This window comes from Paenibacillus sp. P2(2022) (genome assembly GCF_029522175.1).
GTDB lineage: Bacteria > Bacillota > Bacilli > Paenibacillales > Paenibacillaceae > Paenibacillus > Paenibacillus polymyxa.
Map to the genome: position 1 here is coordinate 57,672 of NZ_JAKWFI010000003.1, position 115,343 is coordinate 173,014.

Consider the following 115,343-nt stretch of genomic DNA (forward strand, 5'->3'; position numbering starts at 1 on the left):
ATATTGCTCGCCTTCTGAATCTAGTCCTTTGAACCAGCTTAGATCTTCATAGTATTTAATATACGATTGTGCTTCCTCAAATTTCTCCATTTTTTGGAGAGCAGTAGATTTAGATAAATATCCGTATCCATAATAAAAAACAAGACTCTTCTCTGTTTTAAATTCGTCCCTAGCACGTCTTTTAGTGTTATTATTTTCATATCGATTTAAATAAACAGTTTTGGCGAGAGTATACAACTCATCTCCATACTTCTCAACGCTGTCCCATTTATGTAGATAAAAATATATGTTGATAATTTTTAAAAGCCCATCTAGCTGATAACTCTCTGGTAAGCGATTACGATAAGGAACAAATCTCAGAACATATTCCAAATTTTTTTCCAAATCTTGACCGACAGAAGCAACAAATAATTTATAATGACTGATCGCCAAACGTTCTGAGTGCTGATATTTTTCATTTTCAATTACACACTCATAGAAAGGAATTGCCTCCTGTAGCTTTCCCCCATCATATAGCTCCTCTGCCAAAGCAAAGATCGTCGGGATGTGATTAAGATCCTCCATTAAGCGTGAGAGCACTTTCTCCACGCATTGCAGGTTTCCTACTTCAACACAGCGTATAAGGAACGGCTTAACTCTTTTCCAATGTGGTCTTCCATCATAAAAACATTCATCCACATACAGGTCATACAACCAGTCTTCGGGATAATTAAGCGCTTTAGTGATCAAGTCCATTTGTCGTACGGAGATAGGCTTAGGCGGATTTCCGTTAAGCATAGCACTAAAAATGCCCCGATTAAGACCCGTAGCTTGTCCAAAACTATTAAAAGTATAGCCACCAAGTTTTAATTCTTTCTCAATTTCCGAACGAATCGTGGTTGCATTTTCCAATAAAAACACCCCCGGCGTATTCAGATGATTTTAAAAAATCACCCTCCTCGACAATCAATTACAATATACTAGAAATTATATGAATAAATTGGATGGGGGTCAACCCTTTATTCTACACCATTTCAATATATTATGGAATTTAATGTGTATAAAAATCCTCACAGCGGATATTCACTAATTTTTTTCAAACAATTTAGTCCAATAAACTAAAAGAGCTATGTGATCTTCTGCTTTAGGTACAGACACATAGCCCTTTTTGCTCTAAGAGGTCATTTGCCTCGTATTATATTCCACTGCTTTTATCGCTTTTTCATATTCTGTCCGTTGTTCTTCAGTCGAATGATCCTTATATTTCTCAAACAATAGCGTGATGGACTTGATATAATAAGTTTTATCGTTCAACTGAGAGGATGCTTCTAAACTAATCAGCATATTGTTTATTGCCTCGGTGTAGCTTCCCTTACTAAAAAAATATCGACTAAGTTCAAGAAAAAAACGAGAATATGTCAGCAGACTGTTGTTGGTATGATAATACGATATATTTGTACGTAGCTCCCTAAATTTATTAATATCCTCGGCGAAAAGGACCAAAGTATCATCTACTGAGTAACTGTAATTATTGGCCGATTCTATAATGGTTAATAGACCTAGTAATATTTCCTGTGGATTATCCCTAATAAGTTCAACATAGGCAGGCAGACTATCTTTATCCCCCATCAGAATTTGTAGATTCAATCGATTGGCTTTCCCCCATATTTCGAATTTCTCTGCTTCTATCATTCCAACCTCATCCAGGCCTTCAATCCGAGTTAGATTTTCATAGTAAGGTATGAACTTCATAGCTGCTTCATATAGTCCTTGTTTTTCTAAGGAATTTCCCTGCATTAAATAGGCTTGACCATAATAAACGATTAGATGTCTTTCTGTATTGAGACGTGTAACTTCACGATTTTTCGCCCTTGCTTGAGCCTGGTCCCAAAAAATACCTGTGACTAATACTTCAAGTTCTTTCGCATAATGTATAGCCATGTCATAATCATAAAATTGGAAATTTGTATTGGTCAACTTCAACAAAGCGTCTAGTTGATAATTTTCGGGAAGGTTCTTTGGAAACGGTGCAAACCTTATAGCTGCTTGCCGATTATTATCCAAATCAGAATTTAGAGAATAACAAAACAGCCTATACTGGCAGATTGCCAGCCGCTCCGAATGGTAATATCTTTCGTTCTCTACCACACACTCGTAAAAAGGGACAGCTTCATTTTTCTTTCCCACTTTATGCAGTTCTTCTGCAAACTCAAATACCGTTGACACATAGGACCAGTCTTCCGTTAATCTCGACAATACCTTTTGAATACAGTCCTTCCTTCCTAAATCTACACAACGCAATAAAAAAGGCTTGATCCGTTTCCAGTGTCCTTTCCCCTCGTGAAAGCATTCATCTATGTATAACTCATACAGCCAGCCATCGGGATATCCTAGTGCCTTGGTAATCAGGTCCATCTGCCGAACCGAAATCGGCTTGGGTGGATTACTGTTCAGCATGGTGCTAAATGTACCACGGTTAATTCCAGATATTTTACTGAAGCTGCTAAATGTATAGCCTCTCTGCTTGAGTTCGGTCTCTATCGTCGAGCGGATCGTAGGTGTATGTTCCATTTCAATCCCCCTCTTAACTAAAAAATATATTTTTCGTCTTTTCTAACATTATGAGGTAATTTTAGTTCGTGATTTCTTTAATCTGAATATAAAAGTCAAACATATCCCTTCCTTCATTATCCATTTTAAAGTTATAGAGGCTCTGTACAAAAAAAATGAGCAGAGGATACAATGCCCCTGCTCATTTCAGCAATGTTTTAGATCGAACATTTATCTTAATTAGCTGTCGGCTCGGTTCCCCAAACAAGTACGCCGTTATGATACAAGGTAACTTTAGGATGATCGGCATATGAGGTTTGCGTGCCTTTATACGAATAATCGTCACTTTCGTTATAGTTCGACCAGTCTGTCTTATGAATACGGGTTTGGATATCGCCCGTGCTTCCTTCAGGTGCTAACACGCCTGCATCCGAATTGAAGCTGACTTCCAAATAATAATCGGCACCCGTTGCAACCTTCTCCATTTTAACCAGTTTACCATTCAGCTTTGAGCAGCTCAGCGTCGCATAGTCGCAGTTGAAAGTCTGCTCACGGTCACCGTCGATTGTGTAGTAGTAGCGAATTTTCAACTCGTTGATCGGTACGGAGGTTGTGCCTTTGTTTACAATTTGGAATTGCGGATTGAGGTGATTATCGTTCACCTTACTATCTGCTGTGCGATATTGGAGCAGCAGTCCTGTCATCGGCTGCTGAGTATCCGCTTTCGGCATTGCGCTAGCCGTGTTCGACAGCGTCTGTCCTGCATCGTTCTTCGCTACCACCTGGTAGTAATACGTCGTGTCTGCTGTTACGGCTGTGTCGGCGTAGCTGCTTCCGTACACATCGCTCGCTACGGTGGCGAACGCGCCGTTTTCAGTCGCCGAACGCTTCACTTCATAGCTTTTCGCATTCGCCGATGCTGTCCAGCTTAGCGATACTTTCGCCGTTTCACCCGCAGCGTTCAGCGTGAAGCTGCCCGGTACGGGCGGCTGCTCAGTAATGCCATACGTTTTTAAGTTCGTTGGGAGCTCATCCAGCGTAATGACGTTCGGATGATTATACACTTTTTTCAGATGCTCAAGGCTGTTTTGTTTGCCGTCTCTCACAAAATCTCCATACCATGTAGCGAACCAGCTCCAATGAGCTTGATACGCCTTCATCAAATCAGGGTCCGGGATCGGTCCATTTTCGCTCATGGCAACTAGCTTTTTGTCCTTGCCCAATGCAACAAGGTCTTCGTATTTTGCAATTTGCGGGCTGTAATCACCGGCTTGCGGATAAGAGTCAAAGCTCAAAATATCCACATACTCGTCTCCCGGATACCAATCTGGAGCAACAGAATTCCATACCCAGATCAGATTGTTCAATTTGTGCACATTCGTCAAACGGTCGTGCATTAAAATATACAGTTTTTTAACAGGCTCAGGACCTTTGGCGCCCCACCAGAACCATTTGCCTTCCGCTTCGTGCAAAGGACGGAACAGGACAGGAACCTTCGCATCCTGCAACTTCTTCAATTGCCCTGCAATCACATCGATGTCGCGAATAAGTAATTTATAATCCTCAGACTCTGGATGATTCATCGCATATTCTATATCGAATGTGGTCGAATCGGCATAGAAGCCTCTCCACCATTCTTTTCCCTGCGTATCGATCAGACCTTTCGGTGCGTTCCAGTGCCATGCAAAGGTAACGATCCCCCCTTGCTTATCCCATGCAATCGCCTTTTCTGCCTCTGTGGAACTAAGACCGTGTTCCGCTCTGCTTGGCGAATAGTCGATCAGGTCAAGCGCTGCAATCGCCGGCTTTTTACCTACATTAGCTTGAAGCCAATCAATTTCATTTATTTCCTCTTGACCAGAGAGCATATTCTTCCCGTATTGATCAACCAGGTAGTTCATCAATGCTTTTGCTTCTACCGTCGCATTCGGATTAGTGAGCGTTTTGATTACCGCATGGGGTGGGCGATCAGCAGCAGGCTCCAGCCTGACGTAGTCGATATCGTACCAGCCCCAGCCTGTTTCAAAACCGATCGTATTCGCGCCTGCATTCAACAGCACCTTGCCTCCGGAAGTTTCTTTAAAATCAGTCGTTTTCTTAAGCAACAGTTCGCCAAACGCTTTGCCGTTTAATGAGAAATTGGTGCGTTTGTCATCATGAGGAGAACGGTAGCCGATTGTAAGATTGTACAAGCCTGCCGTGGGAGCCTGAATCGTCATCGTCAGAGAATCCCCTGGATTGTGGAAATTCGTTACATAACCAGTACCGGAGTAGCCGGTCCCGCTGGATTCCACAATGGTTCCCTTCAGCGCGCCTTCTTCGGCTTCATAGCGAGCGGGACCGTTTACAGGCGTCTTCGGAACCGCTTTCAAAATATTAGATTCGCTCGATCCCTTATTGGTTTTGGCGGTTACTTTGTAATAGTATGAAGTACCGTTTGTTACGTTAGTATCCGTATAAGACGTTTCGACCAAGTTGGATGCTACAGCAGCGAAAGGGCCGTTTTCATCTGTTGCCCGCTGTACGCTGTAACCTACAATTCCGCCGGAAGCGTCCCAGGACAAATGGACTTTCCCATCACCAGCCTCAGCTTTCAGCTTAAAGCTTTCAGGACCTTCCACTGGAGACGTGTCATTGCCAGTAGTCAGCACAATGTGATATGCCGTCAAAGGCGGTACGGTATAAGTAAAACGGTTGCCTGAAATTTGCGTGATTGGCGCTGCTTCTTTAATTTGCGAGCTGTTTTTATCGAACCCCCATACTTTACCGGAACTGTAAGTCTTCGCGCCGGAAAGATCAAATTGGGCGTCGAATGCGCTGTCCATGCTTTTATTCATGACAACGAGGTGCAGTTCTTTGTCGGATGCATTCGTTACGGAAGCGTGGACCGAGCTATTGACAATATCCGATGTTTGCGCACTAACACTGGTATCACCGAAAGTAGAGTTTTTTCCGTCATAATTGCGATAAAGCTTGTAAGCGGCACTAACGTAGTTGTTGACACCATCCTTTAGCTTCCAGTAGTTTGCCATATAAACATCATTTTTGCCCAAGATACCCAGCACATCGGTCATCGCAATCCCGCCGGAAATATCATTTTCGCCGCCATAGCTATACTCGGTCATTGCCAGCTTGGTTCCCGGATAATATTTATCCACCGACTGCTTCAATCGAGGTAGTATGGGCAAAAACTCGCTGTTCCATTGAGCGATCCAACTATCTTCCTTATAGGTCGGGTCCCACAAGGTGCGAGGTGCCTGCATTCTGGCTTTCTTCGTTTCGTCATTGCCTACCTCATTCGTAATTCGTATGCCTCCGCCCATCGCTTCGGGATACCAGTGTACGTCGAATACATCCAGCAATCTCTTGCCTTCGGCTTGCGAGCTAAGGCGCATTTGATCCAGGTAATAGTCTACGAACCAGCTATAATTGCCTTTTACAGAGTCCCAATCAGGTGCAGTTTGAAGATCTTTATAGGCGCCAAATCCGTAAAGAACCGGCCCAAAAATTTCTGCACCTGCGTCAATCGCTTTCACAGCTTTGGATAAACTGACTGACCGGTCTACCAACTCTTTCGCTCCGACTTTTTCACCATGAATGCGTGGGTGCGTATGCGACCAGAGAGCGGGTTCATTGTCGAGGGCATATCCTTTCACACCCGCCTTTGTTGAAGCAGTGCCGTACTTGTTCACTAAAAAATGGACGAACTCATCAACATAGACCCGATTGTCATTCAGATCAGGCTGTAGTTGGAACGGTGTATTTTTGGCGTTTACGACCTGATTCCAACGAGCGGAAGGGGCCTTTTCGCTTTCCTGCACACTTCCGTTTCCATCCTTAGCCACATAACCGGCCATCGGCAACGTAACTAAAGAATAAGTGCCAAGCTTCAGCGATTGGTCATGAAACGAAGTCGTCACCGCTCCTGGCTTTTCACATTCGGCTTGTGTCAGGCCACCATTACTGCATAAATAGTTATCGCTAGATTGCTGCCAGTCACTTCCTGCATTGGACATATTGTTTTCCCAGTTGTATCCGGTCATTCGATTGCCACCAAGTCGTCTGGCAGCCATATTTTCATCGCCTGCCAAATCCTGATTTGTACCGTATATATAAGGGCTAATAGGCTTACGTTCCTTGGATGTATCTACTTTAATAGTAATAGTCTTTGCCGTTTGACCGTGAACCACAGCTGGAGCAGGTAAAGCCCCCCCTACTATCATCGTGCAGGCCATGACGACAGGCAGCCATTTGGAACGTTTGAACAGAATACTACTACTATTTTTCGCTCTCATACCACTTTCCTCCTTTACATTTGAAAAGAGCAGCCCCATACAAGTACCGCTCCGGCAGGTTTTAAGGCTCCTAAATCCAAACGGGTTTACCGCTCCGGAACAGCATCGCCTTACTCTAATCCATAGATTCATTTTTTATAGATTCGTGCTTAAATTCCACCTTTCGAACCTCCAAGGATCTGGTTGATTACACTCTCCTCTCCGTCCGAAATTCAGAATTGCTCGGATCTTCAAATGTTGTAATACAGCTTTGCTATATGTTCCACCGATCAAATCTTCATATCGAACCATTTATGGGACGTAATGTCCATATTCTTAGATTATTCCAAATGCCTATATAGCAGAACATTGACTAGAGTTAACTTATTAAATAACTTTATAGCCTGAATATAAAAAAGACCCTTAGCTAAGGGGCTTTTTTTATCTCTACCGTACTTTGTCCTTTTGAATAAGCTCATAGTAGATCCGTGCTGGCTCGGCATCTCCAGTAGATAAAATGTATTCTGCCAAAGGTGCACACAGCTTTTGGAGATAGAAGGAATACAACAGTTCGGCTGTGTCAAAATGAATGTTCAACACTCGTTTCATCAGCTCTTCAAATTTGTTATAATCCAGTTCTTCCGGGCTAATATCAAAGGGGTATTCTGGAAAGGCTTTTTTTTGAATCTCAACAAATTGATCCTTAAGTTTGGGTTGATTGCCTGATCGTGCAGCCGAAAAATTCATCATAAAAAAGGATACAAAATCTGTCTCACGGTCGCTTAACCCATAATACTCACACCAGCGCATGAACATCAGCGGTTTTACCATATATAAATCTCCTTTAACAAAAGTTCAGATTTATTATGAATCCTACAAAAGTCTAACAGGTTCCAACTTATGTAATATATAGGTTAAGCCCCATTTTAAAATATGATTCCTTAAATGAATTTTGCCATTTAACATATCCCTTATCTTATATTTCCATAAAAGTGGACAACAAAAAAAGACCGTTTCAACATCTTAATGATGCTGACCCAATCTTCTCATAATCATCCGTGTATGGATATTCGTATTTATTCTACTCTCCTACATAGCTGAAGGGTCACAGGCTGCAAGTAAACACATAGGCTGGCGGCACATTATAATTTACTTTTTTAATCTGGATATCTGCAAAGAAAGTACGGAAGAAATTGTGCTTAACTTTGCTATACTGGAACGTAATAAACTTGCCTTCTTGGCCTAACACCTCGGCCGTTTGTCCCAAGATGAGGCTGGATAACGCGGCGGGTAAGCTGGTGAAAGGAAGCCCCGATACGATATAATCCACCTTCGAGACTTGGTACTGTTCCATATACCGCGCTACATGCTCGGCTGATCCATGAATGATGTGTACCCTCTCCAGGTGACCATATTTGCTTTGTAATTTTTTATAAAACGATTCATTTGCCTCAATCACTAACAGTAACGTTTCTGGACGCTTGTTCAAAATCAGCTCTTGCGTAAACACACCGGTTCCTGCCCCATATTCAATAATGCACGAGGCTTTGTCAAAGTAAATCGGTGTCGCTATTTGCTTGGCCAGCTGTCTTGAACTGGGTATTACAGCGCCTACGCTGCGTGGGTGCCTGATGTACTCTCGAATAAAGTGAATCGCGTTCATCTTTTCCTCTCCCTGCTTGACACACATGATAGGCATTCGGTTCATCAATGTTTCCCATTACATTATTCATTGTATACCGATGAGAATATTCATTTCAAGCAGGCTGCTGTCGCCATATACAAAAGAGGGTAGCCTTATTCGATTCTAATCAAATAATGACCACCCTCTTGTTGTAATATCTATTGGTCCATGGTGTCCAAATGCGTACCCTCTGCCTTGGATGCTTGTCCCGCTTTGCGTCGTCGTGCACCTATGTGCATGGCCACAATTCGGTAGATGGAGGCCGGCTGTATGGATACGGCCCAGCCTGCGTCTGCATCCGGTGCAAGCACGACCCCTAACTGATGATGATCGCCATCGTACATGCCTCGCTGTACAAACTTGCTCTCCCCTTGCAGATTGCGTACCTCCAGCTTACAAAAAGCAGAGTTGATCCGCAAGGCCTGATGCAGCTCGGCACGGCTGTTCACAACCATGCCATTCACACGGTATATGGCCTCACCCGGCAGTATGCCCATAGCTGTCGCCGGACTATCTGGCAGCACAGCGAGAACACGCATCCCTTGCTCGGGGTGTACAAACATCGGACTAAGACGGCTTTCCTCTATATTTCCGTACCAAATCAGCGCTTCATGGGCCAAGAAGGAGAATAACGCTGCCAGCAAGATTAGCGGACTCCACCAGGCCGCCAACAGGCTTAGCAGAAGCAAAGCCACACTGTACAGGAGCAATCGGTTCGAAGTAAGTACTGCCTTCTGTCGGGGTAGCTGGCCGAGCGTCACACTGCTAAAGCCCATCAGGACTGGCAGAGCTGCTAGCATATACCCTGTTCCGGCATCGCCGCCGAACAAAGGTGTCCAGGGAAGCATGAATCCTCCCTGAGCGGGTACCAGTAATAGCAACGGAATGGGCCAGAGATCCTCCATACGATAGCCACCAACCAATCTCCCCCGTTTGCCCTCGACGAACAGCGGAGTAGCTGCCTTTCCTCCTTGCCAGCGAACCAACAGCGCTTCAGCCACATGCAGTACAGCAACCAACACTAAGAGTGCTGGAATATCCAATCCACGGATAGCTGCTACCGATGTCCCGAGCACTCCCCCAGGCTGCCAGCCACTCGCTATGTTCAGAAAAAATTGAACTACACCTAGCAGACCAACCGAATAAGCAAGACACAGGTAACGGACGCGTACCAGCATGAGCAGTAATGTGGCTATCCACAGGCACACGATGGAAGTCGGGTTCAGATGCACGCTGATGAACATTCCTAGAACGGATAGTGCCATCCCGGCAAGCAAGCCACTCCATACGACACGCCAGGTCTCTGCAGCCCAGCTATGCATTCTAGTATGAAATAGCTTGCGCTCCAGTAGCATTTGCCGACGATAGCCAAGCGCGACAATGAGTATCGAGATATAATAAAACGGCTGCAAAAGCAGGTACAAGCAAGCATTCAAGACGCTCCATCCCCATTGTAATGCCCATTCCAAGTCCATTCACACTCCTTATGCCCCTGGTCCGCTGTATAGCGGAGCACGTACATTTCATATCCATTTATTTTATATGAAATTGCCAATGTAGGGAAGACAAACCGACGGACTGCAAATAAATCCCAATAAAAAAGGAGGCTGTTTCCAGCCCCCTTGTTGTAGCCTCACTATTATTTCGCTACGCCTGTCTTCATTTCCTTCCGAATCTCTTCAATCCCCTGCTTGAGTTGATTATCATTTTTCGGATCACGAATTTTTTCAATCAGCTTGGCTTCCATCGCTGATGCTGTCTTCGCATCAATGATGCCGTTAGCCGTCAGCTTCGCCTCTTTTTGGAAAGCCATAACAGAGCTTTCAGTCACTTTGTCAAAATAGCCGTCCTCGCGACCTGGTTTGTAGCCCAAGCCTTGCAGAATGATTTGTGCATTTTTCACATCGCTGCTATTCATATTGTATTTCAAGGACTTTTCCTTGTTCAGCGGTGCTGCCGTAAAGTATTCAGGCTGGTCCACCGCGATGTCCGGCTTAATCCCTTTTTTATGAATCCATGTTCCATTTGGCGTTAGCCATTTGGCAATCGTGATTTTGAGCAGGCTACCGTCACCCATTTGCTTGTCATAGCTGGTTTGTACAGTACCTTTACCAAAGGAGTTTTCTCCGATCAACACTGCGCCAGCGGATTGCTGGAGAGCACCTGCCAGAATTTCGGACGCACTTGCGCTACCTTTATTCATGAGCAAAGTCACCGGATAATTTTTGCGTGAACCTTTGGACTTCTCTTCCTCACGCTTCTGATTTTTGTCTTCCACTTGTACAATCGTTTTACCGGAAGGTACAAATTGCTGTGCAATATCAATGACAACAGAAAGTACCCCACCTGGGTTATTACGCACGTCAATAACGAGTCCCTTAAGCCCTTGTTTTTCCAGCTTGGCTAACTCTTCCTTGAAACGTTCTGCCGTATTTAAGGAGAACTGGGTGATCGTAATGACGCCTACTCCATCACTTTCCATATGAGCCGTTACAGTTTCCATATCAATGTTGTCACGGGTAATCGTGTATTCGAGTGGATCAGGAGAACCGTTACGCTGAATTTTGACTTTTGCCTGACTGCCCTTTGGTCCACGAATTTTGGAAACGGCCTTGTTCAGATCCAATCCGTCCAGTGTTTCACCGTTAACAGACAATATAATATCCTTAGCGCGTAGACCCGCCTTTTCAGCCGGAGAGCCTTTAATTGGTGTGACTACGACTACTTTCCCATTTTCAGCCGCTACTTCGGCTCCAATCCCGGTAAAAGAGCCTTCTATGGATTGCTCGAACTGTTGTGCAGTTTCTTTACCCATATAAGAGGAATACGGATCGCCAAGCGACTCCATCATTCCATTGATGGCGCCATCCACTAGCTTGGTGCGATCCACATCCTGATAATATTGTCCCTGGATTAGGTCCATCGCTGTCTCAATTTTGCGGATATCACTTCTGGAGGAGGAACTACTCCCCGTTACACTCGCCAGCAGTCCTTCGCCCAGAGCGCTATTCCCTACTGTGGTTGTTCCAGTATAAGCAAAAGTGAGCAGACTGCCGCCAAGCAGCCCGATCACCATCAAGAGTACCGCTGTACTTTTCTTCAACATCTAATCGTCCACCGCCTTCTCTTTATCTTGTATCCTATTTCCTCACAACGCATCCATTCACGAAGTATACGTTTAGCTTGTACGGAATATGTTAATTGTATCCTACTCCGTGTTTCAATGCACATGTTCTTCATTGGATATGAACCATTAAAGCAAAACCCTATCTACAACCGGATTGGTTACAAATAGGGCTTACCTTATCTATTATAAATAGTTCATCGGATTTACAGGTTTGTTATTCTCGCGCACTTCAAAATGACAGTGAGGTCCTGTGGAATTCCCCGTCGAACCCACTTCCGCAATTTTTTGACCGCGTTTCACGGTTTGCCCCGTATGAACCACCGTACCGCCGTTGCGAATATGTCCGTATAGGGTCCATAGTCCGTCTCCGTGGTCAATGACAACCGTGTTCCCATATCCGCTCCACCATTCAGCAACAATGACAACACCGTCCTCGGCTGCATGAATGTCGGTTCCCTGCGGAGCCGCCAGATCAATACCTGTATGGCCTTTAAGCTTGCCGGTTATCGGATGTACCCGCATGCCAAAAGTAGATGAGAGTCGGTAATGGGCTACAGGCGTAGCCAAAGTACCGGATCCGCCCGTATACGTACTGGCTGCCGTATGGCTGGAATTCGAGGCTGCGCCTGAGGATGAAGACGCAATTCGCTTGGCTGCAGCAGCACGTGCAGCTGCTCTAGCGCGTGCTGCTTTGGCAGCCTGCTCCGCTCTGAGCTTGTTCTTCTCCTGCACCAGCGCCACACGTTTGTTCGCGAGGGCTACCAGCATATCGTTTTGCTCTTCACTAATTTCATCCGATTCAGCAATATCATGATCGTAGTTGGCAATCAGTCTTTGCTTCTCTTTTTCCTTCGAATTCAATTGAGCTTTGGCGTCCTGCTTGAGCGCATACAGCTTCTTGGCATTTTTATATTCCGTATCAAGCTGCTTTTTCTTGCTAACGACCAGAGCCTTGTCCTTTTTATGCTCGTCCAACAGAATTTGGTCCTGCTCCACGATCGTTTTCAGGGAATCTACCCGACTGAGAAAATCACTAAAGCTGGTCGAAGACATAAGCACGTCCATATAGGAGACCGTTCCATCCGTATACATGAGACGCACACGAGTTTCCAGCATTTTTTCCCGCGAATTAATGCGATCAATTGCTTCGGCCAAATCTTTTTTAGTCGCACGCAGATTATCTTCCGTTTGATCGATCTGAACCGCTACACGAGTCAGCTGATCACTGACGCTGTTAATTTGAGCAAGTACCGTTTTCAGGTTTTGTACGGTTTTATTTTTGTAATGTTGAGCATACTGTTTATCTTGAGCAGCCTTTTGCTGCTGTTGCTTGGCAGATTTGGCTTGCTTTTCTAATTGGTTCAGTTGCGAATTGATCTCACTCACGCTTTTGGCATATCCGTCAGAAGGCTGGATTAGCAATGCAGCTACCAACGTAGCAGCCAACACAGATCCTATTTTTTTCAACTTGCACTCCCCATCCTTTATCGCAAAATAACACCGGGCTTCCCCGTTCTATTGAATGACTACGACGTTCCACCAAATGCTTCTTAGACTTTCAAGAACTTGCGCATGGACAGGGTACTGCCAATAATTCCGACCAGCATCCCCAAAATAACCAGCAATGCACTCAGCTGAATCCAAATGCCTTCAAGCGGCATAAGCTTCAACATATTGAGAGCGATATCTCCCTGAACGGCTGTCAGCAAACGCTGATAGCCTGTAAATAAAATACCTACAGTAATAAGAGAACCAATAAGACCAATAAGCGCGCCTTCGATAAAAAACGGCCATCGTATGAAAAAGTTGGTCGCACCGACCAGCTTCATAATGCTGATTTCTCTGCGTCGTGCCAATATCGTTACTCGAATGGTATTCGAGATCAAGAACATAGACATGATCGCCAGTCCGGCGACGAATATAAAACCAACATTGCGGATCAGCTTAGTAATGGTAAAGAGCGTCTCTACAGTGCCTTTGCCGTAACGAACCTTTAAGATCGGTTTTTCGGGATGCAATGTATTCAGCTTCTCAATCTTCTCGGCCACAAATGGAACCGTCGTTGGTTCAATAACCTCTACCACGATTTTGTCTGGCAGTGGATTGCTGTCCTTGTCAAAACCCTCCAGCAGATCCTTGCCACTGTCTCCCAAATCTTTGCGAAGCTCCTCCAAACCTTGAGCTTTCGTCACAAAGGTCGTTTTGCTGATCTCCGGCATTGCCGCGATTTCCTTTTGCAGTGTTTCACGCATGCTCTGATCGACATTGAGCTCCAGAAATACGTTAACTTCCACCTGACTATCTGCTTGATCAGCCAAGGAGTTGACGTTAAGCACCAGCATAATAAACACGCCCAGTATGAGCAGTGACACAATAATTGAGGTGACGGATGCTACGGACATCCAGCCATTGCGGAATATGTTTTTGAAACCTTCCCGCATATGACGCAAGAAGGTATTAAAAGTCATATCCGTACTCCCCTCTTACCTGGTCTCTTACGATATTGCCATTTTCGATGGCAATGACGCGTTTACGCATGGAGTTCACGATGTCCTTATTGTGTGTCGCCATCACAATGGTCGTACCCCGAAAATTAATTTCATCCAGCAACTGCATGATCTCCCACGATGTTTCGGGGTCCAGATTCCCCGTCGGTTCATCAGCAATGATGACCGAGGGATTGTTCACGATGGCCCGTGCAATCGCTACCCGCTGTTGCTCCCCACCAGAAAGCTGGGCAGGCTCACGATTCATTTTTTCTTTCAAGCCAACCAATTCGAGCACTTCTGGAACCCGCTTGCGGATCAGCTTCTTGGGAGCCTCTATAACTTCCATAGCAAAAGCCACATTTTCATAGGCTGTCAAACGCGGCAAAAGCCGGAAATCCTGAAAAATGACTCCGATGTTACGACGAACGTAGGGAATTTTGCGCTGCTTGAGCTTCCCAATATTAAAACCATTGACTGAAATTTGTCCCTTGGTCGGTACTTCTTCTCTATAAATAAGCTTCATAAAAGTCGATTTCCCCGCTCCAGACGGGCCGACTACGTATACGAATTCATTACGGTCAATTCTGACCGATACTCCTTGAAGTGCGTGGGTCCCGTTCGTATAGGTCTTCCACACATCCTGCATTTCAATCACTCGATCACTTCCCGCTGCTTAATCATGTTACGTATAACCTATTATCCATTCGACATATTCCATGCATTTCCTTTAAAAACTTCTGTATTTCATCATACCGTTTATCATTGTAACAAATTTGTTACCTAAATAGTACCGAAAGTTTTCTGCTTTTGGCACATATATATGAATATTATGGCACACGAAATGCTATCAAGCTTATCAGACAGGAGACATCTGCATTATGAAAAAAATTCATTTATCTGTCATTTGGATATGGTCTGGTGTTCTGGCGCTGGCTATGTTGTGGGGAGGACTTCATCTGTACGCCGATAGACAAACACTACCGGAGGGAGTGCGGATCGGAGGAGTCAACGTAGGCGGCATGGATAAAACGGACGCTCTTCGACTGGTGGAGAAAAAACTGGATGCATTGAAGCAGCGCCCTCTGCTCTTCACGGACAGTGACAGCAGTGCACAGGATATAAAGCTAACACTCGGAGAAGCAGGGTTCAGTTATAAAGCGGAGGCATTCCGAAATGCGGTAAAGGCACTCAGCGCGAAGCATCTATGGACTCGCGTACAGACACGTTTTAGCTTCGAGAAGGAATGGTCTATCACACCTTTCCAGCAAGAGAAGATCTTAAAATCCCAATTTGGAGCTGATTGGGAGGAGCAACGATACGGCATGCCTATCAATGCGGTGCGTCAGATTGATGCAAACGATCAGGTTCGTTATATTCCGGGACGCTCTGCCCGGCGCTTGGATTGGCCCAAACTGGACGTCGTAATGAAGCAGGCACTCCCCAAGGATTTTACGGCTTTCGAGGAGCCGATCCGAGTGGAATTACCGTTCCACCAGTTGGAGCCGAAAATTACGGTCGACAGTCTGCGCAGCGAAGGTATAGAGCGTAAAATTACCCAATTTTCCACCAGTCTCGGCAGTAGCTCGGAAGGACGTGTGTATAACGTTAATTCGGCGGCAAGCACCGTTGATGGTTTAATTCTCAAACCAGGTGACATATTTGACTACGGCCAGGTGATCGCCAAGGCTGAGCGCACCCATGGTTTTCGTGAGGCTCCAGTAATCGTGAACGGACGGCTGGAGTCCGGCATTGGCGGTGGGATTTGTCAGGTATCCAGCACGGTCTATAATGCAGCGCTGCGAGTCGGCTTGGACATTGTCGAACGCCGCAACCATTCCCTGCCAGTCAGCTATCTGCCCAAAGGCCAGGATGCGACCTTTGCTACAGGATCCATTAATTTTCGTTTTAGAAATAATACCGGCAAACATTTGCTCCTACGTGCCGCGGTCCAAAATCGAACGCTTACCGTCAAAATTTTTGGTACATTCCCATCCAATATTTCGTATGAGCTTGAATCTCACACCGTTCGCGTACTCCCCATACCCGTAAAGAGAATACGTAATGACTCACTCCCCTCAGGCTTCTATCAAGTCATTCGGCAGGGGAAAGAAGGGTATGTGGTAGAGACCTTTCGAATAAAAAAGGTAGATGGAAAACCCATCCAGCGCACCCGAATCAGCCGCGATACGTACCGAGCGCAGCAGCGCATTATAGCTAGTTATGGCGGTAGCACATCGTCTGAGCCACAAACACGCGAACTGGAGAAACCTATTGTGGAAGATGGCATAAGCGAATAAACGAAAAAATCCCCCTTCACTACTGGCTGGATTGGTTCCAGACAGAGTGAAAGGGGGTTTTTTTGTTTCTAAATTACTCGCTGCGTTTACTCAAAACCGAGATTTCTACAGGCTCACTTTCATGGCCGTCTGTATCTTTAGCTTTGATCACCAGTCTAACTGTCGCTTTTTGAGTAAGCACACTGATGCTAAATGTGCCGTCATCTTTGGCTACTGCACTGCCGATAGGCAGATCGTTGGAATAGGCAGTTACTGTGGAACCCGCTTTTGCTGTTCCTGTAATTGTACCTTCACCATCGTACACATCGTTGACTTTCAGTGCATTCGAAGTAGCATCCGCGTCAGTAGCTGTGTCTGTAGTCGTATCGGTATTTGTAGTTGTCTCTGTGCTTGTCTCTGTTGTTGTAGAGTTGTCCGTAGTAGTTGTACTATCTGTGCTAGTACTTGTGCTGCTATCTTCTGTTTCACTGCCAGAAGTAGTCGACGTATTACCATAAGTGGAATTTGTCACGTTACTGTATGTGGAATCCGTTACCGTTCCACCAGGAGTCGTCGTCAGATTATCAACAGGGCTCAGGTTATAACCGGATGCAGCATCCAGAATAGCAACCGCCTCTGCACGAGTCAGCGGCTTCAGTGGCTGGAATTTACCATCCGGATAACCGTTGATGATTTTTTGCTCCGCAACAGCCGCTACACTTTTCTTCGCCCAAGATCCGATTTTGTCGGAGTCAATGAATTTAGTAACATCTGCTGCGTTACCCGCAGTCAGCCCAATAGCTTTGCCAATAATCGCAGCTGCTTCCTGACGTGTTACCTTACCATTTGGTTTGAGCTTGTTATCTGCATAGCCGCTTATGTAGCCTGCATTTACGGCACTTGTCAGTTCGTTGTATGCCCAGTGGGATGCCGGAACATCTGTGAACGTTCTGCTTCCATTACCGTTGATTTTCACACCACCTGCATATGTTACGTCTGTCACTGCTGGAAGTTCCTGTGTGAACGTTCCCAAGCTGCGGTTCAGAAGAACGATAAATTCTGCGCGTGTGATCGCCGCATCCGGTTTTACCGCCCCATCCAATTGCCCTGTAGCTGACCAGCGTTGCACCTGATCTCCCGCCCAATGGCCGCTTGTAGTTTGAGGAGCAGCTGCCGCTGCGCTGAATGCGCTAAGAATAAGACCTGTACTCAGTACACCTGTAATTGTGGTTCTTAACTTTTTCCCCATGCTATAAATTCCTCCCTCAGATTGGATTCATCAATCTTTTTTAAACACTTTACCAGAAATCAAACCCAAATAACCCCTAAATTAAAAAAATCGTCCCATATAACCATGCCCCCTCCTAATGTAGGATAAATAAGAAACAGGACTTAATGCCTAGTCACTCACTTGGATATGTATATTTGGACAGGTTAAAGTATACTGAATGAATAATCATTAGGCTGGAACAGGTCAAAGAGATTGCAACCCCCTAGGAAAAGAGGTTTTCTTATGGCACTTATTCAATGTCAGTTTTACTCGGAAGTTCTTGGTCTAAGCACATCCATGAATGTTATTCTTCCGCAGGCAACCCGCTCACAGATTGGAATGGAGGGCAAGCAAGGAACAGGGCCACATCCGACACTGTATTTACTGCATGGCCTGTCGGACGATGATTCAACCTGGCTGCGTCGAACCTCGATTGAACGCTACGTCGCCTCTATGGGCCTAGCCGTCGTCATGCCCCAGGTACATCGGAGTTTCTATACGAATATGGAGCAAGGAGCGGCTTATTGGACCTTTATTAGTGAAGAATTGCCGGCTTTGGCACGTTCATTCTTTCCTCTGTCGGACAAACGTGAAGACAATTTTGTAGCTGGTCTTTCTATGGGGGGGTATGGTGCCTTCAAACTGGCACTCCAGCACCCAGAACGCTTTGCAGCCGCTGCCAGTCTTTCGGGGGTTATGGATTTACACGCATCCCGTACCGATCCTATGCAAAATGCCATGAGTCCAGCGGAATGGCTTAACATTTTCGGGCCAGATGAAATACGCGGAACAGATCACGATTTGCTGGAGCTGCTACAACGTCATACCACCGCGGGGAGCTCACTCCCCCGACTCTACCAATGCTGCGGTACGGAAGATTTCTTATATAAGGGAAATCAGACTTTTCGTGAAACATGCACCTCTCTTGGAGTTCCGCTGACCTACGAAGAAGGTCCTGGAACTCATGAATGGGGATACTGGGACGCGAAAATTCAGGATGTACTGGCATGGCTACCGCTTAAAGGGCACTAAACAGGCAAAAAAATCCCCGCAGCCTTCCTCCTCGCACCATGCGAAGGGAATAGGCTCCAGGGATTGTTGTTATGCCTATCATCAGGGATTAGTCGTTGTCTCCGTCGTTAGAGATCCATTAGTTAGTGCCTTAGGCAACACTTTATACAGGCGCCACTCGCCGTTAAACTCACGTTCAAGCTGAACCCATGGGGCACCATGCTCATATAAATTCGGATATACCATATTAATCTTACTCAGCGGCATGCCTGACATAATCTTAGGTACAAGGATATAGTCCACATGATTGTCCTGCGGATAACTTAATGCTTTATTGAACGCATAATCACTGGTGATCAGAAAACGTTTGGGATATTGGCTGTAGACGATCATCGTGTAGGCTGAAGCCGAATCTGTCATAATGGTAGACTTCGGCAGATGCTCATCCAGCCAAACGGCAATCTTACGATCTGATTCTTGTCTCACATAGTTTACATTCCCCGTGCGTGTGAGAAAGCTATTCTCATCCGGTGCAATATCCGGGCGAGTCAACGCATAGGAGAGTAATCCAGCGGTAAGTAGCAGACTGACGGACACTAGACCAAAGGCCGCCCTCCGCCAACGTCCCTGAAGCTGGCTCAACTCATAAGGCAACCAGGCTACGGTAATTGGGAATACATACATAAAGTAGCGGAACCAACCGTACGAGGATTGCCGCATCATAAGTAAAAATTGCAAGCCTGGTACAGACAGGAACAATAACAAAATAATCAAGGTTCCCCACCGGAACAAGCGTCCACTCAACAGACGAATGAACAAAATAGCAAACAACGGTACAGAATACCAGATAGTTTTGGATGCAATAAACTTCAAAGCCACCAGCGGATTGGAGAAAATCTCTACAAATTTATCATCATTCAGCAGCTCTGCCGATTGGGCCGTGTTCGAGTACTCTGAATTCAGGAAATAAAAAGCGTTCCCCATAATAAGATAGTTAAAGAAAATCCACAACAGTCCGGAAAAGACCACGGGGAGCAGAAGAAGCAACCAGGTTGCCTCGACTTTATGTAGCTTTTCCCGCAAGGCCAGTTCACGTCTACCCAAGTTGCGATGAAGAAATAAAATCGCCAAGACCACGCCAACAGCCATGGCCACGCCCAGAGGCACCGCTTCATAACGAGTCCAGAACGCCATGGCAAGTGCTAACCCAGAAACAATCAGACTTGCCGTCATGCGGTCCTTGAGCCACAGCGCAAATTCAATCACCGTCATCATAATGAAATATATGTATAACGAATCGCTTAGACCGTTGGCACCAAATAGTAAAATAAACGGATTCAGTGCATACAACAAAGCCAGCAGCAAGCTCATCCTAGAGCTAAGCCCTGTTCTGACACCCGCCCGATATAGCAGCATAGCGGTCAAAGCAGAAAAGGTAGCACTCAGAATAACAGCAGCCAATCCATAGGAGGCTAATGCCGGAAAGATTGGATACAGCAATAGAATCACCATTTCCAGAAGACTGGGTAGTGGATTCCAGATAAATCCGATAGCGCCCAGATGCGGGTCGCGGCTGTACAGCACATAAAATGCGTTAGCTACCCGACTGAGCGCGTCTGTGTGCATATATCCCAGAACATAGCTGAAATAGATGCCCGCAGATAGCTCCAATGCAAGTATAAACACAAACAGACCTATAGCCATCCATCTGCTTGCAGACCATTTGCGAAAGGACATTCCTCTCGTTCCCCCTCAAACTTCTTGCGGTGGTGCAGCTGTAGGGAGCTTACGCCCTCCAGCTGTATCCTTCCCTCCGCTACGATGCACTAAAATACAATAAAATTATTGCAGTTCTTCAATGCCCTATCTTGTACAATCGCCACTCCCCATCAAAATCATGCACCAACGAGGCCCATGGCGCCCCCTTTTCAAACAGATCAGGATAGTTCCGGTTCACCTGATCCAGCGGTACCCCTTCTACCGAGCGCGTAACCAAAACATAATCCACTTTGGAAGCGGGCAGATCCGTTAAAGATTTCCCAAAATCATAATCACTCGTTATCATAAACTTCTTCGGCATTTTACTGCTCAAAATAATCGGATAGGCCGTGTAAGAATCTGTCAAAATGAGAGATGAACCATAATGTTCATCCAGCCATGACCCTATTTTCCGTTCAACAATTTGTCGAGTATAGCTTTCATTGCCACTATGCGTCAGATAGCTATGCTCATCCGCCGCAATCGCGGGATTCGTCAGTGCGTAGGATAACAAGCCTGCTGTTGCCAACATTCCTGCCGTTACCAGTGAGATTCCGATCCCCCGCATTTTCCCCTTCAACAGACTAAGCTCATACGGCAGCCAAGCAACCGTAATCGGGAATACATACATAAAATATCGGAACCAGCCAAACGAAGAATGCTTAAGCATCAGTAAAAGCTGGAGCCCAGGTACTGATAAAAAAATAGCCAGCAGCGTTAATGTGCTCCAACTCCACAGACGTTTGTCCAATAGGCGTATAAGCAAAACGGCAATCAACGGAGCCGCATACCATAAGGTCCGTTGCCCGACAAACTTTAGCATCAGCATAGGGTGAGCAAACATTTCTACAAAGCGTTGATCCTCCAGCAAAGCCGCTGATTGTGTGGAATTGGAATATTGCGAGCGTAAAAAGTAAAGCGGGTCGCCCATGATAATCCAGTTAAAAAAGAGCCACAGCAAACCGGAAAAGACAAGCGGCAGCAACAATAGAAGCCATGTCGCTTCTACCTTGTACAGGCGCTCTTTTAAAGACAATTGCGTTTTAACGTTCTCTCTGTTTGTACGCCACCGATGCAGAAAAAAAATCGTCAGTAATACGCCCAAAGCCAGCGCAACCCCCAGTGGGACTGCTTCGTAGCGAACCCAAAATGCCAATGCAAGCGCAAAACCGGATACGATCAAATTCGCCGCCTTGCGATCCTTAAGCCACATACAGAATCGACTCACTGTCAACAGGATAAAAAAGATATAGGGCGAGTCACTTAAGCCGTTGAAGCCAAACAGAAACATAAACGGATTCAGTGAAAATAACAGCGCAATTAGCAAACTAGTTACACCGTGAAGCCCTAGTTCTTTTCCCGTCCCGTACAATAATGCTGCACTCGCCCCAGCAAACAGGCTGCTCACAATCACTGCTGCCAGCCCGTGGGAAGCGAGTGCGGGAAACAATGGATAGAACAACAGTACAATGAGTTCCATCAAACTCGGTAGTGGATTCCACACAAACCCAATAGCACCCAAATGCGGGTCACGACTATACAGTACATAAAATGCATTTGCTACTCGACTGAGCGCATCGGTATGCATATAGCCAAGATGCCATGCAAAATAAACACCCACCGCTAATTCTAGAGCAGCAATACAAGCAAACAATGACAACAACTTTCCATGTTTCCTTACGATCATGAAACCTCTTTCTGACGCTGTTGCGGAACGGAGAAGATCCAATAGCGGTTCCAGATATAATTATGAACTGGCACGATGATGGTAGTTAAGACTTCACCGATCAGATACGACCAACCAATCCAGTGAATGGTTACGTACATCAGAGCGGCATTCAGGAGCAAGCCGCAGGTGCAGACCAATAAATATTTAAGAAATTGAGTGCGGCTCCCTTCGCCGGTAGGCTCGAACGTCCAGTTACGATTCAGCACATACGAAACGAGCAACGTAACGATAAAGCCTATGGTAGTAGCCGTTACTGCAGGTATTGCAAACAGCTCCACCAGCAGCACAAGTACACCGACATGAATGCCTGTACCCAGCAGTCCGACAATACCGTATTTAATGATTGGATACTTTAGATACGAACGTCTGATCATGTTGATTAAACTCCCTATCCACCCACAGTCGGTCAGCATTCGCCCGTTTATCTGCAATTAGATAACGGGGTCTGGCTTTGACTTCGTGATATATGGCGGCAATATATTCTCCTACCACTCCAATCGACAGCATAAGTACACTACCGATAATCAAAAGCAGTAAAATGACAGTGGTAAACCCGGTCACAGCGTCACCCGTTATTTTGTGCATTAAGGTTTGAATCCCCAACACGACCGAAATCAGCATGAAAATGAGACCCATTAAACTCACTACCCGCAAAGGTACCGTCGAAAACGAAACGATCGCTTCCGCAGCCAATCGAAATAGGCCTAACGGACTCCAGCGGCTTGGACCCTCTTCTCGTGGAGCCACCCGGAATGTAATCTGGGTTTTACGAAAACCGAGCCAGGCGGTCATCCCGCGAAAAAACGGCATACGCTCTGGCATCGCCATCCAGGCATCCACCACTCTTCGATCCAGCAGCTTATAATCGGAGGCATCCTTTAGATTAAAGCCCGTCAAACGATTCAAGGTTGCATAGAACAAAGAAGCTCCGAGCTTTTTGCCTACAGACTCTTCTCCCCGAAATTCTTTCACACATTCAACTAAATCATAACCTTCATTCTGCCATAAACGCACCATTTCCCCGATCATCTCAGGAGGATGCTGCAGATCACCGTCCATGACAATGATCGCATCGCCAGATGCATTTTCCAAACCTGCGCACAACGCCAGCTCCTTACCAAAATTCCGACTCAGCCGGAGTGCGAGCAAAGAGGGCATACGACGGGACAATTCGGACAACTTGAGCCACGTATCGTCTTTGGAACCATCATCTACAATAATAAGCTCATAACGTGAGGTGACAACAGACAGCACCCCATCAATCACCTTAAGTGAACGCTCAAGGTGAGAGCCTTCATTGTACATGGGAATGACGACAGATAAAAAAGGATTTTTGGTCTCCATTCTTGCTCCTTCTTTCTTCATATTCAGGAGGACTGTGCCGGGGTATCATCCAAGTCATGCATATCGGTCAGACCATGCGTCGTCTTTTCCCAATAGAACGGCTTGGTTATAAGCTGCCAAGCTGCCTTTATCGCAGCTATACTCATAAGTACCCAATATAACGGCGAGAGTAGCCCATATTTGACCATCGCGTATGAAAATGTTCGTTCACCGCGTTCTTCCAGCTCACCGATGACCCAATACATGCCGGCCACATTACTGAATACGAACAGAAAGTTACCGATATAAAATTCCGCGCTGGCCAAGTAGTACACATAACCCGGGAACAGCTTGGGAATAAAGGACAACTCCCAGCCAAACCATAAAATAAGCAAGCCCCAAAAAATCGGGTTTAGCAATGGCAACATCGGAGTCGCCAGAATCATCACCTGAAAACCGAAAAATCCTTTCCAGCCCACTTCGCGCACCAGCTTAACCGGATTGCGCATATGAACCAGCCATGTCTGCATATATCCCTTGATCCAACGTGAACGCTGACGAATCCAGTTGCCCACGCGGCTGTTCGCTTCCTCCCATGTGCGGGAATCGACAATGGCCGTTTTATAACCACCTTTATACAGACGAATGCCCAGATCGGCATCCTCGGTTACATTATAGGGGTCCCACGCATTGATATCTTTCAATACAGATACCCGGAAATGATTGGACGTACCGCCCAACGGAATGGGGGTGTCTAACTGCATAATTCCTGGCAGCAGCAATTCGAACCACATACTGTATTCTTGTGTGAACCAGCGGGTCAGCAAATTTTGTGTGCTGTTAAAATAATTGAGCTTCGCTTGAATACACGCATAATTCTCAGGCAGTGAATCAAACGCTGCAATGACCTTTTTAAGTTGGTCAGCATCGGGACGATCCTCAGCATCGTAAATGACGACAAATTCGCCGCGGGCCCGAATAAGTCCATAATTACATGCCTTCGGCTTAGTTTTTGGCAAGCCGTCGGGCACGACCAGTGTCGTGTAATACGCTGGCAGCTTCATTTCCCGTAGCAGCTCAATCGTCTCAATGTCGTCCTCTTCGATCAGCAGCCGTACATCCAGCTTGGACTTTGGATAATCCAGCTGTTCCAAATTCCGCAACAACATCGGAAGCACGCCCGCTTCCTTATACATCGGAACAAGAATCGTATAGATCGGCAGTCTTTTTTCATCCATGGCGTCTACCTCTTCCTTCGTGAAGCGAAGCTGCGCCCCACGCCGGGAACCGAGATAGATAATACCAAATTTGAATAGCGTCATAGCAAAATAAAACAGCTGAATCATCATATTAATGATCAGCACCGTTTTCCAACTGTTCCAGAGGAGGCCAAGCAGTGTGATCATTCCCATAGCTGCAAACACCCAGAGCTGTCCTTTGGTAAAGGTGGTCCGCGCCGAATTATGCGGTTCTTTTTCCAATAGCCCAGTCGTGCTCTCTTGCATCATTTCCTCACCGTAGATTTTACCCCAGAGCTGCTCCATCTCTTCCTTCGTTGCAAGTACTTGCTCTACCGGCATACCCAGAATTTCTTCCAGCTTCAAGCGTCGCTCCTCTGGCAGTGGATCACTGACCGCTACAATATAGCGGTTCATATATTGGTGGATGACGACCACGCCATAAGCCATGGCCACTTGCTCGGGTAGCTTGTACGCCGCATCCAGCGCCAACTCCTCACCAATACGCCCGATTCGGTTCTGTGTAGCAATCGCGCGGTACAAATCCGCTGGCTCCAACATTTGCAATGATAGCAAGATGTCGCCGAGCAGTCCGCCGCTCTTCGCCTGGAACTCGAGCGCACGCTCTAGCTGCTCCGGTGTAATATAGCCGGAACGAACCAGCATATCGCCCAGTCTCTCCTTGGACTCATCACCGTCAATTTGCTCTTGTAGCTGCTCAGCTGTAATGAAACCCATCTCTACAAGAATATCGCCCAGTCTGCCACCGTAACGCTTCTGGTTGCGGATAGCATCTGTCAGCTGATCCCGGGTAATCATCCCGTTCTCCACCAGCTGATCTCCCAGACGGGCCTTGCCGTTTCGTCCGGTCTGCGTTCCTGCTGCCGCCTCTCCGCCTTCTGCACCAGGGATACTGGAAGCAAGACCTATAGCTGCTCCTGCCGCTGCTTGTTCCTGCCCAGATGCATATTGGACTTGCGCCTCCTGCACCTGTCCATCCTGTATTCCTTCATCCAGCAATTGTTCCACAGCTGCTGCTGTATCATTGGCATTCTGTAAAGCCTGAATACGAAGTTCTGTATCCTGAAGTCGCCGTTCCAACTCTTCGATATGAAAATCAAGCTTGTACAGTATCGGGGCCTGCTCTGCACGCTGAGCCTCTAGCTGTTGTTGCAGTTGTTCGATTCGCTGACGCTCTTCTTTTATTCTTCTCTTGGTTTGGCGAATTGAAACTCCTCCAACCTGCCACCTAAGCTTGTCACCCATGAATTCCCGCCCTTTCAATCCAGCGCCGCTCTTCCGCAAGCGCGTCCGCAAGCAGTTGCTTTAACTCGGTATCCCGCTGCTTTTTCCGCTCCAGCGCCGCGTGGAAAAGCTCCCGCTCCTCACGTAGCAACTTCTCTGCCTGGATTCGCTCCTCATGCAATGAGGATACCAATCCATCGGCGTCAGAAGCGCGATAACCGATCCAAGCGCTCTTTAGCTGACGCGTCGTTCGTTTAGTTCTCATAATACCTCCCTGGATCGTCCCGACTCTGTCTTTTGTTATGTCACTATTTCCATATTGTTACCAGCCGTTCTCCCGAAACCAGGACACACCTGTGTTCTCATTTAAGCTCTTCATTTACACATTTATGAAATTTCCCTGGTCGAAAAAGCCATTAAACACTTGACAATGATTTATCGCATATGCTTCTCGTTCTACTAAATTGGTAATTCAATGAAAAACTTAGTGCTATTCTACCATAATCCTAGTAGGCGTAGTATACAAAAATGTAAATTCTAGAAACTTTCACACTAATGTATGAATGGGTCTATAGAACTATGCGAGTCAAACATCGTAGACGATATACTTCCAATAATTCTATGTAGTTCATGATTATTCCGATCATAAATCTTTCAACCCTCTCGGAAAACACAAAAGACACCGCGAACGGTGCCTTTGAGAACATAGCTGGCAAATATTCTTAAAATCTGATTTTACACAGCATCCCGTTGCTGTGCAAGAGAATAATTATTTCTTCACAGATTAATTTTTTGGCTTATGATTTTCAAACCATGTTGACGTGTTCACTAGAAGCTGTTCACTGCGTCCAATGGCTGCCTGCACCTGACCGGTGGCGGTTCCACCATACACATTCCGAGCATTGACTACCGCTTCTGGTTGAAGCACCTCATAAATACGCTCGTCGAACAGATCCGAAAACTGCTGGAATTCATCCAGTTTCAGATCAAGCAAATACTTGCCCTGCTGGATGCAATACAGCACCGTTTTGCCGATAACCTCATGGGCCTGACGGAACGGAAGCCCCTTACCGACCAGGAAGTCCGCAATATCCGTTGCGTTGGAGAAATCCTGGTTGACCGCTTGACGCATGCGATCCTTGTTCACCTTCATCGTAGCGATCATCGGAGCGAACAATTGCAAGGCTCCCTCCAGCGTAGCAACCGTATCGAACATCCCTTCCTTGTCCTCCTGCATATCCTTGTTGTATGCCAGTGGCAAGGACTTCAGTACTGTCAGCAGACCAACGAGGTTTCCATAGACACGCCCGGTTTTGCCACGTACTAACTCCGGTACATCCGGGTTTTTCTTCTGTGGCATAATGCTGCTGCCTGTGCAGAAAGCATCATCCAGCTCGACAAAACCAAACTCCGTGCTGCTCCATAGCACCAGTTCTTCACTCAGACGGGACAAATGCGTCATAATCAGCGAGGCTCCGGCCAAAAACTCTACGATAAAGTCCCGATCACTAACAGCGTCCAGGCTATTTTCATAGACGCCATCAAAACCGAGCTGCTCAGCTACAAAATGACGATCAATCGGGAAAGTGGTTCCAGCCAAAGCGCCAGCCCCGAGCGGCAACACATTGATGCGCTTGTAGCTGTCCTTGAGTCGGTCAATATCACGCTCTAGCATAGACACATACGCTAGCAAGTGATGCGCGAACAAAATAGGCTGCGCACGCTGCAAGTGTGTGTATCCAGGCACTATTGTGTCCAGATTGTCCTTGGCCTGCCCAATTAATGCAACTTGTACATCATGCAGCATACCTACCAGCGATACCACACGTCCGCGCAAATACAAGTGCATATCCGTTGCTACCTGATCGTTACGACTGCGTCCAGTGTGCAGCTTACCGCCGACCGGACCAATGGCCTCGATCAGGTTTTTTTCAATATTCATGTGAATATCCTCATCCGAAACGGAAAATTCAATTTCCCCACGGCGGATACGCTCCAGAACGGTGTGCAGTCCTCCCTTGATCGTGTCCGCATCCTCCTGCGGAATAATACCGCATTTGCCCAGCATGGCCACATGAGCTAAACTGCCTTGAATATCTTCTTCCGCCAACGCCTGATCAAACTCAATAGAAGCCGTATATTCCTCTACCAGCTTGTTCGTTTGCTTTGTAAACCGTCCGCCCCATAGCTTACTCATTGCATGATCCCCTCTCTGCAATAACAAGCCGCCCTCGTCGTTTGGACAAGAACGGCCCGCATTCCGTACATTTTTTTGATTACATCTTATTTATGATTTTGTGTTACGCCCGCATTTACCTTCAAACGCAAAGCATTCAAGCGGATAAAGCCTGTGGCATCGCCTTGGTCGTAGGCTTGCGTCGGATCAGCTTCCATGGTTGCAATGTCTGGGTTGTACAAGCTAACCGGACTTTTAACGCCTGCACCGATAATATTGCCCTTGTACAGCTTCACGCGCACCGTACCACTGACATTTTTCTGACTCTCATGAACCAGTGCCTGTAAAGCAACACGTTCCGGCGCGAACCAGAATCCATTGTACACCAAGGTAGCATAACGGGTAATCAGGCTATCACGCAGATTCATAACCTCGCGATCCATTGTGATGGACTCCATTTTGCGGTGAGCTGTGAACAGGATTGTACCCCCTGGCGTCTCATAGACTCCGCGGCTCTTCATACCCACAAAACGGTTCTCCACCATATCTACACGTCCGATTCCATGCTTGCCGCCCAGTTCATTCAGCTTTTCCATCACTTGCAGCGGAGTTAGCTGTTCACCATTCAAAGCGACGCAGTTGCCTGCTTTAAATTCCAGCTCCAAATATTCTGCTTCATCAGGGGCGTCCTCAGGCGCGTTGCTGAGCAAGAACATTTCTTTATTTTCAGGAGCGCTCGGATCAAACCAGGGGTCCTCCAGCACACCGCTTTCATAGCTGATATGCAGCAGGTTGCGGTCCATGGAGTACGGCTTGGCTGCAGAAGCGGTTACCGGAATACCGTGTTTTTCCGCATAGGCAATCATTTCTGCCCGGCCCGGGAACTGGTTGCGGAACTCTTCCAGCCGCCAAGGTGCAATGACTTGGATGTCCGGCGTTAGCGCCGCCGCGTTCAGCTCGAAGCGCACCTGATCGTTGCCTTTGCCTGTTGCGCCGTGGGCAATGGCTGTTGCTCCCTCGGCAATCGCAATATCGACCATCCGCTTAGCGATCAATGGACGTGCAATACTCGTTCCGAGCAAATATTGCCCTTCATATAAAGCACCCGCCTGAAACATTGGGTAAATAAAATCCTTGGCGAATTCATCACGCAGATCATCGATGTACACTTTGGAAGCTCCCGTAGCGAGTGCTTTTTCCTCCAAACCGTCCAGTTCTTCCTTTTGTCCGATATCTGCGGTAAATGCGATAATCTCAGCATCATAGGTTTCCTTGAGCCATTTCAGAATGACCGACGTATCCAGACCGCCGGAATATGCGAGTACGATTTTTTCTTTTGCCATTGTTGAAGTCCTCCCCGAATGCTTATACCTCTATCTTCTTTACGATCAACTGTATCCCATTAAAGCAACTAGCAACGCTTTTTGTGCATGTAGACGGTTTTCCGCTTCATCAAAAATGACCGAATGGGGACCGTCGATTACTCCTGCACTCACCTCTTCCCCACGATGCGCAGGTAGACAGTGCAGGAATAGATAATCTGGCTTCGCGAGCTTAACCAACTCCTCATTCACCTGGAAGTCGGCAAAAGCAAGCTCACGCTCCTTCTGCTCTTCCTCAAAGCCCATGCTTGCCCACACGTCTGTGTAGATCGCATCGGCATCTTTTACTGCTTCCTGCGGACTTTGCGTGATAACAATTTCACTCCCTGTCTGTTTGGCAATCTCACGAGAAACCGCGACCACACTCGGGTCAGGCTCGTATCCAGCTGGACTTGCAATGGAGACATGCACTCCGAGCTTTGCTCCACCAATTAAGAGGGAATGCGCCATATTGTTGCCGTCTCCGATGTAAGCCAGTTTGAGTCCTTTCAGCTTACCCTTTTGTTCATATAAGGTTTGATAATCAGCCAGCACCTGACACGGATGCGCCAAATCGCTCAAACCATTAATCACAGGAACGGATGCATAACGGGCCAACTCTACCACATTATCGTGCCCAAAGGTACGAATCATAATGCCATCCAGATAACGTGACATCACTTGGGCCATGTCGCTAATCGGCTCTCCGCGTCCCAGTTGAATATCATTTTTGCTGAGGAAAAGGGCATGCCCGCCCAATTGATACATACCGACTTCAAAGGATACCCGTGTGCGTGTGGAGGATTTTTCGAAAATCAGCCCAAGTGTTTTCCCCTTCAGCGGCTGATAAGCTTCTCCGTTTTTGTGCTTACGCTTAATTTCAACGGCGAGATCAATTAAATACTGGATTTCCTCTGGCGAGTAATCGTCCAGCTCTAGAAAGTCCCGTCCTTTCAAATTCACCTGTTGCAGTGCGCCGCCCTGGCTCATGCGATCCTCTCCTTTTACGCTCTAATCTCGGATGCTTCTGTCTTTACACTAAGCTACGTGCTCCCGAATCAATTCAGCAATCCATGCTACAGCCTGATCTATTTCGTCTTTCGTTACATACAGGTTAGGCAACAGGCGAATCACGTTCGGTCCTGCTGTAATGAACAGAATGCCCTTCTTCTGTCCTGCCAAAACAAGCTCTGCTACCGGCTCCGCACACTCAATCCCGACCATCAGACCTTTTCCGCGGATATCCTGGACAAAAGGAATATCTGCAAGCTGCTTTTGCAGACTCTGGAAGAGATAATCTCCCATTTCGGCAGCGCGTTCTGGCAGCTTGTCATCAATAATCGTTTCAACGGTCGCTTGAACTGCTGCCATAGCAAGCGGTGTACCCCCGAACGTAGAACCATGACTGCCCGCTGTGAACGCTTCACGCAAATATTCTTTGCCTAGCATTGCACCGACCGAAAAGCCACTGCCCAGTCCTTTCGCCAATGTAAAAATATCCGGCTCAATCCCATAATGCTCAAAGGAAAACAGCTTACCTGTCCGTCCCATACCTGTTTGCACCTCGTCAATGATCAGCAGCAATCCATGTTCCTGGCACAGCTGGGTAATCACGTCTACGAAAGCAGGGTCTACCGGATACATGCCACCTTCGGCCTGCACCATTTCCAGCATAATTGCCGCTGTATTCTCATTGATCGCTGCTTCGAGCGCAGCCTGATCATGAAGCGGAACGCTTTTGAATCCGGCGGGAAGCGGTAAAAAGCCTTCTTTCACTTTGTCCTGACCCGTAGCAGTCAAGGTTGCCAGCGTCCGTCCGTGGAAGGATTGCGTGAACGTAATGATTTCATAGCGACCAGTCTGCTTCACCTTCTGGTGGTAACGACGCGCCAGCTTAATGGCAGCTTCGTTCGCTTCAGCTCCGCTATTGCAGAAGAACACCGCATCTGCGCTACTATTAGCTGTCAGCAAGGCCGCGGCCCGCTCCTGCCCAGGAATATGAAACAGATTGGATACATGCCACAGTTCATCGATCTGCTTTTTCAACCGCTCCGCTACAGCTTGAGGCGCATGGCCTAGATTGGTAACAGCAATACCTGACATGAAATCCAGATAACGTTTGCCCTGATCATCCCACAGCCAGCTTCCTTGTCCTTTCACCAGTGTAAGCGGGTATCTTGCGTAGTTTGGAAAAAGAGAGCTATCTGCCTGCGTTTTTGCCGTCCCCTTTTGCGCTTGCGCTCCGCTTCCATTCGTACTTGGCATTTCCTCGCTCACCAGCGTATTCGGTTCCTTACTCATGTCGTTCACGCCCCTTTATCGTTTGGTTATATAGGTTGAGCATATATTGCAATTACTGCATGCGCACAATGCGTGTTCCAATTGATTCTCCGCTCAGCACACGGCTGAGTACCTGCGGTTCGCTGCCGTCAACGATGACGACTTCCTTCACTTTTCCGTGAATGCAGGCAATAGCCGCTCTCACTTTCGGGATCATACCACCGTAGATTTCACCCGTGCTGATCATATCTTCAATTTCCTGTATAGTGATCGATTCCAGCACCTTCTTCTCTACACCATTCTTTTTCAAAATACCGGGTACATCCGTCACAACAATCATTCGACTGACGCCGAGATGAGAAGCAACCGCGCCCGCCGCTGTATCGGCATTAATGTTATAACGCTGACCGGATCGATCAATGCCAATAGGCGCAATAACTGGCATATAGCTCATGTCCAGCACACCCGTAATAATCGATGCTTGAACAGATGTTACCTCTCCAACCCAACCGACCTCGGCAGCATTCGGCACAGGCTTTGCTTCAATTAAATAGCCATCACTGCCCGACAAACCCAACGCTCGCCCTCCGTGCATCCCTATTCTGCGAACAATCTGCTTGTTAATGCTGCCTGCCAGCACCATTTCCACGACATCCAACACGGGTTCAGTCGTTTTACGCAACCCGTGAATGAACTCCGTTTCGATTCCCAGCTTCGCCAAATTGTCAGAGATCGCAGGTCCGCCGCCATGTACAATGACTGGTTGAAGGCCTTCCGACTGCAGACGGGCCAAGTCGTCAAAAAAGGAATCAGGCAACGCAGCCAGCGTACTTCCTCCGCATTTCATCACAAAATTACGACGTGCCAGTCCCGCTTGTTTCGCTTGATCCGCGTGTCCCACTGCCGATTGCATATCATCTCTCCTTTTCTCCTCTGCACAATTTTGTGCGATTTTCAAATGATGCGAAAAACTATATCCGCTTGCTTCTTCTATTAACTATTAAAAATCCATCTGTATTTAAATCTGGTATCTATGTCCGATAAGCCGCATTAATCCGCACATAATCGTAGGTTAGATCACAGCCCCATGCTGTAGCCATTCCGTTCCCGTGATGCAAGTCAACGATAATTTGCACCATATCTCCACGCAAATAGGAGAGCGCCTCGGCTTCATCAAAAGCAACTGGACTTGATTGGTTCAGCACGATAATGTCACCTAAGCGGATGTCTACCGTATCGGGATTCACCGGCTCTCCAGCACGTCCGACGGCTGCAATAATCCGTCCCCAGTTGGCGTCTGCGCCAAAAACGGCTGACTTCACCAGACTGGACCCAATTACGGTCTTGGCTATCGCCTGGGCAGAAGCATCGCTTACCGCTCCGCTTACGGACACCTCTACCAGCTTCGTAGCACCTTCCCCGTCACGGGCAATCGCCTTCGCCAGCTCCCGGCAAATATAAGTGAATGCCTCGGCAAAAGCCCCCCAATCAGGATGCTCTGCGTTCAACTCGCTGTTGCCTGCCAGTCCGCTTGCCATAGCGATTAGCATATCGTTCGTACTGGTATCCCCATCGACCGTAATCATATTAAAGCTAGTATCCGTGGCCTGCTTTAATAGTTGATGAAGAGCCGTCTGCCCGATGACCGCATCACAAGTCATGAAAGCGAGCATGGTTGCCATATTCGGATGAATCATACCTGATCCTTTTGCCGCCCCGGCGATGTGCACGGTCACACCGTCCACTTCAACTGACACGCATGCTTCCTTTTTCACCAAATCCGTTGTCAGAATGGCTTGGCTAAATTGGTCCGCTCCATCGTTTGCCTCGCTCATCCGCTTAGGTAGTGACGATATACCGCCAAGCACACGATCCATTTTCAGATGCTCGCCAATTACACCCGTCGAAGCAACAGCTACAGTGCTCTCTGCCACACCCAGTTCACGAGCAGCGGCCGAACGCATAGCGTAAGCGTCCTGCTCCCCTTGCTGTCCTGTACAGGCATTGGCGTTCCCGCTGTTCACTACTATCGCCTGCAATCGACCGTTTGTCAGGCTCTCGCGAGTCACCTTCAGCGGTGCAGCCTGAAACACATTAGTGGTATACACAGCAGCAGCTGTCGCCTCTACCTCACAGCGAATCGCGCCGATATCGTTGCGGTTCGTATTTTTCAATCCACAGTGCAATCCCCCGGCTGTAAAGCCACGCGGAGTTACGATGTTGCCCCCATTTACTACTGTAAACCCTAATTTGCCCATAATATGTGCCCTCGCCCGCATTATAAGGAATAAATGGCAGCCGGACGCTTGCGTTCTCAAACCTGCCCGCTGTCGTTCTCCTGTACCTGTTGCGTTTACGTGCTACTTACGGATATACCGGTATGAAGCCCAGTCCGAGGTTCTCCTCCCATCCCATCATCAAATTTAAATTCTGAATCGCCTGCCCAGCGGCACCCTTCACAACATTATCAATGACAGAAATAATCGTAAGACGCCCAGTACGGGCATCTGCTGCAAAACCGATGTCGCAGTAGTTCGAACCAAATACTTCTTTTGTTGCCGGCCATATACCTTCGCCACGTACACGGACAAAAGGATGGCCTTTATAATAATCCCGGTATAACCCGATAAGGTCCTGATCCGTATGATCACCTTTCAACGTGACATAAATTGTACTCATGATTCCTCGCGTCATAGGCACCAGCTGTGTCGTAAACGTAATTGTAACGTCCTCGCCCGCAACATCACCCAATACCTGTTCGATCTCAGGGATATGTTGGTGCTTATTCACCTTATAAGCCTTAAAATTCTCATTCATCTCCGCATAATGTGAAACAAGACTTGTTCCCCGACCGGAGCCGGATACCCCGGATTTAGCATCCACAATCAGTGACCGATGGTCAATCCAATCTGCCTTTAAGGCAGGAATAATTCCCAATAGTGTTGCCGTGGGATAGCAGCCTGGATTCGAAATAAAAGAAACACCAGCAAGCTTTTCTGCATACACCTCGCTGAGTCCGTAAACGGCTTGCTTGAGATACTCGGGTGAAGCCGCAGGCTTTTTGTACCATGCTTCATACGCTTCCCCGCTTCGGAGCCTAAAGTCCCCGGAAAGGTCAATCACCTTCAGTCCGACATCCAGAAGCTGTGGCACTAATTTGGTGCTAACGCCTGATGGCGTAGCTGTGAAAACCAGATCAGCCTTGGCAGCAATTTCATGGATATCGACACCGTCCAAATCCTGTACCACAATATCCGTCAGATGTGGAAACCCATCACTAATCGGGACACCCGCGCTGGATGAAGAAATAACAGATACGATCTCCACCTGCGGATGATGAACCAAAAATCGAATCAGCTCCACTCCGCCATATCCAGTGGAACCGACAATTGCTACCTTTAGCTTGCTGCTCACAGACCTTCCTCCATTCCGTCCCTATGAAATATGTATTATTATACGACTCTATTCATATAAATACAACACCTCATGTCATGTTATTCCTCCAAATTTAAAATATGCACTCTTGCCCATTCTTTTGGCCGCCAAGCTGTACAGGCTACAATTAAGGAAAACAAAAAAGACAGACCCCCTTGCGAATCTAGTCTTCTATTTTGCATAAGAAAAGGAGCGTTCCCTTTATATATTATCTTGTATATTGGTATTCATCCGGTTTATACATTTGCTGCACTTATGTATTCGTTGGACATTGAATAGGGTATAAAGAGTGAGTATGTACGAAAATAAACCTATACGTTAGGGGTGCTACACATCAAAACATATACAGCGAATTTAGTGATAGATGCTAAAGCCAAGTTAGGCGAGGGTCCCAGTTGGGATCATCAGTCGCAACGTTTATTTTGGGTCGATATTGAGGGTTTTCAATTACACATTTACGATCCATCTACAGGCACAGATCGTACCATAGATGTGGGTGAACATATTAGTGCAGTCGTCCCTTATCTTAAAAATAAAGTAATCGTGGCCATGATCAGCGGTCTATACTGTTTGGATATTGAAACAGGAGCCAAAGTATTGATCCACGATCCTGAGGAAGGTAGATCAGGAAATCGATTTAATGATGGTAAATGTGATCCTGCAGGACGTTTTTTGGCAGGAACTATGAGTTTAAATGGCGAACGTGCGCAAGGAGCGTTGTATAGTCTGACCACAAAGGGAAGCGTCTCCTTACTGATCGATAAAGCTTCCACATCTAATGGCTTAGCCTGGAGCTCAGATCATCGTACCATGTATTATATCGATACTCCGACCTTGGAAGTGGTCTCCTTCGATTACGATGTGACACAGGGAACCATTAAGAATAAGCAACTGGTAGCTAGATTGGATGAAAGTGAAGGATATCCAGATGGCATGACCATCGATGCAGAGGGCATGTTGTGGATCGCGCGTTGGGGCGGTAAACGTGTTTCTCGTATCCATCCTGCTCAGGGAGAAGTAATTGCTGAGGTTTCACTTCCAGTCAATTGTGTGACTTCATGTGCTTTTGGCGGTGAACATCTGGATGAGTTGTATATCACAACTGCTCAAGATGGCGATAATACCGACCAACCACTAGCAGGCGGTTTATTTATGGTCAAAACCGGAGTAAAAGGAGTACCGACCTCATATTTTAATCAAGGACAAGCAGCAGATTGGCTTGATCTGTTACCAAAAAAGGCTTGATAAAGCTGTTCTGAAAAGAGAAAAGCCCACTACATCAGTGGGCTCTCCTACATTGATTCAGTTAAGAGCAAGCGTCCAAAAGACCACATTATGCTAGCCTTCCCTTTTGAACCCTTCACCCAATACCTCACGTGTATTACTAATAATCACAAAAGCTTCCGGGTCTACCAAGCGAACGAGCGTTTTGAGGCGGGTTACCTCGTTTTGCCCGACTACAACCATAAGTACAGGACGTTCTTCGTTCGTGTAACCCCCCCGTCCTGCAAGCTCTGTCAAACCCCGATCCAAATCCTGTAAAATAGTTTGCGTGATCTTTTCCTTTTGATTGGATATGATGTAAGCCACTTTGGAGTAGCCTAATCCCATTTCTACAGCATCAATAACCTTGCCGGTTACAAACAAGCCAATCAATGCATACAGAGCTCGCTCCGGCGACAGGGCGAAACCAGCTAGCGTGATCACTGTGCCATCCATTAGCATGACACAAAGAGAAAGGCTAAAACCGGTATACTTTTGAATAATCTGAGCTAAAATAGCCAGTCCACCCGTCGAGCCTCTGCCCCGAAACACAGTGCCCAAGCCCAATCCTACTCCGATTCCACCATACAGCGAAGCCAGCAACGGATTGGTTGTCGGGACTGCCCAATCCTTCGTCACATAAACAAATAGTGGCAGCATGATGCTGCCCAGCAGGGAACGCAAGCCATACTTTTTTCCTAACAGCAGTACTCCTGCTATAAATAACGGAATATTCATTCCCCACTGCGTATAGGCCGGTTCCAGGCCAAACAGGTCCTCGCCCAAGATAGACAGGCCAGATACACCCCCGGATGCAATCCGGTTGGGAAGCAAGAACATGTTAAAGGTCAACGCTGTAATGAAGGAGCCGAGTATAATTAGCAAAACATCGGTCACGTTACGCGCTGGTCCACTGGCGGCAATCAGAGGCTTACGCCTTCTTCGGCGGGCAGTGGGAGGGTTCAATTGAGACATCATTCACGTTCTCCTTTAATAAAAATACCGTCACACAAAAATTCCTACAGGCCGCAGGCACGTAGACTGCGGTTCTGTAGGAAAACGTACAGACAATTATTCTGCGTCCAGCTTAATTTGGCTGCGCAGGTAACCATCGATGAACGGATCGAGATCGCCATCCATCACAGCCCCGACGTTGCCAGTTTCCACGCTGGTACGGTGATCCTTAACCATGCTATATGGATGGAACACGTAGGAGCGAATTTGGCTGCCCCATGCAATGTCGGACTGTTCACCACGGATTTCGTCCAATTGCTGCTGTTGTTCTTCAATCTTGCGCTCGTAGAGCTTGGAGCGAAGCATCGTCATCGCACGTTCACGGTTTTTGATCTGGGAACGTTCATTTTGGCAAGTCACGACAATACCGGTAGGCAAATGCGTAATCCGAACAGCCGAGTCGGTCGTATTAATATGCTGACCACCTGCACCGCTGGCCCGGTACGTATCAATTTTAAGATCTTCCGTGCGGATCTCAATATCCACATCATCCGCAATTTCCGGTACTACATCACAAGACACGAACGATGTATGTCGACGACCGGAGGAATCAAATGGAGAGATACGAACCAACCGATGTACGCCTTTCTCCGCCTTGAGATAACCGTAGGCATTATAGCCTTTGATCAACAGGGTTACACTCTTTATCCCTGCTTCATCACCCGCTAAGTAATCCAGAGTCTCCACCTTGAAGCCCCGTTTTTCTCCCCAACGTGTATACATGCGCAGCAGCATTTGACCCCAGTCCTGCGACTCGGTACCGCCTGCCCCCGGGTGCAGCTCCAGAATAGCATTAAGCTTGTCATAGGGCTGATTTAAAAGCAATTGCAGCTCAAATTCCTCCAGCTTGCTCAGCAGGGATTTGATACTGTTTTCAACTTCTCCAGCCAGCGCTTCATCGCCTTCCTCTTCAGCCAGCTCAACCATCATACCTGCATCTTCATATTCCTGACGCAGCTGTTCATAGCTGTCCACAGAAGATTTCACAGCATTCATTTCAGCAATTACGCCTTGGGCCTTTTCGTTATCATCCCAAAAATCAGGCGCTGCCATCTTTTCCTCAAAGTTCGCGATCATTTCCTGTTTGAGATCTAAGTCAAAGAGACCCCCTAAGGTTTGTTAGTTTCTTGCCTATTTCTCGTAAATCATGTTTTACACTTGGATCAATCATGATGTCATTCTCCTTTTAATATAGGGTTAAGGGGTGTAAAAGCGTTTTGAGTTACGGCTGGGTGAAGAGACGCTGCGCGAATGATTTGATCTTACAAACGCTGACGCTTCTCCAAATTCAAATCCTCCGCTTCCCTACTGACCACCGTAAAGTCAAACTGCTTTTACATAACTGGCTCTGGTATGTGAGCCAGATCAACTGCGGAATTGACTGACAAATAAGCAGAGACTTGCTTATTTGTCATAATTGTTTAAAAAGAATTGAGAGCAATCTAGCCATTCATCAATGTTCAGACTGATCCTCCAACAGAAAAGCTATAAGTTGAAGACATCAGTGTCGTCCCCTGATGGCACAAAATGGCCGACGGTCAGTGGTTGAACTGCCGCCTGCCATTATATGCGTTGCAGAGGATAGTGTATATCAAGACCTATCCCTTAATTTCAATCCGTTATTTTCTACGCGGACGCGAAGGAGCGGATTTCTTTTTGGGAGCCGCAGGTTCTCCACTCGTCGAGATTTTATCTTCGTCGATGACAGCCTGACGCTCTTGGTTGGATTCGATTTGTGCTTTCATAATGTAGGTCGCAACTTCCTCTTGGATGCTGGCGATCATAGCATGGAACATTTCGAAGCCTTCAAATTGGTATTCACGCAATGGATCAGTACCACCATAAGCACGCAAGTGAATACCTTGACGCAATTGATCCATAGCATCAATATGATCCATCCATTTGCTGTCAACTGCACGTAGTACGATAACCTTCTCGAACTCACGTACCATTTCTTCGCCGATCATCTCTTCACGGCTGTGGTATCTGTTGGTAACTTTTTCGAAGATCATATCGACCATCTCTTCTTTTTCCTTACCCCACAGATCGTCGCGCGAAAGTGTGTTTTCCTCAAGCAGGTTGTTGTTCACATACTCTGCAACTTCTTCCAGTTCCCAGTTTTCAGGGATATCATCACCACAGTGAGCTTCCACTACACGCTCAATGACAGGCTTGATCATGTCGAACACAATTTCCTTGATGTTCTCTGATTCCAGCACCTCACGGCGTTGTTTGTAAATAATAGCACGCTGCTGATTCATCACGTCATCATATTGAAGAACGACTTTACGCTGATCAAAGTTATTCCCTTCGACACGTTTTTGAGCTGATTCGATAGCACGCGAAATCATACGGCTCTCGATAGGTTGATCTTCCTCGAAGCCCAAGCGCTCCATCATATTCAGTACGTTATCTGCACCAAAACGCTTCATTAACTCATCGCCCAGCGATAAGTAAAACTGCGTGGAGCCCGGATCCCCCTGACGTCCTGCACGTCCGCGAAGCTGATTATCAATACGACGGGATTCATGACGTTCTGTACCGATGATGTGCAAACCACCGAGTTCTGCAACGCCTTCGCCCAGTACGATGTCAGTACCACGTCCAGCCATGTTAGTAGCGATGGTAACCGCGCCAGCTTCACCTGCACGGGAAATAATTTCAGCTTCTTCGGCATGGTACTTAGCGTTAAGTACTTTATGACGAACGCCTTTGCGTTTCAACATTTCAGAAAGAAGCTCCGAGTTTTCAATAGAAACCGTACCTACCAATATCGGCTGGTTCTTTTTGTTACGCTCCAGAATTTCGTCTACTACAGCATGGAATTTGCCCTTCACGCTCTTGTACACTACGTCAGGCATATCTACACGCTGGTTAGGCTTGTTCGTCGGAATTTGGAGCACTTCCAGACCATAGATTTTTTTGAATTCTTCTTCTTCTGTTTTCGCTGTACCCGTCATCCCCGCCAATTTGCGGTACATACGGAAATAGTTTTGGAATGTAATTGTCGCCAGTGTCATGCTTTCATTTTGGACAATGATGTTTTCCTTCGCTTCAATAGCTTGGTGCAAACCATCACTGTAACGACGTCCAGCCATCAGACGACCTGTAAACTCATCAACAATCAGGACTTCACCGTCTGCCACGACATAGTCCACATCCAAACGCATAATAGCGTTAGCTTTCAAGGCTTGTACGATGTGGTGATTGATTGTAACACTTTCCTGATCATACAGGTTTTCAAGACCAAAGAAATTTTCAGCCTTGGATACGCCGTTTTCGGTCAAAGCAACTGACTTCACCTTAATATCCAGCGTGTAGTCTTCTTCAACATTCAGGCTCTTCACAAAACGATCAGCCGCAAAATATAGCTCGGTCGATTTTTGAGCTTGTCCTGAAATGATCAATGGTGTACGAGCTTCATCGACGAGAATGGAATCCACTTCATCAATGATACAGAAGTACAACGGACGCTGTACCATCTGTTCTTTGTAAAGCACCATATTATCGCGCAGATAATCGAACCCGAACTCATTGTTTGTACCATACGTAATATCACAAGCATAAGCTTCCTGTTTGGCAGCATGATCCATATTGGCCAGGTTCAGACCTACGCTCATTCCCAAGAAATTATAAATTTGTCCCATTTCTCCGCTGTCGCGTTGTGCCAAATAGTCATTGACTGTAACCACGTGCACACCTTTGCCCAACAGAGCGTTCAAATAAACCGGCAATGTTCCCACCAGTGTTTTACCTTCACCGGTTTTCATTTCTGCGATTTTTCCTTCGTGCAACGCAATACCGCCGAGCATCTGTACGTCATAGTGACGTTTGCCCAGCACCCGCTTGGACGCTTCACGAACCGTTGCAAAAGCTTCCGGCAGCACTTCTTCAGCCGTAGCACCTTGTTCAATCCGCTCTCTAAACTCCGCCGTCTTGGCTTTCAGTTCCTCATCCGAGAGCTTCTCAAAATCAGGCTCTATTTTATTGATCAGTTCAACCGTCTTCATTAAACGTTTGACGTCACGTTCATTTGTATCCCCAAAAATTTTTTTGACAATTCCTAGCATGGTTTACCCCTTTCGCGCAAAACAATTAATAGAATCAATTTCACAATAAGAAAGGGTCCATGATGAAATTGATTCCCGATATGTTTGACAGGCCCGGCTATACCAGCCCATCGTGCGATGTTCTTTGCATAAATTGTAACAGTTTGTAGGACATGCCGCAACACAAGCAGCCTCCAGATTTGCATCCGGTTAAAGATACCAAAACAATTGACGCACGAAATACACAATTGGTTACACCTGTCCAAGCTGAAATTTTCAATCATGTTTACAATAAACATATAAAAGAGCCCTATCCCGCCAGGTTCGCAAGGATAAGGCTCGTGTTATGATCATTTTCCTAATATCCATGAAGCATGCTTCAATCGAAAACATTCTATTCACTTTAAAATGTGATGAGTTTCTGATTCACAGGCTATTCTCGTTCGATCAGACCGTATTTACCATCATTGCGTTTGTAAACTACGTTAACTTCCTCATTATCAATATTAGAAAATACGAAGAAATTATGTCCAACCATGTTCATTTGCAGAATAGCTTCTTCCACATCCATAGGTTTCAACAAGAAACGCTTGGTACGAACGACTTCCAGCTCATCCATTTCCGCATCCTCATCTTCGGCAACAGCCACGCTACCCGCTGGATCTTCCACAAAAAGAGTTTTTAAACTACCTTCCTGCCGGAATTTCCGGTTAAGCTTGGTTTTGTGCTTGCGAATTTGCCGTTCTAGCTTGTCTACCACGGCATCAATGGATGCATACATGTCATCGCTTTCGTCTTCGGCACGGAGTACAAGCCCCGGCAAAGGAATGGTTACTTCTACAGTGTGCAAATCTCTGGTTGTGCTTAACGTTACACTTCCATCAGACGTCGGGGGTGCATCGAAATACTTCTCAAGTCTGCTGAATTTCTTATCAACGTAGTCCTTCAAAGCGTCGGTAACCTCGATCTGTTGACCTCGTACTGTTAAGTTCATAGGGCACGCCTCCTTTGCCCCTTCAGTATAACACATATGTTAACGCCAAGTAAAAAAACCTATCAACATTTCGACGGATTTTTACAAAATCCCTCATGATTCGATAAAACGCTTCCAATAACGCCATTCTATGAAAAGGGTCATGTTTAATTTTAGCTCGCATACATATGTGAATAATGAAGAGATATTTAAATAGCTACTCCGCTGGTGTCGTGACAGATCCACTATTTGGAGCTCATGCTAATCTATTTTATCGAAGGAGGAGGGGGCCATATCAAGCTGAATCAGGTATAGGAACTTATGCCGTATGCAAGACCTGATTATCATGCAGGCAATTTATACGAAAGGATCATTACACCCAGCCTAGCTGGCTCTTCCCCTTCAAAAATCTCTGAGGTATATAATTGGGAAGAGATGGAAAGTAGGAAGTTAATCCATGGCTTTTATTCAGCGTTACGCAACGAACCAGACCGGGGCTATTACCTTTATAGGGAATACACTCGGGCTGGCACGTTCTGCTTCGGTAGGGGTGCCGGGTACTGCGACCAGCATCGGCGCTTTCATCACAACCAATACAGCCTCACGCTTCGGCACGTATCCATTCGGCACGACTTCTGCTTTTGCCAGTAACTCATCGACAGCATTCCTCGTGCTCCCTGCGGGCAGTACAGTGCTGTATGCTGAGCTTATTTGGGGAGGAAGCTATGCCAACGGCAGTACCAATGTATTGTCCAGCGCCAGCAATCCGATCACATTTCAGACGCCTGCTTTATCTACTACAGTCAGCCCTGAATCTGCAACATCGGTCAACGTCACCAGTCTCAGTACCTATGTGAGAACCGCAAATGTAACAAATTTGGTCATTCAAGGCGGCGCAGGAGCATACACGGTCGGAAATGTAACGGGCACCATCACGGTCCCCGATTCTACCAACACCAACCACGCTGGATGGACACTGGCAGTGGTATACAATAACCCGTCTCTCCCCTTCCGTAACCTATCGCTGCGTGTAGGCGGTGAAGGAGTTAGCAGCGCTACTGGCTCGGTCAACGTGGTAGTGAGCGGGTTTGCCACGCCTGTACAGGGGACTTTGCGCGGCAGGGCGTTAATTAGCGCCCAAGAGGGTGACGTGGATATCACCGGGGATCGTGCGTTATTTGGACCTACCACATCCAGCTTAACTGCGCTGTCTGGGCCCAACAATTTTTCGACTAATTTTTTTGCGTCGCAAATTAACGGGGATGACGGCACATTGGTCACGACGGGGACCTTCGGTACCACTAATGCGGTGAATGGGACACCTGGCACGCAGGTTACGGGTGGACGGCAAGGCTGGGACATTACCAACGTCGATATCTCCTCCACGCTGCTAAACAGCCAAACCAGCGGTGTCCTTCAACTAACCACTAATGGCGATATTTATACCGTTAATGCCAATGCCATTCAAATTGATATCAATGCTCCGCTGGTGACCCTAACCAAAACTGCCAGCTCTACGGGGTTGGTTATTGGCGATACAGTTACTTACACGGTTAACATTTCAAATACGGGGCTTGTCAGCGCGTCTAACACAGTACTTACCGATATCATCCCAGCCGGAGCTACCTTTGTACCCGGCAGCGTTATTGTCGCGGGCACTGCCCAGCCCACAGCCAATCCTGCAACAGGTATTACAGTGGGCAGCGTAGCTCCTTCTTCCACGGTAACCATTACATTCCGAGCAACAGTCACCTCATTGCCAGCCAACACGCAACTGGGCAATCAAGCATCGGCAGCCTTTTCCTTTCAAACCGTGCCTGGCGGGCCTGTCATCTCTGGTAGCGTTCCGTCCAATACTGCGAGTACACCGATCTATCAACCCGTTATTGGGATTGTTAAAAGTGCCAATACATCGGCTGCTACAGTAGGAGACACCATTACGTACACGTTTCAAATATCCAACACGGGTAGCATTGCTGCGAATCTCAACTTTACAGAGAGCATCCCGGCGGGCTCATCCTTTGTTCCGGGCAGTGTGACCATTGGCGGTTCTTCCGTGCCTGCTGCCAATCCTGCTGCTGGCTTTTCAGTAGGAACGATTAATACGGGGTCTACTATACCGGTGACCTTCCAGACCCTCGTCAATGCTGTTCCTGCCTCTGGCAACTTGACAGATCAGGCGACTTACACATACACCTTTACGCCACCTGACGGACGTGTATTGAATGGAAACGGCACATCCAACACGCTCACCATTCCTGTATCCTCGCCGAATGTGACCGTGACCAAAGCCTCTTCCTTAGCGGCTGCTGCTGTTGGAGAAACCATTCAGTTTACGATAACCGCCACAAACAACGGCATTGCAAATGTGACCAATGTCGTGGTGACTGATCCGCTACCTAGCGGAGTTGCCTTCGTACCCGGCAGCGTCACTGTAAACGGAACACCAGCTACGACAGCTTCGCCTGTAAACGGGATTCCAATTGGCACTTTGGCTCCAGGCGCATCGGTAACAGTTGTTTTTCGAGCAGCCATTAATTCATTGCCTTCTCCCTCGCAAATCAACAATCGCGCAACTGTCAGCTTTACCTCCGGTGCCTTTACCGGATCATCGTTGTCCAATCTTGTAGCTATACCTGTCGTGATTGCAGCGCCAACGATTACTAAAAGCGCAAGCTCCAACCGTGCCAGCGTCGGTGGAACGATTACTTATTCATTTCTCATCGCCAACACCGGTACAGCCGTGTTAAATACGACCTTAACGGAAACTGTACCGGCAGGCTCCACCTTTATTCCAGGGAGCGTCATTGTTGGTGGATCTTCGGTTCCGGGGGCCAACCCCAATACCGGAATTCCAGTAGGCACAGTGAATCCTGGAGCACAAATTACAGTCTCGTTTCGCACCACAGTAGACTCTCTCCCACCCGGAGGTGGATTAAACGATCAGGGACAGCTCCAGTATTCCTATCAATTGCAAGACGGGAGAACCCTGTCGGGCACACTTCTTTCAAATATCGTTTCCGTATCCATATCGCTCCCCAACGTAGCAGTAACCAAGTCTGCCGGATTCACATCCGTTAGTGTAGGCGAAACGCTAACCTACAGTGTAAATGCCGTTAATAACGGAATTGATCCCATCACCAACGCCTTGATTACCGATCCGCTCCCTAGTAGTGTGTCATTTGTACCCGGGAGCGTAACCGTTGGCGGTTCACCTGTGAGCACGGCTGACCCCAGAAGCGGTATTCCTGTTGGCAACATCAGCGCAGGCGCATCTGTTCTAGTATCCTATGCCGTGCTGGTCAATGCCGTCCCGTCCGTACAGCCGCTGCAAAACACGGCCAGTGTCAGTTTTACCAGTGGCACCTTTACCGGAACCTCCCAGACGAATACGGTTGCTGTGCCCGTTTATCAGCCGCGTATCAGCATCGCCAAATCTGCAAGCACAACAGCAGCTACGATTGGCGACACGATTTTGTATACCTTGTCGGTCACAAATAGCGGCAACTATAATGCTTCTGTCACGCTGACTGATGCTATTCCTTCCGGGTCTACTTTTATAGAGAACAGCGTGGTAATCAATGGTGTTAGTCAGCCGGGAGCCAGTCCAGCAGCAGGTATTTTTATCGGAACCGTGTCACCGCAAAGCCCGATCACACTGACATTTCAAACTGTAGTGACCTCTCTTCCAACGCCATCAGTACTGACAGACCAGGCCAACGCCGCCATTTCCTTTACGCTGCCTGATGGGCGAGTGCGAACAGATAGCTCATCATCCAACGTGTTATCCATTCCTGTGTCTGCGCCAAATGTGTCCATTTCAAAGACCGCAGACCGTTCCACTGCCATTCCAGGCGATTCAGTGTTATACACGCTGACAGTACTCAACAACGGTATCCAGGCAGTGAACAATATGGTCGTTTCCGATCCGATCCCGCCTGGCTCCCAATTCACTGCGGGCAGCGTAACACTGAATGGCATCGCAGTGGCTAACGGAGATCCGGCATTAGGTATCCCGGTTGGGAGCATTGCCCCAGGAGGAGGAGCGACGATCACGTTCAGGGTCACGGTATCCTCTCCATTGCCGAGCCCACCGCAGCTCACCAATCAAGCGCGTGTCAGCTATACCAGCGGCGCTTTTTCAGGTGTTTCAGTATCTAATCCGGTGACAGTAGCCGTCAATGCTCCAGTGCTAACTGTAAGTAAAATTGCTGACCCCCTACAGGCAACGGTTGGCGATATCGTTACGTATTCTGTGGCAGTGACCAACAATGGAAACATTGCTGCTGCTGCCACATTAACAGACAATATCCCCACAGGCTCGGCACTGGTGCCGAACAGTGTGGTCGTTAACGGTACTCCTGCTCCGGGTGCCAGTCCCGCAACAGGTCTGTCTATTGGCTCCATTGCACCAGGAGCCACAACTCAAACAACTTTTCAGGTGGTGATTACTTCCGTGCCTTTACCTCCCCAACTCACCGACCAGGCGAATATCAGCTTTTCCTTTCAACCGCCCGATGGCCGGATTGTTAACGGCAATGTTTCGTCCAATATCGTCACAATTCCTGTTTCATCGCCCAATGTGCAGGTCAGTAAAAGCACCTCGGCAACTGATGCCGTTCCTGGTGATACGATAACCTATACTATTACAGCTACCAATAGTGGGATCGCAATCGTAACAGATGTCCGCGTGACTGATACCATTCCGACAGGGTCCTCTTTTGTTCCTGGCTCCGTTATCGTAAATGGAACAACGCTGCCGTCAGCCAGCCCCGTGACCGGGATTCCAATCGGTTCTATCGCTGCTGGGGCGTCAGCAACGGTCACCTTTTCCGTATCTGTTAGCAGTCTACCTGATCCACCCCAACTGAGTGACCAGGCAACGGTTTCTTTTACCAGTGGCACACTGAATTTCACATCACTCTCCAACACCGTTGTCGTTCCCGTTTACCAACCTATTATCAACCTCGTTAAAACTGCTAATATGAGTCAAGCAACCGTAGGCGATACCGTAGTCTATACACTGACCGCCCAAAATACAGGTAATTTAGCAGCAACAGCTACCTTTACCGATGCCATTCCATCAGGTTCCTCCTTTATACCCAACAGCGTCACTGTAAATGGTTTACCTGTTGCCGGGGCTAACCCCCAAACGGGTGTGGTGGTTGGAAATATTGCAGCAGGAGCCTCTGTCGCTTTAACCTTTCAAGTGGCCATTAATGCTGTCCCTACAGGCTTGGGGCTGTTAAATCAAGGTTCAGCCACATTCACTTTCCAGCCTCCAGACGGTCGAACATTAAACGGAAGCGTCCAATCCAATCCGGTGTTTATTCCTGTATCCAATCCAGATGTGACCGTGACCAAAACAGTCAATCAGACGTCTGTAGCCTTTGGAGACATCATAACGTACACCATTACCGCAGCAAACAATGGCATCACACCTGTGACAGGAACGGTCTTTATCGACCCGATTGCCGACGGCACTACTTTTGTACCTAACTCCGTACAAGTCAACGGTGTCACTATACCGGGAGCCAACATTGCCACGGGCGTGTCCGTGGGCACTGTCCCTTCTGCCAGCTCGGCAACGGTCACCTTCCAGGCCACAGTAACTTCCTTGCCAGCATCAGGTTTGTCAACGGATCAGGCAACGGTCTCCTTTAATTCGGGGGCTTTCGCAGGCCAATCCGTCTCGAATCAAGTCAGCCTGCCTGTATTTCAGCCGATTTTGAATGTGACCAATACTCTGAGCGCAGATCGTGCAACCGTAGGGAATACGCTTGGTTTTGTCATCACTGTCACGAATACAGGCAATGCGTCCGCAGAGACAGTCGTGCTTGATCTGTTATCCAGCTCGCTTAGCCTGAATCAAAATAGCGTGTTGGTCAACGGTGCGCCTATTCCCGGGGCAGACCCGATTACAGGTATTAATATCGGCTCGGTTGCCCCAGGTGCGACGGTAACCGTCTCATTTAGCGCCGTGGTCATATCGGTACCACCTGGCTCCATACTAACCAACCAAGCCACTGTGAACTACACGTTCCAACTGCCGGATGGACGAACATTGACCGGCAGCGGTGCAGCCTTGCCCGTATCCATTCCGATCTCATCACCGAATGTTACAGTCACGAAGGCTGCTGATGTGGCAGGCGCTGTCGTAGGTGATTCGGTTCCCTACGTCATAACTGCGTTCAATAACGGACTCGATCCTGTTACTGGCGTAATCGTCACAGATACCATTCCTTTCGGAACCGCATTTGTACCGGGCAGCGTTACAATTAATGGCACTCCTGTTGCTACAGCCAACCCGCAAAACGGCATTCCCGTCGGGACGCTTGGAGCCGGTGGTGGAGCCACCATTCGTTTTTTGCTTAACGTACAGTCACTGCCGTCACCAGCGTCCATTACCAATGAAGCGACCGTCAGCTTTACTTCAGGTGCATTTAATGGATTTTCTGTGTCCAACCCTGTTACCATCCCTGTGTACCAACCTATCGTCACTGTATCAAAAAGTGCAGGAACGGGAAGAGCTACGGTTGGAGATACTGTGACCTACACATTCTCTGTTACTAACTCTGGGAACATTGGCGCCGATACCGTCCTTACTGATCCGATTCCAGCCGGGGCTGCCTTTATCCCTAATAGTGTAGTGATCAACGGCACGGCCGCACCTGGCTCAGATCCAACCATCGGGATTCCCTTAGGTATTATAGGCGCCGCTACGACCGTCGCACTGACCTTCCAGGCAGTTATTACCTCACTACCCGCGTCGGGTACACTGGTCAATCAGGCGACCGCTGCTTTCAGCTATCAGCCACCAGATGGCCGTGTCCTGACCGGAAGTGCAGTATCTCCGGCCGTGACCGTCTCCGTCTCTTCGCCGGATGTGGACGTTATCAAGACAGCCTCTGCCACAGTTGCCGTAGTCGGAGATACCATTACTTATACCGTGGTCGCTACGAATAACGGAATCAGCCCAGTCGTGAATGCCGTCGTATCTGATCCACTGCCGCCAGGCACCAGCTTTGTCCCCGGGAGTGTGACCGTGAATAGCACATCTGTGCCTGCTGCGTCACCAATCTCAGGTATCCCTGTAGGCACCATTGCAGTAGGTGGCTCAGCAGCCGTTACATTCCAGGTCTCCGTTGCCAGTCTGCCTCAGCCGCCGCAAATAACCAACCAAGCGACTGTCAGCTTTACTTCAGGCGCGTTGACCTCGTCTTCGCAATCAGATCCGGTGACCTTGCCCGTTTATCAGCCGATCATCGGCCTGACCAAAACCGCTAATACCATCAACACACAGATCGGATCGACATTGGTCTACACCTTGACGTTAACCAATACTGGAAATATCGCCGTTTTACCTGTTCTGTCGGATAACATTCCTGTAGGTTCTGAACTATTACCTAACAGCGTAGTCGTTAACGGCATCCTGGTGCCAGGAGCTTCGCCAGTTACAGGCATAACACTCGGATCACTGGCCCCTTCAGGCAGTATCACAGTAAGTTTCCAAACCATCGTCTCGTCTCTGCCAACTCCGCCTATACTGACCGACCAAGGGCAAGTGAACTTTACGTACTCACCACCGGATGGTAGAGTGCTGAGCGGTACTGTCACATCCAATACAGTTAATGTCGCTGTGTCTGCACCTAATATTCAGGTGACTAAAACATCCAGTCTGGCAGCCGCTGTAGTTGGAGATACGATCAGATATACACTGAGTATTACGAATAGCGGTGTGGATTCCGTCACAGATACCGTTGTAACCGATACAATCCCAGCAGGTACTTCATTCGTTCCGGGTAGTGTCCTTATCGATGGGGTACCTTTCCCTAACGCCTCGCCCATTGCTGGAATTGTTATTGGAAACGTCGCACCTGGAAATACATTTATCGTGAGTTTCCAAACTTCTGTCCAAAGCTTGCCGCAACCACCACTGCTCACGGATATTGCATCCGTCACATTTACCAGCGGAACGTTCACCGGCACTGCCTTTTCCGATCCACTCATCGTCCCTGTGTTCCAGCCGTTAATTACACTTACTAAAGCATCGAGCACTGTTAACGCCTCCGTCGGCGATACACTAACCTATACGATTACAGCTGTGAATAACGGTAATATTGCAGCTGCCCTTACGATCAGTGATAATATCCCTGCCGGATCATCATTCCTTGCCAACAGTGTCAGTATCGCTAGCAGTCCACAACCTGGTGTGTCCATCGAAACGGGCGTCCCGGTTGGATCTGTGCTGCCGGGCGGAACGGTATCCGTAACTTTCCAAACCGTTATCAATGCTCTGCCTAATCCACAGGTACTGGTCGATCAAGCATCAGGCTCATTCACTTTCCAACCGCCGGATGGCAGAACCGTATCAGGATCAGTTGTATCCAACACAGTTAGTATCTCTGTATCTTCGCCAGATGTGAGCATTGTCAAAGGAACAGCAGCTACAGACGCCATTGTCGGCGATATCATCACCTATACCTTGGCCGTTTCCAACAATGGAATCAGTACTGCCAATAATATAGTGGTTTCAGATATCATTGCGGCGGGAAGCTCCTTTGTGAATGGCAGTGTTACTATAAACGGAACCTCCTTCCCTGATGGAAATCCGGGATTCGGTATTGCCATCGGTACACTCACTCCTGGAGCCGTTACTACCGTTACATTCCAGGTTCGAGTTGATTTCTTGCCTACACCTGCACAATTAACCAATCAGGCATCAGTTAGCTTTACCAGCGGGGCATTTACCGGCAGCTCAACATCTAATGTGGTGACTATTCCAGTCTTCCAGCCGATCCTGACAGCAGTCAAAACAAGCAGTACCAACAATGCCACCATAGGGGACATCATCACCTACACCATTGTCGTATCCAACACCGGAAACATTGCTGCCTCAACTACGGTAAGTGACAATATTCCAGACGGCTCCGTATTTCTTCCAAACACAGTGACGATTAACGGCATCGCTGCTCCTGGTGCAAGTCCAGTTTCCGGCATCCCGACTCCAGCTATAGCACCAGGACAATCGGCAACCGTTACTTTCCAAGTGCTGGTATCCTCCATCCCTACAGCTGTACTACTGGTAGATCAGGCTGAGGTAGGCTATCGCTTTAATGCTCCAGATGGCCGAGAGGCTAGCGGATTCCATTTATCCAACATCGTTGAGGTTGCCGTGTCACCGCTAGATATCACCTTAAGTAAAAGCGTAAGCTCACCTTTCGCCACTACTGGCGATACCCTGACGTATGAACTCGTGATTCATAACGAGGATGCGGACACCGTGCAAAATGCCCGTTTGCTGGATACATTGCCAGAGGATATCGAGTTTATTACAGACTCAGTTCAGATTAACGGGTCTACCGTGGCTGGAATCGATCCTAGTGATGGCATACCGTTGCCTTCATTAGAAGCGAATACCAAGACCCTTATATCCTTTGAAGTCCGTATCGCAGCTACCGAACAGCCGGGACCGCGTACCAACCAGGCCCGCTTGTTGCTCACAAATGGTGAAGAATCGAGTGCCATTTTGTCCAATCCTGTGACGGTTGCTATACTCCAGCCTGTAGTGAACCTTACGAAATTAACCAATACAGAGATCGCACATCCGGGTCAAAGCGTCACCTATTCCATCATCGCGGAAAACACCGGAAATATTGGGGCCTTCGGCTTGTTGGCTGACTTATTGCCACCAGATCTCTCCTTTGTTCCCGGCTCTGTTTCGGTTAATAGAGTTGCTCAATATGGTGCCAGTCCAGAACAAGGTATTACGCTAGGCGCTATTGCACCAGGAGAAAAAACGACTACTGTCTTCTCCGCACTTGTCGTTCGTTTCCCTGAGTCGGGCTTACTAGAGAATCAAGCTTCGCTGACTTACTCCTACCAGCTGCCGGATGGGCGAAGCCTAGATCAGCAAACCACTTCGCCTTCCGTCTCGGTTAAAGTAGCCGCTGCCGATCAAGGAGCCTTGTCAGCTGTGCTGCACACGACGGTATCTACTGTCGCATTGGGTGATGCTGTGCCTTATCAGCTGACCCTTGTTAATGATGGAGGTTCCGTCGTTACCGACATCGTGTTAGCCGATTACGTACCAAGTGGCACCATCATAAATCCGGACAGCTTGAAAATTAACGGTTCTCCATCTGCCTCTAGCAAGCCGGGTGAACCACTCTTTATCGGCAGCTTACAGGCGGGACAGACAATTAACGTATCCTACACCGTAATTGTTCAATCTCTGCCGGTCGGAGGACGTCTAAATAATAATGTGCGACTTCAGTATGCTGATAGTGGCGGTGCGAGCGAGGTCACCAGCAATACCGTGACTGTAGCTGTTTTTGATCCGCAGCTTTCCGCAAACATCTCCACAGAAAATAAGGAGGCCCTAGCAGGAGAAACCCTGACCTACACGGTACTGCTCCATAACTTTGGCAACATTACTTCAGAAGTTATTCTGCAGAATTTTATTCCTGCCGGAACCCTATACATTCCTGGCAGCATCCAGCTGGACGGTCAATCGTTGGCAGAAGCCGATCCTGCTGTCGGAGTTAGTCTAGGTTCTGTGGAACCTGGTCAGTCATTGACCCTGACTTATCAGGTAACCGTATCCGAGGCACCACCATCTGGCTACATCGTAAATCAAGCTGCCTTTACCTACTCATTTACATTGCCTGGAGGAAGAATCGTACCAGGCACATTGACTACAAATACCGTGACGATCCCAGTGGTATTCCCACTGCTTGAATTAGTGAAACAGGTGAACACCCATGACGCTTCTGTAGGAGACACTCTGACCTTCACCATTCAGATTACAAATAAGGGGGGAATCTCGGCGCAGTATCCATTGTTCACGGACCCATTGCCGCATGGACTTGTTTATGTGCCCAACAGCCTGACTATCCAAGAAAAAGCACAGCCAGGCGCAAATCCTGGCACTGGTATTACGCTCCCGGATATTGCACCAGGAGAGACGCTCACCCTTACGCTCCAGGCACAAATCCGTGAAGCACCTGCAGATGGTACATTTAGCAACCAGGCCACCATCGAATATACCTCGCGTCGTAGTGGTGGAGAGACCCTGCAGGAAACCGCTCAAACCAACACTGTAGGCGTGGCCGTCATTGCAGCCATTCCTAAACTTACACTTAGCTCCAGCGCTCTGCGTGTCGGGCAAGAAGATACCCTGTCCTTCACCGTCCAGGTGGAAAACATCGGCAACACTCCGCTAGAGGAGCTATTGCTCACAGCACCATTCTCAGCCGAAGATTTCCTTGTACTGAGAACCGTCACCGTGAACTCTGTGCCAATTCCGCATCCTAATCTGCTCCAAGGTATCCCGTTAGGCCAGCTTGATCCTGACCATAAAGCCGTCATCGTCTTCTCCTTCGATATCGAATCTGCACTCCGCGCGTACTTGATCGCCCAGGCCATCCTGCGCTATCAATTCCGTTATCCAGACGGACGCGTAGAGAAACAATCTGCCTCCTCCAATACCATTTTTGTGGAGATGGCTGACTTTGACGGTTCTCTAGAGTAAAGGTTCTGTTATGTTGAGCCCCTTACCACCGTGTAAGGGGCTCTTTTATGTATTTAGAAAACATAAAAAAGCCCTGGAATATATTCCAGGGCAGTTGCTAGCGCGTTATCCATTGCTAACCATCTTACCAATTATGTAGGTCGGCTATGCCGGGGATGATTATAATTTGGTTACGTTAGCGGCTTGTGGTCCACGTGCGCCTTCGACGATGTCGAACTCCACGTCTTGTCCTTCTTCAAGTGTTTTGAAGCCTTCTGTTTGAATTGCGGAAAAATGTACAAATACGTCGCCGCCGTCAGCCGTTTCGATGAAACCATAACCTTTTTCTGCGTTAAACCATTTTACTTTACCTTGCATGCACTAACATTCCCTTCGTCATCAAATGAAGTGAAGCTCTCGCCCACATTTTTGACTATACCACCCAAAGTTATCCATTGTCAATTGGAATTGATAATGTTTTCATACATAGTTATTCCAATTTTATATTGACAAAGCCATCTATTCCTATAGATTGGAATGGTATAGTAGGCAAAAGAGTTTATTATACGAGTATAATAAACTCTTTATAAGTGTTTGAAACTACTAAAATAAATTTTATTTAATTTTGTTACGAAGTAAATTATAGTAAACTATCGTTGGCTGGGCTCGATTTGTATCCAATTCATATACAAGCCCTAATCTTCTTAATAACCCTGTTTGGATAATCAATGACCATATATAAGCGGTATCGAAGTAAAATGGTTTAAAATAATTGCTATGAATAATGTACTATTTCTATCTATAAACTTATTAATCCTTTTTTATAGTCTCTTTGAAAACAATTTGAATTGTAAAAAACTTCCATAGAAACTTCAATATAGTTGCAACTGCTCTTCTCGCCTAATTTATAATGAAATTAGAGCATGAAAAAACACAAGAAAATCATTTGTAAAATGTCCTTCTTGCGAGTCTCAGCTCTCCTTTATGGAGACTTTGTTATTTTTCACATCTAATTAGTAACTTATTAATTCAAATTTGCAACTACAATTATTAGTTTTATTCTGTTGTTATTCATAGAAATCACGTCTCTAAAAGCAAATTAGTATATATTCGAAGTCCACTCATTATAAATTTATAGTTTTTGACGTTCTTTATTCTTATTAATTATAGTGGTCTATTATGTTTACACGCTATCTAGATTATTGATTGAAAGATTTTTTTATTAATTCAACAACAAACTCATGATTTTGCTGAGTCATATTTGTATCAGACGGGAGACAAATTCCGTTTAAAAACAACTTTTGGCTGATATCCCTTCCCACTTCATGTGTAAAATAGTCTGCTTCTTTGAACAATGGCTGTAGGTGCAATGGTTTCCATACCGGGCGAGACTCAACATTAAATTTTTCTAAATAACGAACTAGTTCCTGAGCCTCCAATCCTACTTTCATGGAATCAATCAACATAGCAGTTAACCATCGTGTGGATTTACCAAAATCCTTTTCAGGCATAAAGGTTACGCCATCTAATTCTGATAGCATTTTATGATAGAATCCAAAAATATTTCTTTTTTGTGAAATTCTATCTTCTAGAACTTTTAATTGCCCTCTTCCGATTCCTGCAAGTATATTGCTTAAACGGTAATTAAATCCTATTGCGCTATGTTGATAGTAAATCGCCTTGTCTCTTGCTTGAGTTGCATAATGTCTCGCTCTGTTTAAAGCCTCTAAATCATCTGAAACCAGCATGCCCCCGCCTGAAGTAGTAATGATTTTATTTCCATTAAATGAAAGAATGCCCAATTTACCAAGTGTTCCACTCATTTGCTTACCGTAAGTAGCTCCCAGCGACTCTGCAGCATCTTCTACAATTGGCACTTCGTAATTATCACATATCTCTCTCAACCGATCGTAATCTGCACTCTGTCCGTACAAATTTACTATAACTACAGCTTTAGGCTTCTTTCCCTTATCTGCATATGTCTTGAATGCTCTTTCAAGCGCCTCAGGGGACATGTTCCAGCTGTCTGGTTCCGAATCAATAAAGACAGGAACTGCACCTTGATATAAGATTGGATTGGCGCTGGCAACAAAGGTAAGTGAAGAACAAAAAACAATATCATCCCTCTCCACACCAAGCAATATCAAAGATAAGTGAATTGCTGCTGTCCCAGAACTTAGGGCAACTGCACCTCCACATCCCAAGTAACTTGCCATCTCCGTTTCAAATGCGTCTACATTTTTACCCAGTGGAGCAATCCAGTTGGTTTCAAAAGCCTCTGCGATATATTGTTGTTCTAATCCGCCCATGTGCGGGGAAGATAAATAAATTCTGTCTCTGTTGGACATTTCGTTTCATCCCTTATCGTTATCAGTTTTGATTACTTTGGCCGGACAACCCACAGCTGTAACTTTTTCTGGCAAATCGCGGATGACACAAGAAGCAGCACCAACGATGGTATTACACCCTACACGAACACCAGGTATAAGACTTGCACCTATTCCGATATGAGCACAGCACCCGATTTGAACTCCACCTGCCATATGTACACCTGGGGAAATATGTGCGAAGTCTTCTATTCTACAATCGTGATCTACAGTAGCCGCCGTATTAACAATGACATGCTCGCCGACATATGCGTCAGCGTTAATCACTGAATTTGGCATGATTACCGAACCTTCGCCAATAAATGAGCTAGGTGAGACTACAGCGCTTGGGTGAATAGCAGTTCCAAATTTGGCTCCGGCGACTTTGAATTGGCTTGCCATCTTCAATCTGGTTGTATTATCTCCGATTGCCACAATAAGCAGCGCCTCGGGATACAGAGATACTAGTTGATCAATTTGATTACGGCCCCCCAAGACTGGAAATCCGTTCCACGTTTCTTCTTTGCAATGATCGTCTAGAACTCCAATGATTTCTTCACCATTAGACCGTAAAATATCCACGATGACCTTGGCATGTCCTCCTGCTCCAAAAACAATATAGCTCAAGGTCGCTCCCCCCTTAATAGGTAATAGTCTTTTGGATAAGCCGCTCTGACTTGGAGGTTCGTTTCAATATATCCACGATGCGAGAGCTTGTGTTATCTCTACCATAAATATTGTCAGCTGCTTTAACAATTTGTTGGAAAGGTTCAGACTTTACATATTCCAAGGCAGATATCAGTTCAGCCTCGTCGGCCGCGATGTCTATGGTATTCTCAGAACGCTCTCTACCTGTCTGACGAGTTCCAATATTTATGACTGGGACATGAAAAGAAGCAGCCTCAATGATCCCTGAGGAAGAATTCCCAATTAACATTTTTGCATTTTTTAACATTGTTAGATAATCTAATTGCTCAAAACTGGTTACCAAATGCATTCCTTCTCTCGCAGCAAAACGATGATATACACCAACGATCGTATCAGCGCCAGCATCCGAATTGGGCATTACACAAATAACCTCATTCTCACTAGCCAAAAGAACTTCTAACATGTTACCAAGAATGAGCATATCCGCTTCTTCTGTGGTGACAGGATGATAGGCAAACATAACAAAGTCGTTATCTATATTCAGATCGTACTTCCGTTTCGTCCTTTCTAGCTCAGGCAGGGGTGTATTCATCATCGTTTCAATTCTCGGAGCACCGACTACATGAATTCTCCACGGTTCTTCGCCAAGCCTAATTAGGCGCTCTCTGCTTCCGTTTGTAGCCACAAAGTGAATATGAGCAAGCTTACTGACTGCATGCCGAACAGACTCATCTATCGTGCCGGATACTTCACCACCATGCAAATGAACAAGCGGAATGTTCATATGAGAGGATACAATCGCAGCAGCAAGCATTTCTCCCCGATCTCCTAGTACAACGACGAAATCTGGCTCCAAAGCTTCTATGGCTTGCGTCATGCCCATAATTGCTATTCCAATAGAACGAGACATATTAGCGTGAGTAGATCCTTGTAGCAGGCAATCTACCTTAGCAGAAACACGAAACCCGTCCTTTTGGATAGCGTCTAATGTATAACCATGCTGGGGAGATAAATGCATTCCTGTGGCCAACAGGTGGAGCTCCAGTGTATGCTCTTCCTCAATAGCCCGTAAAATCGGATAATATATCCCATAATCTGCTCGCGTTCCGGTAATCACTAATACTTTTTTCATTGTACGTCATCCCATGACAACAAATAATCTACATGTACGTCTTTCAGAAGCTGCTTGCCAACCAAATTAGCATAATATTTCGGCTCTATTCCCGTGCCTGGGCGCTTGATGACTAGATCCTCCTGAGTTATCAACTGGCCTGCTTTTTTCGATGTTGCCATTACAACACTTTTTCTTGCAACGGCTCTAGTGCTTTCCTCAGAGGGCATACACCTTTTAACACCATCCCCTAGAGCTTGCCCCACATTCCGAATCGCATCCACCATCTTTGAAAAGTCAGCAGGTTCTAATGAAGCCTTATGGTCAGGACCGGGAAGGGTTCGATCCAGCGTAAAATGCTTTTCAATAATCCTGGCTCCTAACGCTGAAGCCGCTATAGCGATCTCAATCCCCGCCGTATGATCCGAATATCCTGTGACTTTATCAAATGCTGTGGATATTGTCTTCATAGCCAGCAAGTTTACATCCTCCAAAGGGGCCGGATAATCGGAAGTACAATGCAGCAATAGCACCTCGCTTTTTTGGAATACTTGTAGGGACTCTCCAATTTCGTCCAGATTGGACATCCCAGTGGAAAGAATAATCGGACGGCCATAGCTATCGAGCTTCTGAAGGAAGGGAATGTTGTTCATATCCCCTGATCCAACCTTGAATGCATCAATTTGAATTGAATCGAGAAACTCTGCGCTTTCTTCATCAAAGGGTGTGGACAGGAAATCGATCCCTTTATCCTCACAGTACTTTTTCAATAGCACAAAATCATCAAAGCTCAATTCAAGCTGTTTTAACATGTCCAGTTGGCTCTCAGTAGAATTGGTATTTTCTGTCTGATATTCAGCCTTCTGAGCGTACTTGGTTACCAGCTTTTCACTTTTAAAAGTCTGAAATTTCACCGCATCGGCACCACATAAAATCGCTTGATCGATACATTCAAATGCAAGCTCCAATGAACCGTTATGATTGACTCCTACCTCTGCAATAATATAAATGGAGTGGCTCCCCTTATTGGGTAAGAAATTCTGCATGTTATTTACTTCCTCCTTACTGCGAGGCTTACTTGTTATTGGATTCTCTCCAAAAAAACTCCGCCATTTTCAAATCAAACTCGTCATCTATATCAACAGATCGCTCTCTAGGCATAATATATCCACAATTATGCGGTCCAACCAGAGTGTCACTGTTCATCAACAAATCTCTTTTCACAATATAGATGGCTCCATTTAGAGCATACAGTTCTTTCAAATCTTGCCTTCTCAAGTGCTCCCTTTCATCTTTCAGGTAGGCTGTGAGCTTACCGTTATCCATTTCCCGAAGTAAATAGGGCTGCTCTCCTGACAAATTGACACTTTGTAATGAATCCGCCTGATTATTTAAAAAAAGAGTATACGCCTCTTTAATATCCAGGGCATTTCGTAATGGAGATGTAGGTTGAAGCAGCATAATAACATCAAAATATTGATTTTTGGTCTGTTCATAAAATTCAACAGCATGCTTCAATACATCAATGCTTTTGGCCACATCGGTAGCAAGCTCCGCAGGCCTTATAAATGGAACAGCGGCCCCAGCTTGACTTGATACACGAGCAATATCCTCACTATCCGTTGTGACAACAACTTCATCTACGCAACCACTGTTCAACGCAGCCTCAATACTATATTGAATAAGCGGCTTTTCATGTAATAATCTAATGTTTTTACCAGGTAAACCTTTTGAGCCACTGCGCGCAGGAATAACCGCCAAACAATTGGGATTGCCCATCACACAGCACCCATGGTAAAGCCCAAACCATTCTGTTCAATCAGCTCCCGAATAGCTTTCGGAAAAATCTGCGGTGCAGTCATCGAAGAATATTCTTGACGAGTCGCCTTTTGAAAACCAGCGTATTCCTGTTCCGCTGTGTGAAACAACGAAGGAATGATATACATTTGTCCATTCTCCAGCGCTCTTTCAGATTCCTCAAGCGTCATGAGTTCCTCATACAGCTTCTCACCCGGTCTGATTCCAGTCTCAATAATTTCTCCACGATAGGGTTGACCAACCGCCTCTTCATATGAATCAACCAAGCATTGGGCTAAATCCGTAATTTTGAGAATCGGCATTTTCAGCACAAAAACTTCTCCGCCTTGTGAATAATGCGCCGCATCTATGACCAATTGAGCGGCTTGAGGAATAGACATCATAAAACGAGTCATCTCTGCATGTGTAACCGTCACGGACATCCCTTTGGCAATCTGATCACGAAATAATGGTATAACAGAGCCTCTAGATCCCATAACATTTCCAAAGCGGACACAAGAAAAAATGGTGCGTTTGCTCCCTTTGTACAAATTGGCTGCTGAAATCAAACGTTCCGATAGCAGCTTCGTAGCACCCATGGTATTCGTTGGATTCACCACTTTATCTGTGCTGATGGCTACTACTTTTTCTACATTATGCTCAATAGCCGTCTCAATTAAATTCTGTACACCAATAACATTCGTTTTTACTGCTTCCATAGGGTTATACTCGCATGCAGGCACATGTTTGAGAGCAGCAGCATGAAAAATATAATCCACATCCTCCATAGCATAACTCAGTCTTTGCTTGTCCCTGATATCACCGATCAGAAAGCGGACATTTGTGAATTCTTTTAATTCTTGTTGCAGATCAAACTGCTTGCTCTCATCCCTGCTAAAAATCCGTAAGGCTTTAGGGTTATACGATAAAATATTGCGTACAATTTCACTGCCAATTGAGCCTGTGCCGCCCGTAACCAGTACAATCTTGTTGGTAAACATATTAACCTCCGATTTGTCATCTATGCTTGTTTTACAAGCAGGCCATCTACTCGTTTGCTCGCTTCAGCTACCATCTCCAGCAGATCAGGTGTATTTTGCTCCAAATCTACAAGGAGTGTACCAAGATACTCATAAATATATCCTGCCTTACGCGGCAATTGCTCTTCTGTTACAATGGTGGGCAGCATCCGGTCAAAACGTGCCAGTTCCAATGGAATCAAGGATTCATACAATGGGGCGAACCATTCCCTGTTAGCAATCTCTCCCCAACGCTCTTCGATCTCGACCATCATGTTTTGGCATTTAAGAGGTTTTGTTCTGCTAAGTTGCTGGATATTACTCATTAACTTGCGCAGTACCCTAATTTCTGTTTGTACCTTTAACAAGTCTTCCTGCACAAAGCTAAGTCTGTCCTGCACAGGATTAATTTCTTCAGGATTTAAAGTAGTAGGATGATCCACCATCCATTGTTTTATTGCGTTTGGTTCCAACTTCGCATGACAAACTTCTTCATATATTTCCTCCATCGGCTGGAATGGCGCTCCTTCAATCACGGCTCCATGGCGAGTGGAATTAATGAAAGTAATCTGCTCAAAATTCTGAATAAGACCTTCTATAGTCTCCTTCATGAACATAAAGCTGGAGTCCGTTGCATTATACCCGCCCTGTACATTTTCCACAGTTTGTGTTGCCTTATCCAGCATAGTTTTGGTTATATCTGCTGAAAAGTGTTCAACTCCGTCGCTGTACACTTTTTGATTCGGATAAGATAAGTCCTGACCAGCAAAAATAATTTTTTCTGCTCCCAGATGGATGGCTACCTGTAACGCTGTACCTGCTACCGAAGGCGTAGGTACCATCAATAATTGATTCTTATGTTTCTGTAAAAAATATTGTGATATTTCATCATTCTTAAGAACTGCATGGATTTTATTATTCTCTTTGCGCTCCGAAATTCCATAATAAGAGGAAGATGTAAAAAAGAGCGTTGATTTCAAAGTATCCGGATTAGAAAAAATTCTATCATTTACCTCATGACCGTCCATGATAACGGATAAATGAGGATTAATCCCATGCCTGATTAACGCTTGCACACTGGAACCCGCCGCAATGATCAGACTATGCCGAGACAGCTTTTTAATCCATTCGATGTCTTCTGTAAGCGAGGGACCTGACGATACGACCACAGCCGACGAACCCTTAAAGGATTGAAACATCCGCTCAATAGATGGAGTACTGAACGTTTCAGATAGATGATACAAATAATTTCGAGTCCATTCTTTTCTAAATCGATTCTCTGTATATTTATTCGTATTAAAGTCTGATTTATACTCTATAAACTCTTCTCTAACATCCCGCAAAATATCAATATCTTTTTCCAAATACCTGCGAAGCGCAACAAAGGCCAGCTTCTCCTGCATATAACTGCACAGCAGATAAAAAAGCAGCTTCAATTGGCTTTCACCTACTGAAATCCAATATAAGTTGGGATGGTTAAGCAAAAAACTAATATCATAAGCACTCATTACCTGTTTAAAGGCTTCTTCATCCGGTTCATATATAAACAACCACCGATCCGGGAAGCGTTCCAGCAGATCCGCGATACTTAACCCTTGACCAAAACCGTATACAAACAGGATTTTGGAATCTTCCATCAATTCAGCAACAGCCTGAAGCCAAATTTCATCCCTCTCCAATTGCTCATAAACTGGTGCTTCTTCCTTTTGCTCTGCGATATGCGTAACACTACCCAGCATCTCTAATACATGAGGGAAACGCTGTTGTATAACTTCCAAGTTAGCATGTTTCATATATAACCACCAATCCGAAAACTTTATATCTATTATTATCGGCCTTTCTTTATCAATAATAAAGGTAAAATAAAAAAGGTACCGATATACGTTCGGCACCTTCATAATCTTTCTATTTACGATTGTCAAAAAAGAGACTATTTGCAGCATAGGACTGTTGATAAGCATGTTGCTGAGCCCGAATCATGCCGCGTTTTTGCAGCCATTCTGCCGCCTCTTGCTTGATCTCCATCATTCTAGCCAGAATTGCCTGTTCTTCCTGCAGAATCCCCCTGATCTGTTCTTTAATCTCGTTCGTGGCTGCAGCCCCATAAGGCTTCATCGCTTGTACAAGCTCTTCTCTTTTAGTTGAAAAGGCCAACAAACCATCTTCATCCAAGGTAGAGAGATCCTCTAACGTTCGCCTGCAGAGAAGCTTTAGTTCATCAACAAAGGATTGTAAATGTTCTATCTCATTCATACGCCAAAACCTGCTCCTACAGATTTACTTGCTTCCACCCAGGCTTCCCTTAGTTCCTTTAGATGAAGCATTACTTCTTCTGCAGACGCAGCTTCTTTATGAATGTTGGCCTGAATCAGACAATGCAGCATATATTCGTAGATTTTTACCAAATCGTTTGCCAGGGGGTAATCGAAGTTTAAGGCTGAGATAAGCTCATGCACAATCGCTTGGGCCTTGCACAAGTTTACATTCGTTTTCTCATAGTCTCTCTGTTCAATACCCTCAATTCCTGCCTGTACAAAACGGATGGCTCCATCATACAGCATAATCAACAGCTTGGGTTTGGACGCTGTTTGCGCCTGGGTCTGCTGATATTTCTGATACGGAGAGTTAATCAAATTGCCATCCTCCTCACTTTTAGCTGAATAAACTGTTAGAAGTAGTATTATACTTGCTTATAGCAGTTTCCATTGCTGAAAACTTCTTGTAATAATTCGTTTCTTTCTGGTCCAAACGATCTTGGAAGTCATCAATTTTAATATCCAATAACCTTAAAGTTTCGCCCATAATACTATCTTTATTAAAAGCCGCTGTTAAATCCGTGCTTACCTTAGAAGTACCAGCCGTTTTTGCCAGGCTGTCCAAAGTCTTATTGGAAATCTTACGCAAACGCGAAAAAATACCATCGGATGCAGTCACTTCATTATTTAAATAAGAGGAGGAATAGTTTTTGCCCAAAAAGTTATTTACGATATCCGGATTATCTTCAATGGCCGCTTTCAGCTTGTCCTTGTCTAGGATCAGCTTCCCCCGAGTCTCATAGGTTCCTGTTGTGATCCCTAGATTTGCCATGCTTAATTCACTTGTTTGTGTACCGTTCGGCAGTGTAATTGGGCTATCCAAATGGACAGTCTGAATCATTGCTGTGCGCATATCACTAATTGCGGATGTCAGCATACTATCACGCTTCAGCATACCACTTTTAGCTTTCGTTTCCCAAAGTTTAACTTCATCGTCACTCATATCTTTCTTCTGATCACTAGTTAACGGTGCGTACTTGGAATACTTTTCTTCGTTAACCTTGCCATTCATAAAAGAGAGAAGCTCGTTGTATGAATCAACAAAGCTCTGTACGGTGTCAACGATTTTATCCACGTCTTTGCTTACTTCAATGTGGGTGGATTCGCCTTTGCTAGTACTGTTCAGCGTAATTTCTACACCATTCATCAAAAAATTATTGGAAGACTTCGTCACATCAAGACCATTAATATTTACACTGGCATCCGAACCTCCTGAAAGCTGAGAGGCCAGTTTAAAGCCTGTTGTGAATACATCTCCTTCCAATGCAATATTGTTTCCATTCGTTCCCGTAGCCTTGCTTGTAATGGACATTTTACCTGTGGCTGAATCAAATACAGCTGTTACACCCGCCTGGGAAGTAGAGTTAATTTTATTTACAAAGGATTCAACTGTTTCCGTAGCTGCATCAATTGAAATGGAGACCCCATTAACCTTTACTGCTACAGTTCCCGTACCAGAAACTCCAGAACCGTCAATATCGGACAAAAGAACCTTACTCCAATCGGTTTCTGTACCTGTTTGAGTCGGAACTGCAGATGACTTAGTAGTAGCGGCTGTCGCCAGTTTATTTACCGTAATATCCATAATACCGCCAGCCGAGCTCCCTGCTTTGGCAGAGACTGCTGTTGTATTGCCGCTTACAGTAGCTTTTTGTGCATTCAATGCATCCAACTTACTAAAGGTGTCATTGATTTTAGTCTGGGCAAACGTAACTAACTTAACGCTTGTCTCACGGTAACCCTCACGTTTCCACTCCATCAATTGCTTGTTTTGATTCATTTTATTCAAAGGCTGGCTATCAGCCTGAATCATTTTCTTTACCAGGGAATCAATATCCATCCCTGATGCCATACCTGTTATCCTTGTAACTGCCATTATAGCATCCTCCTCTACTTATATCTTTTTATCTACAATTAAACCTGCCAATTCCATCATTTTTGCGGCTACGTCAAGCATTTTCTCCGGTGGAACTTCGCGAATCAGCTCCCCAGTCTCCTTATTCATAACCTTAATCATAACTGCGTGAGTTTCCTTGTGGACAGAGAATTCAAGAGCCTTCTGCGGACCCTGAATTGCATCAATTGCTTTTTTCAGCTCTTCAAATATCTTATCTTTATCTTCTCTGACCGGACGACCAACTTGTTGTTCAGATGAATGAGCTATTGCTGCAATACTCTCAGTTCCACCACTTACCTCAGATCTCGAGATAGCAGAAGTTGATGGTATTAAACCCTTCACTGCTGGTGCTGAAGATTTAATTGGATCCATGGAGTCCTCCGTTACACATTAGAGTATGTTAACTATCTTCCCAACCTCTAGTAAACTGGTATGTAATCTATATCGGCGTTTAGCGTACGATCTTTTATGGCTTGGACAAATAAAAGAAAAAAGGTCTTGCCATGAAGACAAGACCTTGCAAAATACAAGTATAAAAATTAACGAAGCAAGGAAAGAACACCTTGTGGTGCGGAGTTTGCTTGCGACAGCATAGATTGGGAAGCTTGCAGCAAGATGTTGTTTTTGGACAGAGCAACCATTTCTTTAGCCATGTCTGTATCACGAATACGGGATTCGGAAGCAGTCAGGTTTTCAACAGTTGTTCCCAAGTTGTTGGAAGTGTATTCCAGACGGTTTTGAACAGCACCCAATTTCGCACGTTGTGTAGCTACTTTTTCAATTGCAGTAGTTGCACTTGCAAGGGTAGCACCTGAAGTCATCCCTTTAAATCCGGCTGTACTAATACCGGAGATAGTGATTTGGAATTTGTCATCATCAGCTTGAATCTTAACATTGGAAGTAATCTTAATACCATTGAATTTAGTATTGGATACGATTGCGTCGATTTGAGCACCCAATTGTCCCAATTCCATTTTGATATTGGATTTATCGCTAGTTTGGTAAGTTCCGTTCTCTTGTTGAACCAGCAGTTCTTTCATACGAGTCAGCATGGAGGATACTTCGTTCATAGCACCTTCAGCTGTTTGAGCGAAAGAGATACCGTCTTGAACGTTACGTTGTGCTTGTTCCAAACCACGGATTTGACCGCGCATTTTTTCGGAGATGGACAAACCAGCAGCGTCGTCAGCAGCACGGTTGATGCGCAGACCAGAAGACAATTTTTCCATGTTTTTGCTTGCAGCAGTGTTGTTCAAAGTCATGTTGCGGTGTGTATTCATTGCAGCGATATTGTGATTGATAATCATTGTAAATTTCCTCCCTGAAATGGTTTAATGCCCACATCCTTGTGGTATAAGCGTCTTCACAGGTCGGCCGCCCTGAAGAATTACCGCTCTTGTATATATATCGACTCTACTTTGCAAATAGTTTATAGCTGTTTTTTATTTTCTATAAAAAAATTCGTTCAAGATGTAGTTATATTTTTTTAAAAGAATATAATCTTTAAGAGAAGTACGATATAGAAACATAAAAGCTGGCGATTATAATTCGCCAGCTTTTATACGTATTTTTATTTGTGATGATCTAAATCAAGTACAATCTTCTGAAAAGATTCCATATCCAGAACCGCTTTTTGATTATTTTGCTGAATAGCATCAAAGATTTCTTTCCGGTAAATATCAATATCCTTAGGAGCAGAGATCCCCAATCTAACATTATCCCCTTCCACCGACAATACTGTAATGACAATATTATTATCGATCACAATTGACTCGCCTTTTTTGCGTGAAAGCACCAACATCAGGATTCACCATCCTTACCTGTAACTTGCCCCTCATTCCATAATGTATGTCTCGTTGTATACTCCGTATTTTGCAAAACAACCTGTTTTCCTGTGCATTTGTCTGTATTTAAAATAATAGGTGCCAATAAGTTCACAGTAATTTTTGTCCGGTCACTATGCCAAGTTACAATACACCGGACGGAAACCTGCTCATGACTCGTAACACCAATTTCCTCCAATACACTATCCGTTAACTCAAACTCATAATCTTGGTTAAAGTCAAACGGATTGACCGTTACAAATGCAATAGACGGCTCATCTACAGCTGTCAGCAGGCTGAAATACTTATTATGTTCCTGCAGGGAAAATTTATGAAAATCCTCAAATCCGGGGATTCCCTTTGCGAATGTAAAATACTCTATTGACGCTTCTTGTACGAGATTATCTTGATTTTGTTTTGGGGCCATCTTTTTAATCCTCCTTCAATGCTAACAAAAAAGCTACGGACTTTCTGTCCATAGCTTAGAATCAATCTGTCAAATAAGCAAGTTGATAACTTATATTGAATCTCACGGATGCACTCTCTATTAGAAGTGAACCAAAAAATCCAAATACACTTCTAGCGCATAAAATCCACTAACGATGGCTGCATAATGGAAGCAGAGGACTTCAATGCTGCCTGATAAATCGTCTGAGCCGAGGTAGCCTTAATCATTAGACTAGCAATATCCGCATCTTCTGTTTTGGACTGCAATGTAGTTAAATTTAAATTTCGATCCGTCAAGCGCGCTTGAACCAGTTCAACCCGATTGGTACGTGCACCAACTTCAGAAAGACTGGCTTGCATCTTGTTCGTACGCGATTCAATACTCGTTAGTTGCGCCGAAACAGCGTTATGATCACCACTAGTAAGTGCGGCAGTCAGATTATCCATCACTTTAAACACATTATCTGAATCTGTTGAAGCACCAAAAAATTCACTACCAGACGTATTCACTTGAAACGGGTCTTGATCCCCAATGGAGTACTGGATAGCATCAGTATCAGGATCGATCTGGGAATAATCAGTCACTGTGCCGGACAGTACATATGGCTGCTTATCGTAATTCTGCCCATTGAAAATATATTTGCCCCGAACTTGACTGTTTCCGATATTAGTCATTTGTCCCTTCAATTGGTCGACTTCCAGCTTAATCGAATTGAGTCCAGCCTCATCCACAGTACCACTCGAGGCCTGCACGGTTAGCTCTTTAAGCCGCTTCATTACTTCCTGGGCCTGCTGCATAGTGGAATCAGTAAAATCTAACCAACTTACAGCAGCATCGGCATTGGTTTGAAATTGTTCATTGGAAGCCAATTCTGCACGGTAACGCAGGGCATAGGTCACACCTACAGGATCATCAGAAGGCTTATTAAGCTTGCGTCCAGTCGATATCTGGTTTTCCATCTTATCCATATTACTATAATTGCGGTTTAGGTTGCTGAGTGTCTGCATCGACGTCATCCCTGAGGTCACTCGAATAGGCATGCTTTACCTCCTTCAAAATATACAAAAACTATCCCTTTGAATATGTTAGAGACCTACACGTCCTGTACTGTTTATGAGCTTATCGAGTAGTTGATCAAAGGTCGTCATAAAGCGCGAAGATGCGCTATAAGCGTGCTGAAATTTAATCATATTGGACATCTCCTCATCAAGAGATACCCCACTCACTGATTGACGGTTTAGATCTACCTGTTCCGTAAGTAATTGGGCATTTTCTGATTGGCGTTCCGCCTCCTGCGTTTGCACCCCCAATTGCCCTACTATGGAGCTAAAGAAATCATCCACTGTCGTATTCTTTGCCGTTGCTCCGCTGAATTCAAACTTATTTGCTTTTAATCCACTCATCAATAATGCCAGTCCATTGTTACCGACAGTAACCTGTTCATTGGTCGTTCCTGCCCCATTAACCCGCAGGGAAGAAGCAATTTTCTCCGGATCATTTTGAATATCAGGATTAAGTGTAATATTTCCGGCTGTAATGACTGCGCCATCTGTCGAAGTGAAGAACGCTCCGCCCGTCTGCGCTGTAGTTCCGCTCATTGTATATCCCAACTGGTGCAGACCGTTAATACCTTTCACTGTTACAGTCAGGTCAGAGGTCAATGTACGATTGTTATTTGCATTGGAATAAGTAACCGCCGCACCATTTACTCCAGTATTTAACACCGTACCTTCAGGCAATACTGTACCTGCTGGCAGTTTAACAGAGATATTACCATTAGCCAGTGTATTGGCAAGCTGGTCTAGTTGGCTCTTGTAGTCAGCTACATAACGATCACGGGACATGACCATGCCATATACTTCCCCACCAGTTAGCGTTCCGCCTTGGAAGGCAGCTACCAATCCTTCTCCTGTCACGGCAGTTACCTCAGTCCCTGCGACAGCCACTTGCCCAGCAACAGTCACTTGGTAACCATTATCCAGTTGGGTAACCTGTACATTAGCAAGCTTGGATAACTGATCAACAGCATAGTCACGCTGGTCTTTCAAGTCATTCGGATTGTCGCCCAAGCTTTCTAGCTTGGCAATATTTCCGTTCAGATCAGCAATGGATTGTAACAACGAATTCATTTCCGTTGTTTTTAGAGTAATGTTATTGGTCAAGTCCGAGCTAAGGGCATCCAGCTGCTTGCTGGTCTGGTTCAATGCATCTGTCAAAGCAAGCGTCGTTTCTTTTACAATTTTACGGTTGGTGATATCCTGTGGATCCTGACTAAAGTCAGACCACGCATCCCAGAAATTATCCATGACTTTTCGGATACCTGTATCTGAAGGCTCATTCATAATGGTCTGTAGTTTGTTAAGAGTGTCATAGCGAACATTCCATCCACCATATGAAGTATTTTCATTACGATACTGATCGTCCAAAAACGTCTGACGGACACGCTCAATAGCAGTAAATTCCACCCCTGTGCCCATTTGACCTCGTACAACAGAACGGTTCAAACCATAGGCTTCCATTGATTCCGAGGCCTTCATACTAACCACTTGTCTGGAGTAACCCGCTGTATTGGCATTTGAGATATTGTGTCCGGTTGTATTTAATGCTGCTGTTTGTGTGTTTAAACTTCTTTTTGCTGTTTCTATACCATGGAATGTTGAGACCATATTTTCCTCCTTCAATTAGGCACGTGTATCAAATAGCCCCGCTCGTACTGATGATGTACTTTTGTCAGCTGGACGCTGATAAACTGCTTCAGATTCCGCATAATATGACATACTCTCAATAGAAAAATCAATATAGGAAAGCGCCTGTTTTATGAGTTGCTGATTCAACTCATTTAATCTTTTTAATTTTGCAAGCGTATCCGCTAGATTTTTTTGAATTTGAAGGAGGCGCTGCTTATCTTCTACATCGAACACAAGACGAGACAACTCTGTAATATTAAGATTCAACTTGGATTTAATACCACGTTCCTGCAAAAATTCATACGCTGCCTGCTGGCGTTGATCATCCAGCTGTTCAATGTGTCTGGACATCTTCGATTCCTGATTCATGACTTGTATGAGCTGCTCAACCTTATTTGATATCAGTGCTTCTTTTTTCTGAGTTCCTAATGCAATTAACTGCTCGTGCGCCTCTCTAAGCTGTTCCAGCACGTCAATCAAACGCTCTAAAGGCATATTCCTTCACCTAGCTTTCGGAAGACTGCTTAAAGAAAGGTAACAGCTTCTCTGCAATTTTATCGGCATCCACACGATAGGTTCCAGAAGCTACTTGCTGCTTAAGCTCCTGAATTTTCTTAACGCGGTCTGCATCACTGCTACGGTTCAGCATTTCCATTGCTTCTGGAGAAATGGAAACCTCGTCCTTACGGCGGGACTTCTTAAGCTCCTCCTGGCGTCCTGTTTCAATATTTCGCTGATATGGATTAATAGCTCCAATGCGGTTGGTCTCGTTAATTTTCATAACTTCCACCTTCCTTAGTTATTTGATATGGTCAGAATGTATCAGACGACATAGCGTCGAACATGGTTCGTATTATGCCTTACTTCTTTATTTCGTGCATGGTTGCTAAAATAAAAAAACCGATAAGCTCTATAAAGATTATCGGCGGTATTTGAAACTTTTTGAATAGCTGAATGCGTATTTAATTCCCCTGTACTAGTTTCCACGAAGTTTATCAATCGCGCTGTAGGTACCTGAGCCCATATTATTATTTTGATCCTGATTACTACTTTCGCGTATGGCCTGATTCAGGTCTTTAGTCAGACGCGTTCGACAAGAATCGCACATATGCCCTTCACGAATTGGTATCCCGCATACCTCGCAAGGATACGTCATATTAGGCGCATTAGCAATGGAAATACGTCCCTCACGTATAAATGTCGTGATTTGTTTAACGGAGACACCTGTAGCTTCCGAAAGCTCATGCATATGAATACCTTTATTTTCACGTATATGTTTGACACAGTGCTCGTATTCAACCTCAATTTCTTTAATACAGTTCTGGCAGATTCCTCTGACATTCTTAACAAACAACTTTCCACAGCGAGGACAGTTATCTAAATTCATCCTCTGTAGCGCCCCTTTCCAAGTTCCGGTCTTTAATTACTATTATCCTTACATTAACTTATAGTGAAGAGCCTCGTCTAGCAAATATTTCAAAACTCTTTTTTAGTTTTAACACAATTCCACATTTTGTTCGTTATCATAGTAAAAGTATAAGAGGGGAAGATTCAACGGACAAAAATTCTCCCATTATATGTACATTAATATGCAACAACATAAAATGCAGAGGCAAATAAGTCCTCATAATCCAGCCTATTACATGTGAGTATTTATCGTCAAACATTACTCCTTACTTTAGAGGAAAAAATAAAATAAGCGCCATTCCAGTTATTCTCGGGAATAGCGCTTCATTATCATTAAACAGCTATATATGAATATGGTTAAAATGTAGAAATAAAATGAGGGAAAAACCGGGCGAAACAATCCTCAGAAGAATTCATGTTCACCTGTGCCCCGAACACAATCAAGAAAATGCTATAAATCCGGGGGATCGGCGTCCATACGAATGCTCCGCACATGGAGTGTGGGTATTCATAAATCTCATACACCTAACATCATTTCAACTTATAAGCTATCTGAAATTAAGATAGATGTACCATTGGAAATTTGCAGCCCAAAAAAACAAGCGATTTTACAAATAATTATTCAAAAAAAGCATTGTTTTAATAGAGGCCTTCCCGTATACTATAGTCAAACGCTTGGTTTAATAAATACATTTTATAAAACAGTTTATAATGTTAATTATTTATTTGTGTTTGTTTGTGGCACTTGCAACTCTTGGCCAACTTTAACCAGGTTGTTGATTTTAACCAGTTCTTCGACAGTTACACCGTATTTTTCAGCAATAGAAGCCAGTGTGTCGCCATCTTGAACATTTACTGTGATTGTTTTTACAGTTGTTGCTGGTGTTTCAGTTGTAGTTGGTGCAGGTGTCGTAGTTGTTGTTTGGCTCTTGTTCTCATTTGTTGTTTGAGTCGGTGCTGTAGTTGCTGCATTTTCAGTAGTTTCAGTTCCGTAAACTTTTGCTTCGAATGCTTTTTGTGCTGCTTCTTGTTGTTGAATAGTCAGTTGTTCCTCAAAACGGTCTTTATTTTGGTCTGAGTTGGATTTTGCCAATACTTGACCTGTAGCAAGTGGACTCAACAAAGATACTGCACCTAAGCTAACTGCCAACATGCTAGAAACTGCTACTTTTTTCATTACATTTTTCATGATTTTGTTCTCTCCTCTTTTTAGCTTTAAATTTTAATTAACTGCTTTACTACTGAGCGAGACACTCCCAATGTCCGCTCTTTTGTCGTTAGCTGATCACTTATTACCAATCATGTTAGCTATCAACAGATAGAAATTGTACTCCTCTTTTCCAAAAAAATCAACCTCTAAATTGAAATATTCTGATTTCATCCCTCACTTCCTAACTTTTTGTTCGTCTCTATATTTTTATTATATACCTCTCTCTAGCTTGTTGTCAAATTCTGCTGATTGTACGGATTAAAAGGCTTATACTCTATCATTTAATCCTTCTTTCAAAAGAATTATAACCTTTTTTTCATAGTTTCAAGCATAAAATTATGGAATATAATAGAAATTCAGACTCATGATCTCGCTAGAGTCAGGCAAAAGATAGCCAAATGTACTCCTCGTTCTAATGCCTTTTCTCTCAAAACACGTGCACACGCCTGCAATGTACTCCCCGTTGTATAAATATCATCTACAAGCAAAATTGTAACGGAGTGCGTGCACTCCTCCGTAGCACGTCGAGATTCAGCTTTTAAAGTAAAGGATTTCATCAAATTCATCATATTGGGGTGAACAGAAAATGCATTATTCATTGTATTCATGCGTTCATTTTTTGATTTAAAGCTTTGCTTCCCTGTATCTTGCGGGCGAACAAGTAAAGGTAGAAAGGGGAGCTTATTTCGCTTTGCAATCTCTTCTGCCAAAATTTCAGCCTGATTAAAGCCACGCTCTGTCAGCCTCTTTTCACTTACCGGGACACAGGTCACTATATCTACATCCCACAAAGATTGCTTGAAACGATTACATTTATGACCTGCAAACTCATGTCTCATCGCCTGATAGGCACGGTTCATGATTTCGCCCAGCAGGGGGCCAAACTTTTCATTGCCGCGGTATTTAAACTGTCCTATCCATTCTTTCATCATCGGCGTATAACTGGTTGCACTCCGATTACATACATAATAACGCACTAATCGGTCGGGCCTGACGCAATCTAGACAAGACGTCGGACGTCCACAATGTGCACAACGAATGTTGTAAACCCAAGGAATTTGGGTCGAGCAATGTGTACAAAGCCCAGTAAATTCGGAAAAATGACCTGTGAGAGTACCGCAAGCAACACATGTTTGCGACTGACGATGGAATAACCAATTCAAAAACAAACGGGTTCTTGGAATCATCCCCATACCAAAATGCACCTTTCTTGGTAGTTTACGTACCGACATTGTTTCAGGTTTCACATTTCCAAAAAAACTTTTTTTATTTAATGCATTTAGTGCTTCACCAATTTCAGATATCCTCTTTTCCGAGCCAGTGCATTCATACGTTTAATCTGTTTAATCGCTCTCTTTTGACCGCTAGTCCATTGAGGGGATATAAAAATAACACTACCACATGGGTCATCCTTAGATCTTCCAGATCGGCCAGCCATTTGGACAAGGGATGCTTCATCAAAAAGACTGCTGTCCGCGTCTAGTACATACACATCACTCCGCGGAACAGTCACTCCCCGCTCCAAAATAGTGGTTGTAACCAGCACACGTATTTCAATAGCCCGAAATAAACGCACCTTAGTGGTTCGTTCTTCATCCTGCGATGAGGTGCCGGCGATAGGTATATCAGGAAATTGTCTAATCAGCAGCTCCACAAGACCTTGAATATGTGAGATTCGTGTCACAAATAGAAAGACCTGCGCCCCCCGTTGAATGGATACGTTTAGGCGCTGAATAAATGAAGCAGGAAGCTGACCTTTTTGCAGCCACTGATGCACTGGAGGAGTCCCCAAACGAATTGGGACAGGTAGGGGATGACGATGAAAACGAACGGGAACCTTGGCATGTGGCAGTTGACCACGTGCAGCCTCTTTCTGCAAGGGGCGCGGTGGCGTAGCAGACAAATAAATAAACTTTCCTTCCCGCTTACATACTGCTTGGGCAGCAAAGGCAAGCATTGGATCATTGTGATAAGGAAATGCATCAATCTCGTCAATTACAACCAAATCAAAAGAGTGGCGATAACGCAACAGCTGATGTGTTGTTGCCAGTGTCAGTTGTCCCCTTTGCCACCGTTCTGCACTCCCTCCATAAAGCGTCACCATGCTAACCTGGGGAAACGCAACTGCCAAGCGAGGTGCCAATTCCAATACCACATCACGGCGCGGTGTTGCTACGAGCGCTGTCCCTCCGCGCTCCAACACATGCTGTAAAAGCGGAAACATCATTTCCGTCTTGCCCGCGCCAGTCACGGCCCAGAGCAGAAATCGTTCGGCCGCAGAATCGGGTACTTGCCGGCCAGCAATCTCCCAAGCACGCTCGCCAGATTTGGGCGATGACTGCTCGTTGAGGGCAAGAGTGCTGCCATGCGCAGCGACAGCACCTAATTCCTGGCGCGCACGCATGCTGCGCCGGAATAATTCGCGCGCTCGTTGCCATTGGCCTACCGGGCGAGAGCATTTTCGCACCCCTCCGGGTGGTGCGGCCAAAAAGCACAGCGCTGCTTCGGCGGCGGCACGTTGCGCAGGGCTCAGCCCCCAGCGGTCGAGATTCGTCGCCGGGGTTGCCTCTGCCGTGCGCGGCATGGCAAGTTTCGCTGTACCGCGCAGCAGCAACGAGCACTCACGACTGCGTCCAAGCGTCAGACATGTCTCGCAGTAGGCGCACGCCTTACGACCGCACGATGCGCAGCTTGTGCGGTGCACTTTTCCGCTGCCACAACGGTTGCAGCGGAGTTCCTGTCTACGCGCGGCAGACCAGCGCGCACGTGGTGCTGGAGCCAGACCAGCAGCAAAGCTGAGTCGGCCTTGCAGATATGCAAGTTGCGCAGCTGAACGCCAAGTATGCTCCAAATCCGGGGCTGCCTCTGCTAGCAATGCTTCAGCTTCAGGAACAAGCAACTGGCGTCCTGCCAACAAATGAGTCAGCTCGTTCGCTTGTCGTGTTAAACATTCCATATCCAATCCATTTACTCCCGTGGCGAGCTTCCGGTTTTGAATAGAACGTACAGTTCCTATTGTTTCTTGTCCCTCATTCCCATGTTGAGTGCGTGAAACCCATCCTTGGTGCCGGTCCCAAATGTATATATTGTCTACTCCTCCAGATAAGATCCGTTCTCCATTAGAAGATTCAAGAACCAACTCATTCTTTAGCTGTGCAAGAGTATAGGCCCACCATTGTCGATCCCCCCACCGCTCCATCTCTGCTAACTCCCTAAATCCTCCACACAGGCTTACTCCCCAAGACAAGGGAAGCTCGTCTCCTAATAACACCCACCTTTCGACAGCATTCTCCTGGTGCTTATCTTGACACCACCACCATGTCATATCTACTCGAATATCCACAGATAATCGAAGATTCCAATTCCCTTTATATCTGACTGCATATACTGCAATTTTCATCTTTGTTCTCTCCTCTCATTCATCATTGTTCCTAGTTCTTATCACCCTAGAGAACAGCAAAAAAGCACACTTCCATGGCTATTAGCCTGAAGTGTGCTTCACATCAAACAGATTTCAACGAAATCCCTATTGTCTTGCATATGCAACTGTCTATAAATATTTATATCTGATTTTAACCACGATGTCCACAGATCCCTGTCACTAAGGAACAAGTGGGACGCCCGCCAACGGGTTTGCTGTTCTAAGATCAATAACAACCTGTTTTTCACCGCCTGACTTCGGCAAAACCGGGTTCCCCGGTGAAAAACGACATGAGATGACTGAAACATCCATATGACTATAGCGCACCAGCCGGGTCAGAATCGGTAGCGTATCGTCTATAGATTCATCATCCAGTACCGTTACATGTAGCGGCCTCCGGTGTAGCCAGGCAAGGATACTCAATGAACGCATCACCCATTCCACACGATCTCCATCATTGGATGTAATCACAATGTAGCGAGTCGCACGACGATTCAGCGATGTCGTGTGTGCATCTTCGCCATTGTGATAAGCCTGAACCGCCTGTCGTATATACATGAGATGCACGACTGCAGCTCCCACACCGTATATAAGCAATATCCAAACCAAGTGAGCCGTCACGAGGGTTCCACCTCCTCCTATAGCGACAATATATGCCGTATAACAGGAAGAGGTGTCACGGTTATGTACTGGACTTCCATACGAGCGGATATCTCGCTCTAAAAGAGAGGCGGTACAGCATTCATATCTAGGCAGCTGCATCGTCTAATACATGAAAAGACTACACTTTACAGCGTAACCCATCCATATTTGATGGAGTTAATAACTGCTTGTGTACGGTCATCCACTTCCATTTTTTGCAGAATACTGCTGACATGGTTTTTGACCGTTTTCTCGCTAATGAATAAATATTCACCAATCATCTTATTGCTCTTGCCTTCGGCCATCAGACGTAACACTTCTGCTTCACGACGAGTCAGCGGATTATTTTCACCTGCAACAAACTTCACGCCTGCTTCCTTAGTATGACCTTCCGCCATAGCCCCTGTTTCATTCAGGTAAGTCATCCGACGAAGCTGCTGAATAAGCTTGCCCGTTACCTTCGGATGAATAAATGCATATCCTTCATGTACTGAACGAATAGCATTAATGAGGGACTCGGCTTCCATATCTTTTAACAGATAGCCATTGGCTCCCTTGCGCAACGTCTCGAATACATAGCTTTCATCATCATGAATGGATAAAATGATCACTTTGACATCCGGGAACATCTCCCGTAGTTTTTCAGTTGCTTCTACACCATTTTCAATTGGCATATTAATGTCCATCAGAACAATATCCGGTTTCTCTACGTTGCAGAATTCCAGCACTTGAATGCCATCGCCACATTCTCCGATGACCTCAATGTCGTCCTCCATATTCAAAATACGTTTAAGTCCTTCACGAAACAACTGATGGTCGTCCGCTAAGAGAACTTTAATGGGTGCATTACTCATTTCCTGATTTTCCATGTTGTTACTCCTTTCCCTTTTCCACGTTGGTTGGGATATGAATCACTATCTTGGTGCCTTGATTCTCAGCTGATTCGATCTCCATTCTCCCCTCGAGCAGTTCAACCCTTTCCCGCATACCAATCAGACCAAAATGCCCATGGTCTTTGCTTTTTTGCTGAAAAAGCTCTGGCTTAAAGCCCAGACCATTATCCTGCACAACAATTTTTACAAGCTGTGCCTGGTAGGTAATCTCCACAAGCACATAGGTAGGGTAAGCATGCTTGGCAGCGTTAGTCAAAGCTTCCTGGATCAGACGGTAAATGGCTGCTTCCATCGCGGAAGAGAGACGGTGTTCCTTGCCCCTTGTTTCAAAAAGCGCTCTAATCTTCGTTTTTTCTTCAAAATCCTGCACATATTTCCGGAGCGTCGGAATAAGCCCCAGGTCATCCAGGGCCATGGGACGCAAGTTGAAAATGACCTTTCGCATTTCTTCAAGACTGGAGCGAACTTGTTTCTTCAAGTCTACTATTTCGTCCTGAACCATCTTAAATTCCTGCTTGGCGATCATTCTTTCCACAATTTCCGTCCTAAGCACTAGATGCGCAAGGAGTTGCGCAGGTCCATCGTGAATTTCACGGGATATGCGCTTACGCTCCTCTTCCTGAGCCAAAATAATTTTCAGACCAATAAACTGCCGATTCTTGGCCGATTCAATGATCCGCGTCACTTGTCCCAATTCACCCGATAAATATTCCAGCACGACCCCCATCTGCGAACCGATAGTTTCGGCCCGCTCGACAGAAGCCTCGACACTTTTGGCCCGCTTTTGAAGATCATCTCTTCTGGCTTTGAGATACATTTCCTTCTCGCGAAAAATCATCACATCGAGTTGAAGCTGTGTCGCCTTCTCATAAGCCTGTTTGATATCCTCTTCCGAGTAACGGACGAAATCACGGCTGACCTCAGTCAACCGAATTCGGGACCGCCGATAGTTCATTTCCAGCTGGTCCACTTTTTCGATCGTTTCTGCCGTTTCCTTCAATACGCTCTGAAGCTCTTGATTTAACGTAACCAGTTCGGTCCGGGCCGTGTCCAATATTTCGAACATCTGATATTTGCTGTTCTCCATCACCTGGATGGCATTTTTAATGACTCGGTCTATGATATCGGCTTGAAAGTCCACAAATGTTCTACTCCAATCCTAGCATTTCAAGTATATATCATACCATATCATGACTGGAGGGTGATGGTCTTCGTTTCTTGTTCCCATTTTACAGTCATTCCTAACTGTTCAGACACCAGTCTTAATGGGACTAAAGTCCTGCCTCCCAGTACAATAGGTGCAACTTCAGTTCTCTGACGCTTTCCGTTTAGAATCACTTCTTTTTTTCCTACAGTCAAATCCATCAGCACACCACCGCGCATAATGGTGATCCGCTGATCGCCCGCATTCCATTTGGCTTGTCCGCCAAATGCGTCCAGCACATACTTAATTGGAACATATGTCGAACCATTGCGAGTCATCGGAGCTGCATCAATCGTTGTTGGCGTTCCATTTACCGTCATTGATTTTTGACCGATCGTCATCTGAGCTGTTCCCTTTTTAAGTCCTTCTGTGCCGACCGTCCCCGGTGTATTAAAAGAGATATTATCAAAAGCAACCTTACCTGTCTTAGCGCGCTCATCCTGACCCTCGGCTACATTGACCACATAGAGACGTTTCAGCTTCGCCGGATAAGAAATATTCAAACCGCTCATATCTGCGTTAATCGTTTTCCAGCCGTTCCAGTCGATCACTTTGGCAAGATCAATATATGCCGTTTTGCCTTGAGCATCCTCCAGTTCCGCACGCAGCCAGTTCAGACTCTTATCCCCTTTGACATCAATCGAGATGGATGTAGCTGCCTGCTCCAACGTCTTCCCGGATGTGCCATTTAATTGAGCGTAAGCATACATTTTGCCACTGCCGTTCGTCATGTCGTAGCTTAGCTCCAGCACTTTGGAATTGGCATGGTCTCCATCCCCTTGTACAACAGCCGCTGTACCGGTAACACCTTCCACATTTGAAGTGAAATCAACCGGATACGAAACATTTTCGAAGTTTTCCCAGTTATTTGTACTTGCCCCGCCAGCGGACAGGAAGACAACCGCACTGAAACCATCGTAGCGACCAATGGCATAGCCTGTTTTCACACCCGCATCCACTGTATTTACCGTAAGCTGATTATCCTTAACGTTTCCCTTAAAGCCGATGAACTCCCATTTGAGCGCATCTGATGTAATGCTGACACTCTGTCCATCTTTCGTCTTGGCCGTTATCGGTACTGCGATTTTAGCTCCTGCAGTAAGCGAGCCTGTCCCACTTCCAGCAGTAAGTGATGAAATTTCATCTGCTCCAAGCACGGTGACCTTGGTTGTCGCACTGGCTGAGCCACTGGATGCAGTTAAAGTAGCAGTTCCCGGTTTGGCCCCCTTCACAACACCGCCGCTCACGGACACAACAGCTGGGTTGCTGGACTTCCACGTCACTTGTACTTTCGAGGTATCAAATGGATTGTAGTAGTTGTCGTAGCCTTTGAAGGAGTAGCTTCCGCTCTGACCAATCAGCAGCGTTTTATTGCCCTTGATGGTAAAGCCTTTGAGCGTTCCTTTAGGAGCAGTGGTATATACTCCCACTCCATTTACGATGCTACGTTGCTCTGTACCATATTCTGTATTGAATGTAAGCCCCGCTGTCGTATCTCCCAAATCACGAGTTACCATGGTGGTAGAGCCGCCACCATCGAGGTTCATCCCCTTCCAGACACCAATATCTTTCATCAGTGTTTGCAGCTCGCTCAAGGATACACCAACGCTGTTCCCATTCTTCTCAACGGCGATGACATAGGCATATCGCTTGTCACGGGAATATCCCAGAGCCGTACGCGCACGCGTCCCGCCTATACTTGTCGTACTTCGGGAGAACGACGTCTTCTGTCCGTCATTTACTAATATGGTATGTCCACCGATCATCATTTGTAGGTTGGAAGGATCTACTTCACTCCCTGTCGATTTGACGCGAAGGTGATAGTTCGTTTCTACAGTCTGTCCCACAGTCAGATGCGCTTTGGCATAATCCGCTGCTTTACCGTGTGTACGCAAAATATAGCCATCCTGCGGAACAGTCATATTCAATGTAGCATTTTCGGAGACTTGCGTAACCACGCCATTTTGTACCAATATTTCAGTAGGCGTTGTCGAACTGTTTTTAGGTCGCTCAATTGCTTTCCAAGCAGATGTATAAATATACATAGCATTGGAGTGACTATAGCTGCTCCCACTCGTCTCAGGCGAGTATGAAGCCTTATTCATCCCTGCCAAAGAGAAGGAAGACCCATCACCAGCTTTTACTGTACCTTCAAAAGTAAATTGCTCAACCATCGGTGAGCCATCCTTCGTTACAGCAAAGGCATACATCCCTGTTAAATCAGAGGGAGTAGACATCAACACCCCTTTAGACACCTGTCCACCGATCGGTGCTCCCTCGCTAGAGGTATTAAAATAATCCCCGTTCACACCAGCAACCGCACCGGTCTCTTTTGCCATACCGCCTGTACTCTGACGGGTCGTAAACTGTCCGTTCTTCCCAGTCATGACATCCAGCTTTACGTACGGATTTTGCAGGTCTACTCGAACGATATCAGCCAGCGCTGTTCCCTTGGACCCTTTAAAACGATATTTCAATAATGTTGCGCCCGAAGTAATGATCTCCTCACCCAATTTTACCGTTGAACCGGAGGCAGCACTCGCGATTGGCGCAGATATCCAATTATTTAACGGGACTAGAACCCCAGTTCCGGCAACCGGACCGACCCATAATACTCCTGCCAGCGTTAAAACAGCCCATCTTTTAGCAATTCCTTTGCCATCTACTTTCACTTTGCTCTGTTTTCTATTACTTAAAAACATTTGGATAATAGCTCCCATCTTCTTTGTATTCAAACGGATTAATCCGCGCATGTACTCTACCAATAAACAAAAAAATCCTCTTATGTTAATAGACTTATTATAAAGGCAAAAGTTCCGAAATTCCGCCAACTAATTCATAAAATCCAAAACAGTGAATTGACGAATGCAATATAGGCGCACTATAATACACATGAACTAATGAGTTCATTTTAAACCAATTAGTTTAAACTCGATTTTATGACCCTATCGGAAGGAAGGATAATCATGAATAAACAACGGGCCATCATCATGCTCACCTTATCAATGAGCCTCGCAATTGCCGGATGTTCTACCGAAAAAAAAGATGCTGCTTCAGGTTCATCCGCACAGCCGACCGTTGTGCGCACTACAATCGTCAAAAATACACCACTCCATACCGCCTATGACTTGTCAGGCACCCTTCAGGCTTATGAAGAACGTACACTGGCCTTTCAAAATGGAGGGATCGTCGCCGGCGCAGAGGTCACTACTGGCACTCTAGTCCAAAAAGGGGCAATCATTGCCCGTCTAGATGATGCTGACTACAGGCTACAGGTTGCACAGGCAACGGCCTCTATCCAAGAAGCTTTAGCCGGTATAGATAACGCACAGGCTAACCTACAGGCAGCTGCCTCTGCCATTCAATCCGCCGATGCAGGTATTACGAGTGCTCGTGCAAATGTCAGCAGGGCCAACAAGGGTGCGCGCGCTCAGGAAAAACAGCAAGCACAAATCACTGTCGATAAGGCACAAAGCGCCTATAACAAGGCCAGGACGGATAGCGAGCGGACACAAAAGCTGTTTGAGGCAGGTGCAGCTACCGCGTCGGATAACGAGAACGCCCGCCTGAATGCAACTGCTGCTCTTCAAAATCTGGAGCAAGCAAAAGCTTCCTTATCTCTTTTGCTGGAAGGGGCCACAGCCGAAGAGCATCAATCTGTCCAAGCTTCCTTTCAGGATGCGATTGCAGGTAAAACTAAAGCTCTTGCAGCCAGCGAACAAGCAGAGGCTTCCCAGAAACAAGCACGTGCCAACTACGAAAAGGCCCTTGTCGCCAAGGACCAGGCGGAGCTGGCATTGTCACGCACCCGTTTAACTTCTCCCGTGAACGGCGTAATCTTAGACAAAATCGTGAATACAGGTGATTTGGTCGCGTCGGGCCAAGCCGTCTATCGCATAGGCTCCACCGACCGTCTTAAAGTACTCCTTCCCGTACCAGACAGTGAAATTAAGGATTGGAAAAAGGGACAACAGGTGAAGGTGGCACTCTATGATGAGACTCGTCATGGTATGGTGTCCAACATCTATCCTTCAACCAGCACCGATACGGGGCGGGTTAACGTAGAGATTATCATTGCCAATCCACAGCGAGACTGGTTACCCGGCCAGGTCATTAAAGCTGCGCATCAGGTGACAGACAAGAATGGTATTCTTGTGCCTGCTGAAGCAGTCATCAATACGGGAAGCAAGCCTTTTATTTTCAAAGATATTCAAGGAAAAGCGGTTAGAACCCCTGTGGAGCTTGGCAATCAGGTTGTAGATAATCAATTGCAAATTGTATCCGGGCTTCGTGAAGGAGAACGTATTGTCATTAAAGGGGCAGAATCCCTGTTTGATGGAAATGCGATTCAGTCGGAGGAAGGCGGACGTCCATGATTGAGTACATCGTAAAAAAGCGAAAAATAACATTGCTGTTTTTTGTCATGCTGATTGTAGTTGGAGCTTTCGGTTTTTTCCAGTTACCACAGCAGGAAATGCCAGACGTGACCATACAGAATGCTATGGTCACAACCGTTTACCCCGGTGCTTCGCCACAAAAGGTAGAACAAACCGTAACTAAAGAGCTAGAGAAACGCATCAAGGAGGTTGAAGGTGTTAAAACGATTAATTCGACTTCTGGCAACGGATTCTCCTCTATTCTAATCGAATCCAAAAATGGAGTGGATCCTCAGACAGTTTGGGATAATATGCGTAAAAAGGTGCAAGATGCACAAGCCGATCTTCCTCAAGGTGCTGAGGTGCCTGTTGTAAATGACAAGCTGACCAGCTCGTTTATCGGCTCTTATGCTCTGACCGCCGACTCATCTGCACCACTGTATAAACTAAATGATTTGACCACCAACTGGAAAGATCAACTTAATACGATTTCCGGCGTATCCAGTGTCAAATTCAATGGTCTTCCTGACCAAGAAGTACGTGTCCATATCGACAATCAGAAGCTCCAGCAATATCAGTTGTCGTGGGGACAAGTGGCACAAGCGATCCAATCTCAGATCGATCGAGTTCCTACCGGTAATATTGAATACAACGGACGTACCTATCAACTCATTGTTCGTGAGACCGAAAAAGCTGACGAATTAAATCAGGTCATTTTGACACGTACAAAGGAAGGTAATCCTGTTTATTTAAGAGATATTGGAACAACTGAGCTGGCACATCCTGAGGCAGAATATTTCGCTTATGTAGAGGGTAAACCGGCCATTACGCTAAGTATTGGAGCGGAAACAGGCACAGACATCCCCTCTATGAGCGAAAAGGTCAATACCAAGCTCAAGGAGCTGGAGAAAACACTCCCCGTAGGTGTTCACTTACAGACTCTCTTTGCACAAAAGGATCAGGTAAACCATATCTTTGACGACTTAAAGCGTGAAACGATTCTGGCAATTGCGGCTGTTATTCTCGTTTGTATGTTGGGCTTGAATTTGCTCACCTCTGCTTTTGTCGCGCTGGCAATCCCTATTTCGGTTTCGATTGCCATTATCTTTCTACCTATGTTCGGCATTACTTTAAATCAGATTTCCGTTGTCGGTCTGATCATTGTACTCGGCATACTCGTGGATGATGCTGTAGTGGTAAACGATAATATTGAGCGCAGACTTACGGAATTAGGAGAATCACCCTCCGTTGCAGCTATAAAAGGTACCAAAGAGGTCATGCTGTCTATTTTGGTTGCAACATTGGCCACCATCTCAGCTTTCGCTCCACTGTTGTTTCTTCCCGGAAATGTAGGTGCCTTTATTAGACCCATTCCCGCCATTGTTTCTCTGACCATGTTAGCCTCTATGATCATGTCCCTCACGATCATCCCTATTTTTCGAGAATGGTATGAAAAGCGCAGACAGACTCGTCATCCTCAGGGGAAATCAAAACCAGTAGGCTTGCTCGGTCAGCAGATTCACTCTTTAAACAAGCTTTATTCACAAAAGCTGATGCCTAAAGTCATTCAGCGTCCCTTGCTGACGGCTATGGTTGGACTCATGCTTGGAACAGCTGCTTATGGATTAGTTCCCTTTACATCCGTTGAGCTTTTCCCTGAATCGGAAGACCCTCATGTTGCACTAAATGTAAAAATGCCTGTAGGCACTTCCATTGCGGAAACCGACCAGGTCGTTAAAGATCTTGCAGGCTGGATCAAGAAGCAACCTGAAACTTCCAAGGTCGTTTACAGCGCAGGAGGGACTGCTCCCCAACTGTTTAGTGACATTAATAGCATGGGTGGAAATATTACTTATAACGAAACCGTAGGTCAGATTGCTGTCGTCGGAAAAGAGAACGTTTTCGATCTCAATTCGACAGTTGATGCCTGGGAACAACATGTTAAGAAATCCTACCCTGGCGTCACGGTTACTATGTATGTTCCCCGTCTTGGGATTCCAGTAGGTAAACCCGTTTCTATTCGTATCTCAGGTCAGGATTTAAATGAACTGCAAACCCTTGCCCAAAAAGCAAAGGAGCAGATCGCGACAGTAGAGGGCACAACGGGCATCGTAGATGACATAGGAATTGAACGATATGCCCTCGAGCTTGAGGTCAACAAACAAGCCATGGATCAGTATCTAGTAAGCTACACAGATTTGACTCGTACCCTTCTTCTGTTAAAAGAAGGAGCTCAAGTCAGTCAATTCGATACTGGAAGCAGTCTGGTAGATATCAAAATGTATTTGAATCACAGTAACGAGGAGCCAAGTAAGCTTTTCCAACAACTAAGTGTAGTGAATGCAGCCGGAAAGCAAATTCCATTAAACCAGCTAGTACAGATTAAGCCGTCATTTGCTATTCAGCAAATCAAGCATTACAATATGGAGCGGACGATTACAGTCGAAGCCGACTTGAACGGACGAACTGCAAGCGAAGCCATGGTAGATGTGGAAGGCAAACTGGCACAAATGAAGTTCCCTGAAGGCTATAAATGGGAGGTAGGCGGTGAAACATCCGATCAGTCTACCATATTCGCGGATTTAGGGAAGCTGGCGATCGTTGTAGTCTTACTCATTCTACTCTTGATCACGATGCAGTTTTATTCACTCTCCATTCCTATTATTATTATGACAACCGTGTACCTAGCAGCAGCCGGCGGGATAATTGGTATTTTTCTGACTGGTATGCCCATCGGTTTTATGAGCATCATGGGAATTATCGCACTTGCGGGCATTGTTGTGAGGAATGGGATTGTCTTAATTGAATTTATCGAGGATGCAAGACATGAAGGAATGGAATTAAAGGAAGCCGTAATACAAGCGGCCGCTGCTCGTTTCAGACCGATTTTATTGACTTCCCTGGCTGCCATTGTAGGTATGATTCCCTTAGCACTATTGGGAAGCCTGCTCTTTAAGCCACTAGCGTTCACCGTTATTTTCGGTTTGTTATTTTCGACCTTGTTAACTTTGTTTGTGGTGCCGTCCTTGTATATGATCATGGCCAAGTACAAGATGCACCGACAACTCAAAAAACAGCAGCACACAGTTATTACACGTGACCAACCTTTGTAATGTATGAAGTGGTAAATCCGCATGCTGTCGAGTTGGTTCCTGGAGGGAAGTATGTATGGAAAGTAAAAAAAATGATATTTTACAGGCGGCCATTCGGCTGTTCTCCAGAAAAGGCTATTATTCAACATCTGTTGAGGAAATCGCCAAAGAAAGTGGAATGGCAAAGGCATCCTTCTATAAATACTTTCAAGGGAAAGAAGAACTGCCTTTGGAAATGTGCATCATTCTGGAGAATAACATTGAACAAGACATCCGGGCTCTCTACAGTAAACCTGATCTTTCTAAGCACGATAAACTGCACGGTTTTATTGTACTTTATTTGAAAAATCTCGTTGAAAACAAAGTGTATCTCATGATGGATCTTCCTGAGCCTTCCATGCTTATTTTTCAGAATGAACAACTCAATGGTGCGTTTGAACAGCACGAATACAAATTGTACAAATGGGTTCACGACTGCCTAATTGATATTTTTGGACCAGGCATTGAAGATCATGCATGGGATATAACCTTTGTACTGAAAAGCATTGTGTTCGAATATATTCGCTTCTTTGCCGATCGGATGAATGATGAAACGATTGAGCATCTAACACAGTTTATCATCTTCTTATCCAGTTCCTTGGCAACCAGCCTGAGCAGTGCTGATTCCGCTCCACATTTGTTCTGGAGCAAAAAAGGCTGGTTACCCGAGAGCGCACTAAGTAATCCCTTTGACCAAGGTCGTCAAATTAACGGCCTGCTCCACTCCCTGGAAGACAGTATACTGCTTTCTTCGTGGAGCACAGAGGAGAAACAGGAGTGTCAGCAAATTTACGCTCAATTAAAGGAAGAGGCTCTGAAATCGAACCCTCAAAAAGGTCTCTTAAAAGCTCTTTTTGCGTATTTGGAGCAATATAAGGAAGTACAAAAGGTGTGTCATTTACTCAGAAATTTATTGGGTCTCGCACCGATATCCGAATAGTGGTGTGAAATTAAGTACACTATGGCAAGTTCATAATTAATAGCAGAGCATATCAAAAAAAGACTGTCTCATGCATAGCATGAACAGTCTTTTTAGGTTAATGCGTTATTCTGATAACTTACGAGAATTATAACCCCGCTTGCTCTCTCAGAATTTCCGCTTTATCTACACTCTCCCACGGTACATCCAGATCTGTACGTCCAAAGTGGCCGTAAGCAGCTGTTTGCTTGTAAATTGGACGACGCAGATCCAACATGCGAATGATGCCTGCTGGGCGAAGATCGAAGTTATTTCGGATCAGTTCAACGAGTTTTTCATCACTAACTTTCCCTGTGCCGTATGTATCGACGTTAATCGAAACAGGCGTAGCTACACCGATGGCATAAGCAAGCTGAATTTCCACCTTGTCAGCCAATCCAGCTGCCACGAGGTTTTTCGCTACATAACGAGCAGCATAAGCAGCAGAACGGTCCACTTTGGTTGGATCTTTACCCGAAAATGCTCCCCCGCCATGACGTGCATAACCACCGTACGTATCCACAATAATTTTACGGCCTGTCAGACCTGCATCCCCTTGAGGACCACCGATAACGAAACGCCCTGTTGGATTAATGTAGTACTTGGTTTGCTCATCCAGCAATTCGGCAGGAACAACTGGCAAAATAACCTTTTCCTTGATGTCTGCTTGAATCTGTTCCAAAGTTGTATCTTCTGCATGCTGCGTAGAAACCACAATAGCATCAATACGAACAGGTTTTCCATTTTCATATTCTACCGTTACTTGAGTTTTACCATCTGGACGAAGGTAATTCAGCGTTCCATCCTTACGCACTTCAGACAAGCGTCGTGCAATACGGTGAGACATAGCGATAGGAAGAGGCATTAGCTCAGGTGTTTCGTTCGTAGCAAAACCGAACATTAATCCTTGGTCACCAGCCCCAATGTTTTCTGTTTCCTTATCTACTTCAGCAGGATCACGGCTTTCCAGGGCGGCGTTAACCCCTTGAGCAATGTCTGGCGACTGTTCATTCAAAGAAGTCAATACAGCGCAAGTATTATAGTCAAAACCGTATTTTGCACGTGTATAACCAATTTCCTTAATCGTATTACGAACAATGGATGGAATATCCACGTATTCCGATTTGGAGCTGATTTCACCAATGACGAGAACGAGACCGGTAGCTACCGATACTTCACATGCTACCCGTGCATTAGGGTCATTAGCCAAAAAGGCGTCCAATACAGCATCGGATATCTGATCACAAATTTTATCCGGATGGCCTTCTGTTACAGACTCGGACGTGAACAAATGACGACCTTTTACAGACATGAATTTCAACCTCCCACAATTAAAATACATGAGGATTTTTAATAAATCCTAACATGGCATGGCATTATTCAGTTACCTTCAACTCAACAAATGACGGAAGATATCTTTTACACCTGATTAACAAAAAATGAACCTTTTCCGGTAGGAAAAGGTTGCGTACAAGCCTCAAATGCCATGATATCCTATTTAAAACAAGGTGTCAATTCATGTCATCCAAATAACAAAATTCGAAAATGAAGTGAGTTTACATGCGAACCATTATGATCCACATGTAAATAGCTCCAGTTTATACCTACTATTTGTTTAAAATCTATATCAATAATTACAATTTATAATGTACCAAATTCAGACAGGCTACGTTCAGCGGATTGTATCAATCGTTTAGTAATTTCTCCACCAACGGAACCATTTTGTCTTGAAGTTAAATCGCGCCACTCTACATTTTGATTCCTTGTAAACTCCCCCAATTCTGCAGCAAATTCACTATCAGCATTCGGATGTATATGTGCATATTGAGGATTATAAATAGGTAACCCAAACTCGGCAGCAATTTCATACTTCAAATCATCTAACCTGGCACGGCTTTCGGGAATTAATCGTCTTTGACTTCTTGACGCCATCGTTTGCACCCTCCACTCAATGAATTATTTTTCATGAAGTTAGTGTGCAGTGTTTAAAGTCAACTTAGCCAAGAACAATTTGCTATCCCAAGCAGTATTTAAGAAAAAGAGTACCTTAAACAGAGATAGACACCAGTTATTGAACAGTATAACCGCCTCGTACCATAACGACTAGGCCAAACTTCTGCCCTTCTTTTACTTGAATACCTCTTCCTTCTCTAGGAAACGATAATAAATGATTTTTTTCGACAGCCTGGTTATGAACAATTTCAGTTCCAGAAGTAATATCAATAGCACCACTGGCATCCATGCTGTACACAACAGCATTTCCATTACGTAAAATAAATTCTGCCCCAGCTTTGGCAATCAGTTTCTGACCAGGCTTTACATCAACAACCTTCAAAGCCTCTGTCGTCTGCTCCACCGTTGAACTTTTAGCTGCATTAGAGGTTCCTGAAGACGTTGTATTAGAAGCAGTGGTGTTTGTTGCTGGAGCAGTCGAGTTAGATGTTTTACTACTAGTGCTGCTTGCAGTTCCCCCACCTTTGATGGCCTGAGCAATTTTTTGGTCAACATAGCTTTTGGTTACGACTGGATCATCAGCTGTTCCAGGTTGTCCAGAACTGGAGGCTCCATTAACTGAATTGTTCATCAAAGAGCCAGCCACAATTCCTCCTCCAAGTAAAACAGCAGCCAACGATACTTTATAGCGTGATTTCATGAAAACCTCCTACTGCAGTTATAACAAGTATAGGTAAGCTTAAATTATTGCGCACTTGCTCCAGCGGAACCTTGCATAGCCCATGGCTTATTGAAAGCCAGCTTCAAAGTATCAATACTTGAAACAATATCTTCCGCTTGTTGTTCAGCAGTAGTCACTTTCAAATTAGCCTCGTAAACCTGAAGCTCTGTAGCCAATCCAACATCAAATTGCTTTTTAGCCATGTCGGCCGCGCTTCTTGCACTCACCAAACCAGCTTGGATCTGTGAGTATTGGCTTTCCAATGCCTTGATATTGTTATAAATTGTTCTCACAGCTTCTTCCAACTGTCTCTTTGTACCTTCTGTAGCATACTGAGCTTTTTCAACATTAAGTTGTTCAGCTTCATAAGGGGTATTTCCTGCAGTATTGAAATTATAAAGTTTCAAGCTCAGTTCGGCCAAGTCCACTTTTTGCTCACTCAACCAAATAGCAGTACTACTAGTGAGTACTTGGCTTACTTTTGTCTCTACATTATCTTTAAATTCAGAATAGACAGGCTTATCCTTGAGTTCGTAACGTTGTTCTGGCTTGTAGCCAATCACTTGGTTCAACGACACATAAGCACTATCCAGATCTTTTTTTGCCTTTTCCAAAGCAGCTTGATTTTGGGTCACCTGATTAGTTGCTTGAGTAACCTCATAATCACTCGACATTTGATTATCTCTCTTGATTTGTGCAACTTTAAGCTTGCGCTCAGCATCTTCAATATTCAATGCAGCCAGCTTAACAGCATTTTGCTTTTGAAGGAGCTTGTTATAAAGATCTTTCACATTATATTCAATACCCTCTTTGGTCATATCTAAGTTTTTCTTAGCAGCCTCATAATTTAGATTCGTTTGAGCATAGCCTTTAAAAGCTTTATCTTGACCTTCATCACCTGCTTCAGCTGGAACAAAGTCAATATTCTTGCCAGCTTCTTTCATAATTTTACCTGTTTGGTCAATAGTCGTTTCTGCTGTTTTAACTGAGGTACTATCGGCTATAGCCAGTTTAACTGCATCAACATAGGTCAAGGAGTCATTATAGTAGGTATCATAAGTAACTTTGGTCACAGGAGCTGCGAGTGGCTTACTAGACAAGCTATTTGCGTCAGTAGTGCTACCATTAGCTTGATTGGAAATAGTAACTGTTCGTGTCCTCTGATCCCAATTTACTTTGGCGCCTAATGATTGGCTCACAAAACGTAAAGGAACGAGTACTTGCCCCTTTTGAATTTGAGTTGCTGCATCAAGCTGTACCGGATTGCTGTTTTTATAAGCAAGTTTAGAACCAATATTTAAAGTTAATGTATCGTCATTTTTAGATGCTGTTACTTTTTTGGCTTTGCTGTCCCACTCCACTTGCGCTCCCAAGCTTTCAAAAACACCACGAAGAGGCACCAAGGTTGTATTTTGACTAAATACTGGAGATTGTGTATATTGCTGAGTTACACCGTTAATAATAACCTTTATATCACCTGACTGAGCTCCTGCAAGATTGGCAAACGCAGAAGTAAGAACCAGTGTGGATAGTAATGCCGCTCCAAAACGTTTCATAATTTCTCTCCTTTGTCAATAAGACTAATAAAAGAAAAGGGCTCCAAAAGGAACCCTCTTCTCATCTAATTCAGTTAACTCAAAAGAGTTGCTCTTAAATTAGTTGTTGTTTTCAACAGTTACTGTTTTAGCAGTTGCATCATAGTTGATGGATGCATCCAGCGCTCTGCTCACCCAGAAGATAGGCAGTACAGTACGGTTTTTGTTAGTTACAGCTTTAACGTCCATACGAATCACAGAACCGTTAACAGTCAACAGGTTAGTGTTCAGTTTGATTTGAGCAACGCGGTCACCTTTAATCAGGGTAACTGTGGAAGTTGCTTTGTCAAACAGGATGTTTTGTGGGGATACACCCAAAGCTTCAGCTGCATAACGTACTGGCAAGTAAGTGCGTCCGTTTTCAGCATAAGCAGCTACATCAGCTGTTTTAGTTTCGCCGTTCACAGTGTAGGAAGTGCTTCCCAGTGTGAAGACAGCTTTAGTTTTAGTAGCACCTGGAGCTGGAGTTCCAACAGTTGCGATTGCTACTTCAGCAGCTGCAGTGTTGTTGTCTTTCCAGTTTTGAGTGTTGTCAGTTGCGCCTTTGTATGCAGTGTAAGAAACTGCGCTACCTTTCAGCTTAGCAACGATGTCGCCTTGAGCTACAGTACGGTCAACAGTCAGCTTAGGAGCAGAGATTGTGATTGTACTTGGAGTAGCAGATTCGCTGTCGATGTAGAAGCTCAGACGGCCTTTGTTACTTTCGCCGTAAGTATCAGTAGATACGCTCTTCACTTTAACGTCACCAGCTGTAACTTTTACTTCTGGAGTAGAAGCAAAACGTACGCCTGTTGGCAATTCCAAGATTACTTCACGGCTACCGTCTTTCTTAACGAAAGCTTCTTTAGCAGCTTCAGTGATTGTGATATCGCCAACTTGTTGATCGCCCAGACCGATTGTCAGGGTTGGTTTGGAAGCAGCAGCCAGAGTAACTGCTTGTTTCACAGTTGCAACCTTAACATTACCGCTCAGACCTTGGCTACCAGCAACTTCAACGTTCAGATCGCCAGAGAAACCTGGTTGCGTAGCAACTTCAACGTTTTTCAGTTTCAAAGTACCAGCGTCAGTTGTGCTGTTAACGTTTTTGAAAGTCAGTTTCAAAGTACGTTTGTCAGAGTCAGTGTAAGAAACATCTGCTCCACCCAATCCGTTAGTGTTCTCCATAGAACCGGAGAAGCTGCTTCCTGGGTTGTTGCTTTCAAAAGTAGACTGCCAACGAGCACCTTCAGGCAGACGCAATGTTACAGTACGTCCATTAACAAAAGATTTAGCAACAGTTTCTTTGATTACGATGTCACCAATTTTTTGCTCGTCATGACCAGCAAGGATCGTTGTTGGAGTAGCCACGGAAACGCCGCCACCGATTTGACCGTAGCTACCTACTACCAAGGAGCTAACGTCAGTTGTTGCATTACCAGAAATGCTAACTGTTACGTCGCCTTCTTTAGCACTAGTTTCGTCATCTACGTAGAAACCTACAGGCAATTGGAAAGATGTTTGCTGACCACTTACTTTATCCAAAGACAAAGTCAAAGTGTCGCCATCAGCAGAGTATTTTACGTTAGCTGGTTTGATGTCAGTTCCAAACAGAATAGTAGCTTCGGATTTAGGAGCAGAATCCCATTTAAAACCGCTAGGCAATTTCAACTTAATGTTGTTTTTACCCAAAGAACCAGCTGTTTCTTCTTTAACTTTCAAAGTTGCAGTGAAGTTTTCTTCACTGGAAACAGTGTCAGCAGCGGACAAAGAGATTTGACCAGAAGAAACAACGTTACCAATTACTGCTTCACCACTAGTCAAGCCGCTTGCAGATGCTGCATCAATAGCAACTTTGATAGGGCCATTTGCAGGTCCAGTAACATCAACTTTACCAAAGTTCAGGTAAAGAGTAGCGTCATCTGCAGAGTTGCTGAAATTCAATTGTACTCTTGCAGAATTGTCAGTCAGTTTAGTAACTTCTACTGCATTAGCATCGTTATATCCAGTGGAATCAGCGTTTTTAGCAAGGTTGTTATCACCTGCATCCAGATACACACCCAAACCATAAGTAGCGTCAGTAGCACTGTTTACGCGACCAACACCGTTTCCAGCGCCGGAGAATTCAAAGCCTTTTGGCAATGTTACTGTGAAAGATGCACCAGCAGCGATGGAAGCTTGAGTAATAACCATTCTTGTTCTACCCAAAGTAGCGTCGTCTTGTGCACTGGAGCTAATGCTAGGATTGCTCAGGTTTGTGTAGCTAGAAGCTGCATGGATAGCAGTTGGTGCAGTCAATGCTGCGATTGGAGCTGCAACACCAGCAACCAATGTTGCTGTTGCCAGCACGTTGATCATTTTTTTGTTAAACTTTGTCATAACCTTTTTTTCTCCTCCTTGAATATAAACAGAAATATTATTTTTGTCTTTTTGTCGGATCTTGTCACTCATCAGTCGTTACACCTCCTTTCCGAGCTTTATGAGAACCCTTATAAAATGATATCTGTGACAATATCACAGAAGCTTGGAATCTAGTTGAAAGAAAGCGTCCATTTATGACGTACTCCAGTATTATACAATGTGATAACAATGCAGTAAAGATTTTTTTTAGCGAATTTTGTCTTTACGCTTTTGTACCCCTTTGTTTCATACTCACCCAATTAGACGTAGCATGGGTCTAAAAAGTTGCGTCTGTTTCAAAAAAAATTTTATTTTTTTGATTATGTATTCCGCTTTCCACAGTCATAATTATACTATTGAACCTGTTCCTCCGTCATCCTACAACTTTTACCTTCTCAACCTTAAATGTACAAGGGTAATTTATGTACATTAATCAGGTCTTTAATGGAGTATATTCGTAACGAATAATCCATAGAATACATAAAGTACATAAAGACTATAGATTCCTTAGAAATCTAATACTCTAATACACTTTAAATAGTAGAAATGACGGGGAACAGTAATATAATGTAAATATAACAAAACAAATTATTTTACTACATTAATCTTCGCGCCATCAGAAAGCAAACTTACACCCTTAACGACAACATTTTGTCCCTCAGTAAGCCCCTTGGTTATCTCAACCTGTTTGGCACTTTCCTGGCCTGTCTGCACTTCTACACGCTTAGCAACAGAACCCTCCACTACATATGCATACTTCTTACCTGCCTGCTCCGTAATGGCGTCCTGCGATACTAAAATGTTTTTAGGAGCCTCTGTCTTCATATATACAGTTACAACCATCCCTGATTTTAATTCGCCAGAACCATTAGGAACCGAAATCTCGACAGGATATGCCTTAAGGTCATTATCCATTACCGGATTGACGGCCGACACTCTGGCTTCAATGCGCTTGTCTAACGAGTCCACACCTACAGTTACAGATGAACCCACCTGCATCTTCAGAAGCTCTGATTCAGAAACGTTGACCTTAGCAATGATAGGATTGGTATTCGCAATTGTAACAACTGCAGATTGCGCACTAACCATTTGCCCTTGGACTCCTGTTACTACCGATATCGTGCCGGAAATCGGAGCTTTGACTACAGCATCCACCAGTTGACTACGCGCTGTATCTAAGCTTGCTTTGGCTTGATTTAGAGAAGCGCGGGCTACATCTATGCCTGTTTTCTGTTGTGCAAGACGTAATGATTTCAGAGCATTATTATATGTTGTTTGTGCACTTTCCTTGGATGTTTGTGCATTGTGAAGTGCAATCTGTGCATTTTCCACCGCAGTTTGAGCCTTTCGGTACGCTATTTGGGACTGCTCTAACTCGGATTGAGATAGAGCGCCCGCACTAAACAACTGTTGGTTGCGGTTAAGCGTATTTTGTGCATCACGTACGGAATTTTGAGCATCAACCAGGCTGGTCTGAGCTTGAGTAATGGAATTGTCTTGCTGTACAAGCGCACTTTTGGCTTGATCCACACTGGACTCTGACTGTTGCACAGATTGCTCTGCGCCTGACTCAGCCTGTTTTAAATTGGCCAAGGCAACCTGATATGATTCCTGGGATTGCTTAATCGAGTCCCGTATATCCTTTTGATCTATAGTAAACAATGTGTCGCCTTTGCTTACCTTTTGCCCCACTGTAAGGTTAATACCTTGAATCTTACCACTAATTTTTGGAGATACTTGAGCCGTCTCCTTGGGAGCAAAGCTTCCAATAATACCTGTTGAGTCGTTAATACTACCTTTGGCCACTTTGGCTACTTGAACCGGAATAGCTTGCTGCGCGGCAGTTGGAGCGGCAGGGGCCTCACCCCCACCGCAACCCGCTAATGCAACTGATAAAAGCAAAGTTGTAGCAATCAGAGCACTTTTTTTATTCATTATGTTTCTCCACCTCACCTTATATATGAACACTTTTTTGTAGTTTCGCTTCTTTTTTCAGTTGTCTCTTTGCCTGTCTTTTCAATTTCCGATTTTTACGTTTTTGTATCATATTATCTAGGATTACGTAGACTACCGGAATAAGAATCAATGTAATAATAGCAGCGAAGGACAACCCGAATACAACAACTACTGCCATCGGTGCTTGTGTTTCGTTACCACTGCCTGTAGCAAATGCCATTGGAAGCAATGCTAGTACAGTTGCCAGCGTCGTCATCAAAATTGGACGTAACCGTTCAGACGCTCCATGAATAATGGCTTCATCTCGATCTTCGCCTTCTTTTCGAAGCTGAATTATAAAGTCAATCATAACAATCGCATTGTTGACGACCAAACCGACGAGCATGATATAACCGGTAAATGCTGATACGCTGAGGCTTGCTCCCGTTACAGCTAAACCGATAAGCACACCAATTACCGTAGGTGGAACTGAGAACATAATAACAAATGGTGTAAGCAACGATTCAAACTGTCCAGCCATAACCATATAAATCAGCACGACTGACAGCAAAATAGCTATCGCTAAGTTCATAAAAGATTCCATCATTTGTTCATTTTGTCCGCCACCCGTATCTGCACTATAGCCTTCTGGGAAGTGAGTACTTTTCAAAAGAGCATCTATTTTTTGATTAATGGTAAGAATATCCCCTGTTCCGTCGATATCAGCTGTAATCTGTACTTGACGGGTTTGGTTTTCACGAGTAACAGTATCGGGTACACTCCGTTTATCAATACTTGTTACTGATGATAAAGGAACATCAATCCCCTGCGAGGTGGTAATACGCAAGGCTTGTAGAGATGACAGATCATGGCGGCTTTGCTCTGGCAATGATATCTTCACATCAATCTGATCATCACCCGTACGATAGCTTGTGGCGGCTGATCCATTAAATGAAGTATTAACTGCAGATAAGATTTGAGTTGCTGACAAGCCATATCGACTAGCAAGCTCCCGATTAACGGTAATTTCATATTCTTCACGAACTGCACTCAAGCTACTTTTGACATTAACGGTACCCGGTATTTTTTTCACATCCGCAACGAGATTGTCCGAGAGTTCACGCAGGACGTCCATATCGTCACCTTTTAAATTAATGTTAACAGCCTTTCCACTCGAAAGACCTGTTGCAGATGCTAGTGTAATCTCTGCATCTGGAATACTATCAAATTTCTTACGAAGGCCTTCAACTACAGCGTCTGTTGGCTGATGCCCATCCTTCAGCGTTACATTTATATCTGCCGAGTTGGATGGGGCTGCACCTGAAAAGCCTGAGTTGCCACCAGAACCAACCGTGACTGTCATTTTATCCAGATCAGGAACTTTCAAAATTTCTTTTTCTATACCTTGAACTACCTTTTCCGTTTCTTCCAAGACTGTTCCATTCGGAAGTTTCACATTAATCGAAAATTCACCAGTATCGGACTCAGGGATAAATTCAGCCTTAACCAAAGGAACCAAAGCACCTGCCGCCACAAACATTAATAAAGTAATGATTAACACAGATTTTCTGTGGTTAATTCCCCACTTCAGTACACGTCGATAGCCACCCTTAAATTTCTCAAATCCGATATTAAACCACACAATAGGGTTAATACCTTTATAAGTACCTGAAGAGTAAATGGATTCATCTGGTATGGTAGGTAACCAACGCGAGCTAAGCATCGGCACAATTAGAAGGGATACCAGCAAAGCAGCGATGTGAGAGAAAATTACAGTTAACGCCAACGGTTTAAATAGAACCCCTGCAATTCCATCAACAAAAACAACTGGTAAAAATACTACAATCTGTGCAAGTGCAGATGCCATAACCGCATTACCCACTTGCTTGGAGCCGTCAATAGCTCCTTGTAGCATACTTTTGCCTTCATGTCGCTGCCTAAAAATATTCTCAATAATAACAACGGCAAAGTCGACGAAGGATCCTAATCCCAAAAGCAAACCGCTCAATGAAATAACATTAATGGTTTGTCCGGTGAAATACATCATCATAAACGTTGCTACGAAGGAAATTGGAATAACGATCGCAGCAATAATAGTAGAACGTATACTGTTCAAAAATAATAGCAGTACAATGGCTGCGATAATAAGCCCCAATATAGCATGCTCTATTAGCGAGTGTACGGAGTCTCTAATAGGCTTAGAAGCATCTGTTACCATTTCCAATTGAGTTCCCGCAGGTAACTCTTTCCGTATTGAATCTAAACTCTCCTTCACTGAATTGGCGATTGAAAGAGTATTTCCACCTGTAGCCTTAGTAACAGAAATATTAATACTTGGCTTTCCATTAAAGGTAGAAATAATAGTAACATCTTCGGTGGAGTCTTCAACAGTCGCAATATCCTTTAATTTCACGCTTCCCTTACCTACAGGGATTGGCGTTTCACCCATTTCCGAAACAGCCTGATATTCACCTTGTACCCGAAGCTGAATTTGTGTATTACCACGATATACAGAACCAGCAGACCCAGCAATGTTATTAGCCGATAGCGCTTGGCTGATTTGGTCCAGAGTAATACCATAGCTTTGTAGCTTGGCCTGATCTACAGTGATCTTTACGAGTCGTTCTTGGCCGCCTGACATGTTGGCTGCGGCTACTCCCGCAATTCTTTCAAGTCGCGGCTCAATAATATCTTCAGCAATAGGCTTCAGCTTGTTAATATCCTGGTCCCCTGTAAAAGCGAGGGTTATAACTGGTGTTGCGTTAAGATCCAATTTAAGTACGCGTGGCGAATTTGCCGCCTTAGGAAGAGAGCCTCTAACCCCATCGATTTTATCTCGCATATCGAGGGTTGCCTGATTTATATCTACTCCCCAGTTAAATTGAATCATGACCATAGATGTTCCTTCTGAGGACTCGGACATGATCGTATCCACATTCTCAATAGAAGCCAGATTTTTCTCAATAGGTTTAGTAACCAATTCCTCAACTTCTGTAGGTGTTGCATTTGGAATACTGGTCACCACTGCAGCATATGGCAGCTTCATATCCGGCATCTGCTCTACAGGAAGCCTTAACGCAAAAATACCGCCCCCGATTAACAAAGCAATAATTAACATAAATACTGTTACAGGACGGCGTATTGAAAACTGAGACATCTCATCACTCCCCACTCACTTCTCTATGTAATATTTAAGCACACACATCCTCTACTACGATGAAATAGGCGTAAAGTTTCAGATAAATGCGCAAAAAAAACATATATAAAAATAATAAACACATTTTGAGATAAATCCTTAAAAAAAAGCAATTTATTACAGTCGTTTAAGGCAAATCAAAAATAAAAAAAACGCCGTAATGCTTATCCAAAGTATTCATCTCACTGATATTATGGCACAGGCCCGTAATTCCAGTCAAATAGCTGATTTATAAAAAACATCCCTCTCATGTATATGAAAGGGAATTTCCATTTCGCATGGAGGGATGTTTAATAATTTCAGGTTTTTGATTGATTAAATTTTTGGAAGCAGTTTTTTATCAGCCATAACTTTAGCCACAATAATCGCTGCATCTCCGCGCAAGGTCAAGGATGTAGGGTTAAACATATAACCTTTTTTCGGATCACTTGCATCTACAGGAGACCCTGTGATAAAGCCTTTCTTGGCGATAGCCAATACAGATGCTTGCGCATAGTAATCGATCTTGTCCGCATCTTTAAAGGTTTTAGACAGATTTTTCATGATCTTGTCATGATCTGTTTCCAGCTTCAAATTCAATGCCTTGGCGATAATGACCGCTGCATCTTGACGTGTGATTACATCTTCCGGCATAAAGATTCTTGGTTGCGAACCTTTGACAATACCGGCACGTGCAGCTGTTTCAATATAACGATAATCGTAGAGCGCATCTGCGGATATCGTATTTGGAATAGACACGTCGTCGAAATGCTTCGCTCCGCTGAAATTAAGCGGAATTTGCAGACCTTTGACAATCATCGACGTGAATTCGCCTCTTTTAATGTAGCTGTCAGGTCCAAAGCTATTGATTGGATCCATCGGGTTCATAACACCTTTAGCCAAGATCGCTTCGATGTAATCTCTGGCGTACTTGTGCTTAATGACATCACTATATGTTTCTCCAACCTTAGCAACTACATAATAGCCAAAACGATCAAACGGTACTTTAATGGTATGTTTCTTCGGATCCACCACACCACCAATGTTCTGCCAATCCTTCAAATCAGGATCAAAAAAGAACACCGTCATTTGTTTCCCTGCATCCTGAGCAATACTGCTATCGTACGTCAGCGTCAATGTAGCACGCTTGGAAGGCACTAGCTCGTTAGACGGGTCACGCCAGTAGAAGTTTTTGATTTTGCTGCTGTCATTTTGCGATTTGTTAGCCAATTGATATGGATCAGCACCATATGTTACCGGATCGTAAGCATCTGTTTTGATATCATCAGCTGTACCTGGGTCAATCCAGAATACTGGACTGGACTTGGTAAAACGACTTGGGAAATCTCTGTTGAAGTATCTACTTCCATCAGCAATCAAACTCTGCATGTCGGACAATGCTTTTTCAGTTTCAAATTCATGACGGTCTACCACGCCATCTTCGCTATTCGCGATCGCAAAGTACAAAGTATGACCAGAGAAAACCTGGTTTTTGAATTGCTGTGGTTGATCGTAATCCCGACGGATCAGGCTCGTTCCCTTCGCGAAAGCAAGTGTAAGATTACCATCAAACACTTTGTGCGATGTTTTCATCGCTTCCATGTACTGCTCACCAGGAATATTAGTAGGCACATACTTAACAGTGATGGTCTGTTTTAATTTTTCCTTCCCCACTGTAACCACTACATCAATTTTATTATCTTTGTTGGCTTTTAGACCTGTAACGATGGCTTTATAAGTTGATGGGTAATCCACAGTACCATCATAATCAGAGTCGAATCCTTCTTGAACTGCTGTTTCCTTACCTACTGTAACACTATCTGCATTACCTGCATTTACAACAACTTGCACAAAGTTTTGATTTACGATCCGTTTTTCAGGAAGCGGACGCAAGATATCAAAAGATGTGGATTGACCAGATACTTGCAGTCGGAAAGTAGCAAACGGTCCGCTCTTGCCACTATTGTACAAGGTAATGTTATAAGCTACTGGCGTTCCATCTTGCGAAATAGTTTGGTTTTTCAATACAAAGCTGAAATACTTTTTGTCCGGATGGTAGTATACGAGCAGGTCTTTCAAATCTTTGCTTGTAAACTTATCCGTAGTAGCACCAGAGTTGTATGCCGTTTTGGCATCTTCTGCTGAGAAGAACTCGTTATTCAGCGTCCAGTTAACCTCACTGTCATCTGATCCCTTAATTTCTAAAATGTATTGATCTTTATTGGCAATATCACTTAATGAACCACTTACCTGATCCGCTTTACCCAAATCAGCAATACTGAAGGTACCAAAGATATTGATATTTTTCAGAGATGTTTTGTAGTTAGTGTCATCTACTTTAGTGAAATTTGCATCTTTTGCTTTCGGTGCAATTTCGCTATACTTCGGCGTATTGCTCAGGCCGCTAACGGGTGTAAAAGGAATAATTCCTTGTGTGTTTGGAGCAGGAATTACTGGAATATTCGTTTGTGTAAAGTTTACTTTTACCGTATTGCTATACTCGATACCTGGCTTGAACACAAACTTGATTTCATTATTTCCGTTTGCCAGTGCGTTTGCAGCCGCTGTTTCGGAGGAAGCAGCCAGCTTAAAGTTCGCTCCTGAGCCTTCAAGGTCAACTAATACGTTGTTCACATACAAAAATACGTTTCGGTTACTGCCAGTGTAGTGAATATCAGCTGCATTACTTACATCCAGCAATTTACCTTTAAAATAACCCAACTGATTCAGTTTATACGTATTTAAGTTTGCACTCGATGTATTCAACGGAATTTGTTGACCATCATAAATCGTATCGTATTTCATGAATGGACCCTGCAATAAGTTTACAGTTGCCTTAATCAATTTGCTTGAATCACCATTCAGGTAGAAATTCAGGACGTTTTGTCCTTCTTTAGGCAAAGTATCTACATAAGCAACAACTTTCTTCACTTGTGTTGACTTACCATTGATTGTCCGAATCACATCTTGGGAGCCCACGGTATGGACGGTTACACCAGAAAGCTCGCTAATTGAACTAGGTGTACCATTAACAATGATAAACTCCATACCTACAGGTACAGATGGAGCATCTGTAGTCTTGTTCTTCATAGAACTTCCTGTTAATTTCATAGCTTCATCTATGGCAGCAGCTTGATCAGACCCGCTACCATTAATTCTACTTAACAGCTGATTATTAAAATCAGGGAGAAAGTTCACGTCGTCAATATAAGGCTGAGTGCTACTGCGCAATGTAAATTGAACCGCAGATGCATTGGAGCTTGTTCCATCTGCAAACCCTACACTCAGGGATGCACGAATCAAGTGGTCAGTTACGATACCATCAGGCACAGTTACCTGGAACGGATATACTTTGTAACCACTAGATGTAACCACATTCGCTGTATCAATCGTAGCATCAATTCCATTGGTATCCCCAATGGCGCTACCGTTATTGCTTACATCCGTAAATCTGGCATTAATTTTGCTCACTACTGGATCAGTTGCTCCGGAAGGAACCAGAACATTACCTTTCAAAACCACACCGCTTGTAGACGATACGGTAAAGTCAGGCGAAGTCGTCAGATCAGCAGACACATTGCCGTCCTTATTCAAGGTCAAATCAGAAAATTCAGGTTTACCGGTATATATCGTAATTTCACGCGTAACTGTAAGAGCCTGAGTTCCGTTATTCACTTTAATCGACACTATATTTTTACCCGGAGTGAGTACAACACTACCTGTTAATTTATAGCTAGTATAAGAGGAAACATTATACGTATTGCTACTTTTTGTAGAAGTAAGCGTTACACTGTCAGCATTAGGCGCTGTACCTTGAATGACTACCTTCACGTCATCTGTGCCGCTATTTTTTGCATCTGTCAGCACCGCCGTCTGATTCTCTAGCAACTGCTGGGTTTGGCCATTCAGCGTAGCAGACAGATCATACAGCTTAGGTCCATCCTGATACTCAATGTAAATGGAATCCTTCATTTCAGCCGAATTTTGACTGCTTTGGAATGTAATTCGGTTCAAACCAGGGAACAGTTTAATATCTGAAATTTGAATTGCAGAGCCATTGACCGTAATTCCGCCCTTTTGACTCTCATTTTTATTAACTACTGTAAGGTTTGTTCCATTTTTGGAGAGTTGGAATACACTATAAGATATAGTACTTCCATTCACTCCGTTAATCGTACCGTTAACTGTAACACGGTCGGTGTTTACCATTCTAGCCGAATCCGCATCATATTTTTCATTTGGAAAAATGAAATAAGTTCCTGTCGCAGCATGAGCCGTACCTACCAGGGCCGCCGGCACCAAGCCAATGATGAGACCAACCGTCAGCAACATGGATAGCAATCGTTTCAAATCATTGTCCTCCTTTGATTCTGTCGCACCTTGGGGTACGTAATCATTCATTACTTTTTTTATCGGTAGCAAACATACAAAAAATTAGTAAATTCTCAAAAAAGGAGGGAGTTTTTTTACAGCAAACATCAAAAAAGCCTTCAAACCCGCGGTATACCGCTAAGCTTGAAGGCTTACATTTAAATTAAAATTATAATTTCGATCGCGTCTGGGAATCTGGCTTAGCCAACAACCGAATTAGTGTGTTAAGAACAGGACGTTTGGTTTTGCCAACGAGCCCAATAACTTCTGCCCCGATCTGTAGGAAGAACATCATGATACATATCACGACAAAGGTGACCCAGTTGGCTTCATTAAGCGCAGCCGACGATTGAATCACGGCTAATATACCGAAAAATACAGCAATACCGTAGATAATCAACACCGTCTGTCTGTGGCTGAAGCCTAGTTCACGCAAGCAGTGATGCAAATGACCTTTATCCGGTGAGAATATCGGTTTTTTCTGCAACTTGCGACGAATAATAGCAAAGAATGTATCTGACAAAGGCACACCGATAATAATCAATGGCGTAATAAATGATACGATAGCAATTTGCTTGAACCCAAGCATTGAGAGCATAGCCAGAGAGAAACCTAAAAATAAGGACCCTGTATCACCCATAAATATTTTTGCAGGATGAAAGTTGAAAAACAAAAATCCGATAATACTGCCCAACAGTACAAGGCAAAGCATGGCTACCATGTAATTGCCCATTAGTAGTGACATCACAGCGATCGTTCCAATCGCAATTCCTGAGACACCTGCAGCCAGTCCATCCAGACCGTCAATCAAATTGATGGCATTGGTCACACCTACGATCCAAAAAATCGTAAGCGGAATGGAAATCCAGCTTTCTAAAGAAGAGTATGCATCTTGAAAAGGTACATTTACAAAATCCACACGAATATCAAAAGCAAACACGACCATACACGCCACGGCAATTTGAGCCAAAAATTTCAATTTCGCATTAAGATCAAGACGATCATCGAGAGCACCGATCAATGTAATCAACGTACCGCCAATCAGAAAGGCTGCAATAAAGTTAATATCCCGCGAGGACAGCATTCCGTCAGGCACAAAAGGTAACATCGCCAATAAGGACAACAGAAATGCCAAGAAAATCCCCAGACCGCCAAGACGCGGCATAATTCGGGTATGTACTTTTCGGGCATTCGGCACATCGACGGCTCCAACCTTCACAGCAAATCTCTTGACGAGCGGTGTCAGTAACAGCGCAAGTCCCAGTGCCATGATGAAACCAATAATATAGATCAATAACATTTGATCATTCGACCCCCAATTTTAAAGCAATGCCTTTTCAGATGTAACCGCATTGAATTATACTCTGATCAAAAATAAATACCAAGCCTCATATTCTGGCAAATTAGCGGGTTTTAAAGGCAGATTCAAGCTATTTATCACACTTTTGTGACGTTTTCTTTTTCACGCATCACTTTCACTGCGAATTTCGGCAACGCAAGCATTCTTTTGTAACGAGTGGGCTCTTTTAGAAGTCTATATAACCACTCGGCTCGTAGCTTTTGAAACAATTTAGGTGCGCGTTTTGTTTTGCCTGATATAACATCAAAACTACCGCCGACCCCCATCATCACCGGCACACCAAGTTTCTCCTTGTATTTACCAATCCAAGGTTCCTGCGTGTCCGCTCCACGTGCTACAAACAACAAATCAGGGTTCGCTTCACGAATAGCCGCAATCACTGCTTCGTCCTCGTTAGGACCAAAAAAACCATCGCGCTTGCCACAAACCGTAATTCCAGGATAAAGCTCATGTACCCGCTGAGCGGTCGCCTGAATCACTTCAGGCGTCGATCCAAGTAAGTAAACTTTCCAATGATAGTTTTCTCCAGCTGCGAGCAATTCATGTAACAAGTCAAAACCCGCCACCCTCTCGGGTACAGGATGCCCAACATAGTTTGCAGCCCAGACCACACCAGTTCCATCCGGAACAATCAACTCTGCCTGTTTCATCACATTCATATACACTGGATCTTCCAATGCAGCCATTACCATAATCGGATTGGCAGTGATCACTTGATGGGGGCGGCGAGACTTCACCGCCTGAATTAATACATTTAATGTATCTTTCATATTAAGCCTTGATACCTGAACACCGAAAATCGGGACGGTAGGCACACTCGTAACCTTATCAACTGTCACTGTATCCATCATCCTTTGCGACACAAGTAATTAACAATATGTTGTGCTGGTAAGCGAGCCTCACTTTTTAACAAAGCAATTGCTGCCCCCTGGCTCTCAATCCATTGACTGCGCTGATCCAGCAGTCGTATGGACTCATTAGCCAACTTTTGCCCATCCAGTGCATCTGTAGTACCTACAGGCTGGCTACCAACACGGCTGAGGAAATGATCAATTTTGGGATCGTAAGAAATCCCCAACGGGGGCACCTGATGGGACGCTGCATAAATTAAGCTGTGCAGCCTCATCCCGATCATCAAACTACATCTGCTGACTTCCAAAAGCATCTGTTGCGGATCGGTAACTTGTTCACACATGCTGACAAGGCTTCCCGTCCCCCTAATATCCCCCAACAAATCCATTACCATCCTTGAAGCCTGTACGTCGTCAGGTAAATGGAATGGCAAGAAACGCAAGTGAACACGGCGTTCCGCGGCTAATCTTTTTAAGCCATCTGCAATAGCCGTTAAATCGCGTTGTTCCTTATCCCAGTAGCGTACAGACACACCAACAACCGGGAGTTTATCCTCATCAGTCTCAGTTGCTGCATTATGTAGCTCGGAACCAGAGGGCAAAGGAAGCCCCATTACAGGGTCAGGAACAACATGAACAACCGGGCGTTTCAGTTTCATGGTACCCAGCAAAGCAGCAGATTGCTCATCTCTGACGGAAACATATTCACAGCGTTGAAACACAGATCGGATCATAGGATAAAATATCTTCCGCTGTACCGGGCCCATGCCCTGAGCGTATACAAACGTAGGCTTTCCAGCCCATTGAGCCAGTTTCAGAATCGCTAGATAATAAGGAATGCTTTTAGGGCTTGTAGCATCCTGGAGCAGACTCCCGCCGCCACTAATTAGCCCATCGCTGTTTTTAATCGCTCTCCGCACTTCTCCTAGGCTCATACGCGGAACAGCTTCTACTCCGTACATTTTCTGTGTCCAAGCAGGGTCAGAAGATAGAACAACAGGCTTGACCGTAAGCCCCGCCTGACGACTCTCCTCTTCTAAAGCAGTCAGAATCGACTTGAGCACCGCTTCATCCCCACTATTGCGAAACCCGTAATAACCCGAGATTATTATCGTTTTAGCTGTGGTGACCATTTCTTCCAACATCCTTCCAGCACTTGCCACACGACAATTGCGATGATTCCCAGCACCAGACCCAATCCCAATCCCAACAGCCCGCGACTAAGCGAGAGTGCAGCTGGAGAGTGAATGTGAGCGAAGGTATCCACCATCGAGGCTTGACCAATAGCAGCTATGATCAGCAAATAGATTGCTTTGCGATATTTCAAAGCCAAGAATATCCCTGCAATAAACAGTGGGTGAGCCATTAAAAATTCCTTATTACGCGGGCGTACACCAAACGCATTCTCAAGGAAATTACGGAAAACCAGTTCTGTGTTCGACACCGTACCTGCGTTTCCAGTACGAGTCAAATAGTAGTAGCCTGCCGCTGCGATAACAGCCAATGCGATAACCCACAATACAGTAATCGGCGTACGTAACAGTTTGGAGATTTCCTCCCGTATAGAAACGCCACGATAAAAGAAAATATAAATCGCAGCCAAGAAGATCGGCAGAATGTGAAGCAAGCTTACACCTCTAAATTGGTTTAACACCAGACTGTAGGCAATGCTGTTCAACAGTGCAATAACAAAAGGCACTGCAGCCAGCGACAAGATCGATGTCTGTACGTATAGTAAAAGCGTTTGACTCAAACGTTGACCTACAGAAAGTTCAGGCCCCTGTTCACGTTTAATTCTGATCGTACGCACTGCAATGATCATTGCAACCGTAGGTCCGCTAATCGCTGCGAGCAGCGCCAAACCTTGTTCCATTAAGCTGGAGTTCAAAACATAAAGCCCTGCAGAGCCTACCAAACCGAGTGCAAATGCAAGCAGAGTCAATGCCGGAACGAAATAGGACACCATTATGGAGAAGAAAGCTAGTGCACCCAGTACGACGATCATTTTGAGATAGCGCTGAATGGAGGAATCGACCACTTGGAACGGTTCAGCTTGTCCAAGTTCAAACCCTTTTTTCTCCATTCGTTGTACAGCGTTGCCCGGTTTGTCTAAGCTGTGAATCAGGTTGTCAACCGAGTCTTTCACCTTGGCCTCAGCAACACTACGACTAGGCGCGGTATTCAGATACAACATGCGAATATTCCGATCCTTGGTGGCCAGTGCAAAACGATCGGCCAACGTTTCCACATCGAGCGTTGCATCTTTATCACTTAGTGAGTATAGACGCACAACATTATAGTGGATATCGTAAGCAAGCTTATTGAAGCCTGCCTGCGGTTTTTTTAAGTTTTCGATAGCAGCTAGGCCAATATCGTATTTGTTCAGCAATTTAGCAAATGCCGCTAAGCTATGCTCTTTCTCATTATCAGTAAAGCCTTTGACTGAATCACCTTCAAACAAAATGCGTTTTACACCATTTTGCTGAAAGGAAGCCAGCATCTCTTCCGTCAACTCCTGGTTATAGGGAAGGCTGTCACTCATGCGTGGAACAATAAAAAATCCTTTGCTCCGAAGCTGCTTCATAGCAATCGGGTCAGGCTGCATAGGCTTGAGATACGCATCCTCGGGGGATGTTTCCACAACAAGCCCCTCCTGTCCCTGATAACTCCACGGCTTTACGTTGATGCCCAAACTTGTAAACGTACGTAAAATTAACGGCTTTAGTGCCTCAGCATTTTCTTTGTCAGCGAAAACAACGTACGTATAATTCTCATTTGCAGGTGAAAGACGTTTTTCTAGATCCGCAACATTCTGAGTCGTATATGTTACAATACGGCCCGCTTTACGGAAATCATCCAGCGTACTTTCATACATCGCCATGCTGTTCACACCAGCCTGTTGTAAGCGGTCAAGCTGCTCATTCAGATAGTCCTGCGGATGAGCCTGATACGAAGCCGCCTCCGTCAAATCCCGATAATCGAATACAATCTCTACTTTTTTACTTGAGGATTCTGTCTTTACACGATCGGCGATGACTGGAATGGAAGCCAGCAAGCCAACAGCGACCAGAATCCACAACCATTTTCGAGAAGTCGTATTCCAATACTGCCATTTCTGATACACCAAAGAACCTCCTTAATATTCGGGATTTTGCAAAATTCAATGCTGCCCACTTGCCATTCTGCCCTTTAGGTAGGTCACTCATTGAATTTTGCAAAATCCTCCGTTGCCGGAATAAGCCTATTTTTCCAAAGCCTCTTCCAGGTTATTCTGCAATACAGAGAAATGACCTCCACGGCGTACTGCCCTTTGCCGTGAGAGGTCACCGATTACTCATTTCATATCTAATTACCTTAACCTATTCTATTATAAAGGGAATTTTCTCAAGCGTCTACGCGAGCCATAACAGCATCGACCAGCTGACCGATTCTTTGCTCCGCGTCTGACAGCGAGGAACCACGTACTGCAAAATATACTTTGATTTTAGGCTCTGTGCCCGAAGGACGCAGGCAGAACCATGAACCGTCCTCCAATAAAAACTTGAGTACGTTTTCCTGCGGAAGTCCGTCCAGGCCTTGAGAGTAGTCCAGTACTTTGTCTACCTTCACACCTGCAATCTCTTGTGGTGCGTTGCTGCGCCAATCCGTCATTTTGCCCTGAATTTGCTCTACTCCATCCTTACCCTTGAGTGTACGAGACTCCAGCTTCTCAAGGAAGTAGCCAAACTGCTCGTACAGCTCTTGTAAAACATCATAGAGCGTCTTGCCTTGCGTGCTGTAATAAGCAGCAGCTTCAGCGATCAGCATGGCCGCCAAAACAGCATCCTTGTCACGAGCATAATTCCCTGCCAGATAGCCGTAGCTCTCTTCATAGCCAAACAGGTAGGTATACTCGCCAGTTTGGTCAAACTGGTTCATTTTCTCCCCAATATACTTGAAGCCAGTTAGCGTGTTAAACACTGTTGCTCCAAAATGCTCAGCAATGACTGCACCCATTTCGCTAGTAACGATGGTTTTGATGACCGCACCATTATTCGGAAGCTTGCCGGTTTCTTTCAGTTGATTCAGCAAGTAGTAAACCATAATGGCGCCGGACTGATTACCGGACAAGACCACATATTCGCCATCACGGTTTTTCACAACTGCCCCCATACGGTCAGCATCAGGGTCTGTTCCGATCAACAGATCTGCACCAATTTTCTCACCCAGCGCAATGGCCAGCTTGAACGCATCACGTTCTTCCGGATTAGGCGACTTAACGGTCGAAAATTCTGCATCTGGCTGCTCTTGTTCAGGCACAATATGCACCTGTTCAAAACCAATTTTTTCCAGCACACGACGAACAGGTATATTTCCAGTGCCATGAAGAGGTGTAAACACAACTTTGAAGTTTTTGCCCGGTCCAGCTGCAATCAGTTCTCGGTTCACACTCACACTGGCTACCGTATCTACAAACGCTTCATCTTCCTCTTCTCCAAGCCAAACCAACAATCCCTGCGCCTCTGCTTCTTCACGTGCCAGACTTTTGATGTCAGCAAAAGAAGGAACCTCACGAATATAGCCAATCACCTTTTCAGCCTGATCAGGAACAAGCTGACCACCTTCATTGTTGTATACCTTGTAACCATTATACTCGGGAGGATTGTGGCTCGCCGTTACAACGATTCCTCCACTGGCTCCCAAATGACGTACACTAAACGAAAGCTGTGGCGTTGGACGCAAGGAAGGGAACAACTTAGCTACGATACCATTGCCCGCCAACACCAAAGCTGCATCCAAAGCAAACTCTGGCGAAAAATGGCGCGAATCATGTGCAATGACAACTGAAGGTTTTCCTTCTTTGCCAGCATGCTGCTCTAAAATATAGCGAGCGAGCCCTTGAGTCGCACGTCCAATCACATAACGATTCATCCGGTTACTGCCTGCCCCGATCACTCCACGCAGACCGCCTGTACCGAATTCCAGTTCTTTGTAAAAACGATCCTCTAGTTCCTGGTCGTTGCCTTGCAATGCGCGCAACTCCTGTTTGGTTTCTTCATCAATATAAGGGTCTTGCAGCCAGCTCTCAATGCCTTCTAATGCTTTTTTACTCAACTGCGTCATACGGAATTTCCCCTCTCCATTTTTGGGTTGTCAAAACAGGATCTCTATGTACACATGCACTCGGTTCAGACGTCGCGCTTATGTCGGCAGGGCTTGTCTATTGGGGTGGGTCTGATAAAGCAAACATAATCTCGCCCTCAGCTACTACCGTGTCGCCCACTTTCGCCGTAGCTTTCCCTTTGCCAAAAGCGCCTTTGGAACGAGTAATTTCCACTTCAAGTGTCAGCGTATCCCCAGGGACTACCTGTCCACGGAAACGGAAACCGTCCAACCCTGCCAAAAAGCCGATTTTGCCGCGATTGCTCTCTAGGTGCAGTAATGCGACTGCTCCGACTTGAGCCAACGCTTCAGTGATCAACACACCAGGCATAACGGGATAACCCGGAAAATGTCCAATGAAATGAGGCTCAGTCATCGTTACATTTTTAATGCCTACTGCTCTCTTCCCTTCCTCCAATTCAATAATACGGTCCACCAACAAAAATGGCGGTCGATGCGGAATAATCTCCTGAATTTGATTAACATCCAATTGCAATTTGTCCATTTAGCTTAATAACTCCTCCCGCTTGCAGATTTCACTCTGTTCAGCCAGAGTTACTGCAAGCATAATATTACCCCGCTAACGCTGTATAAAAACAGCTCATCACGGCAACAATGTTAGATATCCTTCACCTACTGCAGAAGTGAAGGTTGAGATAAGGGGCTTTTTCCGCCGATTACGCAACCAGAGGCGAGAAGAAGCCCTTTTGCTCGTGCTTGGTTTTACCCCGCAGTGTTATAAACTCCCCATCATTATACATTCATCAGGTGCAAAAAGAAAATTATGCGGAAGTACCATATTTGTTGCTCCTATTATGGAGTGAAGCGAAGTTTCAATTGAGTCAAGGTGAGCAGGCTACGGGGGATGGATCATTCTTCCGATCGCTGTTATCCTCAGATTTTCCATATATAAAACCCGAAAGGGTTAAAATCCGAGGATAAAGGCGAACGCTATCGCTTCTTCAGAACGATTCCATCCCCTCCGCCAAGTTATTTTTGGCTCATAAAGAAAGCTCGCTTCAATAATACTCGCTTGTCGTGAAGGGCAGAGAAACAATCGGAGGGCTCTGCGAATGGCCTACATTGGCCGCAATCCATGCGTGCTACGCTGGCGGCTCTTGCCGTCGGCGACATAACAAAACCCTGCGCCACTGGCACAGGGTTTTGCTTTCTATACTCCCCACACAATTGCGGGTTGATTTACCTTTACAAAAGTGGACAATGGCGGGTAGCAGCGGAACGAAGGATTTGAATCTGGAGAAGCGTAAGTGTTCGCCTTTGCAACTGGATTTTTACATCTAAATAGCTTTAATAATATGAAAATTCCGTTGCAACAGCGATCGTAAGATCAAATCATTCGCGGAGCGGTCTTTTCCCACCACAGCCACTTTTTTAAGTAAACTAAGGCGCAAATATAAGATCAATGACATGCTGCCAGGTTTTCCATTCAAATACGCCTGCCAGCCCTTGCTTACCTACAATTACATATCCTGCAATTAGGCCGCCTAACAGCGAGAACAGAAGCAACAACGGAACTACGAAATAACGAACAGTACGCCAGCGGGATTTAGTCTTTTCAGGCATCGGACGGGAATCAGATTGTTCTTCCTTCATCACCAAATCCTTAAGCCCTCAAATTGTTAGCCAGGTTCATCATGGTATCGCTAGAGGTTAATGCCCGTGCCGCCATTTGATACATCCGCTGGACTTGCATCATATCCGTCATTTCGCCCGCTAAATCCACATTAGACTCCTCAAGATAACCGGAACGCACAGATACGTCCGTTGGAACAGCACCTGCCACCCCTGCTGCACCGAATACGTCGGCTTCTGTCACGCCATTTGCTAACACAAACAGGTTATCATCCCGCTGTTGCAATCCTTCTGGACGCTGTACATCCATTAGCTTAATTCGCTGACCAACTGTCGGAGCGCCAGTTCCATTAGCACGAATCAGCAATTCGCCATCAGAGTTAATAGCTACTTTGGAACCCGCTGGTGCAGTCACAGGAACATCGTTATTATCCAGCACAGAATAACCTTCGGCAGTGGTCAACATCATCGTCTCATTATCATTCGGATCAGGAATAAAATGAAAGCTGCCATCACGCGTCCAAGCTTTTTGCCCATTTCCTTGGATTTCAAACAAAGCATTCCCCTGGATCGCCAGATCGGTAGGAAGTCCCGTCTCCTTGAGCGGACCTTGCTCCATATTTTTCATAATTGCGGTCGTTTTGACTCCGTAGCCCAAATTATAGCCGAGCGGCATCGCCCGCCCATTTTGGAGATACGTCGAAGGTTGTTGCTGCACATTGGCCAATACATCTTCAAAGGAACCCTGTTTACTCTTATAACCAACCGTATTGACATTGGCGATATTATCGGCAATTAAATCCAAACGCTGCTGCACACTGGCCATAGACACCATTGCGCCAATCATGGAGTTGTTCATCACTTACCCCCTGTTATACACGGCCTACTTCGTTAACGGCCTTGTCCAAGCTTTTATCATAAAATTGAATAACCTTCTGATTCGCTTCATACGCTCTTAACGCAGCCATCATATCCACCATCGACTGAGCAGCATCTACATTAGATACTTCCAGATAGCCCTGGCGAACAGATACAGTATCGTTAGCGGTCATCATTCTAGCCGTAGCACCATCCGTATCATTCAGACGGAAATTACCGTTGCCCTCACGAACGAGCTGGTATGGCCGATCAATAACACTAATTCCAAGCGTCGTTCCGAGCAACTGGTTAGATTGGCTGTCCACCAATTGACCCCGTTCATTTACTTTAAGCGCTGAGACAGGCCCCGTCAATTGAATTGGGTTTCCATTCGTATCCAACACTGCTGAACCAGTCGACGAAAGCAATGCTCCCGTTCCATTTACTTGAAAATGTCCATCACGTGTATAGCGGACATTACCATTATTGTCCCGTACCGTAAAAAACGCTTCTGGACGATAGGTGACTTCACCGTTAGCATTGATGAATTTTCCCGCCTGATCAAAAGCCATAGGTCGACCAGTAGCCGGGTCATTCACATTAATATTGGACTGTATCGCAAAATCCGTAGTTTGTCCACTATCCTTCAACGCTCCCTGAATGTAAGGAGAGAGGCTTTCCTCAGCAAAAACGCCAGTATTAAGCTTGCCGACCGTACGGTCCGGGTTATCAGGGTTTCCCCCCGTCATGGAAATAAGCATTTCGGGGAATGAGCGCTGAACGCTATTCTCCTGTTTATATCCCGTGGTATTCATATTAGCAATATTTTGCGTCACAGTGTCATGACGTCGTTGTTGTGTCATCATTCCGGCGGCCGCAGTATATAAACCTCTCAACATGTATCGTGCACCCCAATCCTATACTCTGCTCATCAATTATATGCTCGCATGGAGGCACTAAAGCCAAAATGCTAGGCAACCTGCCTGACCGCACACGAGTCTCTTATAGTCACTATCGGCAGATTAGAACTTTTTCTTAACCACATGATCCAAATTATCCAGCATAATTCCTGTACCTTTAACGACACAATGCATCGGATCTTCGGCAACCAGCACTGGAACACGCAATTCTTCAGCAAGTAGCTCGTCCAAACCGCTAAGCAACGCACCACCGCCAGTCAAAATGACACCACGGTCAATAATATCGGCTGATAGCTCCGGTGGGGTCTGCTCCAGTACAAACTTAGCTGCAGCTACAATCGCTGACACGGGATCTCTCAGCGCGTCCTGCACTTCTTCCGCGGAAATACTTAACGTTTTGGGCAATCCGGATACCATATCCCGTCCACGGATGTCCATCTCAGCACGTCGTCCGCTCGGATGCACGGTTCCGATAGCAATCTTGATATCCTCAGCCGTACGTTCCCCGATGAGAAGCTTGTACTTCGTTTTCACATATTTCATGATGGCTGTATCAAATTTGTCCCCTGCCATTTTAATAGAAGAAGCTGTTACAACATCTCCCATAGAGAGGACTGCAACGTCTGTTGTTCCGCCACCAATATCTACGACCATGTTGCCGCTAGGCTCAAAGATATCCATTCCGGCCCCGATGGCAGCCGCTTTTGGCTCTTCCTCCAAAAATACTTCTTTCGCCCCGCTACGCTCCGCCGCTTCACGAATCGCTTTTTGCTCCACTGAGGTAATGTTCGTCGGCGCACAAATCAAAATACGAGGGTGGCTGTACCAGCTTTTACCCCCTACCCGATTAATAAAATATTTTAACATCGCTTCCGTTACTTCAAAATCGGCGATGACACCATCACGCAATGGACGGATGGCTATGATATTACCAGGAGTACGTCCTACCATACGGCGCGCTTCTTCTCCGACAGCCAGAACTCTTTTTGTATCGCTTTCTATCGCAACAACGGAAGGTTCGTCAAGAACAACCCCCTTACCTTTGACGTGGATAAGCACGTTGGCCGTACCGAGGTCAATACCAATATCATTACTGAACATATTAAAAAGGCCCCCAAAGTGAT

At 45.2% G+C, this 115,343-nt stretch carries 80 protein-coding genes (1 of these 80 only partly in view); 7 read left to right on the forward strand and 73 right to left on the reverse strand.

The features are described from left to right. The 10 genes from MMB75_RS12090 to ftsE form a co-directional block, all read right to left on the reverse strand. Positions 1–891, reverse strand: the 5' portion of a protein-coding gene (locus tag MMB75_RS12090; protein ID WP_045244814.1) for a hypothetical protein. 513 nt of this gene lie to the left of the window's left edge; only the first 891 of its 1,404 coding nucleotides appear in the window; it begins with the start codon at positions 889–891; its stop codon lies beyond the left edge, outside the window. Positions 892–1,152: 261 nt separating this feature from the next. Further along, entirely contained in the window at positions 1,153–2,550 is a 1,398-nt protein-coding gene (locus MMB75_RS12095) for a helix-turn-helix domain-containing protein (RefSeq protein ID WP_019688759.1), read from the reverse strand. A gap of 215 nt (positions 2,551–2,765) precedes the next feature. Next, entirely contained in the window at positions 2,766–6,824 is a 4,059-nt protein-coding gene (locus tag MMB75_RS12100; RefSeq protein WP_277507891.1) for a glycosyl hydrolase, read from the reverse strand. Between the two features lie 426 nt (positions 6,825–7,250). Continuing rightward, positions 7,251–7,634, reverse strand: coding sequence for a hypothetical protein (locus MMB75_RS12105; RefSeq protein ID WP_016822956.1), 384 nt, complete (start codon positions 7,632–7,634; stop codon positions 7,251–7,253). A gap of 274 nt (positions 7,635–7,908) precedes the next feature. Further along, positions 7,909–8,466: a class I SAM-dependent methyltransferase gene (locus tag MMB75_RS12110; RefSeq protein ID WP_019688761.1), complete on the reverse strand. Its 558-nt coding sequence runs from the start codon at positions 8,464–8,466 to the stop codon at positions 7,909–7,911. Between the two features lie 179 nt (positions 8,467–8,645). Then, entirely contained in the window at positions 8,646–9,962 is a 1,317-nt protein-coding gene (locus tag MMB75_RS12115) for a PDZ domain-containing protein (protein ID WP_017427073.1), read from the reverse strand. Positions 9,963–10,126: 164 nt separating this feature from the next. After that, on the reverse strand, positions 10,127–11,593 hold the full coding sequence (locus tag MMB75_RS12120; RefSeq protein WP_016822953.1) for a S41 family peptidase: 1,467 nt from the start codon (positions 11,591–11,593) through the stop codon (positions 10,127–10,129). A 204-nt stretch (positions 11,594–11,797) separates the two neighbouring features. Then, entirely contained in the window at positions 11,798–13,081 is a 1,284-nt protein-coding gene (locus tag MMB75_RS12125) for a murein hydrolase activator EnvC family protein (protein ID WP_016822952.1), read from the reverse strand. A gap of 83 nt (positions 13,082–13,164) precedes the next feature. Next, positions 13,165–14,082: a permease-like cell division protein FtsX gene (ftsX, locus tag MMB75_RS12130; RefSeq protein WP_016822951.1), complete on the reverse strand. Its 918-nt coding sequence runs from the start codon at positions 14,080–14,082 to the stop codon at positions 13,165–13,167. Continuing rightward, on the reverse strand, positions 14,072–14,758 hold the full coding sequence (gene ftsE, locus MMB75_RS12135; protein WP_007432660.1) for a cell division ATP-binding protein FtsE: 687 nt from the start codon (positions 14,756–14,758) through the stop codon (positions 14,072–14,074). Before ftsE ends, ftsX begins: the two co-directional genes overlap by 11 nt. A 223-nt stretch (positions 14,759–14,981) precedes the next feature. On the opposite strand from ftsE, the gene MMB75_RS12140 reads away from it, so the two are divergent. After that, positions 14,982–16,400, forward strand: coding sequence for a VanW family protein (locus tag MMB75_RS12140; RefSeq protein WP_045244622.1), 1,419 nt, complete (start codon positions 14,982–14,984; stop codon positions 16,398–16,400). Positions 16,401–16,473: 73 nt separating this feature from the next. Here MMB75_RS12140 and MMB75_RS12145 read toward each other — a convergent pair whose 3' ends face one another. After that, positions 16,474–17,628, reverse strand: coding sequence for an S-layer homology domain-containing protein (locus MMB75_RS12145; RefSeq protein ID WP_025365962.1), 1,155 nt, complete (start codon positions 17,626–17,628; stop codon positions 16,474–16,476). A gap of 264 nt (positions 17,629–17,892) precedes the next feature. Here MMB75_RS12145 and MMB75_RS12150 point away from each other — a divergent pair, with 264 nt between their 5' ends. Next, complete coding sequence (locus MMB75_RS12150; protein WP_017427076.1) at positions 17,893–18,681, forward strand: alpha/beta hydrolase; 789 nt, start codon at positions 17,893–17,895, stop codon at positions 18,679–18,681. Between the two features lie 81 nt (positions 18,682–18,762). Here MMB75_RS12150 and MMB75_RS12155 read toward each other — a convergent pair whose 3' ends face one another. The 13 genes from MMB75_RS12155 to argC all read right to left on the reverse strand — a co-directional run bounded on the left by MMB75_RS12155 (position 18,763) and on the right by argC (position 35,184). Then, the gene (locus MMB75_RS12155) at positions 18,763–20,397 is read right to left on the reverse strand and encodes a glycosyltransferase family 39 protein (protein ID WP_045244623.1); all 1,635 of its coding nucleotides are present in this window, start codon (positions 20,395–20,397) and stop codon (positions 18,763–18,765) included. A 118-nt stretch (positions 20,398–20,515) separates the two neighbouring features. Continuing rightward, the gene (locus MMB75_RS12160; protein WP_045244624.1) at positions 20,516–22,105 is read right to left on the reverse strand and encodes a glycosyltransferase family 39 protein; all 1,590 of its coding nucleotides are present in this window, start codon (positions 22,103–22,105) and stop codon (positions 20,516–20,518) included. After that, positions 22,102–22,521 carry a GtrA family protein gene (locus tag MMB75_RS12165; protein WP_013373353.1) on the reverse strand — a complete coding sequence of 140 codons (420 nt, stop codon included), beginning with the start codon at positions 22,519–22,521 and terminating at the stop codon, positions 22,102–22,104. Before MMB75_RS12165 ends, MMB75_RS12160 begins: the two co-directional genes overlap by 4 nt. Then, entirely contained in the window at positions 22,484–23,491 is a 1,008-nt protein-coding gene (locus MMB75_RS12170) for a glycosyltransferase family 2 protein (protein ID WP_017427078.1), read from the reverse strand. Before MMB75_RS12170 ends, MMB75_RS12165 begins: the two co-directional genes overlap by 38 nt. A gap of 23 nt (positions 23,492–23,514) precedes the next feature. Continuing rightward, positions 23,515–25,974, reverse strand: coding sequence for a cyclic di-GMP-binding domain-containing protein, MshE-related (locus MMB75_RS12175; RefSeq protein ID WP_016822945.1), 2,460 nt, complete (start codon positions 25,972–25,974; stop codon positions 23,515–23,517). Further along, complete coding sequence (locus MMB75_RS12180; protein WP_016822944.1) at positions 25,967–26,218, reverse strand: hypothetical protein; 252 nt, start codon at positions 26,216–26,218, stop codon at positions 25,967–25,969. The genes MMB75_RS12175 and MMB75_RS12180 overlap by 8 nt, the downstream gene beginning before the upstream one ends. A gap of 519 nt (positions 26,219–26,737) precedes the next feature. Beyond that, a complete protein-coding gene (gene argH, locus MMB75_RS12185) occupies positions 26,738–28,150 on the reverse strand; it encodes an argininosuccinate lyase (RefSeq protein WP_016822943.1) in 1,413 nt (470 codons plus the stop codon). Positions 28,151–28,236: 86 nt separating this feature from the next. Next, entirely contained in the window at positions 28,237–29,472 is a 1,236-nt protein-coding gene (locus tag MMB75_RS12190; protein WP_013373358.1) for an argininosuccinate synthase, read from the reverse strand. 45 nt (positions 29,473–29,517) lie between these two features. Then, the gene (gene argF / locus MMB75_RS12195; RefSeq protein ID WP_038978181.1) at positions 29,518–30,480 is read right to left on the reverse strand and encodes an ornithine carbamoyltransferase; all 963 of its coding nucleotides are present in this window, start codon (positions 30,478–30,480) and stop codon (positions 29,518–29,520) included. 48 nt (positions 30,481–30,528) lie between these two features. Further along, positions 30,529–31,791: an acetylornithine transaminase gene (locus MMB75_RS12200; RefSeq protein WP_045244625.1), complete on the reverse strand. Its 1,263-nt coding sequence runs from the start codon at positions 31,789–31,791 to the stop codon at positions 30,529–30,531. Between the two features lie 52 nt (positions 31,792–31,843). Then, a complete protein-coding gene (gene argB, locus MMB75_RS12205) occupies positions 31,844–32,683 on the reverse strand; it encodes an acetylglutamate kinase (protein WP_016822940.1) in 840 nt (279 codons plus the stop codon). Between the two features lie 118 nt (positions 32,684–32,801). After that, positions 32,802–34,028 carry a bifunctional glutamate N-acetyltransferase/amino-acid acetyltransferase ArgJ gene (argJ, locus tag MMB75_RS12210; RefSeq protein WP_277507892.1) on the reverse strand — a complete coding sequence of 409 codons (1,227 nt, stop codon included), beginning with the start codon at positions 34,026–34,028 and terminating at the stop codon, positions 32,802–32,804. A 106-nt stretch (positions 34,029–34,134) separates the two neighbouring features. After that, the gene (gene argC, locus MMB75_RS12215; protein WP_016822938.1) at positions 34,135–35,184 is read right to left on the reverse strand and encodes an N-acetyl-gamma-glutamyl-phosphate reductase; all 1,050 of its coding nucleotides are present in this window, start codon (positions 35,182–35,184) and stop codon (positions 34,135–34,137) included. 378 nt (positions 35,185–35,562) lie between these two features. Between argC and MMB75_RS12220 the strand changes: the two genes are divergently transcribed. Continuing rightward, positions 35,563–36,450 (forward strand): SMP-30/gluconolactonase/LRE family protein, encoded by an 888-nt coding sequence (locus tag MMB75_RS12220; protein WP_277507893.1) that lies wholly within the window; start codon positions 35,563–35,565, stop codon positions 36,448–36,450. 93 nt (positions 36,451–36,543) lie between these two features. On the opposite strand, the gene MMB75_RS12225 is transcribed toward MMB75_RS12220, so the two are convergent. The 4 genes from MMB75_RS12225 to hpf form a co-directional block, all read right to left on the reverse strand. After that, positions 36,544–37,443 (reverse strand): YitT family protein, encoded by a 900-nt coding sequence (locus MMB75_RS12225; protein WP_277508296.1) that lies wholly within the window; start codon positions 37,441–37,443, stop codon positions 36,544–36,546. 96 nt (positions 37,444–37,539) lie between these two features. Beyond that, a protein-coding gene (gene prfB / locus MMB75_RS12230) for a peptide chain release factor 2 (protein WP_100212693.1) occupies positions 37,540–38,653 on the reverse strand; the annotation gives its coding sequence in 2 pieces (ribosomal slippage) (positions 37,540–38,580 and positions 38,582–38,653; 1,113 coding nt in all). 448 nt (positions 38,654–39,101) lie between these two features. Then, positions 39,102–41,552, reverse strand: a complete 2,451-nt coding sequence (gene secA / locus MMB75_RS12235; protein ID WP_025365974.1) for a preprotein translocase subunit SecA — start codon at positions 41,550–41,552, stop codon at positions 39,102–39,104. Between the two features lie 412 nt (positions 41,553–41,964). Then, on the reverse strand, positions 41,965–42,525 hold the full coding sequence (hpf, locus tag MMB75_RS12240; RefSeq protein ID WP_017427087.1) for a ribosome hibernation-promoting factor, HPF/YfiA family: 561 nt from the start codon (positions 42,523–42,525) through the stop codon (positions 41,965–41,967). Between the two features lie 436 nt (positions 42,526–42,961). On the opposite strand from hpf, the gene MMB75_RS12245 reads away from it, so the two are divergent. Next, complete coding sequence (locus MMB75_RS12245) at positions 42,962–54,037, forward strand: beta strand repeat-containing protein (protein ID WP_277507894.1); 11,076 nt, start codon at positions 42,962–42,964, stop codon at positions 54,035–54,037. Positions 54,038–54,196: 159 nt separating this feature from the next. Here the strand turns inward: MMB75_RS12245 and MMB75_RS12250 are convergent, their stop codons facing one another. The 27 genes from MMB75_RS12250 to MMB75_RS12380 all read right to left on the reverse strand — a co-directional run bounded on the left by MMB75_RS12250 (position 54,197) and on the right by MMB75_RS12380 (position 81,606). Next, entirely contained in the window at positions 54,197–54,394 is a 198-nt protein-coding gene (locus MMB75_RS12250; protein ID WP_013373372.1) for a cold shock domain-containing protein, read from the reverse strand. 821 nt (positions 54,395–55,215) lie between these two features. After that, on the reverse strand, positions 55,216–56,364 hold the full coding sequence (locus MMB75_RS12255) for a DegT/DnrJ/EryC1/StrS family aminotransferase (RefSeq protein ID WP_045244628.1): 1,149 nt from the start codon (positions 56,362–56,364) through the stop codon (positions 55,216–55,218). Between the two features lie 6 nt (positions 56,365–56,370). After that, a complete protein-coding gene (locus tag MMB75_RS12260; protein ID WP_045244629.1) occupies positions 56,371–57,009 on the reverse strand; it encodes an acetyltransferase in 639 nt (212 codons plus the stop codon). Between the two features lie 13 nt (positions 57,010–57,022). Then, a complete protein-coding gene (gene neuC, locus MMB75_RS12265; protein ID WP_045244630.1) occupies positions 57,023–58,162 on the reverse strand; it encodes a UDP-N-acetylglucosamine 2-epimerase in 1,140 nt (379 codons plus the stop codon). After that, entirely contained in the window at positions 58,159–59,187 is a 1,029-nt protein-coding gene (neuB, locus tag MMB75_RS12270) for an N-acetylneuraminate synthase (protein WP_045244631.1), read from the reverse strand. The genes neuC and neuB overlap by 4 nt, the downstream gene beginning before the upstream one ends. Before the next feature lie 28 nt (positions 59,188–59,215). Next, the gene (locus MMB75_RS12275) at positions 59,216–59,920 is read right to left on the reverse strand and encodes an acylneuraminate cytidylyltransferase family protein (RefSeq protein ID WP_045244632.1); all 705 of its coding nucleotides are present in this window, start codon (positions 59,918–59,920) and stop codon (positions 59,216–59,218) included. Next, positions 59,920–60,939 (reverse strand): UDP-N-acetylglucosamine 4,6-dehydratase family protein, encoded by a 1,020-nt coding sequence (locus MMB75_RS12280; protein ID WP_277507895.1) that lies wholly within the window; start codon positions 60,937–60,939, stop codon positions 59,920–59,922. Before MMB75_RS12280 ends, MMB75_RS12275 begins: the two co-directional genes overlap by 1 nt. Positions 60,940–60,959: 20 nt before the next feature. Further along, entirely contained in the window at positions 60,960–62,750 is a 1,791-nt protein-coding gene (locus tag MMB75_RS12285) for a motility associated factor glycosyltransferase family protein (protein WP_045244634.1), read from the reverse strand. A 112-nt stretch (positions 62,751–62,862) separates the two neighbouring features. Beyond that, a complete protein-coding gene (locus MMB75_RS12290) occupies positions 62,863–63,210 on the reverse strand; it encodes a hypothetical protein (protein ID WP_045244635.1) in 348 nt (115 codons plus the stop codon). Next, positions 63,207–63,590, reverse strand: coding sequence for a flagellar export chaperone FliS (gene fliS / locus MMB75_RS12295; RefSeq protein WP_045244636.1), 384 nt, complete (start codon positions 63,588–63,590; stop codon positions 63,207–63,209). The genes MMB75_RS12290 and fliS overlap by 4 nt, the downstream gene beginning before the upstream one ends. A gap of 19 nt (positions 63,591–63,609) precedes the next feature. Continuing rightward, the gene (gene fliD / locus MMB75_RS12300) at positions 63,610–65,148 is read right to left on the reverse strand and encodes a flagellar filament capping protein FliD (protein ID WP_045244637.1); all 1,539 of its coding nucleotides are present in this window, start codon (positions 65,146–65,148) and stop codon (positions 63,610–63,612) included. A gap of 18 nt (positions 65,149–65,166) precedes the next feature. After that, positions 65,167–65,541 carry a flagellar protein FlaG gene (locus tag MMB75_RS12305; protein WP_080942687.1) on the reverse strand — a complete coding sequence of 125 codons (375 nt, stop codon included), beginning with the start codon at positions 65,539–65,541 and terminating at the stop codon, positions 65,167–65,169. A gap of 167 nt (positions 65,542–65,708) precedes the next feature. Then, complete coding sequence (locus tag MMB75_RS12310) at positions 65,709–66,476, reverse strand: flagellin N-terminal helical domain-containing protein (RefSeq protein WP_045244638.1); 768 nt, start codon at positions 66,474–66,476, stop codon at positions 65,709–65,711. Between the two features lie 263 nt (positions 66,477–66,739). Beyond that, complete coding sequence (gene csrA, locus MMB75_RS12315; RefSeq protein ID WP_045244639.1) at positions 66,740–66,970, reverse strand: carbon storage regulator CsrA; 231 nt, start codon at positions 66,968–66,970, stop codon at positions 66,740–66,742. Further along, the gene (locus MMB75_RS12320; RefSeq protein ID WP_045244640.1) at positions 66,970–67,419 is read right to left on the reverse strand and encodes a flagellar assembly protein FliW; all 450 of its coding nucleotides are present in this window, start codon (positions 67,417–67,419) and stop codon (positions 66,970–66,972) included. Before MMB75_RS12320 ends, csrA begins: the two co-directional genes overlap by 1 nt. Positions 67,420–67,571: 152 nt before the next feature. Continuing rightward, on the reverse strand, positions 67,572–68,480 hold the full coding sequence (gene flgL, locus MMB75_RS12325) for a flagellar hook-associated protein FlgL (RefSeq protein WP_045244641.1): 909 nt from the start codon (positions 68,478–68,480) through the stop codon (positions 67,572–67,574). Positions 68,481–68,525: 45 nt separating this feature from the next. Continuing rightward, positions 68,526–70,106 carry a flagellar hook-associated protein FlgK gene (gene flgK / locus MMB75_RS12330; protein WP_045244642.1) on the reverse strand — a complete coding sequence of 527 codons (1,581 nt, stop codon included), beginning with the start codon at positions 70,104–70,106 and terminating at the stop codon, positions 68,526–68,528. Positions 70,107–70,121: 15 nt separating this feature from the next. Beyond that, positions 70,122–70,622 (reverse strand): flagellar protein FlgN, encoded by a 501-nt coding sequence (locus tag MMB75_RS12335; RefSeq protein WP_045244643.1) that lies wholly within the window; start codon positions 70,620–70,622, stop codon positions 70,122–70,124. A 10-nt stretch (positions 70,623–70,632) separates the two neighbouring features. Further along, entirely contained in the window at positions 70,633–70,908 is a 276-nt protein-coding gene (gene flgM / locus MMB75_RS12340) for a flagellar biosynthesis anti-sigma factor FlgM (RefSeq protein WP_016822917.1), read from the reverse strand. Positions 70,909–71,103: 195 nt separating this feature from the next. Next, positions 71,104–71,514 (reverse strand): TIGR03826 family flagellar region protein, encoded by a 411-nt coding sequence (locus tag MMB75_RS12345; RefSeq protein ID WP_045244644.1) that lies wholly within the window; start codon positions 71,512–71,514, stop codon positions 71,104–71,106. Between the two features lie 738 nt (positions 71,515–72,252). Further along, positions 72,253–72,723 carry a LysM peptidoglycan-binding domain-containing protein gene (locus MMB75_RS12350; RefSeq protein ID WP_045244645.1) on the reverse strand — a complete coding sequence of 157 codons (471 nt, stop codon included), beginning with the start codon at positions 72,721–72,723 and terminating at the stop codon, positions 72,253–72,255. A gap of 383 nt (positions 72,724–73,106) precedes the next feature. After that, a complete protein-coding gene (locus tag MMB75_RS12355; protein ID WP_019688800.1) occupies positions 73,107–73,676 on the reverse strand; it encodes a ComF family protein in 570 nt (189 codons plus the stop codon). A 347-nt stretch (positions 73,677–74,023) separates the two neighbouring features. Beyond that, positions 74,024–76,144 carry an ATP-dependent helicase ComFA gene (locus tag MMB75_RS12360; protein WP_045244646.1) on the reverse strand — a complete coding sequence of 707 codons (2,121 nt, stop codon included), beginning with the start codon at positions 76,142–76,144 and terminating at the stop codon, positions 74,024–74,026. A 201-nt stretch (positions 76,145–76,345) separates the two neighbouring features. After that, the gene (locus MMB75_RS12365; protein WP_017427118.1) at positions 76,346–76,786 is read right to left on the reverse strand and encodes a hypothetical protein; all 441 of its coding nucleotides are present in this window, start codon (positions 76,784–76,786) and stop codon (positions 76,346–76,348) included. A 167-nt stretch (positions 76,787–76,953) separates the two neighbouring features. Then, positions 76,954–77,676 (reverse strand): response regulator, encoded by a 723-nt coding sequence (locus MMB75_RS12370; RefSeq protein WP_013373401.1) that lies wholly within the window; start codon positions 77,674–77,676, stop codon positions 76,954–76,956. Between the two features lie 4 nt (positions 77,677–77,680). Further along, complete coding sequence (locus MMB75_RS12375; protein WP_013373402.1) at positions 77,681–78,841, reverse strand: sensor histidine kinase; 1,161 nt, start codon at positions 78,839–78,841, stop codon at positions 77,681–77,683. A 47-nt stretch (positions 78,842–78,888) separates the two neighbouring features. Then, positions 78,889–81,606, reverse strand: a complete 2,718-nt coding sequence (locus tag MMB75_RS12380; protein ID WP_045244816.1) for a stalk domain-containing protein — start codon at positions 81,604–81,606, stop codon at positions 78,889–78,891. A 264-nt stretch (positions 81,607–81,870) separates the two neighbouring features. Between MMB75_RS12380 and MMB75_RS12385 the strand changes: the two genes are divergently transcribed. The 3 genes from MMB75_RS12385 to MMB75_RS12395 are packed head-to-tail and all read left to right on the forward strand — an operon-like array spanning position 81,871 to position 87,351. Next, positions 81,871–83,280, forward strand: coding sequence for an efflux RND transporter periplasmic adaptor subunit (locus MMB75_RS12385; protein ID WP_045244647.1), 1,410 nt, complete (start codon positions 81,871–81,873; stop codon positions 83,278–83,280). Continuing rightward, the gene (locus tag MMB75_RS12390; RefSeq protein ID WP_025365999.1) at positions 83,277–86,393 is read left to right on the forward strand and encodes an efflux RND transporter permease subunit; all 3,117 of its coding nucleotides are present in this window, start codon (positions 83,277–83,279) and stop codon (positions 86,391–86,393) included. The genes MMB75_RS12385 and MMB75_RS12390 overlap by 4 nt, the downstream gene beginning before the upstream one ends. Positions 86,394–86,448: 55 nt before the next feature. Next, positions 86,449–87,351 carry a TetR/AcrR family transcriptional regulator gene (locus tag MMB75_RS12395; RefSeq protein WP_016822908.1) on the forward strand — a complete coding sequence of 301 codons (903 nt, stop codon included), beginning with the start codon at positions 86,449–86,451 and terminating at the stop codon, positions 87,349–87,351. A gap of 127 nt (positions 87,352–87,478) precedes the next feature. Here the strand turns inward: MMB75_RS12395 and metK are convergent, their stop codons facing one another. The 18 genes from metK to mreB form a co-directional block, all read right to left on the reverse strand. Continuing rightward, positions 87,479–88,681, reverse strand: a complete 1,203-nt coding sequence (gene metK / locus MMB75_RS12400) for a methionine adenosyltransferase (protein WP_013373407.1) — start codon at positions 88,679–88,681, stop codon at positions 87,479–87,481. Positions 88,682–89,010: 329 nt separating this feature from the next. Beyond that, positions 89,011–89,301 (reverse strand): alpha/beta-type small acid-soluble spore protein, encoded by a 291-nt coding sequence (locus tag MMB75_RS12405; RefSeq protein ID WP_025366000.1) that lies wholly within the window; start codon positions 89,299–89,301, stop codon positions 89,011–89,013. Positions 89,302–89,437: 136 nt separating this feature from the next. Beyond that, positions 89,438–90,022, reverse strand: a complete 585-nt coding sequence (locus MMB75_RS12410; RefSeq protein ID WP_045244648.1) for a hypothetical protein — start codon at positions 90,020–90,022, stop codon at positions 89,438–89,440. Between the two features lie 44 nt (positions 90,023–90,066). Then, positions 90,067–91,599 carry a stalk domain-containing protein gene (locus MMB75_RS12415; protein ID WP_045244649.1) on the reverse strand — a complete coding sequence of 511 codons (1,533 nt, stop codon included), beginning with the start codon at positions 91,597–91,599 and terminating at the stop codon, positions 90,067–90,069. Positions 91,600–91,698: 99 nt separating this feature from the next. Continuing rightward, positions 91,699–94,065 carry a copper amine oxidase N-terminal domain-containing protein gene (locus tag MMB75_RS12420; RefSeq protein ID WP_045244650.1) on the reverse strand — a complete coding sequence of 789 codons (2,367 nt, stop codon included), beginning with the start codon at positions 94,063–94,065 and terminating at the stop codon, positions 91,699–91,701. 537 nt (positions 94,066–94,602) lie between these two features. Next, positions 94,603–95,949 (reverse strand): efflux RND transporter periplasmic adaptor subunit, encoded by a 1,347-nt coding sequence (locus tag MMB75_RS12425; RefSeq protein ID WP_045244651.1) that lies wholly within the window; start codon positions 95,947–95,949, stop codon positions 94,603–94,605. Positions 95,950–95,968: 19 nt separating this feature from the next. After that, a complete protein-coding gene (locus MMB75_RS12430; RefSeq protein WP_016822902.1) occupies positions 95,969–99,106 on the reverse strand; it encodes an efflux RND transporter permease subunit in 3,138 nt (1,045 codons plus the stop codon). Positions 99,107–99,460: 354 nt separating this feature from the next. Continuing rightward, on the reverse strand, positions 99,461–103,474 hold the full coding sequence (locus MMB75_RS12435; protein WP_045244652.1) for an S-layer homology domain-containing protein: 4,014 nt from the start codon (positions 103,472–103,474) through the stop codon (positions 99,461–99,463). A gap of 190 nt (positions 103,475–103,664) precedes the next feature. After that, complete coding sequence (locus MMB75_RS12440; protein WP_016822900.1) at positions 103,665–104,795, reverse strand: glycosyltransferase family 4 protein; 1,131 nt, start codon at positions 104,793–104,795, stop codon at positions 103,665–103,667. A 137-nt stretch (positions 104,796–104,932) separates the two neighbouring features. Next, positions 104,933–105,694, reverse strand: coding sequence for a WecB/TagA/CpsF family glycosyltransferase (locus MMB75_RS12445; protein ID WP_025366004.1), 762 nt, complete (start codon positions 105,692–105,694; stop codon positions 104,933–104,935). 8 nt (positions 105,695–105,702) lie between these two features. Next, positions 105,703–106,839 carry a polysaccharide pyruvyl transferase CsaB gene (csaB, locus tag MMB75_RS12450; protein ID WP_044786148.1) on the reverse strand — a complete coding sequence of 379 codons (1,137 nt, stop codon included), beginning with the start codon at positions 106,837–106,839 and terminating at the stop codon, positions 105,703–105,705. Further along, entirely contained in the window at positions 106,815–108,830 is a 2,016-nt protein-coding gene (locus MMB75_RS12455; RefSeq protein ID WP_045244653.1) for a DUF5693 family protein, read from the reverse strand. The genes csaB and MMB75_RS12455 overlap by 25 nt, the downstream gene beginning before the upstream one ends. A 260-nt stretch (positions 108,831–109,090) precedes the next feature. Further along, positions 109,091–110,809 carry a phospho-sugar mutase gene (locus tag MMB75_RS12460; protein WP_045244654.1) on the reverse strand — a complete coding sequence of 573 codons (1,719 nt, stop codon included), beginning with the start codon at positions 110,807–110,809 and terminating at the stop codon, positions 109,091–109,093. Positions 110,810–110,906: 97 nt separating this feature from the next. Beyond that, on the reverse strand, positions 110,907–111,353 hold the full coding sequence (gene fabZ, locus MMB75_RS12465; protein WP_013373420.1) for a 3-hydroxyacyl-ACP dehydratase FabZ: 447 nt from the start codon (positions 111,351–111,353) through the stop codon (positions 110,907–110,909). Between the two features lie 896 nt (positions 111,354–112,249). Next, positions 112,250–112,462 carry a DNA-directed RNA polymerase subunit beta gene (locus MMB75_RS12470; protein WP_029514471.1) on the reverse strand — a complete coding sequence of 71 codons (213 nt, stop codon included), beginning with the start codon at positions 112,460–112,462 and terminating at the stop codon, positions 112,250–112,252. A gap of 10 nt (positions 112,463–112,472) precedes the next feature. After that, a complete protein-coding gene (locus tag MMB75_RS12475) occupies positions 112,473–113,300 on the reverse strand; it encodes a flagellar hook-basal body protein (protein WP_016822895.1) in 828 nt (275 codons plus the stop codon). A 13-nt stretch (positions 113,301–113,313) separates the two neighbouring features. Then, positions 113,314–114,198, reverse strand: coding sequence for a flagellar hook-basal body protein (locus tag MMB75_RS12480; RefSeq protein WP_016822894.1), 885 nt, complete (start codon positions 114,196–114,198; stop codon positions 113,314–113,316). A gap of 123 nt (positions 114,199–114,321) precedes the next feature. Next, on the reverse strand, positions 114,322–115,320 hold the full coding sequence (gene mreB / locus MMB75_RS12485; RefSeq protein WP_016324820.1) for a rod shape-determining protein: 999 nt from the start codon (positions 115,318–115,320) through the stop codon (positions 114,322–114,324). Positions 115,321–115,343 lie beyond the last annotated feature (23 nt).

Bases quoted from the DNA above. Each gene is read 5' to 3' on its own strand.
- MMB75_RS12095 (WP_019688759.1), bottom strand. From the start codon at position 2,550: ATGGAACATACACCTACGATCCGCTCGACGATAGAGACCGAACTCAAG.
- MMB75_RS12100 (WP_277507891.1), bottom strand. From the start codon at position 6,824: ATGAGAGCGAAAAATAGTAGTAGTATTCTGTTCAAACGTTCCAAATGG.
- MMB75_RS12105 (WP_016822956.1), bottom strand. From the start codon at position 7,634: ATGGTAAAACCGCTGATGTTCATGCGCTGGTGTGAGTATTATGGGTTA.
- MMB75_RS12110 (WP_019688761.1), bottom strand. From the start codon at position 8,466: ATGAACGCGATTCACTTTATTCGAGAGTACATCAGGCACCCACGCAGC.
- MMB75_RS12115 (WP_017427073.1), bottom strand. From the start codon at position 9,962: ATGGACTTGGAATGGGCATTACAATGGGGATGGAGCGTCTTGAATGCT.
- MMB75_RS12120 (WP_016822953.1), bottom strand. From the start codon at position 11,593: ATGTTGAAGAAAAGTACAGCGGTACTCTTGATGGTGATCGGGCTGCTT.
- ftsX (WP_016822951.1), bottom strand. From the start codon at position 14,082: ATGACTTTTAATACCTTCTTGCGTCATATGCGGGAAGGTTTCAAAAAC.
- MMB75_RS12140 (WP_045244622.1), top strand. From the start codon at position 14,982: ATGAAAAAAATTCATTTATCTGTCATTTGGATATGGTCTGGTGTTCTG.
- MMB75_RS12145 (WP_025365962.1), bottom strand. From the start codon at position 17,628: ATGGGGAAAAAGTTAAGAACCACAATTACAGGTGTACTGAGTACAGGT.
- MMB75_RS12150 (WP_017427076.1), top strand. From the start codon at position 17,893: ATGGCACTTATTCAATGTCAGTTTTACTCGGAAGTTCTTGGTCTAAGC.
- MMB75_RS12155 (WP_045244623.1), bottom strand. From the start codon at position 20,397: ATGTCCTTTCGCAAATGGTCTGCAAGCAGATGGATGGCTATAGGTCTG.
- MMB75_RS12160 (WP_045244624.1), bottom strand. From the start codon at position 22,105: ATGATCGTAAGGAAACATGGAAAGTTGTTGTCATTGTTTGCTTGTATT.
- MMB75_RS12165 (WP_013373353.1), bottom strand. From the start codon at position 22,521: ATGATCAGACGTTCGTATCTAAAGTATCCAATCATTAAATACGGTATT.
- MMB75_RS12170 (WP_017427078.1), bottom strand. From the start codon at position 23,491: ATGGAGACCAAAAATCCTTTTTTATCTGTCGTCATTCCCATGTACAAT.
- MMB75_RS12175 (WP_016822945.1), bottom strand. From the start codon at position 25,974: ATGGGTGACAAGCTTAGGTGGCAGGTTGGAGGAGTTTCAATTCGCCAA.
- MMB75_RS12180 (WP_016822944.1), bottom strand. From the start codon at position 26,218: ATGAGAACTAAACGAACGACGCGTCAGCTAAAGAGCGCTTGGATCGGT.
- argH (WP_016822943.1), bottom strand. From the start codon at position 28,150: ATGAGTAAGCTATGGGGCGGACGGTTTACAAAGCAAACGAACAAGCTG.
- MMB75_RS12190 (WP_013373358.1), bottom strand. From the start codon at position 29,472: ATGGCAAAAGAAAAAATCGTACTCGCATATTCCGGCGGTCTGGATACG.
- argF (WP_038978181.1), bottom strand. From the start codon at position 30,480: ATGAGCCAGGGCGGCGCACTGCAACAGGTGAATTTGAAAGGACGGGAC.
- MMB75_RS12200 (WP_045244625.1), bottom strand. From the start codon at position 31,791: ATGAGTAAGGAACCGAATACGCTGGTGAGCGAGGAAATGCCAAGTACG.
- argB (WP_016822940.1), bottom strand. From the start codon at position 32,683: ATGCAATCGGCAGTGGGACACGCGGATCAAGCGAAACAAGCGGGACTG.
- argJ (WP_277507892.1), bottom strand. From the start codon at position 34,028: ATGGGCAAATTAGGGTTTACAGTAGTAAATGGGGGCAACATCGTAACT.
- MMB75_RS12225 (WP_277508296.1), bottom strand. From the start codon at position 37,443: ATGTCTCAATTGAACCCTCCCACTGCCCGCCGAAGAAGGCGTAAGCCT.
- secA (WP_025365974.1), bottom strand. From the start codon at position 41,552: ATGCTAGGAATTGTCAAAAAAATTTTTGGGGATACAAATGAACGTGAC.
- hpf (WP_017427087.1), bottom strand. From the start codon at position 42,525: ATGAACTTAACAGTACGAGGTCAACAGATCGAGGTTACCGACGCTTTG.
- MMB75_RS12245 (WP_277507894.1), top strand. From the start codon at position 42,962: ATGGCTTTTATTCAGCGTTACGCAACGAACCAGACCGGGGCTATTACC.
- MMB75_RS12250 (WP_013373372.1), bottom strand. From the start codon at position 54,394: ATGCAAGGTAAAGTAAAATGGTTTAACGCAGAAAAAGGTTATGGTTTC.
- MMB75_RS12255 (WP_045244628.1), bottom strand. From the start codon at position 56,364: ATGTCCAACAGAGACAGAATTTATTTATCTTCCCCGCACATGGGCGGA.
- neuC (WP_045244630.1), bottom strand. From the start codon at position 58,162: ATGAAAAAAGTATTAGTGATTACCGGAACGCGAGCAGATTATGGGATA.
- neuB (WP_045244631.1), bottom strand. From the start codon at position 59,187: ATGCAGAATTTCTTACCCAATAAGGGGAGCCACTCCATTTATATTATT.
- MMB75_RS12275 (WP_045244632.1), bottom strand. From the start codon at position 59,920: ATGGGCAATCCCAATTGTTTGGCGGTTATTCCTGCGCGCAGTGGCTCA.
- MMB75_RS12280 (WP_277507895.1), bottom strand. From the start codon at position 60,939: ATGTTTACCAACAAGATTGTACTGGTTACGGGCGGCACAGGCTCAATT.
- MMB75_RS12285 (WP_045244634.1), bottom strand. From the start codon at position 62,750: ATGAAACATGCTAACTTGGAAGTTATACAACAGCGTTTCCCTCATGTA.
- MMB75_RS12290 (WP_045244635.1), bottom strand. From the start codon at position 63,210: ATGAATGAGATAGAACATTTACAATCCTTTGTTGATGAACTAAAGCTT.
- fliD (WP_045244637.1), bottom strand. From the start codon at position 65,148: ATGGCAGTTACAAGGATAACAGGTATGGCATCAGGGATGGATATTGAT.
- MMB75_RS12305 (WP_080942687.1), bottom strand. From the start codon at position 65,541: ATGGATCCAATTAAATCTTCAGCACCAGCAGTGAAGGGTTTAATACCA.
- MMB75_RS12310 (WP_045244638.1), bottom strand. From the start codon at position 66,476: ATGATTATCAATCACAATATCGCTGCAATGAATACACACCGCAACATG.
- csrA (WP_045244639.1), bottom strand. From the start codon at position 66,970: ATGTTGGTGCTTTCACGCAAAAAAGGCGAGTCAATTGTGATCGATAAT.
- MMB75_RS12320 (WP_045244640.1), bottom strand. From the start codon at position 67,419: ATGGCCCCAAAACAAAATCAAGATAATCTCGTACAAGAAGCGTCAATA.
- flgL (WP_045244641.1), bottom strand. From the start codon at position 68,480: ATGCCTATTCGAGTGACCTCAGGGATGACGTCGATGCAGACACTCAGC.
- flgK (WP_045244642.1), bottom strand. From the start codon at position 70,106: ATGGTCTCAACATTCCATGGTATAGAAACAGCAAAAAGAAGTTTAAAC.
- MMB75_RS12335 (WP_045244643.1), bottom strand. From the start codon at position 70,622: ATGCCTTTAGAGCGTTTGATTGACGTGCTGGAACAGCTTAGAGAGGCG.
- flgM (WP_016822917.1), bottom strand. From the start codon at position 70,908: ATGAAAATTAACGAGACCAACCGCATTGGAGCTATTAATCCATATCAG.
- MMB75_RS12345 (WP_045244644.1), bottom strand. From the start codon at position 71,514: ATGAATTTAGATAACTGTCCTCGCTGTGGAAAGTTGTTTGTTAAGAAT.
- MMB75_RS12350 (WP_045244645.1), bottom strand. From the start codon at position 72,723: ATGAAAAATGTAATGAAAAAAGTAGCAGTTTCTAGCATGTTGGCAGTT.
- MMB75_RS12355 (WP_019688800.1), bottom strand. From the start codon at position 73,676: ATGATGAAAGAATGGATAGGACAGTTTAAATACCGCGGCAATGAAAAG.
- MMB75_RS12360 (WP_045244646.1), bottom strand. From the start codon at position 76,144: ATGAAAATTGCAGTATATGCAGTCAGATATAAAGGGAATTGGAATCTT.
- MMB75_RS12370 (WP_013373401.1), bottom strand. From the start codon at position 77,676: ATGGAAAATCAGGAAATGAGTAATGCACCCATTAAAGTTCTCTTAGCG.
- MMB75_RS12380 (WP_045244816.1), bottom strand. From the start codon at position 81,606: ATGTTTTTAAGTAATAGAAAACAGAGCAAAGTGAAAGTAGATGGCAAA.
- MMB75_RS12385 (WP_045244647.1), top strand. From the start codon at position 81,871: ATGAATAAACAACGGGCCATCATCATGCTCACCTTATCAATGAGCCTC.
- MMB75_RS12390 (WP_025365999.1), top strand. From the start codon at position 83,277: ATGATTGAGTACATCGTAAAAAAGCGAAAAATAACATTGCTGTTTTTT.
- MMB75_RS12395 (WP_016822908.1), top strand. From the start codon at position 86,449: ATGGAAAGTAAAAAAAATGATATTTTACAGGCGGCCATTCGGCTGTTC.
- metK (WP_013373407.1), bottom strand. From the start codon at position 88,681: ATGTCTGTAAAAGGTCGTCATTTGTTCACGTCCGAGTCTGTAACAGAA.
- MMB75_RS12405 (WP_025366000.1), bottom strand. From the start codon at position 89,301: ATGGCGTCAAGAAGTCAAAGACGATTAATTCCCGAAAGCCGTGCCAGG.
- MMB75_RS12410 (WP_045244648.1), bottom strand. From the start codon at position 90,022: ATGAAATCACGCTATAAAGTATCGTTGGCTGCTGTTTTACTTGGAGGA.
- MMB75_RS12415 (WP_045244649.1), bottom strand. From the start codon at position 91,599: ATGAAACGTTTTGGAGCGGCATTACTATCCACACTGGTTCTTACTTCT.
- MMB75_RS12420 (WP_045244650.1), bottom strand. From the start codon at position 94,065: ATGAGTGACAAGATCCGACAAAAAGACAAAAATAATATTTCTGTTTAT.
- MMB75_RS12425 (WP_045244651.1), bottom strand. From the start codon at position 95,949: ATGAATAAAAAAAGTGCTCTGATTGCTACAACTTTGCTTTTATCAGTT.
- MMB75_RS12430 (WP_016822902.1), bottom strand. From the start codon at position 99,106: ATGTCTCAGTTTTCAATACGCCGTCCTGTAACAGTATTTATGTTAATT.
- MMB75_RS12440 (WP_016822900.1), bottom strand. From the start codon at position 104,795: ATGTTATTGATCTATATTATTGGTTTCATCATGGCACTGGGACTTGCG.
- csaB (WP_044786148.1), bottom strand. From the start codon at position 106,839: ATGGTCACCACAGCTAAAACGATAATAATCTCGGGTTATTACGGGTTT.
- MMB75_RS12460 (WP_045244654.1), bottom strand. From the start codon at position 110,809: ATGACGCAGTTGAGTAAAAAAGCATTAGAAGGCATTGAGAGCTGGCTG.
- fabZ (WP_013373420.1), bottom strand. From the start codon at position 111,353: ATGGACAAATTGCAATTGGATGTTAATCAAATTCAGGAGATTATTCCG.
- MMB75_RS12470 (WP_029514471.1), bottom strand. From the start codon at position 112,462: ATGAAGGAAGAACAATCTGATTCCCGTCCGATGCCTGAAAAGACTAAA.
- MMB75_RS12475 (WP_016822895.1), bottom strand. From the start codon at position 113,300: ATGAACAACTCCATGATTGGCGCAATGGTGTCTATGGCCAGTGTGCAG.
- MMB75_RS12480 (WP_016822894.1), bottom strand. From the start codon at position 114,198: ATGTTGAGAGGTTTATATACTGCGGCCGCCGGAATGATGACACAACAA.
- mreB (WP_016324820.1), bottom strand. From the start codon at position 115,320: ATGTTCAGTAATGATATTGGTATTGACCTCGGTACGGCCAACGTGCTT.